91 protein-coding genes and 3 tRNA genes are annotated in these 113380 nt (G+C 42.2%); 55 read left to right on the top strand and 39 right to left on the bottom strand.

Annotated features, from left to right (window positions below; translation table 11 throughout):
* Positions 1-316 precede the first annotated feature (316 nt).
* The 4 genes from FQV37_RS01200 (at position 317) to FQV37_RS01185 (ending at position 9390) form a co-directional block, all read left to right on the top strand.
* Complete coding sequence (locus tag FQV37_RS01200) at positions 317-781, top strand: hypothetical protein (RefSeq protein ID WP_160020952.1); 465 nt, start codon at positions 317-319, stop codon at positions 779-781.
* A gap of 66 nt (positions 782-847) precedes the next feature.
* A complete protein-coding gene (locus FQV37_RS01195; RefSeq protein WP_160020951.1) occupies positions 848-2992 on the top strand; it encodes a beta strand repeat-containing protein in 2145 nt (714 codons plus the stop codon).
* 138 nt (positions 2993-3130) lie between these two features.
* Positions 3131-8458, top strand: a complete 5328-nt coding sequence (locus tag FQV37_RS01190) for a DUF11 domain-containing protein (protein WP_160020950.1) — start codon at positions 3131-3133, stop codon at positions 8456-8458.
* Between the two features lie 155 nt (positions 8459-8613).
* Positions 8614-9390 (top strand): hypothetical protein, encoded by a 777-nt coding sequence (locus FQV37_RS01185; protein WP_160020949.1) that lies wholly within the window; start codon positions 8614-8616, stop codon positions 9388-9390.
* A 116-nt stretch (positions 9391-9506) separates the two neighbouring features.
* Here FQV37_RS01185 and FQV37_RS01180 read toward each other — a convergent pair whose 3' ends face one another.
* From FQV37_RS01180 to glpK, 4 genes are all read right to left on the bottom strand, one after another.
* On the bottom strand, positions 9507-10199 hold the full coding sequence (locus FQV37_RS01180) for a TetR/AcrR family transcriptional regulator (protein ID WP_160020948.1): 693 nt from the start codon (positions 10197-10199) through the stop codon (positions 9507-9509).
* A 236-nt stretch (positions 10200-10435) separates the two neighbouring features.
* Positions 10436-11455 (bottom strand): endonuclease/exonuclease/phosphatase family protein, encoded by a 1020-nt coding sequence (locus FQV37_RS01175; RefSeq protein WP_160020947.1) that lies wholly within the window; start codon positions 11453-11455, stop codon positions 10436-10438.
* A 290-nt stretch (positions 11456-11745) separates the two neighbouring features.
* Entirely contained in the window at positions 11746-12258 is a 513-nt protein-coding gene (locus tag FQV37_RS01170; protein ID WP_160020946.1) for a hypothetical protein, read from the bottom strand.
* A 247-nt stretch (positions 12259-12505) separates the two neighbouring features.
* Positions 12506-14116 (bottom strand): glycerol kinase GlpK, encoded by a 1611-nt coding sequence (gene glpK, locus FQV37_RS01165; protein WP_160020945.1) that lies wholly within the window; start codon positions 14114-14116, stop codon positions 12506-12508.
* Between the two features lie 528 nt (positions 14117-14644).
* On the opposite strand from glpK, the gene FQV37_RS01160 reads away from it, so the two are divergent.
* The 5 genes from FQV37_RS01160 to FQV37_RS01140 all read left to right on the top strand — a co-directional run bounded on the left by FQV37_RS01160 (position 14645) and on the right by FQV37_RS01140 (position 21024).
* Positions 14645-16303, top strand: a complete 1659-nt coding sequence (locus tag FQV37_RS01160) for a TolC family protein (protein ID WP_160020944.1) — start codon at positions 14645-14647, stop codon at positions 16301-16303.
* A 102-nt stretch (positions 16304-16405) separates the two neighbouring features.
* Positions 16406-17272, top strand: coding sequence for a YihY/virulence factor BrkB family protein (locus tag FQV37_RS01155; protein ID WP_160020943.1), 867 nt, complete (start codon positions 16406-16408; stop codon positions 17270-17272).
* Between the two features lie 48 nt (positions 17273-17320).
* Positions 17321-18520: an HlyD family secretion protein gene (locus FQV37_RS01150; RefSeq protein ID WP_160020942.1), complete on the top strand. Its 1200-nt coding sequence runs from the start codon at positions 17321-17323 to the stop codon at positions 18518-18520.
* A gap of 3 nt (positions 18521-18523) precedes the next feature.
* Positions 18524-19834, top strand: coding sequence for an ABC transporter permease (locus tag FQV37_RS01145; RefSeq protein ID WP_160020941.1), 1311 nt, complete (start codon positions 18524-18526; stop codon positions 19832-19834).
* Positions 19834-21024 (top strand): ABC transporter permease, encoded by a 1191-nt coding sequence (locus FQV37_RS01140; RefSeq protein WP_160020940.1) that lies wholly within the window; start codon positions 19834-19836, stop codon positions 21022-21024. Before FQV37_RS01145 ends, FQV37_RS01140 begins: the two co-directional genes overlap by 1 nt.
* 93 nt (positions 21025-21117) lie before the next feature.
* On the opposite strand, the gene sthA is transcribed toward FQV37_RS01140, so the two are convergent.
* The 3 genes from sthA to ppsR all read right to left on the bottom strand — a co-directional run bounded on the left by sthA (position 21118) and on the right by ppsR (position 24295).
* The gene (sthA, locus tag FQV37_RS01135) at positions 21118-22767 is read right to left on the bottom strand and encodes a Si-specific NAD(P)(+) transhydrogenase (protein ID WP_057759390.1); all 1650 of its coding nucleotides are present in this window, start codon (positions 22765-22767) and stop codon (positions 21118-21120) included.
* Positions 22768-22867: 100 nt separating this feature from the next.
* Entirely contained in the window at positions 22868-23269 is a 402-nt protein-coding gene (locus FQV37_RS01130) for a DUF4377 domain-containing protein (protein WP_101205439.1), read from the bottom strand.
* A gap of 129 nt (positions 23270-23398) precedes the next feature.
* Positions 23399-24295: a posphoenolpyruvate synthetase regulatory kinase/phosphorylase PpsR gene (ppsR, locus tag FQV37_RS01125; RefSeq protein WP_160020939.1), complete on the bottom strand. Its 897-nt coding sequence runs from the start codon at positions 24293-24295 to the stop codon at positions 23399-23401.
* A 690-nt stretch (positions 24296-24985) separates the two neighbouring features.
* Here ppsR and ppsA point away from each other — a divergent pair.
* The 8 genes from ppsA (at position 24986) to FQV37_RS01085 (ending at position 33607) form a co-directional block, all read left to right on the top strand.
* Complete coding sequence (ppsA, locus tag FQV37_RS01120) at positions 24986-27370, top strand: phosphoenolpyruvate synthase (protein WP_160020938.1); 2385 nt, start codon at positions 24986-24988, stop codon at positions 27368-27370.
* 114 nt (positions 27371-27484) lie between these two features.
* On the top strand, positions 27485-28465 hold the full coding sequence (locus FQV37_RS01115; RefSeq protein WP_102094898.1) for an RDD family protein: 981 nt from the start codon (positions 27485-27487) through the stop codon (positions 28463-28465).
* 295 nt (positions 28466-28760) lie between these two features.
* Positions 28761-29165 carry a 30S ribosomal protein S6 gene (gene rpsF, locus FQV37_RS01110; protein WP_101205443.1) on the top strand — a complete coding sequence of 135 codons (405 nt, stop codon included), beginning with the start codon at positions 28761-28763 and terminating at the stop codon, positions 29163-29165.
* Positions 29166-29181: 16 nt separating this feature from the next.
* Positions 29182-29412, top strand: a complete 231-nt coding sequence (rpsR, locus tag FQV37_RS01105) for a 30S ribosomal protein S18 (RefSeq protein WP_010198808.1) — start codon at positions 29182-29184, stop codon at positions 29410-29412.
* A gap of 20 nt (positions 29413-29432) precedes the next feature.
* The gene (gene rplI / locus FQV37_RS01100; RefSeq protein ID WP_102094899.1) at positions 29433-29939 is read left to right on the top strand and encodes a 50S ribosomal protein L9; all 507 of its coding nucleotides are present in this window, start codon (positions 29433-29435) and stop codon (positions 29937-29939) included.
* A gap of 354 nt (positions 29940-30293) precedes the next feature.
* On the top strand, positions 30294-30533 hold the full coding sequence (locus FQV37_RS01095; protein ID WP_101205444.1) for a hypothetical protein: 240 nt from the start codon (positions 30294-30296) through the stop codon (positions 30531-30533).
* Between the two features lie 469 nt (positions 30534-31002).
* Positions 31003-32358, top strand: a complete 1356-nt coding sequence (locus tag FQV37_RS01090; RefSeq protein ID WP_102094900.1) for a GntP family permease — start codon at positions 31003-31005, stop codon at positions 32356-32358.
* Between the two features lie 112 nt (positions 32359-32470).
* Complete coding sequence (locus FQV37_RS01085) at positions 32471-33607, top strand: glycerate kinase (RefSeq protein WP_160020937.1); 1137 nt, start codon at positions 32471-32473, stop codon at positions 33605-33607.
* 111 nt (positions 33608-33718) lie between these two features.
* Here the strand turns inward: FQV37_RS01085 and FQV37_RS14185 are convergent, their stop codons facing one another.
* Together FQV37_RS14185 and FQV37_RS14180 are read right to left on the bottom strand one after the other, a co-directional pair.
* Positions 33719-34261, bottom strand: coding sequence for a substrate-binding domain-containing protein (locus tag FQV37_RS14185; protein WP_240990905.1), 543 nt, complete (start codon positions 34259-34261; stop codon positions 33719-33721).
* Positions 34231-34587, bottom strand: a complete 357-nt coding sequence (locus FQV37_RS14180; RefSeq protein ID WP_240990904.1) for a LysR family transcriptional regulator — start codon at positions 34585-34587, stop codon at positions 34231-34233. Before FQV37_RS14180 ends, FQV37_RS14185 begins: the two co-directional genes overlap by 31 nt.
* 108 nt (positions 34588-34695) lie before the next feature.
* Between FQV37_RS14180 and FQV37_RS01075 the strand changes: the two genes are divergently transcribed.
* On the top strand, positions 34696-35196 hold the full coding sequence (locus tag FQV37_RS01075; RefSeq protein WP_101205448.1) for a lactoylglutathione lyase family protein: 501 nt from the start codon (positions 34696-34698) through the stop codon (positions 35194-35196).
* Between the two features lie 292 nt (positions 35197-35488).
* On the top strand, positions 35489-35614 hold the full coding sequence (locus FQV37_RS14280; RefSeq protein ID WP_277342670.1) for a hypothetical protein: 126 nt from the start codon (positions 35489-35491) through the stop codon (positions 35612-35614).
* Between the two features lie 187 nt (positions 35615-35801).
* Here the strand turns inward: FQV37_RS14280 and FQV37_RS01065 are convergent, their stop codons facing one another.
* The 3 genes from FQV37_RS01065 to FQV37_RS01055 form a co-directional block, all read right to left on the bottom strand.
* Positions 35802-36140: a RidA family protein gene (locus tag FQV37_RS01065; protein WP_055124581.1), complete on the bottom strand. Its 339-nt coding sequence runs from the start codon at positions 36138-36140 to the stop codon at positions 35802-35804.
* A gap of 57 nt (positions 36141-36197) precedes the next feature.
* On the bottom strand, positions 36198-37445 hold the full coding sequence (locus FQV37_RS01060; RefSeq protein ID WP_160020936.1) for an NAD(P)/FAD-dependent oxidoreductase: 1248 nt from the start codon (positions 37443-37445) through the stop codon (positions 36198-36200).
* Between the two features lie 264 nt (positions 37446-37709).
* A complete protein-coding gene (locus FQV37_RS01055; RefSeq protein ID WP_160020935.1) occupies positions 37710-39908 on the bottom strand; it encodes an ATP-dependent helicase in 2199 nt (732 codons plus the stop codon).
* A gap of 409 nt (positions 39909-40317) precedes the next feature.
* Between FQV37_RS01055 and ychF the strand changes: the two genes are divergently transcribed.
* The 4 genes from ychF (at position 40318) to FQV37_RS01035 (ending at position 44545) form a co-directional block, all read left to right on the top strand.
* Positions 40318-41409, top strand: coding sequence for a redox-regulated ATPase YchF (gene ychF, locus FQV37_RS01050; RefSeq protein ID WP_160020934.1), 1092 nt, complete (start codon positions 40318-40320; stop codon positions 41407-41409).
* 128 nt (positions 41410-41537) lie between these two features.
* On the top strand, positions 41538-42071 hold the full coding sequence (locus FQV37_RS01045) for a hypothetical protein (RefSeq protein WP_160020933.1): 534 nt from the start codon (positions 41538-41540) through the stop codon (positions 42069-42071).
* Between the two features lie 273 nt (positions 42072-42344).
* On the top strand, positions 42345-43760 hold the full coding sequence (locus tag FQV37_RS01040; RefSeq protein WP_160020932.1) for a deoxyguanosinetriphosphate triphosphohydrolase: 1416 nt from the start codon (positions 42345-42347) through the stop codon (positions 43758-43760).
* 104 nt (positions 43761-43864) lie between these two features.
* The gene (locus tag FQV37_RS01035) at positions 43865-44545 is read left to right on the top strand and encodes a TetR family transcriptional regulator (protein ID WP_057759356.1); all 681 of its coding nucleotides are present in this window, start codon (positions 43865-43867) and stop codon (positions 44543-44545) included.
* A gap of 21 nt (positions 44546-44566) precedes the next feature.
* On the opposite strand, the gene gspK is transcribed toward FQV37_RS01035, so the two are convergent.
* The 6 genes from gspK to FQV37_RS01005 all read right to left on the bottom strand — a co-directional run bounded on the left by gspK (position 44567) and on the right by FQV37_RS01005 (position 49737).
* A complete protein-coding gene (gene gspK / locus FQV37_RS01030; protein WP_240990903.1) occupies positions 44567-45634 on the bottom strand; it encodes a type II secretion system minor pseudopilin GspK in 1068 nt (355 codons plus the stop codon).
* Between the two features lie 48 nt (positions 45635-45682).
* Positions 45683-46543 carry a type II secretion system protein GspJ gene (locus tag FQV37_RS01025; protein ID WP_160020931.1) on the bottom strand — a complete coding sequence of 287 codons (861 nt, stop codon included), beginning with the start codon at positions 46541-46543 and terminating at the stop codon, positions 45683-45685.
* Positions 46540-47010: a type II secretion system minor pseudopilin GspI gene (gene gspI / locus FQV37_RS01020; protein WP_227679206.1), complete on the bottom strand. Its 471-nt coding sequence runs from the start codon at positions 47008-47010 to the stop codon at positions 46540-46542. The genes FQV37_RS01025 and gspI overlap by 4 nt, the downstream gene beginning before the upstream one ends.
* Before the next feature lie 38 nt (positions 47011-47048).
* Positions 47049-47678, bottom strand: coding sequence for a prepilin-type cleavage/methylation domain-containing protein (locus tag FQV37_RS01015; protein ID WP_240990902.1), 630 nt, complete (start codon positions 47676-47678; stop codon positions 47049-47051).
* Positions 47679-48031: 353 nt separating this feature from the next.
* Positions 48032-48715, bottom strand: coding sequence for a TetR/AcrR family transcriptional regulator (locus FQV37_RS01010; protein WP_160020929.1), 684 nt, complete (start codon positions 48713-48715; stop codon positions 48032-48034).
* A gap of 233 nt (positions 48716-48948) precedes the next feature.
* On the bottom strand, positions 48949-49737 hold the full coding sequence (locus tag FQV37_RS01005; protein WP_160020928.1) for a TatD family hydrolase: 789 nt from the start codon (positions 49735-49737) through the stop codon (positions 48949-48951).
* A 253-nt stretch (positions 49738-49990) separates the two neighbouring features.
* On the opposite strand from FQV37_RS01005, the gene FQV37_RS01000 reads away from it, so the two are divergent.
* Entirely contained in the window at positions 49991-50656 is a 666-nt protein-coding gene (locus FQV37_RS01000; RefSeq protein ID WP_102094914.1) for an acyltransferase, read from the top strand.
* Positions 50657-50677: 21 nt separating this feature from the next.
* Here the strand turns inward: FQV37_RS01000 and tfpB are convergent, their stop codons facing one another.
* Positions 50678-52465, bottom strand: coding sequence for a type IV pilus assembly ATPase TfpB (tfpB, locus tag FQV37_RS00995; RefSeq protein ID WP_160020927.1), 1788 nt, complete (start codon positions 52463-52465; stop codon positions 50678-50680).
* A 59-nt stretch (positions 52466-52524) separates the two neighbouring features.
* Positions 52525-53394 (bottom strand): tRNA (N6-threonylcarbamoyladenosine(37)-N6)-methyltransferase TrmO, encoded by an 870-nt coding sequence (tsaA, locus tag FQV37_RS00990; RefSeq protein ID WP_160020926.1) that lies wholly within the window; start codon positions 53392-53394, stop codon positions 52525-52527.
* A 426-nt stretch (positions 53395-53820) separates the two neighbouring features.
* Between tsaA and FQV37_RS00985 the strand changes: the two genes are divergently transcribed.
* Both FQV37_RS00985 and FQV37_RS00980 read left to right on the top strand, forming a co-directional pair.
* Complete coding sequence (locus FQV37_RS00985; RefSeq protein ID WP_057759345.1) at positions 53821-54594, top strand: ferredoxin--NADP reductase; 774 nt, start codon at positions 53821-53823, stop codon at positions 54592-54594.
* Between the two features lie 152 nt (positions 54595-54746).
* Positions 54747-54833 (top strand) — tRNA-Leu (locus FQV37_RS00980).
* An 83-nt stretch (positions 54834-54916) separates the two neighbouring features.
* On the opposite strand, the gene FQV37_RS00975 is transcribed toward FQV37_RS00980, so the two are convergent.
* Positions 54917-55162, bottom strand: a complete 246-nt coding sequence (locus FQV37_RS00975; protein ID WP_057759343.1) for a hypothetical protein — start codon at positions 55160-55162, stop codon at positions 54917-54919.
* Between the two features lie 507 nt (positions 55163-55669).
* Between FQV37_RS00975 and dinB the strand changes: the two genes are divergently transcribed.
* The 7 genes from dinB (at position 55670) to infA (ending at position 64178) form a co-directional block, all read left to right on the top strand.
* Positions 55670-56755, top strand: coding sequence for a DNA polymerase IV (gene dinB / locus FQV37_RS00970; RefSeq protein WP_160020925.1), 1086 nt, complete (start codon positions 55670-55672; stop codon positions 56753-56755).
* A gap of 167 nt (positions 56756-56922) precedes the next feature.
* Entirely contained in the window at positions 56923-58125 is a 1203-nt protein-coding gene (queA, locus tag FQV37_RS00965; RefSeq protein WP_160020924.1) for a tRNA preQ1(34) S-adenosylmethionine ribosyltransferase-isomerase QueA, read from the top strand.
* Positions 58126-58235: 110 nt separating this feature from the next.
* Entirely contained in the window at positions 58236-59993 is a 1758-nt protein-coding gene (locus tag FQV37_RS00960; RefSeq protein ID WP_160020923.1) for a type IV pilus assembly protein FimV, read from the top strand.
* 51 nt (positions 59994-60044) lie between these two features.
* Entirely contained in the window at positions 60045-61694 is a 1650-nt protein-coding gene (locus tag FQV37_RS00955) for a FimV/HubP family polar landmark protein (protein ID WP_160020922.1), read from the top strand.
* A 163-nt stretch (positions 61695-61857) separates the two neighbouring features.
* Positions 61858-62958 (top strand): asparaginase, encoded by a 1101-nt coding sequence (locus FQV37_RS00950; protein ID WP_240990901.1) that lies wholly within the window; start codon positions 61858-61860, stop codon positions 62956-62958.
* 43 nt (positions 62959-63001) lie between these two features.
* Positions 63002-63835 carry a tRNA pseudouridine(38-40) synthase TruA gene (truA, locus tag FQV37_RS00945; RefSeq protein ID WP_160020921.1) on the top strand — a complete coding sequence of 278 codons (834 nt, stop codon included), beginning with the start codon at positions 63002-63004 and terminating at the stop codon, positions 63833-63835.
* A 121-nt stretch (positions 63836-63956) separates the two neighbouring features.
* Positions 63957-64178, top strand: a complete 222-nt coding sequence (gene infA, locus FQV37_RS00940) for a translation initiation factor IF-1 (protein ID WP_021814850.1) — start codon at positions 63957-63959, stop codon at positions 64176-64178.
* Between the two features lie 253 nt (positions 64179-64431).
* On the opposite strand, the gene FQV37_RS00935 is transcribed toward infA, so the two are convergent.
* From FQV37_RS00935 to leuC, 5 genes are all read right to left on the bottom strand, one after another.
* The gene (locus FQV37_RS00935; RefSeq protein WP_160020920.1) at positions 64432-65553 is read right to left on the bottom strand and encodes a L,D-transpeptidase family protein; all 1122 of its coding nucleotides are present in this window, start codon (positions 65551-65553) and stop codon (positions 64432-64434) included.
* Positions 65554-65913: 360 nt separating this feature from the next.
* A complete protein-coding gene (leuB, locus tag FQV37_RS00930; protein ID WP_160020919.1) occupies positions 65914-67017 on the bottom strand; it encodes a 3-isopropylmalate dehydrogenase in 1104 nt (367 codons plus the stop codon).
* Between the two features lie 56 nt (positions 67018-67073).
* Positions 67074-67799 carry a hypothetical protein gene (locus FQV37_RS00925; RefSeq protein ID WP_160020918.1) on the bottom strand — a complete coding sequence of 242 codons (726 nt, stop codon included), beginning with the start codon at positions 67797-67799 and terminating at the stop codon, positions 67074-67076.
* A 137-nt stretch (positions 67800-67936) separates the two neighbouring features.
* Positions 67937-68587 carry a 3-isopropylmalate dehydratase small subunit gene (gene leuD, locus FQV37_RS00920; RefSeq protein WP_160020917.1) on the bottom strand — a complete coding sequence of 217 codons (651 nt, stop codon included), beginning with the start codon at positions 68585-68587 and terminating at the stop codon, positions 67937-67939.
* Between the two features lie 142 nt (positions 68588-68729).
* Complete coding sequence (gene leuC, locus FQV37_RS00915; protein WP_160020916.1) at positions 68730-70148, bottom strand: 3-isopropylmalate dehydratase large subunit; 1419 nt, start codon at positions 70146-70148, stop codon at positions 68730-68732.
* Between the two features lie 364 nt (positions 70149-70512).
* On the opposite strand from leuC, the gene FQV37_RS00910 reads away from it, so the two are divergent.
* The 3 genes from FQV37_RS00910 (at position 70513) to FQV37_RS00900 (ending at position 73579) form a co-directional block, all read left to right on the top strand.
* Complete coding sequence (locus FQV37_RS00910) at positions 70513-71385, top strand: LysR family transcriptional regulator (RefSeq protein ID WP_101205469.1); 873 nt, start codon at positions 70513-70515, stop codon at positions 71383-71385.
* A gap of 453 nt (positions 71386-71838) precedes the next feature.
* Entirely contained in the window at positions 71839-73338 is a 1500-nt protein-coding gene (gene putP, locus FQV37_RS00905; protein ID WP_160020915.1) for a sodium/proline symporter PutP, read from the top strand.
* A gap of 64 nt (positions 73339-73402) precedes the next feature.
* Entirely contained in the window at positions 73403-73579 is a 177-nt protein-coding gene (locus FQV37_RS00900) for a hypothetical protein (protein ID WP_160020914.1), read from the top strand.
* Between the two features lie 335 nt (positions 73580-73914).
* Here the strand turns inward: FQV37_RS00900 and FQV37_RS00895 are convergent, their stop codons facing one another.
* The 3 genes from FQV37_RS00895 to FQV37_RS00885 all read right to left on the bottom strand — a co-directional run bounded on the left by FQV37_RS00895 (position 73915) and on the right by FQV37_RS00885 (position 77355).
* On the bottom strand, positions 73915-75270 hold the full coding sequence (locus FQV37_RS00895; protein ID WP_102094927.1) for an outer membrane protein transport protein: 1356 nt from the start codon (positions 75268-75270) through the stop codon (positions 73915-73917).
* Positions 75271-75653: 383 nt separating this feature from the next.
* The gene (locus tag FQV37_RS00890; protein ID WP_160020913.1) at positions 75654-76874 is read right to left on the bottom strand and encodes an OmpP1/FadL family transporter; all 1221 of its coding nucleotides are present in this window, start codon (positions 76872-76874) and stop codon (positions 75654-75656) included.
* A 223-nt stretch (positions 76875-77097) separates the two neighbouring features.
* Positions 77098-77355 (bottom strand): SlyX family protein, encoded by a 258-nt coding sequence (locus FQV37_RS00885; RefSeq protein WP_160020912.1) that lies wholly within the window; start codon positions 77353-77355, stop codon positions 77098-77100.
* A 231-nt stretch (positions 77356-77586) separates the two neighbouring features.
* Between FQV37_RS00885 and FQV37_RS00880 the strand changes: the two genes are divergently transcribed.
* The 5 genes from FQV37_RS00880 to FQV37_RS00860 all read left to right on the top strand — a co-directional run bounded on the left by FQV37_RS00880 (position 77587) and on the right by FQV37_RS00860 (position 83387).
* A complete protein-coding gene (locus tag FQV37_RS00880; protein ID WP_160020911.1) occupies positions 77587-79530 on the top strand; it encodes an ATP-binding cassette domain-containing protein in 1944 nt (647 codons plus the stop codon).
* Positions 79531-80051: 521 nt separating this feature from the next.
* Entirely contained in the window at positions 80052-80636 is a 585-nt protein-coding gene (gene petA, locus FQV37_RS00875; protein ID WP_057759305.1) for a ubiquinol-cytochrome c reductase iron-sulfur subunit, read from the top strand.
* Between the two features lie 22 nt (positions 80637-80658).
* Complete coding sequence (locus tag FQV37_RS00870; protein WP_179798892.1) at positions 80659-81864, top strand: cytochrome b; 1206 nt, start codon at positions 80659-80661, stop codon at positions 81862-81864.
* Positions 81864-82577, top strand: coding sequence for a cytochrome c1 (locus tag FQV37_RS00865; RefSeq protein WP_101205476.1), 714 nt, complete (start codon positions 81864-81866; stop codon positions 82575-82577). The genes FQV37_RS00870 and FQV37_RS00865 overlap by 1 nt, the downstream gene beginning before the upstream one ends.
* Before the next feature lie 195 nt (positions 82578-82772).
* Entirely contained in the window at positions 82773-83387 is a 615-nt protein-coding gene (locus FQV37_RS00860) for a glutathione S-transferase N-terminal domain-containing protein (RefSeq protein ID WP_160020910.1), read from the top strand.
* Positions 83388-83515: 128 nt separating this feature from the next.
* Here FQV37_RS00860 and FQV37_RS00855 read toward each other — a convergent pair whose 3' ends face one another.
* On the bottom strand, positions 83516-84442 hold the full coding sequence (locus FQV37_RS00855) for an IS30 family transposase (protein ID WP_160020909.1): 927 nt from the start codon (positions 84440-84442) through the stop codon (positions 83516-83518).
* Positions 84443-84579: 137 nt separating this feature from the next.
* Here FQV37_RS00855 and FQV37_RS00850 point away from each other — a divergent pair, with 137 nt between their 5' ends.
* Positions 84580-85017: a ClpXP protease specificity-enhancing factor gene (locus tag FQV37_RS00850; RefSeq protein WP_160020908.1), complete on the top strand. Its 438-nt coding sequence runs from the start codon at positions 84580-84582 to the stop codon at positions 85015-85017.
* A gap of 149 nt (positions 85018-85166) precedes the next feature.
* Here FQV37_RS00850 and dcd read toward each other — a convergent pair whose 3' ends face one another.
* The 6 genes from dcd to FQV37_RS00820 all read right to left on the bottom strand — a co-directional run bounded on the left by dcd (position 85167) and on the right by FQV37_RS00820 (position 91188).
* Entirely contained in the window at positions 85167-85742 is a 576-nt protein-coding gene (dcd, locus tag FQV37_RS00845; protein WP_058024138.1) for a dCTP deaminase, read from the bottom strand.
* 134 nt (positions 85743-85876) lie between these two features.
* Positions 85877-87100: an iron-sulfur cluster carrier protein ApbC gene (apbC, locus tag FQV37_RS00840; RefSeq protein ID WP_160020907.1), complete on the bottom strand. Its 1224-nt coding sequence runs from the start codon at positions 87098-87100 to the stop codon at positions 85877-85879.
* A 196-nt stretch (positions 87101-87296) separates the two neighbouring features.
* Positions 87297-88097: a 3-hydroxybutyrate dehydrogenase gene (locus FQV37_RS00835; protein WP_160020906.1), complete on the bottom strand. Its 801-nt coding sequence runs from the start codon at positions 88095-88097 to the stop codon at positions 87297-87299.
* 141 nt (positions 88098-88238) lie between these two features.
* Positions 88239-88868, bottom strand: coding sequence for a 3-oxoacid CoA-transferase subunit B (locus FQV37_RS00830; protein ID WP_160020905.1), 630 nt, complete (start codon positions 88866-88868; stop codon positions 88239-88241).
* Positions 88869-88994: 126 nt separating this feature from the next.
* Complete coding sequence (locus FQV37_RS00825) at positions 88995-89708, bottom strand: CoA transferase subunit A (RefSeq protein WP_160020904.1); 714 nt, start codon at positions 89706-89708, stop codon at positions 88995-88997.
* Between the two features lie 139 nt (positions 89709-89847).
* Positions 89848-91188: a short-chain fatty acid transporter gene (locus tag FQV37_RS00820; protein WP_160020903.1), complete on the bottom strand. Its 1341-nt coding sequence runs from the start codon at positions 91186-91188 to the stop codon at positions 89848-89850.
* A gap of 396 nt (positions 91189-91584) precedes the next feature.
* Between FQV37_RS00820 and FQV37_RS00815 the strand changes: the two genes are divergently transcribed.
* Both FQV37_RS00815 and metG read left to right on the top strand, forming a co-directional pair.
* Complete coding sequence (locus FQV37_RS00815; protein ID WP_240990900.1) at positions 91585-92460, top strand: GntP family permease; 876 nt, start codon at positions 91585-91587, stop codon at positions 92458-92460.
* Between the two features lie 231 nt (positions 92461-92691).
* The gene (gene metG / locus FQV37_RS00810; RefSeq protein WP_160020902.1) at positions 92692-94785 is read left to right on the top strand and encodes a methionine--tRNA ligase; all 2094 of its coding nucleotides are present in this window, start codon (positions 92692-92694) and stop codon (positions 94783-94785) included.
* Positions 94786-94881: 96 nt separating this feature from the next.
* Here metG and FQV37_RS00805 read toward each other — a convergent pair whose 3' ends face one another.
* Positions 94882-95283, bottom strand: a complete 402-nt coding sequence (locus FQV37_RS00805; RefSeq protein ID WP_160020901.1) for a hypothetical protein — start codon at positions 95281-95283, stop codon at positions 94882-94884.
* A 602-nt stretch (positions 95284-95885) separates the two neighbouring features.
* Between FQV37_RS00805 and FQV37_RS00800 the strand changes: the two genes are divergently transcribed.
* The 11 genes from FQV37_RS00800 to FQV37_RS00755 all read left to right on the top strand — a co-directional run bounded on the left by FQV37_RS00800 (position 95886) and on the right by FQV37_RS00755 (position 108612).
* Positions 95886-96935, top strand: a complete 1050-nt coding sequence (locus tag FQV37_RS00800) for an ABC transporter substrate-binding protein (RefSeq protein ID WP_102094939.1) — start codon at positions 95886-95888, stop codon at positions 96933-96935.
* Between the two features lie 77 nt (positions 96936-97012).
* Positions 97013-98053 (top strand): ABC transporter substrate-binding protein, encoded by a 1041-nt coding sequence (locus FQV37_RS00795; RefSeq protein WP_160020900.1) that lies wholly within the window; start codon positions 97013-97015, stop codon positions 98051-98053.
* 437 nt (positions 98054-98490) lie between these two features.
* Positions 98491-99390, top strand: coding sequence for an ABC transporter permease (locus FQV37_RS00790; RefSeq protein WP_102094941.1), 900 nt, complete (start codon positions 98491-98493; stop codon positions 99388-99390).
* 64 nt (positions 99391-99454) lie between these two features.
* The gene (locus tag FQV37_RS00785) at positions 99455-100249 is read left to right on the top strand and encodes an ABC transporter ATP-binding protein (protein ID WP_057759272.1); all 795 of its coding nucleotides are present in this window, start codon (positions 99455-99457) and stop codon (positions 100247-100249) included.
* Between the two features lie 215 nt (positions 100250-100464).
* Entirely contained in the window at positions 100465-102786 is a 2322-nt protein-coding gene (locus FQV37_RS00780) for an FdhF/YdeP family oxidoreductase (RefSeq protein WP_102094942.1), read from the top strand.
* 94 nt (positions 102787-102880) lie between these two features.
* Positions 102881-103963, top strand: coding sequence for a formate dehydrogenase accessory sulfurtransferase FdhD (gene fdhD, locus FQV37_RS00775; RefSeq protein WP_240990899.1), 1083 nt, complete (start codon positions 102881-102883; stop codon positions 103961-103963).
* Positions 103964-104748: 785 nt separating this feature from the next.
* On the top strand, positions 104749-106398 hold the full coding sequence (locus FQV37_RS00770) for a sodium:solute symporter family protein (protein WP_224737969.1): 1650 nt from the start codon (positions 104749-104751) through the stop codon (positions 106396-106398).
* A gap of 84 nt (positions 106399-106482) precedes the next feature.
* On the top strand, positions 106483-106617 hold the full coding sequence (locus FQV37_RS14175; protein ID WP_218870079.1) for a putative transporter small subunit: 135 nt from the start codon (positions 106483-106485) through the stop codon (positions 106615-106617).
* Between the two features lie 181 nt (positions 106618-106798).
* Positions 106799-106872 (top strand) — tRNA-Cys (locus FQV37_RS00765).
* A 124-nt stretch (positions 106873-106996) separates the two neighbouring features.
* Positions 106997-107083 (top strand) — tRNA-Leu (locus FQV37_RS00760).
* A 164-nt stretch (positions 107084-107247) separates the two neighbouring features.
* On the top strand, positions 107248-108612 hold the full coding sequence (locus FQV37_RS00755; protein ID WP_160020898.1) for a tyrosine-type recombinase/integrase: 1365 nt from the start codon (positions 107248-107250) through the stop codon (positions 108610-108612).
* A gap of 318 nt (positions 108613-108930) precedes the next feature.
* On the opposite strand, the gene FQV37_RS00750 is transcribed toward FQV37_RS00755, so the two are convergent.
* Both FQV37_RS00750 and FQV37_RS00745 read right to left on the bottom strand, forming a co-directional pair.
* Complete coding sequence (locus FQV37_RS00750; protein ID WP_160020897.1) at positions 108931-111660, bottom strand: DEAD/DEAH box helicase; 2730 nt, start codon at positions 111658-111660, stop codon at positions 108931-108933.
* A 58-nt stretch (positions 111661-111718) separates the two neighbouring features.
* The gene (locus FQV37_RS00745) at positions 111719-113308 is read right to left on the bottom strand and encodes a site-specific DNA-methyltransferase (protein ID WP_160020896.1); all 1590 of its coding nucleotides are present in this window, start codon (positions 113306-113308) and stop codon (positions 111719-111721) included.
* Between the last annotated feature and the right edge of the window lie 72 nt (positions 113309-113380).

Here is a 113380-nt window from a genome sequence, read left to right as displayed (position 1 = left end):
CTGTCAGGCATCGCTGCCTGACTCAAGTAAATCACTCTCCGATAAAGTCGGGGCGGTTCACAACTTTAAAATATTACTATTCTTCTTTCTAATCAAAAAAGGCCCTGTCTACCCAGACAGGGCTTTTTACCGTTTAGCTACCTCGAATTACCATTTGTCGTCTTTATAGTGAATCTTTGTATCGGTTACGTGACAATAGCTCAATGGGAAATATAGGCATTTTGCAGACAATACTCATATGAAACTGTAGATAGTTTTATTATGACCCAAAACATTAATAGCCCAATGATAGCAACGGTATAAGAAAGGATTTTATATGAAACGTTTCAAGATTCTACGCAATGTTCTATTGGCCACTATAGCTTCTAGCTCTTTACTAAATATAGCGCATGCTGAAGACGCCCTAAAAATGGAACTAACAGCTAATCAAGTTATAAAGAATGCGGAAGGTAAAACGGTCTATACACCAGTACGTACTGCACCAGCAGGTACTGTGATTCAGTATAAAGCGAATTATACCAATACTGTTAATAAAGACATTAACGACTTGATGGTAACCCTACCTATCCCTGCCAACATGACATTTACTGGTGATGCGATGCCTATAAGCGCACAAGCCAGCACTGATGGTAAAAACTATGCTGATATGCCGCTAATGCGTAAAGTTGATGGCAAGATGGTCAAGATTCCATATTCTGAATACCGCACTCTGCGTTGGAATATTAAGTTACTACCAGCTAAGAAGTCTGCTGCCGTTGCTCTCAATACCACCGTTAATTAATTCGATAGACATTAAACCTTTACTCTTTTGACGTTTCAACCTTTAATCTTAATTCTGGAGCATTACATGAAATCAAATACTTTTAACTATAGCTTGCTTGCCGTCGGTGTCGCTACAGTAATGGGAATTAATACTGCACATGCTGCTACAGCTAGTACTAATGGTGTTACTGGTACTGCTGCTCCTATTGACAACGTAGCAACCGCAAGCTATAGCGTCGGTACTGTTGCTCAGCCGAAGGTTACTTCTAATACGGTTACCATTAATGTTAAAGAAACGGCTAATTTTTCATTAATAGCAACTAATGGTAATACTATCGATACAAATGCAAATAGAGCAGTTACTCTTGGTGGTAAGAATACTTTTGTTCACTCCTTAAGCAATACTGGTAACGTAACTGATACTTATACAGTTACTGCTAAAGCTGTAAACGACACTACTCTTAACACAGTAGCAAGTCCAAATTATCTTTTCAAAGCTGACAGCGATACTATTGGCTTTGTTATTAAGCGTACTTCAGATGGTACCGCTTTAACCTTAGCTGAAGGACAAGCATTAGGACTCACAGTGGTAGCTGGAAACATAGCCAGTGGTGACACTATTAAATTGGCACCGGGTTTAACTGCAGAGTTAACTTATCAAGCATCTTTACCTAGTGCAAATCAAATTGGCGGTAATACAGGTGTAGGTATTTTGACAGCTTCAAGTGCTTTCATTGGTGTTGGAACTGTACTGACCAATGAAAACCAGAGCATTGTTAAACTTCCTGTATTCAGTATTGTTAAGAGAGTTACGAAAACATTGAATCTTAGCGATTTGACTGATGAAGCGACTTATACCATTACAGTCAAAAACAACAAGGATTCTGCTTACGCTGCTGATGCTACTAATATAAAAATTATTGATAGCTTACCAGCAGGTCTAAAGCTAGTAGCAGGTTCAATAGTTACTACTGTTGACAATTCAGGGTTGCTAGTTTCAAGTGGCACAAAGGGAACAATAGGTAATGCTGCTATTACAAGCAGTAAAGGTACAAGTAGCGCCATTGATAGCTTTGAGATTGGTAATGTAAATCTACCAGTTGGTGCAGTCGTTACTGTTACTTTCAGGGTTTTACAAGATGCAGATGAGACACTTGTTTTACCTACAATCAACCATGCTCGTGTAGAGGCCCCTGTAGGCAATGTTACTATCATTGATAGTACTGATAATACAGATCCAAATGAAAATACTGCTACCTATTATCCTGCAAATGATGATATAGAAAACACTAATGGTACTACTCCAACTGGTACAGGTGGTGATTCTACGCAGCCTCTATCTACGGTTAAGCGTGCAATAGCAATAAGTAGTCCAACGACAAGAGAAATTGCACCTGCATCAGGTACTGCTAGCCAAGTTACGCACACTGCTATTATTACTAATACTGGTCGAGACGCTGAAGGTACTGCTGCTAACCCTTTAAACTTCACTATTCTAGACGACAGTGCAAATGCAAATGTCAGACCTGTCGTCGGTCCTGTCAATATAACTTATACACCCGCTGGTTCAACAAATTCAATTACAAGAAGCGTTTCACCTACCACTACTGACGGTAACACATACACTCTTAACGATACTACTTTACCTGCTGGCGGTATTCCTAATGGTGGTACGTTTACGATTAGTTATAACGTTTCATCAGGTAATGTAACTAATCCTACGGATGTTACTAAGGTTGCAGCTGTTGGTAGCACTGAAACTACTATCGTAACTTTAACACCTACTGGTACTGGTGCTCCTGCGGTAACTACGATTAATGATACAACTAATGTCAAAGGACTAACACTACTCAAACAAGCTGCAGTACAAGTTGATTGTTCTGGAACAATACCTCCTTATCAAGGAGAACTTAAAGCTGATGGTAGTGCAACTATTCTTACTACTAGTGCAAAACCTGGTGATTGTATCTACTACAAAATCACAGCGAACAATACTTTTACTTCTATTAGTGGTACAAGCCTAGCTGGTGTTACTCTATCGGATTTAACCAATCAGTGGAAGTCAAGATCAACATACCAAAGTGGTACAGCTACTGGTGGTACAGGTGATGGTTCTGTCACAATAGCAAATTCTGGTAACGCGTCTACCGAGGCGGTTACTACTAACTTAGGCACTTTGGCTAACGGCGCTACAGGAAGTATGACATTCTTTATCAAAGTTAACCCTTAATATGATTACTTAATCATCTTAAAACCTACAAGCAGCAATAGTTGCTTATAGATAGACCCTCTAGCTTGAAATGTGCACATATTATTCAAGCTAGAGACTTATTACACCCTTTGTGTTTTATTGGATAAGCGACCTATTATGACATCTACTGTAATCAATACGTCTAAAAGCATCACATTGTGTACAGCGAAAATCTCAGCGCTGTCATTTGCAATGTTGCTTATGCAATCAAATACCGCATCTGCTGCAACTGATACATTGGTACAGCTGATCAATAATACTGCTCAGGCCAGCTATAACATTGACAGTGAGACCAGCACGACTATCAGTACTGACTCAAACCAAGTACAAGTAAAAGCCTCCAATTTACCTGAATATGGTATCAGTTTGACTCAACATGCTTTACGCACAGTCATGCCTAATACACAGGTAAGTTGGGTCAACGTACTAAGTAACACCAGCTATAGTGATCAGACTGTTGAATTGACACTTGCTATATCACCAACTGTCTCTAATTTAAAGGTCTATCAAGACCTTAATAATAATGGTGAGGTCGATTCAGAAGATCGACAAATCATGCTCGATAACCTGAGCGCTCAGATTAAACTTGGTCAGAGTGAGAGTATTCAGCTTATCGTACAGGCTCTATCAGATGCCAACGGTGAAGATGGCGATACTGCCGACATAAAAATTGGCGCTATCATATTAGAAGATCCATCAATAGCAGCTGTCGAAGCAATCGATAGACTGCTTATCATCGAGCCTGAAATTAAATTTACTACCCCTCAATTTGATGGTACCAAAGCCGACTCGCAAATCGGTGACAACGTTTATATTGATGCCAGTTATGCGCAGTGTAATGTGCAATCTGATAAACCTGATCAAGTATGGATTACCGTTAAGTCTCCTGCAACAGGTGACACCTACTCTCTTAAAGGAATTGAAACTGGTAATAATACAGGAAAATATCGTCTAACTGCACCGACACAAAACAACGCCAATGCTATTGACGATAAAATGATTCAGACATTGGTCGATGATACGTTGACTGCTGATTTCACAGCTTGTATCGATCCTTCTGTTGGCACAGGTGCTGATCAGCTACCAAATGATAGCGATCTTACTACACGTATCGATAATCTGAGCTCTCAAGTAAATATCATTGATAATAATGCAAGCCTAGTCGTCACTAAAGAAAGCGATGTCAAAACTGCAGAGCTTGGTGATTATGTCAGCTATACCATCGATATTACCAATAACGGCAAATCGACTGCTTACGATGTACAACTAAAAGACGCTTTACCGCGTGGTTTTGACTACGTTGAGAACAGTGTACGTGTTAGTCCAATGACTGATATTGATATCAATCAAGCACAGACCACCGAGTTTAAAGCTGATGGTAAATATCAGGTATTGAGCTTAGGCAACATGGCAGTTAACGAAAGTAAAAAAGTTACTTATCGTGTGCTCATCGGTGCGTCATCGCTAGGCGGCGATGGTATCAACCGCGCCACCGCAGTTGCTAGAAATGACCAAGGTCAAAGCGTCGGCTCAAGAGAAGCTCAGTGGAAGATTGATGTTGAGCGCGGCGTGATGAATACTGATGGTATTATCGTCGGTAAGGTCTATCATGATATCAACCGCGATGGTATTCAGCAAAAAGAAGACGGCGAACTTGGTGTCGCTGGTGTACGTATCTATATGGAGAACGGCAACTTCATCGTGACTGATCCTGAAGGTAAGTATAACTTTTATGGTATCAGTGCTAAGACCCATGTACTAAAAGTGGATCGTACAACCATACCTAGAGAGACTGAGCTGGTTATTCAAAGTAACCGCAATGCTGGTGATGCTGGCAGCCGTTTCGTCGATCTAAAATATGGCGAACTGCATCGCGCTGACTTTGCTATCGTCGGTGGTATGGGCGATAGCAAAGATCGTCTAAATGCAGAGCTGGTAGAGCGTAGCAAGACTATTAGTGCAAAGAATAATGCGCTAGAAGCTGCGGTAAAAAACAAACTGGCATTAGAGCCTGACTATGATCGTGATGTGACCGATAATGTTGATGCCAGTGGTTGTAAGTCTAATGATGACTTAGATCAGAGCATAAAATGTGACTCCGCTATCGTCAATGACATGGCGACACCTAGTGCTGACCGTATAGAAATGGCTGTCAATACCATCAAGCAGCCAAAAGCTGAACTGTTAGAAGAGTTCCTAAAAGAAGTGGCAAGCAATGAGGTTGCTTTTATTAACTTGAGCAGCGGTCAACAGCTCGCCTCACATAAGCAATTGGTTCAAGTACAAGCGCCACTAGGCTCAAACTTCACGCTATATGCCAATGGCAAGCCCGTATCCGAACAGCAAATCGGTAAGACCGCTGAGCAAGAAAAACAAAAAGTCATCGCTTTTGACTATTATGCAGTTGATTTAAAGCGTGGACGCAATACTCTACGTGGTGTGGCTACTGATGTAAATGGCAAGGTTATCTCAGAGCAAACTATTGAAGTGCTTGCTCCTGATAGCTTGCAAGCGATTGACTATCGCACCCAAGACAGCCTTGTACCAGCTGACGGTATTAGTGAATATCAGGTAGTCATTAGTCTAAAAGATCGTGATGGTCGTCCATATATTGCATCAACTCCGATTACTATCGATACCAATATTGGTCGTATTAACCTTAATGACAGCAGTAAAGACCAATCTGGTACTCAAGTAATCGTATCCGGTGGTGAGCTACTGATACCCGTCACCGCGCCAAGCGTACCAGGTAAGGGCGAGCTAGTAATTGACACTGGTAGCAGCAAACAAATCATTCCATTACAGTTCACCGCTCAACTACGTCCACTACTTGCTGTTGGTATTGTAGAAGGCGCTATTTCACTAAAAGACTTTGATGGTAGCAACATTACCGATGCTCAAGGTGCATTTGAGCAAGAGCTAAATGACTTTGCTGGTAATGATGATTACACAGCTTCTGGTCGTGCCGCGATGTTCCTCAAAGGAAAAGTACGCGGTGACTATCTGCTTACGCTTGCATATGATAGTGATAAAAAAGGCGAGCGCCTGTTCCGTGATATCGAGCCTGGTGAGTACTATCCGGTCTACGGCGACTCTTCAGCCAAAGGTTTTGACGCGCAGTCAACCAGCAAGCTCTATGTGCGCGTTGATAAAGGCCGCTCGTTCGCCATGTACGGCGATCTAAAAACTCAAATCGATAATGATGAAGGCATCAAGCTTGGTCAATACAATCGTACCTTGACCGGCCTAAAAGCCCAGTATGAAGATGATAATACGCGTGTGACTGCCTTTTTAGCAGAGACCAGTACTAGCCAACGTGTAAATGAAACTCGCGGTTTGGGCATTTCAGGCCCATATCCATTGGCTGAGAACTTCGATGCGGTATTAGAAAACTCTGAAACGGTTGAAGTTATTACTCGTGACGCTAACAACCCTGGGCTTATTATCAATCGTGAGACGCTTACTCGCTTTGCTGACTATGAGATTGACCCTATCAGCCGTAGCTTATTCTTGACGGCACCGATTGCTAGTCAAGATATCGAAGGCAATCCTATCTATATCCGTGTCACTGTAGAAGTTGATGAAGGTGGTGAAGATTATTTGGTCGGTGGTATTGCAGCGAAGCAGCAACTAACGAATAAAGTTGCCATCGGTGGTAGCTATGTGAATAGCGATGACCCATTGAACAAAGAAGAGTTGGCTAGTGTTAACAGTGTTGTTAAATTCAATGATAAGCTAAAGCTGGTCGCTGAATATGCGATGAACAAAGCTGAAAATCCAAATTATCAGCCTAGTAATCAGATCAATGCTGATGAACTAGACGTGCAAGACGCTGACGGTGATGCACTACGTATCGAGCTTGACTATGACGATAAGAAAAACACCCGTGCAAAAGCTTATTACAATGACGCTGACGAAGGCTTCGTTACTGGCGCGTCTCCATTAACAGCGGGACGTACTGAGTCTGGTATCGAGATTACTCATCTTATCAATGATAAGAAGACCGCGCTTAAGCTTGAGGGCGTACGCACAGAAGAGCATACTACTGACGCTAGCCGCGAAGGCGTGCAAGCAAGCGTTGAGCATCGTTTAAGTGAAAACATCGTTGGTGAAATTGGGGTTCGTTATTATAAACAAGACGCGACTGCTGCCTCACGTAATACTCAAGCGGCGACAGACGTTGTAGATATTACAGACGACACTCTGTTTAATGATGACATCATCAATCAGTCAGCGTTAAGCAGCGTTAGTAACGCTGAAGAAGATATTGAAGGTACGACTGTTCGTGCTCGTATTACCTCTCGTCTACCTAAGTTGAATGATAGCTTGGTATTTGCAGAATATGAGCAAGATATCGAAAATAGCTCACGTAATGCAACTTCTATCGGCGGTGAGACAGCACTTGGGGACTTGGGTCGTCTATACGCTCGTCATGATTTGATCAACAGCCTATCTGGTACTTATGGTCTTGATGATACAGATGAGCGTCAACGTACCACTGTTGGTTTTGACGCGACTTACATGAAAGATGGTAAGGTTTATAGCGAATACCGCATGCGTGACGCCATCAGTGCACGTGAGGCAGAAGCAGCCATTGGTCTAAAAAACAAGTGGTATGTTCAAGAAGGGCTAACTTTAAATACGTTATTTGAGCGTGTTGAATCTCTGGAAGGTGAAGAAAGTAACACTGCAACAGCGGCAGGTATCGGTGTTGAATATCTTGCAAAAGAGAATTATAAAGCATCAGGACGTTTTGAAAAACGTTGGGGTGAAACAAGTGATACGCTACTTGGTAGTGCTGGTATCGCCTATCGCTATACTGATGAGGTTACTTTCTTAGCCAAAGATATCTACTCACGCACTGACTATAGTGATGGCGATCGCACTATCAATCGTTTTCAGCTAGGTGCTGCGTATCGTGACTACGATAGCAATCAGTTAGATATGCTTGCAAAATTCGAATATCGTTTGGATGATAATAATACTGGCGATGACGCTTACCAAAAAGATACCATGATTTGGTCATGGAATGGTAATTACCATCCTACGCGTCCTTTAACGTTGTCTGGACGTTATGCTGGTAAGTATACAGAATACGAAGCAGATAGCTTAACTAGTAATAATACGGCTCACGCTGTTTATGGCCGCGGTCTTTATGACATCAGTGAGCGTTGGGATATTGGTTTACAAGCAGGTACTTACTGGAATGATCAAGCAAATGACTTGGCTTATATGCTTGGTGCAGAAGTGGGTTATAGCCCAATGACCAACCTTTGGTTATCACTTGGTTATAACTTCATGGGCTTTGAAGATGAAGATATTGCTTATGACGACAGTACTCAGCAAGGTGCTTACTTTAGATTGCGCTTTAAGTTTGATGAAGACTTATTTAAACGTGAAGATCCGCGTAAGAACCAACGTCTAAGCAGCAATTCTGCATTTTAATTATTTGATACTAATGATACTGTCGTAAGTACAATCTTATGACAGTATCATGATTGTCTTATGATGAATTATTTTGTCATTCAATAAACAATTAAGTCAGCCCTAGTAATGGTAAATAATACCAACGTTTATTACCTTAACATAAGGTTTACACCATGTTTGATTCAGCCATCAAAGCAGCACCTTTCAAGCGCTCAGTATGCGTTACACTATCAGCTTTATTCTCGTTAACCTTTATGCAGCCAGCTTTAGCTAAGAGTGAGACTGTCCAAGTGGCTAACTCAACTAGCATGGCTAAATACTGCCATGATGATAATCAGACTCAAGCACGCTCTTATAGATATCAAAGCGAACAACAGCGCCTATTAAATTGTATGGTCACGCAATTAAAACCTTATCAACAAAAAGACAAGACAGCAGCTCAACAGTATTTCGCTTACAAAGCGCAAGCGTGGTTGAACTATGCTATTCATCAAGACAGTATGAATAGCCGCTCATCTATGGGTCAAATTGCGTTAGAAATGGCAGAGCCTATATTGCAAGCGCTAGATAATGACACGGTACAAGACTTGGGCTTGCATCAAGATATTCCGTCTACCTCTGCCTTGATGCGCCCTGATCTATGGGCAACTTTAAGCGCACTTAAAGACGGTGATGGCATAGCGTCAACACCACGTGAGATGGCTTTTAGTGAAGTGGCTTTAATTTGGGCAGCAACCAATCAATGCGCACGAGGTTGGCGCGAATCTGGTATGCATTTTCGCATGGCAGACCGCTGGCTCGAACAGGCCCGCGAAGCTTATGTCAGTGCAAATGACTCACAGACCAATGTAGCGCTAGAGAAGTCAATAGTCAGTTATCATAAGCAGTATTCGCCTTTAGACGCGAGCGATGATACTTGCCGTGGACAAGATTTGACATATAACCGTTAGAATAATCGCTGTTTTATTAAAAATATTAATCTCTATTACTTCAAATCTTATGCTAAAGATTAGACGCGAAAAAGCCGACATATTTGTCGGCTTTTTTATGTTTAAGGTGAGCTCAATTAGCGGTTTTTACGTGGCAACTTTTCTGGTAGGTAACAACGTAAATAAGCAATAAATGCTGTATTTGCTTCTTGGATATACTCTTCAGTAATACTCTGATGACGGCGATAAGACAACGTAAAAATAGCATTTACGATGCTATAAGCAATCAGCAAGATATCTTGGATATCATGGAAGTTTGGCATCTCATAACGCTCTGACAAACGCTTATAGACCAGATCAACAATTTGATGATCCATATCTTCACCAAAGCTGTCACCTTCAAAATCAGGTGTATTGGTGTCATAGATAAGCTTGGCTTTGGTCTCATCGTTATGGAATATCGTAATACAACGATCGATAAGCGCCGTTAGATACCCTTGCCATCTGTCATAGTTACCAATATCGACCGTCTCTACCATCTCTAATATTTCAATCGCATTTAAAAAGCGTAATGCTAAAAATATTGCTTCAATATTAGGGAAGAAATGATAAGCAGAAGCTCTTGGTATGCCCGCTTCTTCACACACAGCTGCTAACGTAATATCGTTAATAGCATGTGTTTCGCTCAACTTTTTGGCACCAGCCAATAGTTTTTGACGACGTGCACGACCTTGCTGGCTAGTAAACTTAAACTTATTAGGTACAAGCTTCTTTGCCAATTCCGAATCTACCAACACATCTTCGATCTTTTCGTCTTTGTTATCACTCATTGTAAATCTCTTAATGTTACGCCCTATTTTATAAATATAACTTTCATCGAATAGTAATTATCCTCAAATCAAGGATAGTTGCCTGTTGGCTAAAATATAAAGCCTATATGGTCACTACTATATTCAATGCAGAGGCATCATAAACGCTTGTATAGCATCAAGCAAGGGACATGAATAGGTTAAAAACAATAATACGCTCAGCAATTTAATAGAGCTAACCGTCTAATTTTATAAAGTTAATCTTTGAGTTTTATTTTCGCCCTTATAATACCATGATCGGTCACTCTATCGTCATAGTCCCATTTCAAATGATCATTAAAATAATCGACTCGTTCAACATGACCAAGTGAAAACTTACTATCAGGCAAAAACTCTTCTGAAACAAATAACTGATCGATCACTTCTGGCATACCTTGATGAATATGGGTGTAAGCCACATCTTTCATCCAACCATAGCGAGCTTGAATACGAGCGGCGTCAAAAAGTGCGACATCACGCATACTTTTATCATAATTAACCTCGCCAGTCTCAGTCATTAGCTGGGTCGTTACGCTACCAGTCACATCATTCATGTCGCCAAGCAGTATCAATGGCTCACGCGTGTGATGCAAACGTTCCATGATCGACATACGAATAGATGCCGCCTCTGCAGCACGCATGCACAAACTGCGAAGCTTGGCACGAATACGGATATTTGGATCATCCATGTCTTCTAATAGGTTACCATTTTCGTCACGTAAGAAAAACGCACGTTTACTTTTTAGATGCGCCGTGATGATCGTTATTGGTTGACCATATGCGTCAACACGCAATATCAAAGGTGGACGATTAAAATGCTGATGAGGCCCGATATCGGGGATATCAATCACAGCTTTTGGTGCAATCTCTTCTAATAAGGTCGTCTCTAATTGCTCAAATCGACTAATAATACCAACGGCTGGTGTATTCTGTGCGCCTCTACCTTGAGTATATGGATTTGCAGTGTCATTGCTTGCAAGTGGAATAACCACCTGCTCTGGTTTGAATCCTAGTGCGACAGCTAGTGCTTCTAGTGCATTACTATCCCATACTTCTTGTACGGCAATGATATCAGCGTGTGCTTTAGCCAGCAGATCTGTCAGACCACGTCGCTTATGCTCATAGGCTTTATTATCATAAGCTGGGGCATTCTTATAATAAATGCGATTAGGGTTAGCAAAGTTCAATAAATTAGCTGTGGCAATATAAAACTGTTTACTACCGTCATTATTAGTCATAAGTCCCCTGTTTTTCTTATATTATATTATATTCATAGCAAATTTTATGCCAAAAAAAACTTCCAAAGGTTGACTTTGGAAGTTTTAAAATAACATACATACTGCTGGTCAAAGTCATTAATAGAACCAATCGTACAATCAATCTATTTTCAGCAACGAAATAGTAATCTATTATCAGCTTTTTTAAGAGACCGTTCGCCTGTTAAGTTAACTATCTATTAAAGTCATTGCGTAAACAGTAGTCATATTCATAAGTCTTTTTAACATCTGACTTTCTTGTAAAACACGTACTACGATACACGATGCCATGCGTCACGTGATGCTAGACGCGCTTCATCCCACGCCAAACGAGAATCACCCTTCACTTCATGCCATGAACGCTCTAAGTCAGCTTCATGATCTTCAAAACGAGCATCTACTGGATAACGAGCACGGTTCGCATAACCAACTGCATATGCTGGATGCAAGTCACGGTCGAAATCGTATTCTTCTCTATGATAATCTGCATTTGCGTACTCTGCACGCCAGTACGCTTCTTCGTGAGTTGGATCAATGGCTTCAGCTGCTGCATGACCTGCGCCGCCACCAACGATAGCACCGATAGCACCACCAATTAGCGTACCTAGTGGACCTGCCATTGTGCCGATAGCTGCACCTGCTGCTGCACCGCCTACACCGCCGATACCTGTACCTACTGGATGTGAACCTGGCTCACCGGTAATGATGTCTGCGTTTAAATCTTCTTTTGTCTCTTTTGACATATGTTTTACTTCACTGCGATCGATAGCATCATGGTTACTCATAGTATTGTCCTTAAATTATTTATTATTTATTGAATTATTTATCTGCTAAAAACTAGCGGTCTTACTAAATCTAATTGAAGTATAAAAATTTATAGGTAAAGACAGATAGGCCGATTTTGTAAACTGTGTCCGTATTGCGATTATCTTGCGTTACAGCCTGTATCTTTATCACACTTGTGTACGGCAGCCTCATACTTTGAGTAATTATAAATGTACGATCACAATAAATTTACTAAGTAAATCAATCTTATAACGGCATCAGGGACCTTTTGATAGCCCGTTGCCATTTAGTAAGATGCTGTTCACGAGCATCAGTCGACATACTTGGTTCAAACACGCGATCTACCTGCCATGAAGCTTTCATGGTCGATTCGTCATATAACCCAGTCTTTAAACCTGCGAGGAGTGCTGCGCCTTTTGCCGTAATCTCTGTATCTCTAGGACGTAATACCGGAACACCCAACAAATCTGCCTGAAATTGCATGAGCAAATCATTATTTGCAGCGCCGCCATCTACCCTCAGCTCAGTCAAAGGATGAGGGCTGTCTTTTTGCATAGCGATAAGCACATCATAGGTTTGATAGGCAACGGCCTCCAATGCAGCGCGTGCAATATGTGCCTTAGTAGTACCGCGGCTCATACCAGTGATGCTAGCGCTGATATCAGAACGCCAATAAGGCGCGCCCAGTCCAGTAAAGGCCGGTAATAGAACAACATCTTCGCTACTGTCTACTTGACGGGCTAGGTCCTCGACATCACTACTCTGCTGAATCATACCCAAATTATCACGCAGCCATTGAACGATAGCCCCCGCCATAAAGACACTGCCCTCTAGAGCATAAGTGACTTCCTTTTTGGGCGGTTGTAGCATGCGTTTGCCTGACTGTACGATTTGGTCAAATGACAAATTATCTGGACGAATTGGTGACGTTTTGCGTTGCCATGCGATGGTGGTTAGCAGTTTATGCTCACTCAATTTTGGCTGTTGGCCAATATTCATTAGCATAAAGCAGCCTGTACCATAAGTGTTTTTGGCCATGCCTGCATCAAGACAACCTTGACCAAAGAGCGCTGCTTGCTGATCACCTAATACTGCTTGAATGGGTATTTGCTTTGCAAACAGACCTTTTTTGGTTTTGCCAAAATCGCCGTCGGACGGTAGTACTTTAGGCAATATATGCATAGGTATAGCAAAACGGTCACAGAGTGTCTCTGACCATGCCAGCTTATGGATATCAAATAGCAATGTACGAGAAGCATTGGTCACATCAATGACATGTTCACCGCCTGTGAGCTTATAAATCAGCCAACTATCAATCGTGCCGACCGCTATCTCACCTCTGCTGGCTCGTACACTCAGCTTCGGGTTGTTTTCGAGTAACCAAGCAATCTTACTGGCACTAAAATACGGGTCTAAACGCAGGCCTGTAATACGCTGAACTTCATGTGCCATGTTGACGCTATCAACACCCGGATGCACAGGGTCATTCATACTATTGCTAGCACTTTCAGCAGCGAGCGTCTTACAGTAATTTGCGGTACGCCTGTCCTGCCAAATGATGGCAGGAGCCAGTGGCTTGCCAGTTTGCTTATCCCACATCACAATCGACTCTCGCTGATTGGTAATTGCGATACTGGTAACGTCAGTGGCAAGCAGCCCTGCCCGATTAATAACATCATGTGCACAGCTAATCTGAGTTTGCCAGATCTGCTGTGCATCTTGTTCAACGAATCCAGCTCTTGGTGTTTGCAGCGTCGTTGGCTGTTGTACCATTTTGATAGGACGCGCATGATCATCGTACAATATCGCTCGACTCGATGTGGTCCCTTGATCCAACGCTAAAATATACCCTGCCATGACACACCCTCTACTAATATTATTTATTCTACTTAATAGCCATTTAGTGACTATTCATTGACTGATTCTTATTAATTGCTACTTATTGAGCATTTTTTATTTGTTAATTACTGCCTAAATGCTTTCATAATAAGATTAAAAACAAAAACTATTTAAAACTAAATCGCTTGAATCTAAAACGCTTTATTGGCTATGTTGTTACTTATAAACAGATATTTAAAAATTAAATCAGACCTCTATCATACTGCTACTAGTCACACAATAGAAAACAACAAAATACTGAGCATTGACCCGTCACCATTGTGGCTCTACAGTGTACCTCTTATGACGAATGACCGCTTGTTAGCACTTTTAATATAGACGTATTTTTATATTAGAATATGAATGATTTATTTAAGCATCATTCTTTCGCTAGCTGGCAAATAGTCTATAATAGTTCAGCAACTTTATATCCTGAGCAATGAGATCTATCGGGGCTGTTCCTTATTTTATAATACCTTACATTCTAATTAATGGCTTATGTGACTTATGAAATTCATTTTATCAGCGCTACCGACTGCTATGATGACAGTTGCAGTCATGAGTGTGCCTGTCATGACTTACGCGAGCACTGACGCTGACAGTATAGAAGCGTCAGATGATGTTACACCAGTGGCTGTGACACAAATCATAGATACTGATAGTCCAACTGATAATAATAGACCAGCTGTAGCGCCTTTTCATACAGTACCAAACCCTCAAGACGCTGAGTCGCAGGCACTGTCTACGCTTGTTGACCCTATTACACATAAAGCAGTCGATAACAGCTACGCACTAGACGTCTCAAGCTTTTTGAGCTTAGAGCAAGCGCAGCAGCTTCTGGTACAAGTATCACCTAAAATTGCTGCCAATCAAGCAGCGATTGCTGCTAGCGAATACCAAACTGACGCGCTCAGAACTATCGACAATCCACTCGTATTTGCTCGAGTATCTGCCAGTGCCTATCACTTAGACGAGGATATAGATTTATCCTCTCTCAGAAGCGGTATCGTCAACGAAGTAAACAATGGCGTAGATAACATAGTCCCTCCTACGGCAGACCTACCAGACTTTGGTGAGCTGGTCGGTGAGCGTATACCCGACTCCTATAACCTCAAGCGCTCAGGCTCTACATCGGGTGCAGGTCTTGGAGTCGTTTGGCCTATTTATACTGCTGGACGTACAGACGCATTGACTGGCGCCTCGGATGCACGTACACAAGAAGCGATGGCTGATAGCGTACTGGATAAAAATGAGCTTTATAATACGTTAATTGAGCGTTATTTTAAGGCACAGTTAGCGATTATCGCCGCTTACTTACGAGAAGACGCTTACGATACATTGCAGCAGACCGACCATATGGCCGAGCGTCTGTTTGAAGAAGGTTTTATCTCACGTGTCGATAGACTAGAAGCACAGTCTGCGCTTGCGGATGCCAAAAGTGAATCCGTCAATGCGAATAATGACGCGCGCCTAGCTATGATTGCGCTACAGCGTCTACTACGTACTGACTATCGCATCAAGCCAACCACACCCTTGTTTGTCTCTAGTCGCCCTCTACCAGATGTGAGCTACTTTCAGGACTTGGCACTAAACAACCATCCTGGACTGCAAAAAGTTGCAGCCAAGCGGGCACAGGCTCAGCAGTTACATGCGCTATCAGATACGGGCTACAAGCCTACGGTATTGCTATACGGTTATGGTCAGGTGGAGAAAGATCCAAGCTGGGTCGCTGGTATATCTGCCAGTTGGAAGCTATGGGGCGGACTCGATAAAGCCGCATCATTAGCATCCAGTAGTGCCAAAATACGTCAGGCCGATCTCTCTGAGATTGAAGTCAGTGACAATTTATTGCTACTGGTAGAAAAAAACTGGCACGATGTCAATAATGCTCAATCACGCTATCAGGCATTGCAAAGCAATGTTGATTTGGCAGCAGAAGTATTACGACTACGACGCTTAGGATTACAAGAAGGTGTAAATACCACGGTTGACGTGGTGCAAGCGCAGACGCAATCGCTGAAGGCACGTACTGAGCAAGCACAAGCTGCTAATGACTATGTACAATCATTGGCTGCCCTTATGCAAAGCTGTGGTACGCCACTTGCTTTTAATGCTTATCTCAATGCCGCTGACATTCAATTACCTACTTTATATACTGAGCAATAATGTGATGTGAGAAACCATAAGTCGTGCTGATAAACGCTTTGTATTACCATGAAGTCGACATCAAAAATACTATTACCAACCCTATTACGAACAGCTGCTTTTATGAAAAAACTGACCTCTAAATCGATAAAAAACTGGCTACAGACGTTACTAGAAACGTGGCGTATTGCCAATAACTCTAATGTTTGGGCGCATTGCGCAAGCGTAGGTTTCTTTGGATTCTTATCAATTTTTCCAGTGATGGCTGTGTTTGTACTGCTTTATGGTCTTGCGTTTTCTCCTGCCGAGATGCAAGAGCAAATCGCGCTTTTGAGTCAATTTATACCTGATACAGTATATGAAGTACTCAACTCCCGTCTGAGCGAGTTGGTTTCTACGACTACGTCTGCCCTGACTTTCAGCCTGCTTATATCGTCCTTGCTCGCACTTTACGCTGGCTCTAAAGGTATCAAGTCTTTAATTATTCTTATTAACCTTGCGTTCCATATTACGCAAGAGCGTAGTTTTGTACAAAGCACGATTCGCGCAGTTGGTTTGACCTTTGCAGCAGTAGTCGTATTGATTATCGCGGTCTCCTCTATCGCGATTATTCCTTTGGGGGCGGCCTACTTCCCTTTCCCTCAGATAGCAAAGACAATTGCGCTTTGGAGCAGGTGGCCAATATTGACAGGTATCATATTCTTAAGCTTTTTGGGTCTTTATCGCCTAGCCCCAAATCGTGATGCCGTCGCTCTCAAAAAGTTGATGCCGGGCGCTGCGCTGGCAACGGTTTTATGGATTATATTGTCCATCTTATTTTCAATTTATGTGCAAAATTTTAATAACTATAGTGCGGAGTTTGGCGCGCTTTCAGCTGCTGTAGTCATTATGCTATGGCTCTATTATTCAGCATTTATCGTCGCTCTTGGTGCTATTTTTAATTCTGAAACCATAGACAACGCCAAGCCTTATGCGTTTCGAGTGTACTAGTAATAAACCCTTTATTTTCAACTTTGTTGCTTTAGGAATCTCATTGTCATGACAGAATTACCACGCGAATCAGACGACTCAAATAAATCAGCTGATGCAACCGAGTCAGTGACCTCTCAAGATACACAAAATTCAGTCGATCCTGTAGAAGACGTGTCTGACATTGAACCAGAGCAACCGACACCTACTTATAATCGTGATGCCTCTAAAACTGACAAATCTGCACGTATGAAAAAAGTATTACTTGCACTATTCATACTGATTGTCCTTGGTACGATTGCGTATGGCCTATACAAAAGTAATGCGCATAGCGAGCCAGAAATTATTACGCTACAAGGGCAAATGCAGATGCAGCAAACGTCGATCGCTGCAAAAGTACCAGGGCGTATTGCCCAAATTATGGTAACAGAGGGCGATACGGTAACGGCAGGTCAGCAACTGGTTGAGATGGATTCGCCTGAGATTAATGCCAAGATTAATCAAGCACGTGCTGGGAAACAAATCGCACAAAGTCAATTAGATAAAGCAGAAAATGGTGCGCGCCCGCAAGAAATCGCCCAAGCAAAAGCCGCTTGGCAAGCCAATAAAGCCGCGTCTGACTTGGCAGAAAACACCTATCAGCGTGTCAATCGCCTTTACGAAGAAGGTTTGATGGCCCGACAAAAGCGCGATGAGGCGTATGCTCAATATCTTGCTACTCAAGACCAAACCGAAGCAGCTCGCTTGCAGTATGATCTGGCCTTAGAAGGTGCACGTACTGAAGATAAGTCAGCGGCTACTGCACAAGTCGCACAGGTCGATGCAAAACTCGATGAAGCGCTAGTAGCGAAAGAGGAAGCGAACCTAAGAAGTCCTATCGCTGGTATCGTTGATAATGTCATTGTCAGTGCTGGAGAAGTCATCGGTCAAGGGGTTCCACTCCTGACGTTGGTGGATACCAATGACCAACGGGTGGTACTTAACGTCACTGAGTCTTATTTAAATCAATTTGCTATTGGCCAGACATTTACGGGTATTATCCCAGCGCTGTCATCATCGGATAAACCTTATACAAAACAGTTTACCGTCTATGCGACATCGACCTTATCAGACTTTGCTACTTGGCGTCCGACCAATAATGATGATGGTTTTGATGTGCGTACTTTTGAGGTAAAGGCCCGACCCTCTAAGCCCGATGCCCGTATCCGCTCAGGTATGAGTGTGGTCGTACGTATCAATCCTACTCCTGTCAATCAGAACCAAGAGTAAGCCATGCACTTGACTAAGTTAAGTGAGGCTTTTTTACGCAGTGCAGCCTACGAGCGCCGTTTTTTGACAAAAAACCATTGGGACTTTAGCATGGTGGTATGGATACCACTGGCAACGGTGCTGCTAATATGGTGGATATTTTCACAGACTCAAATTACCGATTTGCCTATCGGAGTCATCGATCAAGACAACAGCGCTGTTGCCAATACTGCCGTCCGTTACTTAGAGGCAAGTCCTACTTTGACAGTCAGACAGCTGTATTACTCCCAAGCGGATGCAGAGGCTGCGATTTTACAGCGCGATATTTACGCTGTTGTCATTATCCCAGAGGACTTTTCTCGTAATATATTATCGAGCCAGCCTGCTCCATTGACTCTACAAGTCAATGCACAGTATGGTACACACTCTGGTATTATTCAGGCAGGTGTCCAAGCGGTCGCTAGTACATTATCCGCAGGTGTAGAGATCAAGCGATTGATCAAACAAGGCGTAGCGCCATCACAAGCGATGACGGCTTACGCGCCTATCAGTGTGCAGCGTATTAGCTTATTCAATGCTGCGACCAATTATCAGCAGTTTTTGGCTTCGACCGTCATACCTGCCTTATTACATATATTGGCAATGGTCATTGGCGCAACCACGATTGGCCGCGAGTTACGTGATAAGAATATCGGTCGCTGGTACCGTTTTATTGATACAGGCAAACCTAGTCTAACCTTATCCAGAGCTTCAAAAACGTCATCTTCGCTATCAACCAAACAAGATAGCAGCGATAACAAAGCATCATCTTCAAGCGCAAACGTGCCCCATTCGGTCAGCTTATCAGTATTGGTCTTTGGTTTATTGGGTAAATACTTTTGGTCAATATTGGCCTATAGCTTATGGTCGGCTTTGGTATTGTGGCTTGTAACGTCGAACCAAAATATAAGCATTGGGTCAATCATCGCAGTATATATCGGCCTATTGTGTTTGATGATACTGTCATTCTGGCTTGGTGCTATTTTTACTTTGAATTCTTTTTCATTACGTATGGGTCTATCGACTACTGGATTTATTTCAGCGCCTTCTTACGCCTTTGCTGGTGTTACTTTTCCATATATTGCGATTAGTGATAGCGCGCAATATTGGTCAAATGCGCTGCCGCTAACGCATTATCTCAAACTCCATATTGCACAGTTACAAATGCAAGCACCGATCGCCATCTCCCTACCTATTGTCTACGGTCTGGCGCTTGCCACTATCATCGCCATGCTACTTGCAGCACTATTAACCAAACGCGCATTGGCGCATCCTGAACGTTGGGGAGCACGCTAATGTCTGCACACTCAAATCATACATACTCAAAAGCTAATTTAGCCGACACTCCTGCTTCGCAAAGTTTTTGGACCAGCTTTATTCAAACTTTCAAAGACGTCTTTAGTGATAAAGGCGTACTTTTGATGTTGATTATCGCCCCTATCATCTATGGGTTTTTCTATCCTTGGCCTTACTCGTCTGAGGTGGTCAATCATGTGCCAGTAGGTATCATTGATCATGACAACAGCAACTTATCGCGTACTCTTGTTCGCTATGCGAGTGCTAGTCCATACCTAGATACTGAACGATTTATCAATGAGCAGGCGGCCAAAGAAGCCATATGGTCAGATCAAATTGCAGGCTATATGGTGATTCCAGCTGGTCTTGAAGAACAAGTTCAGTCCGGAGAGCAAGCGCACGTTAGCATACTGGGTAATGGCGGTTATTTTATTTTAAATAAAAACGTCCAACTGGGTTTCTCTCAAGCGGTAGGTACGGTATCCGCCGGCATAAAGGTAAAGAAAAGCATTGCGAAAGGCGCTTATGCACCTACCGCAGCACAGAATACGCAAGCTGTACCGCTACGAATTATGCCACTGTATAACCAAACTGAGGGCTATGGTGCTTATGTCGTACCTGCTGTCTCTGTTATTATCTTACAGCAGACACTTTTGATGGCGACCGCCATGCTGATTGGCACATGGTATGAGCAGCGCCGTCACAGTACGAGTGTACGTGGCTGGCTAGGACGTATTGGGGCTTTGAGCTCACTTAGTTTTATCGTTGGCTGCTTTTATTATGGGTGGGCGTTTGAGCTACATCATTATCCACGCGGACAAAACATGCTTGGTACGCTGCTATTTTTGGCACTATTTTGTCCGACAGTCGCAACGCTCGGCTGCGTGCTCGGATTATGGTTCCGGCAGCGTGAGCGCAGTATGCAGATCTTAATCTTTATCTCCTTACCAATATTTTTCTTAAGCGGCTACCCTTGGCCAGCAGACCAATTGCCTCAAGTATTACAAGTAATACGTTGGCTGGTACCGACCACGCCTGCAATCAATACCTCTGTGCAGCTTAACCAAATGGGTGCCAGTGTCTCTCAAGTCGCTGTAGGATTTTATGCGTTGGCTGGCTTATGGTTGCTCTATTTTGTTTTATTGCTATTTTTACGCAAGCGTATTCCGCAGCGAAAAGCCTACTTATAAATCTTCAAATTAATGAAGTCTATGAGCATAAAAAAACGCCTACTAATAATAGTAGGCGCTCTTTTTATTTATACGATATAAATAGACAATGGTTTAAAACACTCGGTTCAAACCATTCAATGCCGCCACACGATATGCTTCTGCCATCGTTGGATAGTTGAAAGTCGTATTTACAAAGTACTCAAGCGTATTGTTGCTCTTACACTTCATCACGGCTTGACCGATATGGATAATCTCTGAAGCGTGGTTACCGTAGCAATGGATGCCTAGAATTTCTAAGGTATCACGATGGAACAATATCTTTAATACGCCCGAACGTTCACCGATAATTTGGGCACGTGCCAAATGCTTAAAGAACGCCTGACCCACTTCATACGGAACTTTTTCATCCGTGAGCTCTTGCTCTGTCTTACCGATACAAGAGATTTCAGGAATCGTATAAATACCAGTCGGCACACTAGATACTGGCTCAGCATCACTATCACCAACCATAAAGGCAGCAGCACAGCGGCCTTGGTCATAGGCAGCAGAAGCTAGTGATGGCCAACCGATTACGTCACCAGCAGCATAGATATTGTCGACGTCCGTACAGTAAGTGTCATCTACTTTTAACTGACCACGGCCATTTGCTTTTAGCCCAATGGCTTCTAAATTCAGGCCCTCTGTATTACCTGAGCGACCATTTGACCAAAGAATGGCATCAGATTTGATGCGCTTGCCACTCTTTAAGTGCAAGACCACATAATCATCATGAGTCTCAAGATGATCAATCTCTTCATTACTACGGATAAGCACACCGAACTGTCTAAAGTCATGCGCGATGGCATCACTGATTTCGCTGTCTAAGTAATTAAGCAATTGATCTTGGTTATTGATCAAATCAACTTTGTAGCCAAGACCAGTAAAGATAGACGCGTACTCACAACCAATCACCCCTGCACCATAAATGATAATTTTTTTAACCACATAATCCATTTGCAAGATTTTGTCAGAGTCAAAAACGCGTGGATGGTTAAAGTCTAAAATCTCAGGACGGTAAGGACGACTACCGACAGTGATGATGGCTTTATTAAAAGTGATGGTTTCATACACATTTTCATCGACTTCAATACGTAGCGTATGAGCGTCAATGAAACTTGCCCAGCCTTGGATGACTTCGATACGGTTGCGCTCATAAAAACGTGTGTGGGTACTGACTTGACGACGGATAACTTGACGCGCCTTGGCCAGTACTTCATTTAGCGGTACTTGCTTATATTCCATCGCCTTGGTAAACATTGGATCGCGGCGGAAGTTAATCAAGTTAAATACAGATTGGCGTAGTGCTTTACTTGGAATCGTACCGACGTGAGTAGAGTTACCGCCTACTTGATCACGTGGATCGACGACGACAACTCTTTTACCAGATTTAGTCAGCTTCATAGCAGCGGCTTCACCAGCAGGCCCCGCCCCTAAAACAACGGCATCATACTCATACTCATGGTCGTCACTTTTTAGACGACGAGAGTCTTTGGTAAAGCCAGACTTAATATCGATTCGTGTGTCATCGAGCGGATTCACTAAGTCAGGATGATGCATGACATCATCAGTCACTTGCTCGTGAGTCTGCTCTATCTTTTCTTTTTTGTTCTTACCTTCGGTATGTTCAGGGCTTGGCACGTGTCCGCTAGATTTATTTGATACTTCGGTATGAATATCTTTACCAGTATCATTGGTCTCGTCGCTTGCACTTTTACTTACCATGATGTCCTCTTTATATTTATTTATCGAGTAAATGTTTGAGATATAAATGAATCAATATGTAGCTGAGTTAGTATCATGTAGATAAATGAATACCGCCCTACTAAGGCATGCCCACCATACGTTGTGACAATATGTTTTGCAATGTCCAATGACCAGTGGCGCTCTGTTGCCCTTCATCAATCTGCGGGCGGGCGCTAATAATGTACTCTGTACCAAGGGTTGGTTTGAAGTCATCGATCCAGTCGTAAGGAATCTGAAACACGCTACCGTCTTTAGACTTAGCAAGTAGGCACTGCATTGGCAATTCTGAAGCACAAGCTACACGGTTTGGCATGACGGTCAGTGTTTGCGCCTCTCCCAATACAATACTTGGAATATAGCGCGGCTCAGGTACTGGATCCTTTGCAAATGGTGATGTTTGACAAGCACTCAGTAAAGTCGCTGCACTGATTAAACCTGCCAGCAACAACGATGGCTTTATAGATTGATAGGCTGAAATCATAATATTCTCTATATGATAATTATCTAGGATGAAATGATGTATGTTTATTAGTGTTTTTTGCACATTTATTAGAGCTGACTGAACACTTATTGATACCGATTGAACAGATACTGTTTAAGCTGACATTCATTATCCAATACGGCGTTTGAGACCTGTCATCTGCAAAATACGTGTGGCAATCTCTTCAACAGACATCTCTGATACGTCTAAGCTTGGGATACCGTGCGTGATATAAATACCCTGAATCGCGCGCTGTTCTTGCTGGCATTGCTGATAACTAGAATAACGACTGCCTGCACGGCGCTCTTGACGGATTTTTACCAAGCGATCGGTATCAATGAGCAAACCAAATAATTTGTCTTTGTGCTCACGTAATGCTTTCGGCAACTGATTGTCGTACAAATCATCTTCAGTCAAAGGATAGTTAGCCGCTCGAATACCGAATTGTAATGCTAAATATAAAGAAGTCGGCGTCTTACCTGAGCGTGATACACCCACCAAAATAATATCTGCGGCATTATAGTGACGAGTACGCGCACCATCGTCATTGTCTAAGGCGAAATGCACTGCATCGATACGCTCTTTATAAGTTTCAGAGTCGACATCATCATGTGCGTGCCCTGAATGACCATCTGGCTCCACACCTGTCTCTTCTGCAACACGGCCAATCAGACCCTCATACATATCTAAATTACAGCTATGCGCTGAGTTAATCTTTTCGCGAATTTCAGGATTGACAATCGTATCGAAAACCAATGGCAACGACCCATCGCGCTGATACGCCATATTGATTTGTTCAACCGCATCTTCTGCACGCTCTAAGCTATCAACGTATGGCAATACTCTTGTTTCAAAAGGAACCGAGGCAAACTGACTCAAAATAGCGCGTCCAAGTGTCTCAGCCGTAATGGCTGTGCCATCTGAGATAAAAAACGCCGTTCTAATGGCTTGTGAGCTGTCCAAGTTTAGCGCATGGCGATTTTGGATAGTGGACTTAATTTGTTCAGATGGATTGCTTGAGTACATATCGTTGACACCTCGGTTGAAAACTCAATAGTGACCTTCATTTAGTTTTTGGTATAGATCTTAGTAATAATTCAGACTTAGCAAACGTTTAGCAGTTATTGACTATTAATAGCGTGAATTTTACTCGGCTTTTTATAGTTACCTTTATAACTCGTATAACTAGGTTTTATAACTGCCTTCTTAAAACGAGCATTTTTCAGCACCTATACCGCACATTTATCATGCAATGTGCATCAACTATCTATGCGCTACATTATACGCATATTAGCCTCTTAATAGAAATCAATGTTACAGGCGTACACTTAGCACCAACATTGTCTTTCAACTTGTCATCATAGTTAATTCACTTCTCATTAAGGCGTTTTTTATGCTTCTTCTATTATGCTTTTTTTATACAGATACATAAGATTGAAACATAAATTATGGAAATACTCTAAATGTGGCTTATTTGAATACGTTTATTTTATGCAGTAATTGCTTTTATAAGCGCATAACATCGTCACTAACAATGATATTTTTCATCCTAGTAAATACGAAACTTGATTAGACTGGCCCTAATTTATGTAGCAAACCCCACAATTTGTATATTTTTAACAAGTTTTTTGGTGAAAACCCTCGAAATTGTCCTAATATGGCGGTATAATTCACCGTTATAATCTTTACTAAATAACCTTATTTTCTGGAGTTATCATGGCAGCGCAATCTACAGCACTTGTAATCAATCTTGATCAGCTAGGAAAAGACGACATCGAAATGGTTGGTGGTAAGAACGCTTCGCTTGGCGAAATGATCAGCCATCTTTCTGATTTAGGTGTTAGTGTTCCAGGCGGCTTTGCCACCACTTCAAATGCATTCAACCGCTTTTTGACTGAAACCGGCTTGCTTGACAAAATCAACAGCGAGCTAAAAACACTAGACGTAAATGATGTTAATAAGCTTGCGGCTACTGGTAAAAAGATTCGTACTTGGATTATTGAACAAGAACTGCCAAAAGATCTTGAGCAAGAAGTACGTCAATCATTTGAAACCATGAGTGGCGGCGAAGACATTGCTGTTGCTGTACGTTCTTCTGCCACTGCTGAAGATTTGCCAGATGCGTCATTTGCTGGTCAACAAGAAACCTTCTTGAACATTCGCGGTATTGATAACGTCCTAATTGCTATTAAAGAAGTATTTGCCTCTCTATACAACGACCGTGCAATCTCTTACCGTGTACACAAAGGTTTTGAGCACGAAGGCGTTGCACTATCTGCTGCCGTACAGCGTATGGTACGTTCAGAGACTGGTGCTGCTGGTGTTATGTTCACGCTAGATACCGAAAGTGGCTTTGATCAAGTGGTATTCATCACCTCAAGCTACGGCCTAGGTGAAATGGTTGTACAGGGTGCAGTTAACCCAGATGAGTTCTATATCTCTAAAAAATTACTAGCCAATGGCAAACCGTCAGTTATTCGTCGTAACCTAGGTAGCAAGCATAAGAAAATGGTTTATGGTGATGAAGGTAGTACCGCTAAATCAGTTAAAACTGTCGACGTTGAAAAACAAGATCGTATGCAGTTCTCTCTATCTACTGAAGAGCTAACCTCACTTGCCAAACAAGCGGTAACGATCGAACAGCATTATGGCCAAGCGATGGACATCGAGTGGGCAAAAGACGGCGATACTAACGAAATCTTTATCGTTCAAGCACGTCCTGAGACTGTTAAGAGCCGTCAAGACAGCAACGTAATGGAGCGTTATGTCATCGACACGACTGGCGCAAAAGTATTATGTGAAGGTCGTTCAATCGGTCAGCGTATCGGTTCAGGTAAAGTGCGTATCGTTAGCAACCTAAACGAGATGGACAAAGTAGAAGAAGGCGACGTACTCGTATCAGACATGACTGATCCGGATTGGGAACCAGTTATGAAGCGCGCTTCTGCTATCATCACCAACCGTGGTGGTCGTACCTGTCACGCTGCTATTATCGCGCGTGAGCTAGGTGTGCCAGCTATCGTTGGTTGTGGTAACGCAACTGAGCTATTGGTTGATGGTCAAGACGTAACTGCTTCTTGTGCTGAAGGCGACACTGGTTTCATCTACGAAAGCCAGATTGATTTTGAAGTACAGACTAACTCTGTTGAATCTATGCCAGAGCTAGCATTCAAAGTGATGATGAACGTTGGTAACCCAGATCGCGCATTCTCATTTACCCAAATGCCAAACGAAGGTATTGGTCTTGCACGTCTAGAGTTCATCATCAACCGTATGATTGGTGTGCATCCAAAAGCCTTGCTAAACATGAACAGCTTGCCACGTGAAATTGCGCAAGCAATCCAAGAGCGTATCGCAGGCTATGCATCACCTGTTGACTTCTATGTTGATAAATTGGTCGAAGGTATCTCAACGCTAGCTGTTGCCTTTATGGATCAGCCTGTTATCGTTCGTATGTCAGATTTCAAATCAAACGAATACGCTAACCTGCTTGGTGGTAAGCTGTACGAGCCATCAGAAGAGAACCCAATGCTTGGTTTCCGCGGCGCTAGCCGTTATGTGTCTGATAACTTCCGTGACTGTTTTGAGCTTGAGTGTAAAGCGCTAAAACGTGTTCGTGATGAGATGGGCTTGACCAACGTTGAGATTATGATTCCATTCGTCCGCACCACTGGCGAAGCGGCACAAGTGATCGAATTACTTGAGAAAAATGGTCTAAAACGTGGCGAGAATGGTCTACGCGTCATCATGATGTGTGAACTACCAACCAACGCCTTATTAGCAGAAGAATTCCTAGAGTACTTTGATGGTTTCTCAATCGGTTCTAACGATTTGACTCAGTTAACGCTTGGTCTTGACCGTGATTCAGGTATCGTCTCACATCTATTTGATGAGCGTGATCCTGCTGTTAAGAAACTATTATCTATGGCTATCGAAGCCTGCCGTAAACAAAACAAATACGTCGGCATCTGTGGTCAAGGTCCATCAGACCATCCAGATCTAGCGTTCTGGCTAATGGAGCAAGGTATCAGCTCAGTGTCATTGAACCCTGACTCAGTATTAGATACTTGGTTCTTCTTAGCTGGTGAAGAAGCGAAGTAAACCGCTACGTTTAGTCACAGCGGTCATTCACACAGTCATTAAAGATACCACTATTAGGGTCTATTTGATTTTTTCAAATAGACCCTAATATAATGTCCTAAGACATGACTAACTATGCAGGCAATTATGCAGATTTTCCTTGCTCGAAATAACGTACAAGCTGGCCCATATCAGTTGGAGCAGCTGAACATCATGCTGGCATCTGGCGAAGTATTGCTTGATGATTTGATGTGGCATGAAGGCTTAGCTCAGTGGCAGCGCGTAGGTGATCTTACCAATAACCAAACGGTGTATCGCCCGACCAGTGCTAACACGCCTGAAGTAAACGACTCTATCATCAATAACGTGACCGTCTTCCCTGAAGGTACCAATAAAGCGAAAGATGATAAGTCAGTATCGTTAGACAGACTATATGGCAAGCCTGAACGTCCTAAAAACGTGAAAGCTGACATGACGACCAATCGTCATCAAACGCCGCACAACAATGTTTCATTAAACAAGTCTACTCTCAAAAAGGCTGTTGCAGACAATGATAAAGTCGTCGGCAACGTGGTACTTGCGCCAATCATGTCACGCGTATTGGCGACTGCATTGAATGGCCTACTTTATATATTGGCTATACTGCCGCTAGTAATGGCATTGACTAAGATGGATGTGGACTATACCAAGTTCCAAAACATTCAAGACATGGACGCCGCCTATCAATATTCAATGACGCTCATGGAAAGTCTTCCTAGTAGCACATTGATGATGTCACAGGTGATGGTCTTTGGGCTATTTGCCTTACAATTGGTATTTATTACCATGCGTGGTCAATCGCTAGGCAAGCTGATCACTGGTATTCGTGTTGTAGATCAAACCACGCATCGACTGCCTTCGTTCATTAAATTGATCGGTACACGTACGTTATTGTTATTTATTATCTATAACTTACTGTTTTCGTTTACCAGCTTTTTAGGCTTTGTGATTATTGCTATCCATTATTACATGGCATCTAAAAGCCCTGAAAACATTGGTTGGCATGACAAACTTGCCAAAACCTTAGTGGTCAAAGCAGACAGTAGCCAATTGGTAAAAAAATCAAAACCTGAATGAATAACAGTATTTTAATTTAGTTATTGGTTTTATAGCTCGTTATACTTAAAAAAGCTGCGTACTATCGCGGCTTTTTTATTTAGCAAAGCTTATTTAGCCTCTTTTTATATTTTATTGGCAGTAGCTTGGTGATTAACCTTTGTGTTAGTTGCCGAGTACTGTTATAATACGGCGCTTTATAAACTAAGCTTATTCTTGATTGTTTTTTATAAAATATGACTAGAATTGGGCTTACCTTATAAATCTCCTTGCTATTAACATAGGGTTAATAGCTACTAATCCGTAAGGAGTCATAATGCGACATTACGAACTGGTGTTACTTGTACACCCAGACCAAAGCGACCAAGTGGTCGGCATGGTTGAGCGCTACATCAAGTTAGTTCAAGACAACAACGGTGTTATCCATCGTCTAGAAGATTGGGGCCGTCGTCAACTGGCTTATCCAATCAACAAGATTCACAAAGCTCATTACGTTCTTTTCAACATTGAAACTGACGGTGAAACTTTAGCTGAACTTGAAGAATTATTCCGTTATAACGACGCGATCATTCGTAGTCTAGTTATGCGCCGTGACGAAGCTGTCACTGAAGAGTCGCAGTTAGCCAAGAATGCCGATGAAAAACGCGCACGCAAAGCAACTACTCGTCGTCCAGACAATCGTGAAAACGATAATGACGACAACGACAACAGTGAAGACTAATTAAAGGAGAATACTCATGGCACGTTTCTATCGCCGTCGCAAATTCTGCCGTTTCACTGCTGAAGGCATCACTCACATCGACTATAAAGATGTTGAATTGCTAAAACAGTACATTAGTGATAATGGTAAAATCGTACCAAGCCGTATTACTGGTACATCTACTAAATATCAGCGTCAATTAGCGACTGCTATCAAGCAAGCTCGTTACTTATCGCTACTTCCATACACTGATAACCATCAAGGTTAACCGCTAACTAGGAATGACTCATGCAAATTATTTTGTTACAGCGTATCGTCAACCTTGGTAAACTCGGTGAAACTGTCGATGTAAAACCAGGTTACGGACGTAACTTTCTTATCCCTCAGGGCAAAGCGTTACCTGCGACTAAAGCTAACATCGAAAAGTTCGAAGCACGTCGTGCTGAACTTGAAGCTGAAGAAGCAAAAGAGATCGCTGTTGCTCAAGAGCGTGCTGATGCATTGACTGACGTTAATGTTATCATGCGTGCTAAATCAGGTGACGAAGGCAAGCTATTCGGCTCTATCGGTACTCGCGATATCGCTGAAGCATTGACTAACTCAGGTCTAGAAGTAGACCGTGCTGAAATCAAGCTACCTGAAGGCACTCTACGTCAAGTTGGCGAATACAATGTTGATATTCAGCTACACCATGACGTTACTGCTAGCATCTTAGTTACTATTCTTTCTGAAGATGGTAACAACGAAGATTCAGCTGAAGAAGAAGCTGCTGAAGAAGACTATTCTGAAGAGTAATCTTCTATATAGTTAGACTCAGTCTGCAAAAAGCCAGCAACTTAGGTTGCTGGCTTTTTTACGTGCGTCCTTTTTGACATTAGAGTTTATATATTTAGACAATTTATAACGCTAACTTGCACTCCTTTATCTCGACAAATTAGGATTTTATATATTCCTAAACAGCTTAGGATTCTCAAAAAATCTATTGCTATGATAGCGGTGTTATCTATGCAATATTGTAGTAACTAAATGCAACAATTGCCTTAAAAACGCTATACCAAACAACAAGATACTGCCTATATAATCATCTTTATTACTATTAGCAGAATTGATAATCTACTGCTATCTAATGTACTAATTGGGCGCAAGAATATGAAAGAAAATCATAACATTCATACCAATGACAAGCTTATCTGTACTCAAGGTAATGCATACTACTCCGAAGGTGAGGTGTATACAGTTGGCAGAATAGTCAATGACAAATACTTTCAGCTGCTGACCAGTGGCAATGATGATCATTGGTATGCCACGTTGGATGATCAAGGCATTTACGTCAGCTTTGATACTGCAACTGCTACCAATAACAAAGCTTTTTTTGATAAGATTGCCTAACTGTCAATCAGGGCACTCCTTAGAATACCTATTCTAAAAATAATCATTACTCAGGTAGGTAAATATTGTTTAGACAAAAACTGGTCATTATAGATGGCCAGTTTTTTTTGGTTTGAAGTATTAGCAATTGCTAGTTATACAAGTATTTCCACACACGTCTTCGACGTTTTCTTACTGATTTCCGTCATTTTAAAATTAAGTATCTCTCAATTTTTTGTCAACAGCGCCAACTATTTAACGAATCTATTTCCTAGCGGCGTCTATTTGCTATAAAATATGCCCCTTTAAAATTTCGTATCGTTAGTGATGCAGATAGTTGGTCCAATATCGTTTAAATGTAGATATGGTAAAAGCACTTACAAGCACTACGCAAAGTAGAATTAGCAAGCTATATACCGTGTTTAATCTCGATATAATTGGCTGTATTGCATTGGTAATCGATTAAGATATAAACCATATTGAGACAGTGATGATTGTATTTTGGCTTGTGCTGACCATTCTTTTTATTATTTTCGCTACCGCAAAATTAAAGTGGCATCCTTTTTTAGTATTAATCTTGTCCGCTTTCTTGGTTGCGCTATTTTATCAAGTACCACTTAACACGGTCGCCAAAACGATCTCTGATGGTTTCGGTGGTATCTTAGGCTATATCGGTCTTGTGATTGTATTTGGTACGATTATTGGCTTAATCCTTGAAAAAACGGGTGCTGCTATCGTAATGGCAGAGTCAGTTATCAAAGTATTGGGGCCACGCTTCCCTACTTTGACCATGTCTATCGTCGGTGCAGTCGTTTCTATACCTGTATTTTGTGATTCTGGCTATATTATCTTGAACTCTCTAAAAGAGTCTTTGGCTGAGCGCCTACATGTATCAAGTGTCGCGATGAGTATTGCTTTGGCCACTGGTCTATACGCTACCCATACCTTTGTCCCGCCTACGCCAGGCCCAATCGCAGCGGCAGGTAACTTAGGTCTAGAGTCAAACTTAGGCTTGGTCATTATGGTCGGTGTGGTGGTGACAGCAGTTGCTGTACTGGCTGGTTGGTGGTGGTCTAATCGCTTTCTTAACGCTACTCCTGATAATATCAATGCGGTAGATGCTCCAGCAGCAATGCCTGAAGGAATGAAAACTCGTGATGATTACAGTCACTTGCCTTCAGCGACAATGGCTTTCCTACCGATTATCGTTCCTATCATATTAATCTGCCTGTCTTCGGTTGCTAATTTCCCAAGCGCACCATTTGGCAGTAGCATGGTAGCGGAGATTTTGATATTCATTGGTAACCCATTGACTGCGTTACTTATCGGTTTATTCTTATCATTTTTCTTAATTAAATCAAGCAAAAAAACGCAAGAAATCAGCGATAGTATCTCGCAAGGTTTGGTAGTAGCTGCCCCTATCCTATTGATCACTGGTGCTGGTGGCGCGTTTGGTGCGATGCTAAAAGTTACGCCGATCGGTGACTACCTAGGTTCGACGCTATCTGCTTTGGGTTTAGGTATCTTCATGCCATTTATCGTCTCTGCTGCGCTAAAAACAGCACAAGGCTCAACCACAGTCGCATTGGTTACTACTTCTGCTATGGTTGCCCCACTATTGAGTCAGATCGGCCTAGACAGTGAGCTTGGACGCGTGTTCTGCGTGATGGCAATTGGTGCTGGTGCCATGACCATCTCACATGCCAATGACAGCTTCTTTTGGATTGTTAGCCAGTTTAGTCGTATGAGCGTGGCACAAGCGTACAAAGCTCATTCAATGGCCACTGGTATCCAAGGTGTGACTAGCATCGTATTTATCTGGTTGTTGACCCTAGTATTTATCTAGTTCATGAGATTGGGTATTTATACAGACGTTTATTTGATTATTACTAAGTAAACGTTTTAAAACATGACACTATCGCAATGATCGTGTCATTAAGATATTCAAAGAGAGCCGTATGAAAATTTTGATCGCCCCTGACTCGTTTAAAGAAAGTTTAGAAGCACTGGACGTGTGCCATGCCATTCAATCTGGCTTTAGCCAAGTGTTTCCAGATGCTGACTATAAGCTGTTGCCAATGGCCGATGGCGGTGAAGGTACCTCAGCGGTATTGTCTTATGTATTGGGCGGGCGCTGGAAAGAAGTCAGAGTACATGACCCATTGATGAGACCGATTACGGCAAAGTATCTGTTATTGCCTGACGCGACTGCTGTTATCGAAGTGGCTCAAGCCTGCGGATTGCACCTACTGACAGCTGATGAGCGTAATCCCGTTATTGCGAGTAGTTATGGTGTTGGGGAGCTGATCGAAGATGCGTTAGAAGAAGGTGCTAAGCGTATCGTCATTGGTCTGGGTGGTAGCGCAACCAATGATGCAGGACTTGGTATGCTAATGGCGTTAGGCATAACATTTCATGACATCAATGATAGCCTACTCACTCATGGTGGTGGCGCACTTGCCAGCCTACATAAGCTCGATAATACTAGCCTGCATGCAAGGATATCAGACACGGTATTTGAAGTTGCTTGTGATGTGACCAATCCATTATGCGGTCTGCTGGGTGCAAGCGCAGTGTTTGGGCCACAAAAAGGCGCTTGCCCAGAGCAGGTTAATACTTTGGACAAGGCACTCAGTCACTTTGCGACCATATGTGGACAGCATGGCTATGAAGACTGTCAATACGTTGAAGGCGCTGGCGCTGCTGGCGGTCTTGGCTATGCGATGATGACGTTCTTTCAAGCTCAGCTAAAGTCAGGCTTTGATACGGTTGCCGAAGTGGCTCACCTGTCACAGCATATCGCAGAGGCAGACCTTGTCATCACTGGCGAAGGCAAGCTCGATGCACAAACAGCCATGGGGAAAGTGGCAGGCGGTATCAGCCAAATCGCTAAGGCTAGCCGTACACCTGTCATCGCTATCTGCGGCAGTGTCGATGGACTAAAACCTGCTCAAACCAGTCAGTTCGATGTTGTCATGCCAAGTATCCAAAAAGTAGACACGATTGATAACGTGTTGGGTTCTGCTTATAACAATATTGAGACTACTGCTGCTAATATTGCTGCAAGTATCAAACTTGGGCAGACTTTAAGATAGACGCAATCTTTTATAGTCGCAATCTATCAATGAACCCCTTCTGTTAAACGTACAGCTATCGAGCCTTTTATTAACCCTTTGTTAGCTGTGCATTTATCATTCTCAACATATCTATAGCCATTTTTGCACGTTATCAATGACCGTATGCATTCTATTAGAGAGTACCTGCTGTCGTCTGACTGCCAGATATAGCGTCTCACTAACGGCAACTGGTAAATGATGACTATTAATCAGCTCAGGCTTTGGATAGGCAGCCACTGCATGTGCTGGCAAGACAGTAAAACCTATTCCTCTGCTGACGGGCTCTAGTATCAGGCCAATCTGATTCGAAAATCCTTTTTTCTCGAAATCATTGATATGCTGAAATTGCTCATAATTGGCAGTCAGTAGCATGCCTGCATGATGGGCACCATCTGGATGATCAATAAATCCAAGTTCGATAAGATGCTCCCAGCTAGGCTCTACTGTAGCCGCAGGGGTTACTAGTATCAATGCTTCTTGTGCCATAGGCCTGCAGCTAACTGTTTCATCGTCTGAGATATTTGTCATAAAGCCGATATCAATCTCGTGATTTGCCAGCGCCCGCTCAATATCAGAATTTGGAGCAAAACGGTAATCAATCACTAGTTTTGGATGCTGCTGCTGTAAAGACAAAGCTGCGGATACAGCTTAAGTCCCACACTACCCGGTGACATCAACCGTACCAATCCTTCATAAGGCGGATCTTCACCGATTCGCTGTTCTAAATTTGATAATCGCTGCAGTATCTCGCCTGCTTCTTTATAAAGCTGCTCACCTGCATTGGTCAATGAAAACTGCTTTCCTTGACGAATCAACAAGTCCGTATCTAGTTGCTCTTCTAACTTACTTATGTGTTGGCTCACACCAGACTGCGTCATATATAGACGTTCAGCTGTGCGGGTAAAGTGCCCAACTTCAGCAAGCGTGCAAAAGGTGCGTAACCATGTGATATTTATCATTACGCTTCATAATTATTTATATAATATTTGATAATTTTACATAATGACGGTGCATTTGTATACTGGCTCCACGTTAAAGAAAACGCACATCAAACAGGAGCACAAGCTATGAACAACGTTTATCCAAGAAGCTTTTCGCACATCGGTCTTTCAGTCCCTGACCTAGATGCAGCCGTAAAATTTTATACTGAAGTGATGGGTTGGTACACCATTATGGAACCAACTGAGATTGTCGAAGATGACAGCCCGATTGGTGAGATGTGTACTGAAGTATTCGGTGCAGGTTGGGGCAGCTTCCGTATCGCTCACCTATCTACTGGTGACCGTATCGGTGTTGAGATTTTTGAATTCAAAAATCAAGAAAACCCTGAAAACAACTTTGAATATTGGAAAACAGGCATCTTTCACTTCTGCGTTCAAGATCCAAACGTTGAAGAGTTGGCTGAGCGTATGGTTGCTGCAGGTGGTAAAAAGCGTATGGAAAAACCACGCTACTACTACCCTGGCGAAAAACCTTATCGCATGATCTATATGGAAGACCCGTTCGGCAACATCGTTGAGATATACAGCCACAGCTACGAGCTTATCTATAGCGAAGGCGCATACTAATCTCAAGATACATACAGCTTAGTATAAATTTAAGTTAGTATAGATTTAGATTATATCTGATTGAAAAACCAATAGCGTACTCATCATCTGAGTGCGCTATTTTTTTCGTGAGCTTTCTATGTGCTTCATCTATTGTATAGAATATGAGCCATGCTACTATTTAAAGCGCTTTGTATAACTTTATAAATAGTAGCATTTACCAAACCAACCCATTATCAAGGATGATAAATGACTCAATCTGACATTACTCTAGATAGAGATGACCTTCTGTATGTTTTATAAGCAGCTGGATATGAGTGTCGAAGACGCTTATGACTATGCCAGTGAGGTCATGACTTGCAATATGATGGCAGACGATGTGGGTGAAGGGATTGATGCTTTTATTGAGAAACGCCAAGCGGTATGGAAAGAATGCTAATTCCTATAATAATCATTGTATTGCTTCGCTGACGTTATACGGCGCGTGCTTGGATTAAAAAGCTAGCATATTCCTTTTCAATAATCGAGTTGGCTTATTGCTACGCATAGAAAAGGCCATGATATCGCTATCATGGCCTTCTTTATTTCTATTTAATACATATACTACAGGTACTGCGAGCCGTTTATTACTCAGCAGCGATAGCGATCATCTCAACCAATAGCTCAGGGCGTGCAAGCGCTGATTCGCCACATGCACGCGCTGGTGGCTGAATACCTTCAAACCACTGGTCATAGACTTCATTCATAGCAGCAAAATCCGCCATGTCTTTGATCCAAACGGTGACTGATAGTAGCTTTGATTTATCACTGCCCACTTCTTCTAATAGCGTTTGGATTTTTTCCAAACACGTCAACGTTTGTGCTTTGATATCGTCTTCTGCATTACCGACCTGACCACACAAATAGATCGTCTGGTTATGGATTACCGTTTTGCTCATACGCTGATTGCTATGTAGCTTCTTTATCATGTCTATACCTTTCATTTATTAATTTGAATCTGTGTTTAGTCAGTCAAGTCGCGCTTAGTTAGAAAAACGCTGAGCGCTAAATGGCGCTAAATCGACCAATGCTGGCTTATTATGAATCATCTCTTCAACCAAACGGCCTGTCATTGGTCCCAAAGTGAAGCCTTGATGGCTGTGACCAAATGCGAACCAGAGCTTGTCATGCTTATCAGCAGGACCGATGACGGGCTTCATGTCAGGCATACAAGGACGCGATCCTGCCCATGCTTCACTCTCAACCGCATCTTCTAATGGCAAAATTTTTCTTGCAAGCTTCAATACCGTTTGTAATTGACCAAAGTTCTTTGGCGCATTCATGGTAGTCATCTCAGCGCCCGTAGTGATACGGATACCCTGCTGCATCGGCCCCATGACAAACCCTTTATCCATATCAAACATACTATGATGGATTGTATTTTTGTCTGTCACTTTGAAATGCTGATGATAGCCACGCATTGGGAACAATGGCAGATTGTAACCAAGTGGTCTGATCAAATCATTCGACCAAGGACCTGCTGCGATGACCAATTTATCACTATAGTACGTATCTTTGTCAGTGATGATTTTCCAGCCATCCGCCTCTTTGACGATTTCTTTGACGTCATTTTCTTTGATCGTACCTTGCATGTCTTGGAAGTTTTTTGCATAGGCTTTTACCAGCGAGCTTGGGTTTGATACCTGCCATGAATTCAACCAATGAATAGCACCAACGAAACCGTCAAAATTGGCGCGAGGCTCCATTGCTTTTAGTTGTTCAAGGTTCAATACATTGTGCTCAACCCCTTGATTACGCGCATCAATGGCGGATGCTTGCGCTTCTTTGAAAGTCTCTTCTGAGCGATGCAATTGTAGCCAACCATCACGAGTAATGAGCTCATCAGCACCAGAGGCGCTAATCATGGTTTGGTGCTCACTGGTACAATGCTCAATCAACGTCTGCCACTCAGATTCGATTTTTTTGACTGACGCAGGCGTTGAGTATTTCCAGTACTGTAGCAGCGCTTGGTGATAACGCAGAATAGCTGGAATACGATAACGAATATCAGTACCTTGATTAGGTAATACTCGGATCATCTCTGTCAGCTGACGAGGAAAAGGATGCGTATGAATCGCTTCGCGCTGAATCAAGCCGGCATTACCATATGAGGTCTCTGACCCTGGCAATTTCTTGTCTAAGAGTAATACGTTTGAGTTATTTTTTTGTAGATGCCACGCGATTGACGTGCCAACCATACCTGCACCGATAACGATCACTTCGTAGCGCATAACCTATCCTTTTCTTAGGGTGTTAATACAGAGTATCAAATATAAAGGTCTTACCAAATTAGGTGGTCATAGTAACGCATTGGGATAAATTTTAAACCCTTATTTGAAAAATATTTTTGCTATTAACTACTTTTGGCTATACATTTATTTGTAGGTGATTTTCAGAAGGAATAGTTGGCGTATCAAGCCATTATTGGACGACCAAAATCCGCAAAATACACACTAAAACCCAGTATGATAGATACCATCAATATCCTCAAAAAATCACCACCATATTGGGTCATCATTTTTCTTGATAGGCGATTTTACCGTCTCTACTGTTACCTCGTCAGCCGATAGCTCCGCAATAAAGCGTGAGGCCATATCAAAGTATCCAGAGTAACTAGAGAAGTAATTCGGCGCGGTCAAATACAGCTGCGTTTTTGCACGACTACAGGCCACATAGAACAGCTTACGCTCTTCTTCTAATGCTTCAAAGTCATCTAATGAACGATGATGCGGCGTGATGCCATCGACCAACGAGTTAACGAACACCACTGGCCATTCAAGCCCCTTAGCACTATGAATGGTTGAGATCGTGACTTTATCATTACTTTGTCCATCGTCAGAGCTTTCCATGACCGCGACTGAGTCATTGGGCGGATCGAGCGCAAGATTTTCTAAAAAGCTATCGAGGCTCGTGTGCTCTGTCGCTAAATTCTTTAGCACCCGGAAGTCCTCGCTACGCTCACGCCAGTTGTCTTCTATCAACTTTAACACAGGGATATAAAACTCAAGAATATGCTCAATGGCTGCCTCAACCGTTTCTGCTTGCTGGGCCTTGGTAAGCGTGTGATATAGAGGCTTTAGCTGATCGCTTTTTTTGGCAAACGATGCTGCCAGTAGCGACTCAAACGCATTATTGTCAGCGGTGATGGCTTGGGTTAAGCGCGTCGCCGTGACTGCTCCTACCCCTTTAAACAAAGTTAAAATACGATGCCAAGCAATCGTATCGTTCGGGTTATAGAGAACTTTGACAAAGGCCAATACGTCTTTGATATGGCGTCTTTCAATAAACTTGATACCGCCCACCACGATGAAGGGAATATTGCGCGCCATAAACTCTAGCTGTACATAATTGGACTGAAAAGACGTGCGGCACAATACCGCAAAGTCGTTATAATCATACTCAGGCTTTAGCGCGACTATCTTATCAGTGATATAACTCGCTTCTTTTGTCTCATCGCTGAGTCGTCGAAATATTGGCTTGTCGCCTGCTATTGGCGCATCAGAATACAGCTGCTTTTGATAGCCTAGCGTGATTTGCGCTGACAACGCGTTGATATAGTTTAGTACCGAAGGTGTACTGCGATAATTTTGCTCAAGCTTGATAAGTTTGGCATTGGGATACGTCTCACCAAATAGCAAAATATTTTCGTAATTAGCACCGCGAAAGGCATAGATGCTTTGATTGTCATCACCAACGACCATTAGTGACACCGAATCAGGCTCACAGATCAAATCGATTAGCTGCTTTTGTGGAATGTTGGTATCTTGATATTCATCAACCATGACATAACGATACGTGTTTTGAAGTCGCTGCCTAAAGGTGTCGTTGGTTTTTAGATGACGTACCACTTGGCTGATGATGTCATCAAAATCGTATAAATGATTGGCGCGCTTATACTCATGAAAATCAATTGCTAATTGCTCGATGATAGGAATATGTACGGCGATATCAGGATAGCTACTTTCTATTAGGTCGCGAATAGGAACGCGTCTGTTTCTAGAGGTTGAAATGATATTTTGCAATGTTTTTTTGCGCGGAAAGGCTTGGGTTTTGGTTTGGGTAGGATACTTTTTTTCTTTATGTACCAAGTCGATAGCATCTTCACTATCACCAGTATCCAAAATGGTAAACCTTGGATTGATACCGAGTAGCCCTGAATATTGTCGTAGCAACATATTGCAAAACGAATGAAAAGTACCACTAGTGATGCTATTTAATGCCTTATCAGTTGGCAGTTTATCATCAGCCAGCTCTTCATCTGATAGCTCTTGATTTGAAAGACTGCTAGCTAGCAAAGATTTCGCTCTATCTTTTATCTCATTCGCGGCTTTACGCGTAAAGGTCAGTAGCAAAACCTCTTTAGGCGACACTCCGTTTTCTAATAGATAACTGGTCCGATAGGTGAGCGTTTTAGTCTTGCCCGAACCTGCACCCGCAATCACCAATACTTTGCCGTCGATCGTAGTCGCGGCCATTAACTGATCAGGATTTAACTCACTGGCATAATCGACCTTTAACCCCAATCCACTATCTAGCCTCTGCTTTAACAACTTAATATTTTTTGTCTCAGCAGTATCAATTAAATTTGCTTCTAGCTTTTTAATAGCCTGCTCAAGTCGAGTCAGTTTAGGCTTCATCTCAAGGAAGTTTTGCGGGTATTTATAGTGGCGTGTGTCAAAAATCGAGGTTGTCATTGTCTAAAATTGCCTTACATTTTATTTTGGCGATATTATCAGCGTATGTCTGACTGCTTATAGCTTTAGAATAAGTATGATTTGCTAAACCTAGCAGAATATCTGTGCTGAATTTACGTGAAGTTCAAGCCCTTATCTGTGCGTGACAGTTTAGCATATTAAAAAATAGGGTTTATCGGCTCACATAAGCTATGTGTCACTCGTATTGATTCGCCTTATTCATTTTTAAGCTCCTAATATGACCTACTTTTATCATAAAGCTGCGTATTATCATCGAGTAAAAACCTGAGCATATACCGTAACAACCTCACCCCTATTCGGGTAAATTTGCTACAATGTGCCCAATTTTGATTTATCATTTAACCAAACTTTATACCAACTGATTTTATTAATACATTGAGAGAATGTTATGGGTTTTAATTGCGGCATCGTCGGCCTACCGAACGTGGGTAAATCCACCTTGTTTAATGCGTTGACCAAAGCGGGTATCGCCGCTGAAAACTTTCCATTTTGTACCAAAGATCCCAACACGGGTATCGTACCAGTACCAGACCCACGCCTAAAACAACTGGCTGACATCGTCAATCCTGAGCGCGTATTACCAACGACCATGGAGTTTGTTGATATCGCAGGTTTGGTCGCAGGCGCGTCGAAAGGCGAAGGCATGGGTAACCAGTTCCTAGCCAACATCCGTGAGACCGATGCGATTGCTCACGTTGTACGCTGTTTTGATGATGACAACGTCGTCCACGTTGATGGCCGCGTTAGCCCGATTGATGATATCGAAACCATCAACACTGAACTGGCACTTGCAGATTTAGAAGCTGTTGATCGCGCAATCCACAACCAAACCAAAAAGGCTAAAGGTGGTGATAAGGACGCGCAAGCATTGCTTAATGTGTTCAAAAAAGTTGAACCATTATTAGCAGAAGGTAAAGCGGCTCGTGCTGCTAACCTAGACGCTGATGAGAAAAAACTGATCAGAAGCTACGGTTTAATCACCCTAAAGCCAACCATGTATATCGCTAACGTCGCTGAGGATGGTTTTGAAAATAATCCATATCTTGACGCAGTGCGCGACTATGCCACTGGTGAAGATTCTATCGTCATCGCACTATGTAACCAAATCGAAGCTGAAATTGCTCAGCTTGATGAAGAAGACAAAAAAGACTTTTTGGCTGAAATGGACATGGAGGAAGCCGGTCTAGATCAAGTCATTCGTGGTGGTTATGATTTGCTTGATATGCAGACTTACTTTACCGCTGGTGTCAAAGAAGTTCGCGCATGGACTGTCGCTATTGGTGCGACAGCGCCGCAAGCAGCTGGCGTAATTCATACTGATTTTGAGCGCGGCTTTATTCGCGCTGAGGTCATTGCTTATGACGACTTTATCGAATACAACGGTGAAAAAGGCGCTGCTGCTGCTGGTAAATCGCGTCTAGAAGGTAAAACTTACATCGTACAAGATGGCGACGTAATGCACTTTAGATTTAACGTGTAACTTTAAATAGTATAGCTTGTTTAAAGTTAATTAGCCGATGTTGGATATTCTCCATCATCGGCTTTATTTTATATATTAAATGTTATATTATAACATATCTTTATTTTGCTTATTTGAGGACTTATATTATGGCGGCTTATTTTTCTAAACTTGCAGGTATTACTATACTAGGTAGTGTGATAGCAGGCTCTTTACTGGGCTGTCAGCCGAACAACGATACCGATGCAGTGGTATCTGAAGGAGCACCAGTAGATAATCACGCCGAACATAAACCAGGTCATGAGATGCATGACGATAAAGAGCATGAAGAGCACGGCCACGAAGAACATACGCACGCAGGTCACGATCATGAAGCACACGCCAGCAACAGCACTCCTTTCTCTTGTGAGCCTACTGCTACTATCGGCGTTTCTTATCATAGCGACAGTACACCACAGACAGCGCATTTGCTCATCGATGGTATCGAATACGATTTAACAGCTGCCGCTGATAGTGAAACTGATGTTGATAAAAACATCTATACTAGCGATATTGGATTAGACGATACCCACGGCATCATATGGCAAGTAAATGGAGACAAAGCGACATTGCTCAATAAAACACTCGATAGCGATGTAGCTATCGACAAGGAAGACGTAATTTTTAACTGTCAAAAGTCTTAATATAGTTGATTCCATATAATTTGGATACAAGCAAGGCGAGTGAAGTTACTACCAGTAGTAGGCTAAGCAAGACTGACACCGTATCCAATTTATAGGGCATTAACTCTAGTCAAAGAAGTCTAAAACGGGTACAAGGTAGCCGACTGCAGATTGTAAAAATAGTACCTCTAAGGAGGGTAACACGGTAGCCGTTTAGTAGTTCTCTGACTATATAGCTGTACCAAGGGCGCTATTTTGCTATGCTAGAGGCTCCCTTGGTTCCGGATGTTTAATATGCTAATTACACCAACCTCTTTGCCGTCCCCTACCACACAATGGTCACATCTTCTCAACTCACAACGTCTTGGTGCTTCCAAAAAATTTAACGCCAATACCAGTACTCGCTCTCAGTTTCATAAAGACTATGACAGACTGGTATTTTCCCACTCTTTTCGCCAGTTAAATCAGAAAACCCAAGTCCATCCACTGACCAATCAGCTCGGTATTCATACGCGCCTGACTCACTCGCTAGAAGTGTCTTCTATTGGTCGCTCTTTGGGAATGATGGCTGCCGAAAAAATCCATGACGCATTAGGTAGCGGCCTACCAGCAGGAGTTTTACCTGCAGACGTCGGTGTGATCGTACAAGCAGCTTGTCTTGCTCACGATATTGGCAATCCGCCTTTTGGTCACGCTGGAGAGTATGCGATTCGTGATTGGTTTAGGCAGCCTGAGCCGCAAGCGATTTTGCAAAATTTAAGCAGCAACGAGCGATTAGACTTACTGGCATACGAGGGTAATGCTCAAGGATTTCGCCTATTGGCACGTAATGAACATCACCCTGATAAGGGCGGTATGCGGCTCACCTGTGCCACGCTAGGCGCCTTTATGAAGTATCCGTGGTTGGCGACTCACAGCAATGATGTCAATGACAACCATTATACCGTGCAGAAATTTGGCTGCTTTTATAGTGAGGCGTCTCAATTGGAGGAATTAGCTGCGTGTTTGCATTTGCCACGCTCAGAGCAACACGATGGCTTTGCGCGCCATCCATTGGCTTACCTGCTAGAAGCAGCAGATGACATCTGTTATGCGCTAATCGATTTAGAAGATGGCATCCATCTGAATATGCTAACCTATAGCGAAGTCGCCACGATATTTTATGAGCTGATTGGTGAACGTCCAAGTAGCGTAAACTTGCCAGCGCATATGTCTGTCAGACAAAGTCTTGCCTCCCTGCGGGCACGAGCCATGATGCGTTTGGTCAATACCGTCACCGATGTTTTTGTAGCCAACAGTGATGCATTGCTAGCTGGCACATTACAAGGCAGCCTATTTGCCCATTGCGATACCAGCGTACAGAATGGTATCAATCAAGCTAAGCAGCTGGCACGCGAAAAAATATTTAACCATCCGAGCAAAGTAAGAATGGAGCTAATGGCCAATCAATGCCTGCATAGCCTATTGAATGCCTTTATGCCGCTCGCTTGGACTGGATCTCAAACTACAACCATGCAGCCGCCGATGTCTTTTGAGCAGCAACGTCTGTTAAGATTACTACAGCCCCATCTTGACGAACATCGCCGCATCTTGTCTGACGATATCTATCATAATGTCTTAAATATTTTGGATTTTATTACAGGTATGAATGACCACGAAGCATATCGACTGGCGCAAGAATTGCAGGGTCATTGGGGCACAGTGGTTTAAAAGACCAGTGCAGGCTTAGTAAATTAACATGAATGGCGTATTTCAGTCGTATTTATGCGTTGAAATGAGTATGATAAACACCTACCGGACAATTTTGAAATATTATGAGCAGTCGCGAACAAAAAAAACTTCAAACTCGGCACGCCTTTTTTAATGCTGTGCTCGATTTATGTATGACAGGGCAATCTTTTAGCTCTATCAGTCTCAGACAAGTAACACGCGAGGTTGGCGTTGTGCCGACTGCGTTTTATCGCCATTTTGATGATATGGAGTCACTCGGGCGCGCTTTGGTCATTGAGGAATTGGGCGGTACGTTGGCCACGTTAAGTGATAGCCTGCAGATTGGACGTAAACGTAGTTTCGATCGTCAAATCGCAAAAAGTATTCAGCTATTCTTGTATATGGTCAGCGATCAGCCTTATTACTGGCAGTTCTTGGTCAGTGAGCGTTATGGTGGATCAGAAGCAGTACGCAAAGCCATCAATGAGTTGATTAAGATACATGCTCAAGGGTTGGCCGACGACTTAGCGTTGCAGCCAGCGTTTACCCATATCAACGCTTATGACCGTCGTCTATTGGCTGAAGCTGGTGTGAATATGTTCTTTTCTTGGATTATTGATTGGCTAGAGCTGACCTATACAGAAGATCATGATGATGAAATTGATCTAAACGAAATTGAAGAGAACAAACAGCTAATGCTACATAACTGCACTCGTCAAGCACAGATGCTTTTTTACGGGGCATATAATTGGAAGTCTAGCGAAGAAACACGCTTAAAAGACTAAATACGATCTCAATACCATCTGCTAAAAGCTCGGACGAAATGCCCATAGTCGCTGTGTCACTACTTTGACTTCCTTGGGCATTTTACCGTTTGCCTCACTACTGTCAGCGGCCTGATTATCATTAGCTGTCTGACTGTTATTAACTGCTTGATTATTATCAACGACAGTTTTACTAATCAAGACTGTGGCAAAACGCTCTCTAGCTTGACCGACAGTTGCATTATCAGTCGCTGTGATAAGCGCCATAAATGCTTGGCTATCAACGGCAAGCATTGGTGTTAAGGCTTTTCGTTGCTCATCATTTAGACTGCCGAATATCGGTAATTGCCATACTGTATCAATAGACGCCAGCGCCTGCTGTGCGCGCATATCTACCAGTGATTGCATCTGTTGGCTGTTAGCATTATCAACTAGTGCGGCTAACAATACAGGACTGGCAGTATTGATATTAATCGGCACATAATAAGGCACTGCGGTAAGATAAGGCCGTAATACTGCTAATGTCTCAGCGCTTACCCCCGTCACTTCTAGTAGCTGATCGATACTGACAAAAGGCTGATTTGGCAGAGCATCTGTTGCTACAGCATTTGATTGCTGCGCATATACCGTACTTTCATCACCGCCATCTTGGTATACCTCACCGTCTGCATCTTGCCAATCAAGTATAGCAATAGCAATATCAGGCTCTAGATTTAGTTGCGTGAGTAGTCGTTGGAATACTGCTAAAGCAGTGGTGTTGGCTGACCCATCTTGATTCAAGTTATTAATGTTAAAACGACCAGACTCATCGCGTAGCTCGATGCTGACACTGTGACTAGCCAATGTATAAGGTGGTATAGGCTGTGCCCAGATATCTTGCGCACTATCCGTATCATTGAGGTTGCTATCAGCGCGAATCATCGTCACTGCCAACTGTTGACCTGCATCGATATCTTGCAGCAATTGATTCTGATCGAATAACAGACCACTACGCCTAATTGCAATTTTTTGGCTAGCAAGCATCGACCCTGCAACCACAGTAATACTCACTACCAATAATAAGATAGTCAACAGTGCAACACCGCGTTGAGAGTTCGCAGTCATCGACATACATAACCTTTGTTATTGAGCAATTGATGCATTTTAACTACTACCTTCTCAATTATTCGTTCTCGCACTACTATTATTGTCACTACCATCACTACCGCTGTTGTCATTATTAGCATTATCATTGCTGCTACTATCTGTGTTATTGACTGTGCTTTGACTATTGCTATGCGATATCGGTTGCGGGGCGAGTGCCCATTGCCAAGTGATTGGCATATCTTGGTATGTAAAGCTAACCGCGACTCCTTTCGGCAATAAAACAGCTGTGGGCTTAGGACTCCCTGTATTCGCTGATTGTCTCACCGCTGTATTTATACTACCGCCACTGTTAGCGTCATCGCTCGGAAACTTGGTACTTAGCTCTGGTAGATAAGCTTGCCAGCTTCCTGCTGTGACACCTTCGAGCAATACGCTGTCTAAGCTGACGCTGTCACGCCCGCCTTCCATACTGGTATACTGGCGACGTATCAAACGCTCATCTGCAAAAATATATTCGATACGTTGGAGGCTATTGCTATTCTGATATCGTGGATCAGGATCGGCAAAGCGTACAAAGCTGACATGCTCGCCATCTAAGCTCATAAAGGGCTCAGGCGCTATTTTATTTATTTGTCCGTTTATTTGCTCGCTTGATTGAGGTTTGTTGTTCGTATTACTACTATCGCTTGGACTGTTATTCGCCGCACTGACACTTTGAGTAGTCGACGCTTGATAAGGGATAATTTGACCCATGTCTTGCTGTAACTGTAAATAAGCGTACTGCAAGACAGCCAGATTGTCAGCATGGAATTGTGCGCGCTCACGAGCACGGTTGACCCCATCAAATACCTGCCAGCCTGCAACGGCTAGCATCGCAAATATTGCCATGGCAACCATTAGCTCAAGTAATGTGAAACCACGCTGATGCCTCACAGACCGCCCCCGACCTGCTCGCTATTACCTATTGTGTTTAGACCACTTAAATCCAGACTGCCCGTATCTTGCTCAGCATTACTTAGCATCACAGTGATATCAGTGACCGACGTGCGTGTCTGTCCATCTATAATAGGCGAAACTGCGATATTTACTTCTTTTAAGGCAGGTGTGATGGCGTCACCGACTGTCATTGCTATTTGCCAATCACGTCCTTGTGCATTAACGGTTTGGGTGCGGTTGGCTGTCAGCCACGTCTCTTGAATACGTAAATCAGCGGCGGCATTTTGGGCAACGAAGTGAGCAAGCGTACGAGTACGCAATATATCAACTGAGCTAAGATATGCACTACTGGCACGGCTCGCCGCGACGGCTACCACTGCCAAAATAGCCAAAGCAACCATCACTTCGATAAGGGTAAAGCCGCTCTCGCGCCCAGACTTGAATGATATAGATTTTAGTGACATAGGCTGGCTTGTCATAGAAGGTTTATATAATTTAGTCACTATAACCCCTGTCCGATTCGCATGCTGCCATTTGGCATTATCGTAATTACTTCGCCCACTAAACGCGAATCGTGAAGCACTTCAATGGTGACAGGCGTTGCTTGTCCTGTACCAAACCACAATACCTGCGGTACGTTTTGATCTCTAAACCAAGGCTGTAAGGTTTGTGTTCGTCCCGGGTTTTGTAAACCGCTAGAATCCAAACTTTGAACTCTGATACTTACGCCAGTGGGCAGCTTAGGCAAGCTAACACCTGACTCGATTTCCCAACTTGGCGTTGGTTTTTGCTCATCATTAGAGCCTGATAAACTAGTCACCTCTGCCGACAGCTCCATGGCATTCTTAGGCTGACTGTCGGTACTATCTGACATCATCGCCGTTGTCTGATACGCAACATATGGATTTGATAGGGTAACGATGACCGGCTCTACTTGACCTTGCTTATCTGCCTGCATACGCATACCCATTGGTTGCATACGTTCAGCCGATAATAAGCGAACGTAGCTTAACGAATCGGTAAGATGCTCATAAAAAGCGCGGTTTTTGCGGGCTTCACTGCTACCGACAGACAAACTCATTATGCCAGCAAATATAGACAAGATAACGACTACCACCACGATTTCTACCAATGTGAAACCAATCTGTGTCCGACTGTTTATTGGTGAGACTGATGATAAGTGATGAGTATCAGTTGATATGGAGACACAGCTACAACAATGGTCTACAGGACTGATATGGAAACAACTTGATCGAGTCATTTGACTAATTAAAGTAAAAGAGCAAGTAGCCGCTGAACTGGACTGCGTCTTAACACTGACCGGCATATTGCACCTATAAGTCCGATTTTAATTATCGCAGAATGAGAAAGGAGGTTTGAGTAATATTAGAAGATATGTGAATTAATACTGCAAACCGTGCTGCAATAGTAACCATCACAGCACGATCTATTAAAACCAAGAAAGGTACTCTACCAATAACTACTTTAATAGTTGGTATTGCGATGCTCTTCTGACTCAGTATCGATTTGCTCGACCAGCTCCTGCATGTCTTCATCCATGACCTCTTCATCATCAGCAGGATAATGACTTGGTAACTCTAGTACTTGTCGAACAAACGCCACTCGTAACGTATCACGGCGACCCAAGTAACGCTGATAAAAACTTGAGTTCAATAGCCCTGCGCCGCCCTGCCCAATGGCCCAGATAGATGATAAATAATCACGCGTACTCAAATTACTGTGTTCGTCCTTTAGATAAGCACTGATGATATCAATCAAACGCTTCATGCGCTGGCGACGGATATCATATAACTCACCAAACAAGCGGTTCAGACCTGTGACCGATGCTGCCAAACGCTCTTCGATTTGGTTCAATAGCATGGCTTTTTGCGGATTGAATAACTGCTGGAAAATCATGCGGGCAACGCCTGCCGACGGGCAGTCATCAATACGGTTAATCTCAAACAATTGCTCTTCGTAACGAATAATAATACGCAGATAAAGCTCATCTTTACTGGAGAAATGCTTGTACAGGGTGCCTTTAGCCAAATCGAGCTGATCTGCCAAACTGTCTAAAGTGATATCACCATCGCCTGACTCAAGTAGCAATTGTTCTGCCATCGCTAAGATGTTCTCTTCTCGTGCCTTGAACTGGTGCTGACGACTCATAATCTCTCCTAAAACATGACAAGATTAAGCATATGACCATCAATTATGTGCGTACATTTGGCAATGAGCGTATAAAACTATACAAGAACTGCTGAAATACCATAAAAGGGATATGCTTATATTTACAAATAATCATTGATAATCATATAGTTACGTTTAGTAAATTAAATACTAAAGGGGATTTAACTATAAGACTATCACATAAATGACTGACTGGTCATAGCATAACCATTTTAGCGATACTGTGCCAGTAAATTTTCAAAGTTTTTTGCGGTTAATGCTCCGACCTCGTTACTATCACAACCATACATATCTGCGATGAAACTGGCGACGTAGGGTACGTAGGCAGGCTCATTGGGACGACCACGCTTAGGCACAGGCGCCAAATATGGACTGTCGGTCTCAATCAAGATTCTGTCTCTAGGCATGTGCCTTGCAGCGTCTTGGATATTTTGGGCACTTTTAAAGCTAATAATACCTGAGAAAGAGATATAAAATCCTAAATCTAAAGCACGTTTTGCGGTCTCCCAGTCTTCAGTGAAGCAATGAATAATACCATGCTCAGCACCTTCACTTTTTAAGATATCGAGCGTATCTTCTTTTGCATCGCGCATATGTATGACAAGTGGTTTTTTTAGTTGCTGACTGGCATGGATATGACGTGCAAGACTGGCTTGCTGCTCTTTTTTATTTTCTGTAGACCAGTAGTAATCCAGCCCTGTCTCGCCTATTGCCCATACATGGTCTTTATCAGCAGTCTCTATTAGGCGCTCAACCGTCGCTGATTTCAGTATATCAATATCTTCACAAGGATGAATCCCTACACTCATCCCTAGATTTAATGTCTCGTCACCATAGGTGCTCACAATATTGGCAATCTCATCATATTCTGCAAAATCACACATGATCGCCATCGCACGGGTAACATTAGCAGTTTTCATGGCGTCAATCGCGCCAGATAATTTACCATCGTATTTCGTCAAATCTAAACGGTTAAGGTGACAATGAGTATCTGTAAACATAAATAATCTCGTTTTTATAACTTATTAATTAAAAGTATGGGAATTAAAATTTAAATCTTATTTGCATTGGTTGCTGTGAAGGAATCTGTTTTCAAGTATCGTTTAACGGTACACTACATTAATAGCTATCAAAAATACTCTAAATAGAATTTATTCTAAATAAATGGATGATACGAGCTTAGTCGATACGTCATAACAGTCTTTTAAAAACCGAAGCTTTAAAACCTTTATTACCTCTCATAAGTGCCATAATATGAATCATAAAAAAACTATCACTTTACCGCATATATTCAAAACATTGTTACCGAAGCAACTCTATAGACAACGGTTTTTACTACAAGATAAAGGCCATAGTAATTACATTGAAATAGCTAACGACGTACGTATCATTGGCAACTCCACAATTACCATTCGTAAAGGTGATAACAATCGAATTACCATTGGTAGTCATGGGAAACTTAATAAATTAAAAATCGACATTAATGGTAATCACAATCAAGTCACTATCGCAGAACATGTTAAATTCTCTGGTCAATTATTAGTCGTTGGTAATCATTTACGCATTCATATTGGTGAGCATACCACTGCCATTGATTGCTATATCTTGGCACGTGACAAGAGTGTAACCATTGGTAAGTCTTGCATGATATCGCGTGGTATTGAAATTCGCGCTACCGATGTGCACAAGGTCTACGATATAGATACTAACGTACGAGTGAACAAAGCACATTCTGATGTCATTCTAGGAGATCATATTTGGATTGCGGCTAATGTGACTATTTCAAAAAACGTCTCTATCGCTGATGGATGTATCATCGCAGCAGGTGCCTTCGTCAATAAACCAGTCACTATACCAAACTGTATGGTAGCAGGCACACCAGCAAAAATCATTCGCCAAAACGTACGTTGGGAACGCTAAACACGACTTCAAATACAATAGTTAATTAAGAGGCACGACTCGCATCACCTCTTCTATGGTTGTCACGCCTTCACTAATACGTTTTGCCCCTGATAAACGCAATGGCTGTAGACCTTCGCGATAAGCTTGTTGTTTGAGTACATCTAAGTTTGTATCGGCTGCGACCAGTTTTTTTAATTCGTTAGACAACGGCATAATCTCGTATAGGCCGACTCGTCCCTGATAACCAGTATGTCGACAATGCTCGCAGCCTTGAGCCATATAAATTTGTGCTGGGGCAGGCGCACGCCAAGGTTGTACCAACTCCTGCCATTGAATGGCAACCTCGCTATCTGGCACAACTTCTACTGCTTTTTTGCAATGCGAGCATAGCGTACGTAACAAGCGCTGTGCCATTACGCCTAAGATAGTTGCTGATGTCAAAAATGGCTGAATACCCAAATCATGCAAGCGAGTGATTGAACTTGGCGCATCGTTAGTATGTAGTGTCGAGAGCACTAAATGCCCTGTTAATGAGGCTTGTACTGCCATATTGGCTGTTTCGGCATCACGAATCTCCCCCACCATAATAATATCAGGATCTTGACGCATCAAAGAGCGAATGCCGTCAGCAAAGTTTAAATCGACACCTGGATTTACTTGCATTTGGTTAAATGCAGGTTCAATCATTTCAATAGGATCTTCAATGGTACAGACGTTGACTTGTTCAGTCGCTAACTGCTTGAGGGTACTATATAAGGTCGTGGTCTTACCCGAACCTGTAGGCCCGGTGACCAAAATAATCCCGTTTGGATGAGCAGTCAACTCATGCCACGTTTCAAGCTGTTTGCCGGATAGACCAAGCTGAGCAAAGGAGCGCACCAGTACTTCAGGATCGAACACCCGCATGACCAACTTTTCACCAAAAGCGGTTGGCATAGTCGATAAACGAAGCTCTGTCTCTAGTCCTTTCGGCGTTCGCGTCTTTAAACGGCCATCCTGCGGTTTTCGCTTTTCTGCAACATTTAGCCGCCCTAAAATTTTGATACGTGCGGTCACCGCGACAATGATTGCCAATGGCATCTCATATACCGTATGGAGCACACCATCAATTCGGAAGCGAACCTTACCTGTCTCACGACGTGGCTCTAAATGGATATCACTAGCTCGTTGCTCAAAGGCATATTGCAACAGCCAATCAACGACTCTGACGATATGCTGGTCATTGGCATCAGGGTTGGTATTGTCACCCAATTGCAATAATGCTTCGACATTGGTCACATCGGCAGCTGCACGCTTATGGACACTATTTGCGCCTGCAATCGCTTGGGTGACTTGATAGAACTCCTGACGGTAGCGTTTGATCTGCTCAGGATTGATATAGACCGTACGATAGCTTTTTGATTTGATTAATTTTTCAATACTTGAGTGCCAGTCAGTATAAAAAGGCTGATCCGTTCCAATAATCACTTCGTCTACAGCGACCTCAATCGGTAAAATATGCTGTGAACGTGCATATTCGAATGACATCAATTGTGTGACTGCAGGGACATCAACTTTTAGAGGGTCAATACGAACGAGAGACATGTCTGCTTTAGCCGCCAACCACTGATTGAGCCAAGCCAAAGTTAATTTATTTTCAGCGCTATTGTCCGTCGCATGGCCATTCGGCAAGCCAAATTCACTAATCGTTAGTAAAGGATGCTGCGCTTTGTCGCGGCGGCTAGTAATGACTAGGTTATAGCCGCGTTGGTCAATCACTTTATCTGCCAATAGCTCATCTAGACACCAGCGCAAATCAATCACTATCGAGTACTGTTGAGCAGACATATCTCTCTTCTTCTATTGTTTTAAAATGTGTTGTCAAAAATAATATCAATGCAAGCCAGCTATATTGCAACTACAGCAGCTATCTGTAGCTGTCCTGATGCTATCAACTGAAAACTCACATCAACGGATTTATAACGCATAATGAATGGTGTGGCTATCTCTGTCCGACGATAAGCTGGACGCGGGTCTTGGGCAATTAGCTCTTTAATAATGCTCATATCTGAGGCTATCAATTGACTTTGTATACGATGAATCGTAGACGCAACTGTCGCATTACTTAATCCAGTGTTTGCGTCTTTAATACTTGTATTATTGTTGCTTGTATCATTATGAGCATCACTAGGCTCGCCTGCGCTTACTAGCATCATAAACTGTTCGTTAGCAGCATCGGTCACGGTTACGTTTAATAATTCTGGAGCGGTTGGTGCGAATCCGCTCTCTGCTTGGATCAGCGCATCACTATAGGCCACATATGGCTTTATATCGATGATTGGCGTGCCATCTATCATATCAGCACCTTCGATAATCAATAATACACGACCTTGAATTATTTTGACTTGTTCGAGCTTGACAACAGATAGGCCTAGTCCTGAAGGACGATACATGCTTCGACTGGCAAACACCCCAATTTTTTGATTACCGCCCAATCTTGGTGGGCGTACTTGAACGCGAAAACTAGTACTGGTTTCATTGTTATTTTTATATCGATAATTATGATGAAACTGCCAACTTACCCATATATGACTAAACTTATCCAAACCATCAAATGCAGCTGGCGTATCATATGGCGCTAACATCTCAATGACACTAGTCAAAGCGACCAAGTTTGGCTGGCGCGGCGCACCGAATTTTTGCGAAAGCGGAGCACGATGATAGCCAATGACAGGAGCTTGATGGTAGTTATTTAACAGGGGATTCTCATCAAGCATATACCAACTCCAGTAATACAAAACTGCCCTGATAAGGCAGTTTTGCCAAATGATACAAAATTACTCACTAACGATATTCCATTTTATCATGCTAGACAAACACTGCTAGACGGATTTTTATTTTAAAGTTTGGTATTATGAGCAAGAAATTTGATGAGAGTCATTTACATTTGGGCGATATGACTGGTAATGCTGTCATCGTTGACGCAAATCTACTATGTCTAATGACGTAATAGCTGGCTATATATAAGCTGATAAACCAGCTGTACTGCGCTTATCCATCATTTACTCGTTCATAAAAATAGCAGTTTCGACAACGATCAAAAGACTGATACGTTTTTATAATGTTCAATTTAACATTGAAAATTCTGATTTAATACTTATTCAAACTTAACACACAAATAACAACTTATTAACGAGGACTTTATGTCAAAACTTCGCACCGAAACGGTCACAGAGGTTCATCACTGGAATGACTCTCTATTTAGTATCAAAACCACTCGTGACGATGGCTTGCGCTTTCGTAATGGCGAATTTGCGATGATTGGACTTGTTGTTGATGGCAAGCCACTATTACGCGCTTATTCAATTGCTAGCCCTAACTATGAAGATCATTTAGAATTCTTTTCTATTAAAGTTCAAGATGGTCCATTAACTTCGCGCTTACAGCATATCAAAGTAGGTGATGAGCTGTTAGTCAGTAAAAAACCAACGGGCACACTAGTATTGGACGATCTGCTACCAGGTAAGAACCTTTACATGCTCTCTACTGGTACTGGCCTTGCTCCTTTCTTGTCACTAGCACGTGATCCTGAAGTGTATGAGCGTTTTGACAAAATCATCTTAGTACATGGCGTACGTCATGTTCATGATTTGGCTTACCGTGAAATGTTTGAAAATGAGCTGCCTAATGATGAAATCTTTGGTGAATGGTATCGCGAAAAATTCATCTATTATCCAACCGTTACGCGTGAAGAGTTTAGAAACCAAGGTCGTGTCACTGATTTGATGAAATCAGGCAAATTGTTTGAAGATATTGGTTTACCGCCAATGAATAAGGATGATGACCGTGTCATGCTTTGTGGCAGTATGCCGTTTAATGCTGAGGTTTCTGCCATTTTAGATAACTTTGGCTTGACTGTTTCACCACGTATGGGTGTGCAAGCAGATTACGCAGTTGAGCGTGCCTTTGTCGGCTAGAATGATGCTATTTAGCATCATTAGAATAAATGAAAAATTGTATAAAATAATACTTGACGCATGTAAATAGGCTGCTATAATACGCAGCCTATACAGTCAACACTGTAGCCCAATTAGATAATATTTAGTCAATAGCTATTATCACCTAACATGCCAGTGTGATGGAATTGGTAGACATGACGGATTCAAAATCCGTTGCCTTTAAAAGCGTGTCGGTTCGAGTCCGACCACTGGTACCAATATTTAGTACAAATTAGCCTCCTTTATCGGAGGTTTTTTTGTGCTTATTATTTATATTTGTTTTAATAAATTCCGAGCTCGTTTATATCGATACTTCGAATGGCATAACAGCGCTTATCTTAATCGGTACCGCATAACTCCATGGCATGCCAGCACTACAATAAAAATATCCATCATTAAATGACACAATATAGGCGGTAAAATCATTACCACACTGATCCATCATCGCTTGTTCATCGCTTTCATCACAAACCGCGCACCATATATTTTCATCACCCCGCGCTAACATTGCTCGTGTTAAATCGCTCCCTTTTAATTCATGACTCATTATCAGCTCCTTAATTATCTTGAACTTTCTCATTACTATTTTTTTAGAAAGTTAATTTACCAGTACTCAATTCATAAGTTTGGTATGAGCTATAAACAATGTTTTATCAGGTAAATAAAATTCCTATAAAAAAACCATTTATTACTTTCATAACTATTAATTGTTTTGGTTAATATATTGTAAAACGATAGCATTAGAACTGTAACATATAATCATAATATTCATGATGTAAGGCAATAATATTCAGACAGGCGGTATGGAAAATCTGAAAAACTTAAGGTATGTACCATACAAAACATATATTAGTGAACATATGTTAACTAAGTTTAATTTATTAGTATTTTAACGCCATATATATCTGACTATTAACCTTACACTATATTTAATTATTGATATATAAATTATTCGCATATTGCCATATTTTTATGGTTCTATATTCGAAAAACCCCTTTACCGTTTAATAATCGATACTGAAATAAAAGTATTGAGTGATGTAAAATATTAATCATGAAAACTCCTACAGCATCCAATCCACGTAAAATCATTCATATAGATATGGATGCGTTTTATGCCAGTGTAGAACAACGTGACTTCCCAGAATTACGGGGCAAGCCACTAGTGGTTGGTGGAGATCCAAATGGTCGCGGTGTTGTAGCAGCGGCTAGCTATGAGGTACGTCAGTTTGGGGTGCGCTCAGCCATGTCTTGTTATGAGGCTCGCAAACGTTGTCCAGAAGTCATATTTGTTAGACCACGTTTTGAAATATATCGAGCTGTTAGCAGCGATATTCGCAATATCATGTACAGCTTAACGCCTCATGTTGAGCCATTATCGCTAGATGAAGCTTATCTCGATGTCACTGGTCTTACTGTACATAAAGGCTCAGCGACATTAATGGCCAACTGGTTAAGAACACAAATATTACAACATACAGGATTGACTGCTTCTGCTGGCGTGTCTTTCAACAAGATGTTGGCCAAGATTGCCTCTGACATCAACAAGCCTAACGGCACCGCTATTATCACGCCAGAAGACGCTGATGCTTTTATCAGCACACTACCTATTGAACGATTTCATGGGATAGGTAAAGCAACGGCAAGACGATTACATGCAATGGGCGTGACTAACGGTGCTGATCTACGCCGTATGTCAGCCGAAGTATTGATTGATGAGTTTGGTAAGCGAGGACAGTTTTATCATGATATCGCTCATGGTCGGGATGAACGCGCTGTCAAATCTGAGCGCCTGCATAAGTCTGTTGGTTCGGAGACTACTTTTAGAGAAAACCTAAACGATGACACGGCGTTACGTGTACAAATCTATGAACAAAACGCGGATGCCTTCGCGCAACTGCACAAAAAAAATCTCGTCGCTCATACTATAACGCTCAAGGTTAAGTATGCTGACTTTACTCAGATTACCCGTACACACACGCTAACCACCGCTTTTAGTAGTGCTGAATCTGCTCATTACTGGTTAGACAAGTTATTCTTAGATATTCCGCGCCAGCTCCCTATCCGATTAGTCGGGGTCACTTTTTCGTCATTGACACCTGCAGCTCAACTATTGCCTCAATTAAATTTATTTGAGTAAAATAAACAAAGACTAACGTAATAAACATGAGAACAGTTAAAAACTATTACTTTTGCTTAGGCTATTCAAATATATTTTGTGCACTTTGGCTACTTAGTAAAGCAACCTTTTATAGCAGTATTTCTGCTACAATTATGCCAAAATTTCTATCCATTTAAAGACTGATTATGACCAACGCTCACACTGCATCTTCCGATTCTAATGCCCCGCTTGATACCGATAACAATAGTGACGTCTTAGATTATCTAAGCGTGGAAGATTACGACTATGACCTACCAGATCGTTTGATTGCGCGATATCCATTAGCGCAGCGTTCTGCTTCAAAACTTTTGTACTTGCCTGCTCACACTGACACAAATGCTACGCCTGTAGAAGACTGTTTGTTTTCTGAGTTGCCTGATTTATTAGATGCTGGAGACCTGATTGTATTTAATGATACAAAGGTGATGAAGGCACGCCTATTTGGTCAAAAAGATACTGGCGGTAAACTTGAGGTTTTGATTGAGCGATTGGTTACTGTCTCAGACTTAGATATAACGACACTGCATTTAGAAGATTCAAATAATGAATCAGTCAACCAAGAACATATTGCTCTTTGCCATGTAAAAGCCAGCAAAGCACTGAAACTTGGTCAACGTTTTCAACTGGCCGATAGTCATATGAGTGGCGCGATGATTGGTCGTCAGGACAACTTGTTTATTTTAGCCTTTGATGCGCCAATTTTGCCTGATTTAGAACTTTACGGCGAGCTACCTATCCCGCCTTACTTTGAACGTCAGGCCGATGACACTGATAATACTCGTTATCAAACGGTGTTTCATGATCCCGCTAAGCTTGCAAGTGTCGCTGCACCGACAGCAAGTTTGCATTTCGATGACTTGGTGCTCAATAAGCTGGTGGAAAAAGGCATCAGTACTGCTTTTGTGACATTGCATGTTGGCGCTGGTACCTTTGCGCCAGTTAAAACAGACAATCTACTCAATCATACTATGCACAGTGAGTATGCACATCTGCCACAAGCAACTGCTGAGCTGATTAATCAGACGCATGCAAATGGCAATAAGGTTATTGCTATTGGTACCACGGTGACTCGCGTCCTTGAAACGGCGTATCAAAAAACAGCTATCAATGGGCAAGCACTTTCTAGCTGGTCAGGGGACACGGACATTTTTATTTATCCAGGGTTTAAATTCGGTGTCATTGATCGACTGTTAACAAACTTTCATTTACCCAAATCGACGTTGCTAATGTTGGTATCAGCTTTTTCTGGCAAAGCATCGATTGAACATGCCTATCATCATGCTATTGAAAAAGAATATCGATTCTTTAGCTATGGCGATGCTATGTTACTTGATAAGAAAACAAGCTAAACATTAAATAAACATTTATGCATTGGACGCAACAGTTGTGAAATAAACTGGTAAACTAAACCGTACTTTGTTATAACAGCAAAGATAACTTATTTTGTAAAGGACTATTCATGTCTTGTCATTTATCTCGTCGCTTGACTCCTGTGCATCGCGCGGTATCGATGGCATTACTTTATTCTGTAGGTTTGGCCGCTATTATTCCAAGCGCGCAAGCGGCAACTATCGGTAAGACCGTGGTTAGCTCAGCTCAGCATGAACCGTTGAGCGCAAGTATCGTGGTCACTGACATACGAGCGTCTGATTTTTCAGCAAGCTTGGCCAATCCAGTTATCTATCAACAGATGGGATTGACGCCGACTGATTCAATGCAGGTGCGCTTTCAAGCAACTTCAGCGACTAGCGGTCAAGTATTAATCAGCACATCACAGCCTGTGTCCAAGCCTTTTGCTGATTTGGTGTTATCGATCAATGATAATGGGCAGCAAAATGTCGTACCAAAAACATTATTAATGCCGTTAAGCGATAGTCTACCGATTAATAATGCTTCCAAGAACAGTGTTAAAGGCACTCAGAAACTCAATTTACCAAATGTTTCTGCAAGCGCTGCAAAACCGTTAACCGTAAGAAAAGGTGCACCGCCGCCACTAATATCGGTATCTAACGCTGCTGCAAATAAACCAGCTCTAGCAAACATAGCAACAGTTGACTCTTCTATTTCTAGATCAGTGTCTAACATACAAGCACCGACAGTGACAGCTACTTCGCAGACTAGCAACTTTACTTACGCGCCTAGTCGACTTGATAATGGGCGCTTAAATAGCGACTCTGATATAAAAAACACTATCAGTAATGCAAAGAATACTGGTAACGGACTTAGTTCAGCGAACCGTTTAGATAGCAGTTTCTTAAATGCAAACAACAACACTGAAACTACGAAAGTTAGTGCCAATGATAACGCCAAAGCAAGTATTAAGAACACTCCTATCTTAGATAAAGTATTGATTGATAAACCACTCGACACTCTAAATATTCAAGTCACACGGCAGATACAGCCGAGTCGTAAAAAAATAGACGCTGACGCATCACCCGTACCTACTCCGACTACTAGCATCATAGCAAGCAATACTGAGAAAAATGATACTAGCGTCTTGGCGGCTTCTATTGACAATACAACTTCGAAAACCGCTAATAGCGCTATCAATAATGCGTCTTCAAATGATAGAGCAATAGATAGTACGACAACTAATCAATACCAAGTACAACGTAACGATAGCCTATGGATTATTGCTCAGCAGATCGCGCAAGAAAATAATCTAGATACTTCCATTGTGATGAAGCAAATTCAGTCACAAAACCCTGATGCCTTTATCAATAAAGACGCAGATCAATTAAAAGCAGATGCTAAGCTTATTTTGCCTAGTTACGATGTCATACCATCGCAAAAAAACTTAGAAGCAGCTATCGATGCACAAAGACAATATATTCGCAGAGCAAATACAGCAGCGATGCAAAAAACAGCTCAAAGACCTTTTAAAAGACCCTCTATAAGCATGCAAGCGGCCAAACGCCCTGAAAAAGTCACTACGACTAAAACACAGACTTTATCAAAAGCACAATTTTCTGTGCTTGCGCCCGGGCGAGATGGTAATGCAGATGGCACTCAAGCCAAAGCGGCATCAAACACAGGGAATGGTTTGAGTACAGATATATTAGAGACACTCAAAGCATCACGGCAACAAGCAGCATCACAGGCCCAACGTTTATCAAGTACCAGTAGCACTCTTAGTAGCTATACTAAAAAAATTCAATTACAAAACCAAAAATTGGCTGAGCTACAGGCTCGTCTCGAAAAATTACGCAATCAATAATTGCCTAACTGACTCATACATTAGATTGTGATCACAGGCGTAGGAATAACTATGGACAATATGCTATATATCATCGCCGGATTGGCGCTTATTCTGTTAGTGGCTGCTTTATTCTTGCGCAAAAATAAGGCGCAAAAATCGTCATCATCGCCTATTAATGCAAGAAAAGATACGTCTACTACATCACCAAAAGTAGATTATGGTACTCCTACCCACACTAATGTCAGCAATAGCCATAAATTTGACCATATCACTATTGCTCAGCGTTTTATGGATCAGCAGCGCTATGACAAGGCGATCGAAACCATTAAACGTGGTCTAAGTGAAAAACCTCATAACAGTGCATTGTCTCTTAAACTACTCAGCATATACGCGACGATAAATCAGCCAGAAGATTTTAATAATATTTATGAGTCTATAAGAAATCATAACGACAGTCAGACTATCGCTCAAGCAGACGAGATAAGAAATCTATCGTTTGATGAATTAGAACCTGCCGCTGCGCAAACACTGGCAACGGACAATGCCAAAGATGATTTTGACGCTATCGACTTCGATTTGCCTATTAGTCAGAATGATAGTACTAATACAGTAGATCACCAGTCAATTGAAGAAAGTAATAACGATACTGCAATAAATGAACCTATCGACAGCTTAGAGTTATCAGACAAAGTCGATAATGTTAGTTCTATTACCGAAAATCCGAATGATAGCTTTGATCTGACGCTCAGCGATTTAGAGAACGATTTCGCTGCGCCTAATATGACAAGTGAAACGCCTGTCATACCGTTAGACAATGTAGATAACGACGTTTTAGAGAGCTCTGCTAACGATAATGTTAGTAATAACGAAAATGACGATCTTAGTGACTTTGAGTTTGACTTTGATTCATTTGATGATACTTCGAATGAATCATCTATAGACACTAACCTCTCACATGATGACAATGAGAAAGCAGTACTAGAAGAAGACTTTATATTAGACTTCGATGATTTAGCAGCCGATGCAGACAAAGACGACGTCGTCACTAATGACATATCTACGAATTCAGAACCACACTCTATTGATACTATCCAAAACGGTGAAGATGACTTTGCTTTATCTTTGGGCAGTCTAGATACATTAGATGATATCAATACTGTCTCCAATGACGACCTATCTACGACTGAAAACGACAGTAGTTTCGACAATTTCATTCTGGAAAATACTGATTTTGGAAACAGTACTTCTGAGAGCACGACCTTTGAAGAAGAGAGCTTTACAGATATTAATTTCGAGGAACCATTACTCAATGATGATATCGAGATTAATGATGTTGAAGAATCGAATGTCGCACCTACTGCATCATTGAGGTTTGATGACAATACGCTGATAGACGATGATTTTAATATTGACGATGCTGATTCTCTATTCGACGCTCCGTCGACCAATACTCCAGTCTCTACAGCTGCGCCAGTTGAGAGTGACACTTCTATCACGCCTCAAGAGACTGAATCAGCAGAAGACTTCTCATCACGGTTCGCAGCAGATTTTGATTTTGTAAAGTCGTTAGACAGTAATCAAGTGACGTTAGACTTGGCAGATCAATATCTGCAACTGGGTGAATATGACAGTGCAAAGCGTCTACTCAATGAGGTGATAGCTCAAGGTACCAGTGAGCAGAAACAGCAAGCACAGCTATTACTTGAACGTACTGCGTAGTTAATAGTCTAGTCTCTTATCAGCAAGTACTTCCTAATCACGGAATGTTTGCTGATTTTTTTTGCATTTAACTCTAATACTATCTATTATTGAACCCTTCAGCCATCGTTGCTCAATCCTCTAGCGCCTCTTTTCTTCCATAATTGTTTACTGTGTTGATACTATGCCATCTTCTGTTATGCTCAAAAATCTACCCGATCCTATTCAACTGATTTATGCTGGTGGTACCTTTGGTAGCTACGGCAGACCTTTAGCGCCACTATCAGCAGAAGTGTTTTTGCCTACCCTACAAAAGCTTTTATCTGCACAAGACAGTACGAGTAACTTACCGACAGTCTCATGGTTAGAAAACACCCTGATCAAAGACAGCAGCCAACTTACCCCTAGTGATTTTACGCATTTCTATCAACTACTACTAAATGCTTATACCAAAGGTGATAGACGCTTTGTACTCATCACTGGCACGGATACGTTGAGTTACTTAGGCGCATTTTTAGCAGAAGCGTTTGCAGGTAGTGATATTTGTATTGTTCTGACCGCAAGTATGCGCCCATTATTAGACAGTGAAATATTGCATTCCTATAACATCGACGAACATAGCGATGCTTGGGGCAATCTCAACAACTCATTAAAACTAGCCGCTGCTGGCGAATCAGGTGTGAAGATTAGTTTTGGGGGTGAATCATGGCCTGCTCAAACGGTACAAAAAATTCACAGCCATGATCTGATGGCATTTACTGGTCATTCTCGCGCCGCTTATCCAGCCAATAGCTATATAAAAAATCTACCTGACACGCGTAGGCAACATTGGCTTGATGACCAACAAGACTTGCTGTCCATTATTAAAGCACGCGCTGAAAACGCGAGTGTTCATGCTCTATACTGCCTACCTAACGATGTTTCGATGATAAACAACCAGCTACAAGCTTTATTGTCGCAGCCACCATGTGGCATTATTCTACTAGGATTTGGCTCCGGTAATATCCCTTACTCAGCTGCACTAGCAGAGACACTTAACCTTGCTCATGAGCGTGGACATATGGTGATATCGGCCAGTCAATGTCCGTTTGGCGGCGTCAGCGACAGCTATGCGGCGGGCAGTTGGCAGTACGAGCATCATGTCATTGCTGGTGGGCGTTTGACCATACCTGCTATTTATGCCCGATTACTATGGTTGTTACTTCGCTATGATAGTCCAGCAAGACGCAGACAGCGTTGGTTAAATAACGTCAATCAAACTGGCACTAGCATCAAAAAGCGATAAGCACCTTTTAATTAATTCCCACTTTATAAGTTTAGAAACCCTAATGTCTGAGACTGAAATTATCGAAACTGAATCAACCTACACTTTAGCGATTGCTATTGAGTTCTTAGGAACTCATTATCATGGCTGGCAACGACAACGAGAGGTTTTGGGCGTACAAGAAGCCTTAGAAACAGCTATCGGCAAAGTGGCTAACGAGCCTGTAGAAGTCATCGCAGCTGGGCGTACTGATGCCAGTGTACATGCTAGCAATATGATTGCCCATTTTACAACTCATGCGTATCGTCCTACTCATAATTGGTTGCGTGGTGTAAACAGCTTACTTCCCGATGATATTGCTCTACGCTGGGTACAACCCATGCCAGCTGATTTTCATGCGCGTTTTGGTGCTATTGCTCGTCGCTATCGTTATATTACGCTCAATCAAGCACAGCGCCCTGCCATACTAAATCATCAAGTAACTCATATCTATGATCCGCTTGATTTAGAAGCCATGCAGCAAGCAGCAGCCGATATCGTCGGTACACATGATTTTAGCAGTTACCGTGCTGCGGCCTGTCAATCCAATCAACCGGTGCGTACGACTAGCCATGCCAACCTTTTTGCTCATGGCCAATTTATCGTTTTTGATATACAAGCAGATGGATTTTTACATCATATGGTTCGCAATTTGATGGGTACATTATATGCCATTGGTAGACATGAGCTAGAACCAGCAGATTTTTTGAATATTTTGCACAAAAAAGATAGAACGATTGCACCACCTACCGCTTCAGGTGATGGACTATATTTTATCAATGCCTATTATCCTGAACGTTTTCAAAGCTTATTACCAGATGCACCCCTAACGCCTCTTTGGTTAAACCTACCTGACTAAATCGATATAATTTGACATACATATCACTCACATGCTGTCAAGTAAAAAGCAGGTTCGTATTGCTTTAATCCGCTAACTTACGTATAATATGGGCTTATTTTTTAATTGATTGATACAAATTATGGCAAAAGACGATATTATTGAATTTGAAGGCGAAGTCATTGATACCCTTCCTAATACTTTGTTCAAAGTTCGTTTAGAAAACGGGCACGAAATCATTGCGCATATTTCTGGTAAGATGCGTAAGCATTATATTCGTATCTTGACAGGTGATAAGGTTAAAGTTGAAATGACACCTTATGACCTATCTAAAGGCCGTATCACCTACCGTGGAAAAAACTAAATACTGACTGACCAATATGGTTATGAAAGTATTAGCATTGGTAAGATACAGCCAATAGCCGAATAGCTACGTTATAGCTGATATGACGCTTGGGTAGTGAAACTGATAATAATAATGAAAATGCTAATCTGCTCATTATTGCCTATCAATATTTTAGTTATTTAGTATTGACTGTTTCTACTTACCACAAAAAATACCGCTAGATTTTAGCGGTATTTTTTTGTCCATTTTTTATGATTTAGTACTATCACATTTAACTAAATTCGACAGTCGCGCCGTTTTTTATGACTCCGAGCAAACTAAGCGCATCCCAATTGGTCAAACGCACACAACCTGCTGATGCTTGACGACTGATACGAGCAGGATCTGGCGATCCATGAATGCCATAAGTTGGTTTACTAAGTCCAATCCATACTGAACCCACTGGATTGTTAGGACCTGGTGGAATGATAGACTTGCTACCGTCATTGGCCGTATAAGTATAGTTGGGCTCATGCACCTTTACCTTGACAGTATGCGTACCTGTTGGTGATGGTGTCGCTGTACTACCCACTGTCGTCGGATAGCTAGCAATCAAGTTATTGTTCTCATCATAAGCGTAGAGTGTCTCAGTGGCTTTATCAGCGACAACGCGATGCACAGGCTTAGTGTTAGGATTGCCAGGGTTGTATACCGTGATAATTTCACCCGCAGTAAAACTGGCATCAGGATTAAGCGATTTTAAATATTTCTCACTGATATGAAACTTCTCTGCCAATGCCTCAGTAAGACTTTCGTAGTACATTCCCTCAAGCTTGGATTTGGCAACAGAATCAGCAGGTATGGTTGTGGTTTTGACATTCACGTCTGCTTCAGTAAGCTGATAACTAACTAGTACTGGTTGAGTCGTGAGCTTCTCATTTTTGGTCAGCGCTTGCCACGTCTCAGCGTTTAACGTATCAGTTACGTCTAAACCATTCGCTTTTTGAAACGCCTGCATGGCTTTGCGAGTATTTTTGCCCCAGTAGCCATCGACAGGCCCTACTCCGTTATGATGCCAGTTTAATAGAGCCTGCAGCTTTGTTCCTATATTACGATCGATCTCTGCATCCGCCGTCCAAGTGACATTGTTTATCTTTTTTGCATTGTCAGATAGGTTCTCAGTTGTGTATTTAATAGTAGGCAGTAGCTTATTCAATGAAGTCGCAGCTTTGCTATCTCCTGTTAATTTTTGACTTACGCCATTAGTCACTGGACTCATTTCAGCCGGAGACTTGACTCTATCACTTGAGCTCACACTATCCGTTGTCTCTGCTGCAATGCTTTGCCCCATGAATAGTAAGCTAGAGAGACTAATCACTGTTAATGCTTTACTGATTCTTGTTAATTGATACATGTAATACTCCTCATTTAAAAAGTTCTATTTTTATTTTCAGTTTTCAAATACTACAGTTTTTTGGATTTTTAGAACTTACCTTTGGCATCTAGATTTTGGATATTTTACTTTTGCTAAAAGCGAAATATTTTAGCTCCTTTATAAGCTACTAATATTGTCATATTACCTTGTGAGCATATAACAGCTTTGTGTTAAAAGGAGCTTTGTTGTACAGCGTCTCTGTTAATACGATACTTATAGATAAGCTAACAAATAAACGATAAAAAACCCATACGCCACTTGGTAGCCTATGGGTATACAACACGCAAACTAAGACTGTGGAAAATGCTATATAGGAATAGCCTTTAAACGCAAGTTAACTTATATCAGTTTGGCCAAAACCGCTTGACCCATTTCTTTACAGCCTACCTGCTTAAGTCCAGCTTCGCTGCTATCTAAAATATCTAGCGTACGTAAACCATCATCAAGCACATCACTGACTGCTTGCTCAATTGCTTGTGCCGCTTCTTCTTGCTTGAAGGTGTAACGCAGCATCATAGCAACAGATAAGATAGTCGCTAATGGATTAGCTTTATCTTGTCCTGCGATATCAGGCGCTGAACCATGACACGGCTCATACATGCCCTTACCTGACTCATCTAAGCTCGCTGATGGCAACATACCGATAGAGCCTGTCAACATTGCAGCTTCATCAGATAGGATATCGCCAAACATGTTTCCCGTCACCATGACATCGAATTGTTTAGGATCTTTAATCAACTGCATGCAAGCATTGTCAGCATACATATGTGATAACGCCACATCACTATAGTCAGCTTGCTGCATCTCGATCATCGTCTGTTTCCACAGCTCGGTGACTTCCAATACATTGGCTTTATCAACTGAACATACCTTAGCTGCTGTGCCTGCTGCTTGTGCACGCGTTTTTGCTAATTCAAAAGCAACTTTACCAATACGCTGAATCTCACTTGTACTATACACCATCGTGTTATAGCCTTGCTGCTCACCATTTTCTAGTGTGCGAATACCACGAGGCTCGCCAAAATAGATACCGCCTGTCAGCTCACGAACGATCAATAGATCTAAACCTGAGATAATTTCAGGTTTGATACTAGAGGCGTTAGCTAACTGTGAATAGAGCTTGGCTACGCGTAAGTTGGCAAATAAACCAAGCTCACCGCGGATTTTTAATAGACCGCGCTCAGGGCGTTTACTACGCTCGATTGCATCCCATTTAGGACCACCGACCGCACCTAGCAATACGGCATCTGCGGCGCGAGCACGGGCCAATGTCTCATCTGGTAAAGGCTCACCAGTTGCATCAATAGCCACACCGCCAATCAATCCAGACTCAAGCGTTAAATCAAGTGAAAACTTATCATTGATAGCTTTGAGCACGTCAATGGCTTGGGTCATAATTTCAGGGCCAATACCATCACCCGCTAATGTTAAAATCGTTGCCATACTGATCCTTTTGGAAATATTTTTATTGGTTGATTATATTTTTGAGCTTTTCAGTCTCATATTTTATGCTGCCATTTTTTGGCTTTGGGTGCTGATGTTACTGCTTTGACCATACCCGTCTCTACAAACTCGCCTTGATGCTCAGCGTCTAGTTGCTTGCAGAATCGGCGCTGTACTTGAGTACCTTGCAATAGCTCAATACATAAAGGCTCAGGTGATGCTGTGTCTAATAGACTGCCTGATTTTTCGGTGTTCTTTTTTTGATAAGCGCGCAACTGATAAGTACCTGCTTCAGTGAAATCATGAATCATCGCGAAACGCTCAATATAGCCCATATTGTTTTCTGGATAAAAATTAACATGAACCTCGTGTTTGGCAGGCATGACCCGTGCATAGTAGTTGGTCAATCCTGGCATACTCGAAGGCGCTAACGGCACAACTTTTATGGCATTTTTATTGACGAGTGGCGTCATATCCATATTCATTGATGTTTTTGCCATACCTTCTTGACGTGGTAAGGCTGTCATAATCTGAGGATTGATTGGCTCGTGACTATTAGGCGCGATAATGAGTGTTTTATCTATCTGCACAATTTCGCAATGATATGTACCCACACAGGCAATATTTACTTCACCAGCAATAGGTTTAATTTTACCCACCCATGCTTCAGCACTCTCTGCTTCATCTATTTTTTGATAGCCCGTCAATAGCTGACAGCCTGACAATAATAAGCTTGCAGCAACGATTGTACTTGTCCATAGAGCATAACGTTTTGTATTCATAATGGCGGCTACTATTCAAGAGAGATAATAAAATGTAGTGAAAAACTATTCTTCATTTTAGACAGTTCACCGCCATAACTCAACGCTGCGTTGCGACTACTCGCAGTTTTATAAGCAGTAGACTATAGAATGACCCTCTACGCTCTTACGTCGTTAAATATCCACGGTGTTTTTTGCATCATTTGTTGCTCATAATTTTTGATAGCATCACTTTGTTGTAAGGTTAAACCAATGTCATCCAATCCGTTTAACAAGCAATGTTTGCGAAAGGCATCCACTTCAAAGGCATACTCTTCACCAGTTGGTGTGATAACGACTTGACGCTCAAGATCGGCGGTCAACTCATAGCCTTCGTTATCAAAAGTTGCCTTCATTAACGTATCTACAATCGCTTCATCCAACACAATCGGTAACATACCGTTTTTAAAGCAATTATTGTAGAAAATATCTGCAAAACTAGGCGCAATTACCGTACGGAAACCATACTCTGATAACGCCCAAGGTGCATGCTCACGACTAGAGCCACAACCAAAGTTTCTACGTGCTAGCAAGATAGTAGCACCTTGATAACGCGGTTTATTCAATACAAAGTCTGGATTGATGACTCGTGTGCTGTTGTCTTGACCAGGATAGCCTTCGTCAAGATAGCGCCAATCGTCAAATAGATTCACGCCAAAACCTGTACGTTTAATAGACTTCAAAAACTGTTTTGCGATAATTTGGTCGGTATCGACGTTTGCGCGATCTAACGGGCAAACGATACCTGTTTGGGTGTTATAAGCTTGCATAAAATTTCCTATCAATTATATTTTTGCTGGCTGATGATCTTGATAAGCGTATTGAACAGTAAATAATTTTTTACCATCTTTGACGTCATGCTCATATATTTATCGTTGATATAAGCATAATATCAGTTACTTATTATCAGACTTAAAACGTACGAACGTCTACAAAATGACCTGCCAATGCTGCTGCAGCTGCCATTGCTGGGCTTACCAAATGCGTACGACCACCATTACCCTGACGACCTTCAAAATTACGATTAGACGTTGAGGCACAGTGCTCTTGCGGCTCAAGCTTGTCTGCATTCATCGCAAGACACATTGAGCAGCCCGGCTCACGCCATTCAAAACCAGCTGCGGTAAACAAGGCATCTAAGCCTTCTGCTTCTGCTTGCAGTTTCACTTGTCCAGAGCCTGCAACAACGATCGCTTCCTTTACGTTATCAGCAACTTTGCGACCTTTGATTACCGCTGCCGCATCACGTAAATCTTCGATACGTGAATTGGTACATGAACCAATAAATATACGGTCAAGTTGAATATCCGTAATTTTCTGACCAGCTTCTAGCCCCATATAAGTATAAGCGCGTAACCAGCCTTCTTCTTGAGCTTCATCAATGGCTTGATCTGGTGTCGGTACAGATTGCGTGATATCTACCACCATCTCAGGCGATGTACCCCAAGATACTTGCGGTGCGATCTGACTACCGTCGATTTCCACTACAGTATCAAATACCGCGTCATCGTCTGAATATAGTGTACGCCAGTAGGCTTCCGCTTGTTCCCATTGTGCTTCGCTTGGCGCATATGGACGACCTTTAACATAGTCAATCGTCGTTTCATCGACCGCAACCATACCGACACGCGCGCCTGCTTCAATCGCCATGTTACAGACGGTCATGCGACCTTCCATACTCATGTCTTCGAACACTTGACCTGCAAATTCAATCGCGTGTCCTGTTCCACCTGCTGTACCGATTTTTGCAATAATAGCTAACACCACATCTTTTGAAGTGACACCAGCACCAAGTTGACCAGTGACACGGATCTGCATATTTTTTGATTTCTTTTGAATCAAACACTGCGTTGCCAATACATGCTCAACTTCGGAGGTTCCGATACCGTGAGCCAAGCAACCAAGTGCTCCGTGGGTCGCTGTATGCGAATCACCGCAAACAACCGTCATACCCGGCAAGACCAAACCTTGCTCTGGACCGACCACGTGCAAAATTCCCTGACGCGCATCATTTATAGTAAATTCAGCAATATCAAACTTGGTGCAGTTATCGTCCAACGTGACAACCTGCAAGCGTGATACTTTGTCTTTAATCCCCGGTACTCCTTCTAAGCGCTCTTTTGTGACGGTCGGCACATTGTGATCTGGACTGGCAATGTTAGCCGATAGACGCCATGGCGCTCTATTTGCCAACTCCAACCCTTCAAATGCTTGTGGACTCGTCACTTCGTGCAACAGGTGGCGGTCGATATAAATCAGGCTCGAACCATCGTCTCGCTTAGTGACTTCGTGAGCGTTCCAAAGTTTGTCATATAACGTTTGACCAGCCATGTTGCTATCCTTTATAGGTTACTAATTACTTAATTTTTTACTTACTTGCACATTGCCAAGCTAAGATGCTATGTCTATCTATAATTTTTAATAATTACTGTCATATCTAAGATTTAAATATTATTTCCTCATGAGACTCAACATATGACTAAAATTAACGCTTAAAATACGTTTTAAGTGGCAAATAGCCAGTTTTTCAGAATAAATATGTCACAATACGCCTCGATGTCTTGTGATTATAGCAGGCAAATCCTATAATAATAATTGATGATTTTTAACCAGACGCAAACTTTTATTTCTAATACGTTGTGATTGGGTCAGCCAACTTTTATTTATAGCTCCTAGAGTAGCTAAGGACATTCGTTTGAACACCACAAACTTGACGACATTCGTTACCGTTATGCACACTGGCAGTATCTCAGGCGCCGCAGAAAAGCTGTTTATCACGCAGCCTGCTGTCAGTAAACGTATCAAAAACTTAGAAGACGAGTTTAACATTACCTTGTTTGATACGGTAGGACGTGGAATTGTACCTACTCAAGCTGCCAGTGAAATGCTACCTCATGCCAAGCGTTGGCTGGAAGATTATGAGAACTTTAAAATCAACTTGCAGCATTCTCAGCATATCGTTTCTGGCAAATTAGTCATTGGTACTAGCCATCATATTGGCCTACATCATTTAGCACCTGTCCTTAAACACTTTATTCAAGCTTATCCAGCTGTTCAGTTAGAAGTACACTTCGTAGATTCTGAAAAAGCTCATAAAGCAGTACTAGATGGTGATTTGTCTTTAGCCTTTGTTACGCTTCCACCTGTCTACGATAAGCGCTTAACTTATCACACGCTCTGGTCAGACCCTCTTTATTTTATGACGGGTACGCTATCACCTTTGGCTACTAAATCTAATGTGACGTTGGAGCAGTTAGCGCGCTATCCTGCCATTTTGCCTTCTGCCAATACCTTTACCAGTCAGATTACCTTGGCTGAGTTTGCCAAGCACAATCTGAAGCCTTATGCCACGATGAGCACCAACCCTCTTGAGTCTATCCGTATGCTGGTATCTGTTGGTCTTGGTTGGTCAGTACTACCACAAACGATGGTCAGTCAAGACTTGGAACGTATCGATATGGCTGACAATATTGAATTACAACGCTATTTAGGTGTGGTCATCAATCCAAAATTAACTCAATCTAGCAGCGTGACCGCCCTACTAGACTTACTTGCGCCTATTGAATAAAAAGAGCTCGCTATAACAGTCTAACCATTAAGCTATTCGCATTTGTGACTCTCATGCGTTATAATACGCTTGACGTTGTTTTTATAACAAAAATTTACCACAAGGACACTGATAGTCATATATTGAATACTTCTAGTAAGATATGATGTTTAACAGTAGGTTTAATGGTTTAGATTGAATAGGTTGCTAATACTCATATATAAATAGCAGATGCGAGCAATAACAATAGATAAGTGGAATGCGATGTTCCCGTTGTTCTCTATCTCTATATGAGTGCTAGCCATAGAACAACATCAATCATATATAACTACAGAAGATACTGAAAAAAGCCATTATGTCTCAATTAATGGCTTTTTTTGTCTTTAAATATTGTTTTGGACATCGCCTTGTAGGACAGAACTTTTATAGTTAAAAAATAATTACAGCCAACCATGTTGGTTAAGGACAATTTATATGAACGGAGTTTCTAGTGGCGTGCTGATATCACTCGGCGCCTATTTCTTAGTGATGATTGGGATTGGTGTTTACGCTTATTTTAAGCAAGCCAATGATACTGAAGGCTATATGTTAGGGGGTCGTAACTTAGGCCCAGCAGTAACCGCACTTTCTGCAGGTGCATCAGATATGTCAGGTTGGTTACTACTTGGCTTACCTGGTTATATGTTTGCCGATGGTGTGGTCAGTATTTGGATTGCACTAGGTTTGACATTAGGTGCATTATTAAACTATCTCATCGTAGCACCTCGCCTTCGTGTTTATACCGAAGTGGCTGACAACGCTATCACCCTACCTGATTATTTCGCCAACCGCTTTGAAGACAAGTCGCACATGCTACGCGTCATCTCAGCCGTGGTCATCATTCTATTCTTTACCGTCTATACCGCTGCAAGTCTTGTCGGTGGTGGTAAACTCTTCGAAAGCTCACTAAATCTATCGTATAGTACTGGCCTATGGGTTACTGCTGGTGTGGTTGTGGCTTATACGCTATTTGGTGGTTTCCTAGCGGTATCTATGACCGATTTCGTACAGGGCGTCATCATGCTGTTTGCCATGGTAATCGTACCTGTCGTTGCCTTTACTGATCTTGGTGGTATTTCAGCCACTACAGAAGCGGTTAGAAACATCGACCCTACCCTTTTAGACGTTACTAGCGGTATGAGTGTCATCGGTATTATTTCGTTAATGGCATGGGGCTTAGGTTACTTTGGCCAACCGCATATTATCGTACGTTTTATGGCGATTCGTTCAGTGAGAGATGTACCGACTGCACGTAATATCGGTATGAGCTGGATGGTTGTAAGTCTTATTGGTTCACTAATGACTGGTTTTGCTGGTCGTGCCTACGTACAAAAAACTGCGATGACGTTGGATGATCCTGAGACTATCTTCTTAGTATTCACTCAGTTCTTGTTCCACCCATTGGTTTCAGGTTTCCTATTAGCAGCTATTTTAGCGGCAATTATGAGTACTATCTCATCACAGCTATTGGTTGTATCTAGCTCTCTAACCAAAGATGTATACAAACTATTCTTTGATAAAGATGCACCAGAAGCTCGCCAAGTATTGGTTGGTCGTATCTCAGTTATCATCGTTGCTATTGTTGCCATTATGCTAGCGTCTAACCCAGATAGCTCAGTATTGAACCTAGTTTCTAACGCATGGGCAGGATTTGGTGCTGCGTTTGGTCCATTGGTTATCTTCAGCTTAACATGGCGTGGTATGAACCGTAATGGTGCTGTTGCTGGTATGGTTGTTGGTGCATTGACTGTTATCCTATGGATTTATGGTCCTTTCCAAGTAGATGGTATGGCACTAAATAGCTGGTTATATGCTATCGTTCCAGGCTTTATCTTAAGTACTATCGCTATCTTTGCCGTTAGTATTATGACTGGTGGTCCAAGACCTTCAGTTTCTGCAAAGTACAAAGAGATGGAGTTAAACTTAAACAAATAAGTTTACGTAATGTCTTAAGATTATTGCTATAAAAAAACCTCGTCATTATTGGCGAGGTTTTTTTATGAGTAACGATTTAGTATATGCAATCTACTACAGTATCAAACCAAGAGAACTTATGGCAAGTAAGACTAGAGTATGGACAGCGATAGTAGTATCTAATAGCTCTGTGATGGATATACTAAGCCAGCTTATCCTAGCCTATCTGGCAATCCAACTACTGCTCACTTCTACGAAGTAAGCCTTTATCAACAATACTTCTTTTCTTAATATCACATTTGATTATCTATTTAGATCTTTTCCTTGTGTACCTCAAGTATGCTACGTTATTAACAACTCATTCGGTAAGGTACGAGTGCGTATAGGTTCTTAAATGCAAGGGTATTTGCTGTATATGGACACTAAGCTAAACTAGGCAAATAAAATGTAGTCGTGCTATATGAATTAGTACTATAAAGATTATATTTGCTGTTCTATCTATATTTGAGAACTTACAGTCAAATAGGTAATAGAAAGCCCATAAAAAAGCGACCTATGATAGGTCGCTCTTTGTTAGGTTGCTATTATAAAGTCAAATTATCTCGCTTGATAAGATAGCTTCACACCAGCGATAAAGCCGTCATTATCTTGGAAATCACCAACGATCTTTCCACTAGGTAGACGACCTTTTGCATCACCGAACCATAAGTATTTACCACCAGCAGACACTGCCCAGTTTTCCGTCACGTTGTATTTGGCACCAAGACCGACGCTGTAATAGCCATCGACAGGACCTAACGACGTTGTTGGATCACCGGCACCACTATCCCAACCCACAGTACCACTTATAGCAAGTGCAGGCGCGACACGCTTGGCAAGACCAAGCTCCACTTGCCATTGGTCATCTTCGTATTCAACCAAGTCCAAACCATCAGGGCCGTAATTACGTTTACTAACGTCATTATATAATGGTGGTGTGATGGCAAAATCGCTCCATGGTACCCAACGGACTTTTGCCGTTGCTAAAGTAGTCGGATTGATACCTGTTTGGAAATCAAAGTTGACTGATTTAGGGGTTGTAATCTCATAATTACTGTTCCGGTTAGCAGCCGCAGCCCCTATAGCCGCTGCCTGTGCTGGAGTCGCTCCTTGCTGCAAAGCAGCTCCTTGAGCCAAAATACCTGCTATAGGATAATTCTCAGAGATATCTATATCATGGTCAATCTCAGAACGATAAGTCAACGCTGCTTTTAGAGCAATTTCAGGCTTGCTATAGGCAATACCTGCTATATAACCGTAATCCATATCAGGATTGCTGTTTGAGGTATAACCACTAGCAGGCCCATAAGCTAAGCCACGCAGCTTGGTTTCAGATTGGATACGCTGAGCAACTGGACCACCATAAATTTGGAAGTTTTTATTCGCGCCGAACTTCATACCAAGGATACCCGTTAGGCTTTGGCTACGAACTTCTACATTGGTATTTTCACCTGCAGTACTTGCTTCGGCTAGTGCTATGGCACCTGCAGTCTGTGGGTCTACACCATCACCTACCAAAGCCCCTCCTGAAGCATTCCTGTCTTCACTTGCCACAAAATTGCTTTGAGTATACTCAGCAGCAGCACCAAATGGCTCATCGTATAAGATACCAACACTGAAAGTATCGTTAATATCTGCTTTTACGCCATAACGGAAGAAGTCATAAGATTCAGCAATGTCGCCCGTTTTATTGCCGCGCTCATAGTCATTTTGGCCAGGGTTGACATTCGCACTATCGTAGCCGCTTACATCAGCGTCAATATAAGTATAGACCGCTTCAGCGTAAGTGCCATCTTGAAAAAAGGCAGTGACATCTTGACCTGAGCGATCCAGACCAGCAGCGTTGGTTACGCTAGCAACAGAGAGAGTAGCAATAGCTACTGCGAGGGTTTTCAAATGAAAGGTAGTGCGCATTGTGTATCTCCAACGGTCCTTGTTGTATTAATACTTTAATAACCATTATGTAGCATTGCTATGCTCGATATTGATATTACTAAAGTCTTGTCCTAAGTTGAATACTAATGCCTTTTTGACACTAAAACAACAATTAAAGTGCTTTATTTCTAAATTATGACTGAACAGTACAAATAAGATATATATAGAAAGTTGACGTTTACTTCTCGCCTCTATTATGATTTTCGATATAATACTTATTAATACCAAGCAACTATTTACTTTTCTTAAAACTTTCTAAATATATTTTTATTAAGAAATCGTTCACAAAAAAAAGCGACTCTTGAAGGGTCGCTTTTTTATCAATAACATTTAAAAAATTTGCTATATAGCTAAGTTGTGAATTACTGAGCTTGGTAAGAAACCTTTACACCAAGTACAAAGCCATCGTTGCTTTCGAAGTCACTAACAATCGTTTTACTTGGGATTTGTCCTTCTGCATCACCAAGCCATAGATACTTACCACCAGCTGATATCGCCCAGTTTTCAGTGACATTATATTTAGCACCTAGACCCGCGCTATAGTAACCTTCCGTAGGCCCAAGTGAGGTAACAGGGTTGCCAGCACCACTATCCCATCCGACGGTACCACTTACCGCTAAAGCTGGAGCCAAACGTTTTGCCAGCCCTAATTCTACTTGCCACTGATCATCGTCATAACTAACCAAATCTAAGCCTTCAGCAGGAATACCCGCGCCTTGAGGTATTGTTGCCAATACTTGACTAACGTTATTGTACGATGATGGAGTAATCGCAAAATCACTCCATGGTACCCAACGTACTTTGGCAGTCGCTAAGGTTGTTGAGTTGATACCTGTCTGGAAATCGAAGTTTACTGATTTTGGTGTCTTAATCTCAATACTTTCACCGCTATTTGTTGGAAGTCCAAAAAGAACAGCGTTTGGATAACTTTCAGAAGCTTGAGCATTATGTTCAATCTCAGAACGATACGTTAACGCCGCTTTTAATGCAATTTCAGGCTTACTATAAGCAACACCAGCTAACCAGCCATAATCTTGGTCAGCATTGATATGTGTACTATAACCATCTGCTATAGAATAAGCTTGTCCACGTAGTTTTACATCAGCTTGGACGCGTTGAGCGACTGGGCCACCATATACTTGGAAATTCTTATTTTCGCCAAATTTAGCACCTAGGATACCTGTAATGCTTTCAGTACGTACTTCTACATTAGTACCTTCACCATTTCTAGGTGAAGCAGGATTTTGATCTACGAAATTGTTTTCGCCAACGTAGTCAGCGGCAGCACCGAAAGGCTCGTCATATAAGATACCAACACTGAATGTATCGTTGATATCTGTTTTTACACCGTAACGGAAAAAGTCATAAGACTCTGCGATGTCATCGATCTTATTACCTGAGGTATCTTTACCGGTAACGTCAGCATCGATATAAGTGTAGACAGCTTCTGCATAAGTGCCGTCTTGTAGGAATGCGGTGATATCTTGGCCTGAGCGATCAAGGCCAGCAGCACTAGCGACGCTAGCAACAGAAAAAGTAGCAACAGCTACTGCAAGAGTTTTTAAATGAAAGGTGTGGCGCATTTTATATCTCCAAACATCCGCATTGTTTTACTGTTTTACCAAGTATTAATTAATAGGTAATCAGCATCCGAGGTGGGAGATAGTAAAGAATTTTTAACACTAAAACAACTACAAAAACACATTATTTCTATGTTATGACCACATAGTCATTAGACAGTATCTATATGTAAAAATACGTATATATCTTTTGTCATTGAAAGCTTTTCTTTCTAATTCTAACTTACTAATAGTGTGGTGGTCTGTCTGCCATTACATCAAATGGTGCAATACCACTTTCTGTATCCTGACCTTCAATTTGCTTATAAATCAGCTGTAATTGACGTTGCAGCGTATGAATATCTCTGTCTTGTCGCGTGATTACCTTATCCAGTCGTTCGACGGTTACTTCAAGGTGCGCTAGGCTCATTTGCAAATCGATTACTTGTGCTTGCAAATCATTTTGAATATCAGAAGTATTATCTGTAGTTTTAGGTTGGTTCATATTTTTCTCTAAATTATAGTAAGTATTAAATTGAAAGAATGAATTGTTGAGAGGTACTGTAGATTAGTGATAAATCTACAAACATAGTCATGGAATAGGAGCAGTTAGTAAAAGCAATAAATAGTACTGATAAAACTATTTACTCGCACTACAGTGACGCGGTGGCATGTTATACTGCAGGCAATTTTGCAACAACCCCTACCTCACTATTATATAAGCTTAAGATACTCTATGGCACTGATTCATTTAAAAGACATTCACTTAGCCTTTGGCGTCGCGCCTGTTCTTGATGGTATTGATTTTTCTATCAATACAGGCGAGCGTGTGTGCTTGATTGGCCGCAACGGCGAAGGTAAATCTACTTTGTTTAAACTGATCAATGGCTCATTGCAGCCTGACAGTGGCGAGATTATTACCAACAGTAGCATGCGTGTAGCGATGCTAGAGCAAGACGTTCCTGAGACCAGCGGTCGCATATTAGACATCGTTATGGGCGGCAGTCGTCGCACAGCTGATTTGCTCATTAACTATAATAAGCAAGTCGATATGTGCGCGAATGGCGATATGGATGCCTGTGAGCATATGGCGACCCTACAGCATGATATCGATGCGGTACATGGCTGGGACTTAGAACGCGATGCCATGCGTCTGATTACGACCATGGGCCTTAATCCAGAAGACGACTTATCATCCCTATCTGGTGGTCGTAAACGCCGCGTGTTACTCGCTCGTGCGCTAGTCACTAAGCCTGATGTGCTACTCCTAGATGAGCCAACCAACCATTTGGATGTTGAAAGTATCGAATGGTTAGAGCGCTTTTTGCTGGATTGGCAAGGCCTGACGTTGTTGTTCGTGACTCATGATAGAGCATTCGTCAATAAACTATCGACTCGCATTATTGAGCTTGACCGTGGCCAATTGACCAGCTATGACGTGACACAAGGCGAAGGTGGCTACGCGCGCTATCAAGAGCTGAAAGAGCTACAGTTACAAGCTGAAGAAAAGAACAATGCCAACTTTGATAAAAAACTGGCACAAGAAGAAGTTTGGATTCGCCAAGGTATCAAAGCACGTCGCACCCGTAATGAGGGCCGTGTACGTGAACTAAAAGCCTTACGTGAAGAGCGCAGCGATCGCCGTGAGCAAGTGGGCAATGTAAACATCACCATGGGCCAAGGCGAGAAAAGCGGTAAGCTTGTCTGTAAAGTTAAAAACTTACATCTTGAGTATGATGGCAATGTCTTGGTAGATGATTTTACGACCACTATTATGCGTGGCGATAAGATTGGTATTGTCGGCCCTAACGGTGCTGGTAAAACTACGCTTATTAAAGCCCTACTCGATATGTCTGATGATGAAGTTACCAAGTCTGGTAGTGTCGAATTAGGTACTAACCTGAAAATCGCATTCTTCGATCAGTTGCGTGATCAATTGGATCTTGAGGCGAGCGTTGCGCAAAACGTTTCGGAAGGCTCTGACTTTGTCGAAGTTGGTGGCCGTAAGACGCACATCATGAGCTACTTGCAAGACTTTTTATTTGCCCCAGAGCGTGCACGTACACCTGTCAAAGCACTGTCTGGTGGTGAGCGTAACCGAGTACTACTGGCCAAGCAGTTATTAAAACCTGCCAATATTTTGGTACTCGATGAGCCTACCAACGATTTGGACATGGCAACACTTGAGTTGTTAGAAGAATCAGTCGCCAGCTTTGGTGGTACGATTTTGCTGATCAGTCATGATCGTTCATTCATGGACAATGTCGTTACCTCTACGTGGGTGTTTGGCGAAGATGAAGACGGCAAAGGAGTGGTCAATGAGTATGTAGGTGGTTATCAAGAGTACCTCGTACAAAAGAACCGTGAAGAAGCATCCCGTGCTGCCAAAGCACCTGCCAACAATGCGGCTAGTAATAAAGCGACAAATAAGTCTGGCGCGGCAGCGAAACCAAATAAGGCAGCCAAAAAGCTAAATTATAATGATCAACGCGAACTGGATAACTTGCCAAAAGAAATCGCTGCACTCGAAGCCGAACAGGCTCAACTGCAAGAAAAGCTGGCCGATGGCTCTTGGTTCAATACTGACTTTGATGCGGCGACAGCTGCTAGTGAGCATCTCTTAACCATCGAAGATGAGATGATGCACAAGCTTGAACGTTGGAGTGAGCTTGAAGGCTAGTATTGGCAACTCTCTAGCTGAGTTTATTGGAATATCGCACATGTACTATGTATTGCGTATTTCGATAAACAAGTTTCTGATAGTCTGACAAAACATTATTAATTATTATAAAGACATCACCACTTTATTATATAGAGTGGTGATATTTGTTTTACAGCAACTTACAAAGTAGTTAGATGGTGAAAGTTAGTGAACATTACCTTAATTTCAAGTATCATTCGCTATTGCTGAAAATCCTTATTATTTATAAGGTCATCACATCATAATCCTTGTTAAAGCAAAGTTAGCGTTAAACGTTGATAATCCAACTGTTTTGGTTTGATTATCATATTCAACCTTCTAATATGTCCTATTGAGGTTGCTTTATTTTTAACGCAATAATTTATTTTATCACCGAAATAGCTTAGAATAGCAACAATTAGCAAAATTAGGCACAGCTAAAGTGGCTTGATATTGTATATTTTCTAAGCCACAAACCCAGTGTGGGATAATCCCATTTCATTCACCTGGAGGAAGTATTAATGAGCCAAGCCGAAGGCGTTAATGTACAACGCCGTAGAGTTCTTATTGCCTCAACTGCCGCGATTGGTGCAGCTGGGGTAGCTGCCGTGGCGACACCTTTTGTCCGTTCTTGGTACCCAAGCGCTAAAGCTGAGGCTGCAGGGGCTGCAGTGACCCAAGATATTGGTTCTATCGAAGATGGACAAATGATCGTCGTCAAATACCGTGGTAAACCTATTTATGTGGTTAAGCGCACCGAAGACATGGTTGCAGGACTAGAGTCAGTCAAACCTCTATTATCTGATCCTGAGTCTGATGCGTCTCTACAACCTGAATATTGCAAAAATCCTACTCGCTCTTTAGATCCAACCGTATTGGTGGTCGAAGGCGTTTGCACACATTTGGGCTGTGCACCAAACTACCGTCCTGATGTGGGCGCGGTGGATTTAGGTGGTAATGATTGGTACGGCGGATTTTTCTGTCCGTGTCACGGGTCAAAATATGACTTAGCAGGTCGCGTATATAGCGGCGTTCCTGCACCACTTAATTTACCCGTTCCAGAATATGGTATGGATGGTACCATCTTGACGGTTGGGGAGGCTTAATATGAGTATGGGTAAAAAGTTAATGCATTGGGTGGACGCGCGTTTTCCAGCGACCGAAACCTATGAATACCATATGTCAAAGTACTACGCACCAAAGAACTTTAACTTTTGGTACTTCTTTGGCGTGCTATCAATGATCGTACTGGTCAACCAATTGGTGACTGGTATATGGCTTACGATGATGTACAACCCAAGTGCCGAAGGGGCATTTGCGTCTGTTGAATACATCATGCGTGACGTAAAAGGTGGTTGGCTCATTCGCTATATGCACTCAACCGGCGCATCTGCGTTTTTCGTCGTTGTATACCTGCATATGTTTAGAGCCTTGCTATATGGTTCATACCAAAAACCTCGTGAGCTTATCTGGCTCATCGGTATGGGTATCTACCTAGCACTTATGGCAGAAGGTTTCTTCGGTTACCTACTACCTTGGGGCAACATGTCATTCTGGGGTGCTCAGGTTATCTTGAACTTACCTGCAGCTCTACCTGTTATTGGTGATGGCCTTGCTGAATGGGTACGTGGTGACTATATCATCTCTGGTATTACTCTAAACCGTTTCTTTGCGCTACACGTTGTTGCTATTCCATTAGTACTGGTAGGCTTAGTATTCATGCATATTGTAGCATTGCATCATGTGGGCTCGAACAACCCTGATGGCATCGATATTAAGAAGCTAAAAGATAAAAATGGTGTGCCATTAGACGGTATCGAATTCCATCCGTACTACACTGTGCATGACATGGTTGGTATCGTAGTGTTCTTTATCTGTTTCTTTGCAGTGGTATTCTTCTTCCCAGAAGGCGGCGGTTTCTTCCTTGAACCACCAAACTTTGAGACAGCGAACTCACTGAAAACACCAGCACATATTGCACCAGTATGGTACTACACGCCGTTCTACGCTATTTTACGTGCGGTTCCTGACAAGCTTGGTGGCGTGATTGCGATGGGTGGTGCGATTGCCGTACTGTTCTTGATCCCATGGCTTGATAGGTCTCCTGTGCGCTCTATACGTTACAAAGGTATATTATCTAAGATTGCGCTGACCGTCTTTGCTATTAGCTTTGTTGTATTGGGCTACTTGGGTGCGACGCCTGCTACACCAACGGCAACCATCATGGCTCGTGTATTCACGATTCTATATTTCTTGTTCTTCTTACTGATGCCTTTCTACACTGCGATTGAGAAGTGTAAACAGCCACCAGAACGCGTTACCGGAGGTCACTAATGAACACGCTAATTAAATCCCTAGCTGGTCTAGGCTTAGGCGCGGCATTAACCTTGACTGCTGGTACGGCAATGGCTTCAGGCAGTGGCTGCGGTACATTCACCAATGCAGATGGCGTTGATGAACACCTGGCTTGTAGTACAGCTCCTATTGATTTTACCAATAAGGGCTCACTACAAAACGGCGCGAAGATCTTTATGAACTACTGTGCTGGGTGTCACTCAGCCAAGTACGTTCGTCATTCGCGCATTGCCAAAGATTTAGAGATACCGCCTGAGTTGGTTGAAAAGTATTTGATGGTTACTACCGATCAAATCGGTGACCACATTACTGCTGAGATAGATCCTGAGATTCAAGCATCTTGGTTTGGCGCAGCGCCGCCTGATCTATCACTTGAGACACGTCTACGTGGCGACGACTGGGTATATACTTACCTACTATCGTTCTATGAAGATCCAAGCCGTCCTTGGGGTGCAAACAACTTAGTACTGGCCAATGCAGCGATGCCTCACGTATTGCATAATATGCAAGAAGAGTTGAGCCAAGAAGAGTTTGAATCTGAAGTTGGTGACTTGGTTAACTTTATGGCGTGGATGGGTGAACCTGCTCGCCACGACCGTCAAGTAATTGGTTTCTTTGTCATTCTATTCTTATTAGTACTGCTCATCCCAGTTTACTTATTGAATAAAGAATTCTGGAAAGATGTCAAATAAGTCATAGTTAACAGACCGTTCTGAGAATTAAAAAAGGCACTACTCCGGTAGTGCTTTTTTGTGCCTTGATATAGAGCATAAACACTAGAGAAGCCAGAAAATAAGCCGCTCAGCGCTAATGTTTACGTACACTACCTTGATAAACGTTGCGAGTTTGTTTACGATGACAACCTTCACTATTAACATTAGGCTTTCATGATTGATGCGAATGACATTCCAAGTAGTCAGCTAATTTTGTATGCTGATGACGGCTACGACAGTCATGTGGTACGCCTATTACTTGAAGAAAAAAAGCTCGCTTACTATTTGTCTCGTCTGCATTCTGAGCGCCCTGAAGATTTGACTGAGCTAAACCCCTATCATACCTTGCCTGTATTGCAGCAGCGTGAGATTGCGCTTTATGAGGTTAACGTCATTTTTGAGTATCTTGAAGAGCGTTATCACACAAATAAATTGCTCCCTGAGACACCGCAAGAACGTGCACAGTTTCGCCAATTGGCTTGGCGCATTCAGCGTGATTGGTTAGTACTTGGCAAGCGCTTGCTGACACATCCAGATAGCTTTAATAAAGCACAGGCTGCCGTTGCCAAAAAACAGCTTAGTGATTCGTTGATTACTCTGTCACCGCTGTTTGCTCATAAGCCTTATTTTATGGCTGATGAGTTTGGCTGGTGTGACGTGTTATTAGCACCACTATTATGGCGATTAGATGAGATGGGGATTGAGCTGCCACGTGCCATTAGCCGTCCATTGTTCGAATACCAAACGAGAGTGTTTGAGCGTAGTAGCTTCCAAAAAAGCGTGCGTTGATTAGACAAGTATCGAAAGCTGTCCTAAAATAAAGTATAAATAAGATAGACGTTAATTAGCATTTTTTATTTGATAAATTGCTGAACGAGATATTTTTCATTACTTAGATTAACACACCAAGTGCAACGCTAATTAATATTATAGAACGCCTGCATAGGCGTTTTAAACCCTAAGCGTTTTCTTGGTCTGTTATTTAGTTTGTTCTCAATGTCCTGCATCTCATCATCAGAGACTTGTCTAAAGTCACAGCCTTTAGGCAGATACTCTCTGATCAAGCCGTTGGTATTTTCGTTGGTTCCTCGCTGCCATGACGCATAAGCATCGGCAAAGAAGAAAGAGCTAAAGAGCTTTTGTTTCACCTTTTTATGCTGAGCAAACTCTTTACCATTGTCAGAGGTAATGGTCTTAACCTGCAACCTCACTGGCTTTAAGAGCTCTATCATTGCCTCTGATACTTGCTGTGCCGTTTTATTATCCACACGTTTCATCTTCAGCAGCCCTGTTTTACGTTCAACGAGCGTGACAATCGCTTGCTTGTGATGCTGACCGATAATGGTATCCGCCTCCCAGTCGCCAATCCGCGTGCGCGCATCAACGATGGAGGGGCGCTCATGGATAGAGACTCTGTCATTAATACGACCACGAGTCTCAGCAGTTAAACGCTGCCGATAAGGCTTGGCTTTACGTCTGAGACACTGCCATAACCTGCCGCCCTTACGCTTGTTTGTCCATATATAGCGATAAATGCTCATATGACTGAGTCCACCATGAACACCTGCTATTTGCTGGGGACTCCAGTTCTCTTTAAGCTTGTCTGTGACCCAGTCCCATACGTCAGCGATGATGCTGAGCGCATTGTTTGATCGTCTTGCACAAGCTTTCTTATGAGCGTTATTGACTCGGTAACCGCGCAGGCTTTTATTGCGTCTGATTTCTCTTAATATGGTACTGGGACTTCTGTTTAACGCCCGCGCTATAAAATTAATACTATGTTCTGCCCCTATAAGGGCATAAATCTGGTATCGTTCCCCTAGGCTTAGATGCGTATAGTTCATGGTTGCAATCTCACTTTGGTCGGTGGATAAAGACTTTGATGCTAGCGCATCTAGGCCTCTTTTTCACCTGCTCTTTGATATTGCACTTCATGTGTTAATCTAAGTTATTAAAAATTATTAGTATAGGAAATCATTAGATGAGCGAAACCACCTCTATTACACCTACCCGCCCTTATATGGTACGCGCACTATATCAATGGATAGAAGACAACGCTCTGACACCATACTTGATGGTCGATGCCACTGCTGACAATGTGCAAATACCAACCGAGCATGTGCAAGACGGTCGTATCGTATTGAATATCGCTAGCCGTGCTACTGGTAACATGAGTATGGAAAATGACTATATTCATTTTAGCGCGCGTTTTGGTGGTGTATCACAAGAAATCTGGGTACCGCTTACTGCGGTGATGGGTATCTATGCAAAAGAGAACTCACAGGGTATGTTCTTTGATCCAAAAGAGTATGACAACTATCAGCCAGAAGACGACTCAGCACCAATGTCTAGCAACAGTCCTGCTAAAGCGCCTAAACCAAAGCGCGATAATAAAGCGGGTTTAAAGGTCTTAAAGTAGAAAATCTTGAAATAAATAGAACCTTAGAACAGTTCTATTTAACCCAATAAAAAAGCTAGCCATATTTAATATGACTAGCTTTTTTATTAACTATTTAAAGGCTTATTAACTTTCTATAACTGATAAGCTTTTAAACGGACGCTTACTGACTAGGTTCTTGGCAGTGTTACACCGCGCTGACCTTGGTATTTGCCACCGCGATCTTTATAACTGGTCTCACAGACATCATCGGCATCGCTTTGGAAGAACAGCATTTGCGCCACGCCTTCACCAGCGTAGATACGTGCTGGCAGATTGGTTGTATTACTAAACTCTAAAGTAACGTGCCCTTCCCACTCAGGCTCAAGCGGCGTTACGTTGACAATAATACCACAGCGCGCGTAAGTTGACTTACCTAGGCAGATAGTCAATACATCACGCGGAATACGGAAATACTCCATAGTACGAGCTAAAGCAAACGAATTAGGTGGAATGATACACTCGTCACCAACGATATCGATAAAGCTTTTATCATCGAAGTTCTTAGGATCAACGACCACTGAATGTACGTTGGTAAAAACTTTAAATTCAGGAGCACAGCGCACATCATAACCGTAGCTTGAGGTGCCGTAGCTAACCAAACGCTCGCCTGCATCATTAAAACGTACTTGACCCGGCTCGTATGGCTCAATCATGCCGTGCTCTTCGGCCATTTTACGAATCCAGCGGTCAGACTTAATAGACATTGTTGTTCCTTAGCAAATATTTAATAGCGACGATTATACGGAATTGACGGCTGAATTTATAGCGTGATGGCTGTTTTATCCTACATTGGTTTTAGACTAGCTAAACAACCAGCACCCTATTCAATCATTAGACACTAGAAAATCCGCTTGTCATCGACAGGCTTTGCAAATTTATTGATATTGGTTTCGATGTTTTTGGCAATATCTAGATAATACTGTGCAAACTCATCATCAGCTAAGACGCTTGGCACACCTTTATCAACTTGTGCACGAATGCCACTGGCAAGTGGTAGCTGACCCAATAGCGGTACCTGATACTGCTCAGCGATAAACTCACCGCCACCCGTACCAAAGATCGCTTCGGTGTGGTTACAATTGCTACAAGTGTGTAGCGCCATGTTTTCAACCACACCAAGCACAGGAATATTAGTCTTGTTAAACATCTCAACGCCTTTTTGCGCATCGAGTAAGGCAACATGCTGCGGTGTCGTGACAATGACAGCACCTGTGACTGGAATACGCTGCGCCAATGTCAGCTGTATATCACCCGTACCGGGTGGCATATCAATCACTAGATAGTCTAGCTGCGGCCAGTTGGTTTGATTGTATAGCTGCATCAATGCACCCGTTGCCTTCGGTCCACGCCATGCAACCGGGGTATTATCTCCATCAAGTAAGCTACCGATAGAGAGCATTGCCATACCATGCGCATCAACAGGTACGAACTGCTCGTTTTCTAGTTGCGGCTTCACATCAGCAACGCCCAACATCGTTGGCATACTAGGACCATAGATATCGGCATCCAGCACACCAACTCGGTTGCCAAGCTTTTGTAGTGCTAAAGCGATATTGACCGTCGTTGTCGATTTACCAACACCGCCTTTACCTGATGCCACGACAATAATATGACGAATACGAGGATGCGCGGACAACGATGCTTGCGTAGGTGCCGCTTTCGTAATCGGTGGCTCAGCGTTAGTGCTACTAGCATTGTTATTAGCGCCAGATGAAGGCTGGGATTCCATCGCATTGGTTGTCTTTGGCATCTGCTTTGGTAAGCTTGAACCTGAACCCTTTTCTGGCGCAGGCAGACGCACGTTCATATGAATCGTGGTAATACCGTGTGGATGTAGCAACTGCCCAAGCTCCTGCTGGATAACTTCAGGATTGCTGTCTTTCGGCAAACGCAGGTCTAATGTAAGTGCTGCTCCATCACGCTCAAGTCCTGTGACCATCGTGGCAATACTGACAGCACCTATCTCATATCCAAGTAGGACTTTGTCGACGGCACTATCACGCTCTGCCTGCTGCTGAGGCGTTTCGGTTTTTGTGGTTTTTTTCTTCATAAAGTTAAACATAGCTACTATTATGGCCTATACAAGTGGGTAGATCTGGCAAATCGCTCAAGTTGTCTCATTGCGTATCTCACAAACAATAGCGTTGATGAGTGTATTAGCCAGACCTTCTATCGTGACAGTGTAGCTGAATTGGACGTATAAAAAAACCACAACGCCAGTAGGTCTGACGTTGTGGTATATGCAAATTGTATATATATTAATTCATAAACCAACCATGGCTGGCCACGATAGATTGTCCAGTGAATACATTGGTTGGGAAAGCCGCCAAAAATAGTGCCAATTGGGCAATGTCTTCTACTGTCGTAAACTCTTTATCTACGGTATTGACCAGCATGATATCGTTAATAACCGACTCTTCACTGATGCCTTTTTCAGCTGCCTGCTCTGGAATTTGTTTTTCTACCAATGGCGTTTTGACAAATCCTGGGCAAATCACATGCGAGCGTACCTTATGCGCTGCACCTTCTTTGGCCAATACACGGCACAGCCCTAGTAGTCCGTGCTTCGCGGTTACATAGGGGGCTTTATACAATGAGGCCTCATGCGAGTGCGCAGAGCCCATATAAATAACTGTGCCGCCTTTATCGCCTTTATACATGTGCTTAATCGCTGCTTTAGTGGTCAAAAAAGCGCCATCTAAGTGGATGTTCAGCATTTTTTTCCAATCGCTAAAAGCCATTTTATCGATAGGATCAATAATCTGAATACCAGCATTAGAAACCAAAATATCAATACTGCCAAAAGCATCAACTAGCTGTTGTACACCATCGTTTACCGCCTCTTCTGAGGTAACATCCATGGCAATCGCCAGAGCACGTCCACCAGCAGCTTCAATAGCATCGACGGTCTTCTGTGCCGCTTCGAGATTAATATCGGCAATACCAACTGCTGCCCCTGCTTTTGCATAAGTCTCAGCGATGTCACGTCCGATACCGCTTGCAGAGCCAGTGACCAACGCTACTTTGCCTGTCAAATCTTGTTCTAATTGGGTCGCCATACATATTCCTTATCATGGTCTAAAATATTATTAGTTTTTATAAAATTGAACTGAACAAATACGCCACTATAATCATAGTGGCGTATTTATTTGCGGGAGAAAATATATTAATCTTACGACAGTCACTTTACTGTACAAAGTTTACTGAATAATACTTACTGGCGTTTTTTCTTGTAGCTCATCAAAGCTCACACCATCCGCTAATTCAACCAGTTTGAGGCCTTCATCAGTGACGTCTAATACGGCAAGCTCGGTGATGATACGATCAACCACGCCTTTACCCGTCAATGGTAGCTCACAGTTTGCCAAAATTTTTGGTTCGCCATGCTTATTGACCTGCTCCATCAATACAATCACACGCTGCACACCTGCGACCAAATCCATCGCCCCGCCCATGCCTTTAACCATCTTTTTGGGAATCATCCAATTGGCCAAATCTCCTTTTTCTGAGACTTCCATCGCGCCCAATATGGCCAAGTTGACATGACCACCACGAATCATTGAGAAAGACTCTGAGCTACTAAAATAGCTAGCACCTGCTTCTGCGGTCACCGTTTGCTTGCCCGCGTTAATCAAGTCGGCATCTACGTTTTCTGTTGTAGGGAACTCACCAATACCTAGCAAGCCATTCTCTGATTGTAGCCATACGTCTACGCCTTCAGGAATATAGTTAGCGACTAGCGTTGGTAGACCAATGCCCAAGTTGACGTAATAGCCGTCTTGTAGCTCTTTTGCCGCGCGCTGCGCCATTTGTTCTCTTGTCCATGCCATGCTGATTTCCTTATTTTTTTACGATATTCTATTGTTATTCATCTGAATCGTTAGTTATCTAAACAATTAGCTATCTAAGTTATTATCAATCTAAAAACTGACGATAAGTTTCAACCATGATTTTATCTAAGCGCCTTCTAGCGCTTTAGTCGTGGTTTTTTCGATACGTTTTTCAGGGCTAGCATTCAGCACAATACGTTGAACGAAAATACCCGGTAGATGCACTTCGTCTGGATCAAACGTACCTGTCTCAACGATTTCTTCTACTTCAACGATCGTGATTTTACCGGCCATCGCACAATCTGGATTAAAGTTACGAGCGGTTTTATTAAATATTAGATTGCCCGCTTTATCAGCCTTTTGTGCTTTGATGAGTGCCACATCCGCACGCAGTGAATGCTCTAACACATAAGTACGACCATCAAAATCACGCGTTTCTTTACCTTCGGCAACTAATGTGCCCACACCGGTCGCGGTATAGAATGCAGGAATACCCGCACCACCTGAGCGTAGCTTTTCGGCCAATGTACCTTGCGGGGTTAGCTCAACTTCTAACTCGCCTGCCAAGTACTGACGCTCGAACTCTTTGTTTTCACCCACGTATGATGAAATCATTTTCTTGATTTGGCGGGTCTGTAGTAGCAGACCAAGTCCAAAATCATCGACGCCAGCGTTGTTACTAATACAGGTCAACTCTTCAACGCCACTATCGCGCAATGCTGCAATTAATGCTTCTGGAATACCGCATAGTCCAAAACCACCGATAGCGAGTGTTTGCCCATCACTGACGATGCCACTTAACGCCTCTTCGGCACTGTTATATACTTTTGATTGACTCATGCTTATCTCCTATGATTATCATTTATATTTTTTAATCCGTGTAAAGCTCATTCTGAATTAGCTATATCAAATATCCATTTGATGATTACTTTTCACGCATTTTATTTTACGACTCTTATTTCTTTTGAGCATTACAACGTTATACCACCAACCAAAACACGCCCATTATGACTGCGCCAGATACGGCAAGCACGATCAAGCAGTAACCCATAATTGCTCTCGCATCCAAACCTGCGATACCCAACAACGGCAAAGCCCAAAACGGCTGAATCATATTGGTCCACGCGTCCCCCCACGCAATTGCCATCGCAGTGATGGCTGGACTGACACCCAGCTCAATGCCAGCTGGAATCATAACGGGGCCTTGCACAGCAAACTGTCCACCGCCCGATGGCACAAAGACATTGATCAAACCTGCACTCAAAAATGCAAAAATCGGAAAACTGTCGGCAGAAGCGGAATTGACAAAAAACTCGGTGACTTGCGTACTGATGGAGATGCCATCCGCATTTGCACCCGTCATAATTCCCATGATGCCGCCATAGAAAGGGAACAGCAGTACAATGCCTGTGATACCGCCGATGCCTGAGTGTACGGCGCGATAATAGCGCTCTAGCGTGCCATGCGATAACAAACCAATGAATAAGAATAGCCCAATGACAATGTTTAACCCTAGATTAAAGCCGTTGTTGCCAAACTCGCTGATATAGTACATCAGTGCCAACGCCAGCAATATCACGGCGATGATACGGCTATCATCGAGCTTTTGCGCAGGTGTATTTCTTTGGGGCGCGACGTAGATCTCTTCTTTGATTAATTTAGGATCAATCACGGTAGGATTTTTGGGATGCATAAAGCGGTTTAGCAGCGGCAAGATAACAATGAGTAAACCTACAATCAGTAAGTTATAGCCTGCGAATACACTCTGAGATAAAGGCACTGCTTCGGTCATCGTATTGCCAGATAGCGTCAGTAGCGTATCGCCACCCGAACTAAGCGTCAAAGGTATCGAGCCTGAGAAGCCGCCATGCCAAATCACAAAACCCGAATAAGCCGCAGCAACGAGTAAAGGATAATCAACATTGGCGACTTTCTTTGCTAGTGCTTTGGCAAAAATAGCCCCGATAATCAGACCAAAACCCCAGTTTATCCACGAACTGACCAACCCAACTAGGGTCGATACGATAATGGCGGTCGTAGGAGAATGAACTCTGCTGGCAAGATTGTCCAATAACCGTTGAATAAAGGGTGCACTGGCAAACGCGTAACCTGTGACCAAAATCAGCGCCATTTGCATCGCAAAGCTATGTAACGACCACAGTCCATTACCCCAGTGCCCTGCCATCGCAATCATATCTTGACCAGTAATAGCTAAGCCAACCGCGAACGCAATGAGGGTTAAAACAATTGAAAAGACAAACGGAGATGGTAGATAGCGATTGACCAGCTGTACGCTCACGTTAGTGATGGCACTAAACATATTCACATTCCTTGTAAATTTGCTGTTTGTGATGAGATTGATGACCAGTTTTTATGGTTAGCGCTTATTGTCAATAGCCTTCCATTTGATAAGCGCGGCTCATATCAAACATTATACTTTATATTTTTATTTATAATAATACATATTATATCGATATATCATGTATAAAATACTTATGCTAACTTAACATATTATTTTCGTAGCGCCTAGTTGCTTAGTGATTAGAAAATAACCCCAAGAGGACGCGAGTCCACAAAGTATTCCTTATCCTTCAGTAATATCGCAACTGGATTTATGTTTAATAAAATACAATAAATAAGGTTTTTTGATTAATTTCTTACCTATATTAATAAGCGCGATATATTCGCTGTCTTAATTTTGCCAAGGAGGGCTATCATGTTTAGTACATTTGCGATTGTCATCACCCTATTATTACTCATGTTTTTTGCTTATCGCGGTTACTCTGTGCTGATCCTAGCACCGATTATGGCGACGCTAGCAGTCTTACTATCAGGTGACTTCTTAAGCACCATCCCCGCTTATACCGATGTCTTTATGGGCGCGTTAAGTGGATTCTTACTCAAGTTTTTTCCTATATTCTTGCTAGGGGCATTGTTTGGGCGTTTGATGGCCGACTCTGGTGCAGCAACTGCCATTGCCAATACCGTCGTCGAAAAGCTCGGTGCCAGCAAAGCCATACTTGCAGTGATTTTGGTCTGTGCCATTTTGACTTATGGTGGCGTCTCGTTATTCGTTGTGGCTTTTGCTATTTATCCAATCGCCAAAGACTTGTTTAGAGCAGCCGATATCCCAAAACGTTTGATTCCAGCAGCGATTGCCCTAGGGTCATTTACGTTTACGATGACTGCACTGCCAGGCACGCCAGCCATTCAAAACGCTATTCCAATTCCTTACTATAATACCAACGTATTTGCCGCGCCTATCTTGGGTATCATTGGCGGTACGATCATGTTTATCTGTGGTTGGTTGTGGCTTCAGTCACGTGCGAGAAAAGCCAATGCAGCGGGCGAAGGCTATGGTCAGCATGATGAAGAGGATGTAGGCGGCGTTGGAGCGGCTGCAAAAGAAGCTAAAGAAGCTAAAGAAGCTGATGTATTAAACACTCATCACACTTCATTCACCATTGCGATGATTCCGCTGGTATTGGTCATTGGCTTGAATGCTATATTGACCTATGTGGTATTCCCGTCGATAGATTTTAGTAGTCTAAAAACTCAATTCCCAGATGGGTTTTTTATGGCTGGTTTATGACCATCAACATGCGGTGTAAACCTATCGTTCATGGCTAATAAATGCTTGCCAAATGAGAAGTAATTACCAAGGAATATCACAAAATTATCTGAATTACGGTATCATAGGCACACTTTTTGATTTTTTATTATTTTTAGAAGTTTTTAGCATTAACGATGTCGCATCTATGAGCGATGAGCCGCTTAAGATGTTCGATAACTAACCCGTTTATATAAAAATATAGGTGATTTTGTGCGTGAGATTCTAGTAACCAGTGCGCTGCCCTACGCCAATGGCTATATCCATTTGGGGCATCTTGTAGAATATATTCAGACCGACATTTGGGTACGTGCGATGAAAGCGCAAGGCCATCAGGTCACCTATGTCTGCGCGGATGACGCACACGGTACGGCAATCATGCTCAAAGCAGAAGCCAATGGCGTCACGCCAGAAGAGCAAATTGCCTCAGTCAAAGCCTCACACGAAGCGGATTTTTCAAAGTTCCTGATCAATTTTGATAATTATCACAGCACTCATTCAGAAGAAAACAAACAGTTCTCTGAGCTGATTTATCGTCGTCTCAATGAGGCTGGTCATATCAGCACAAAAGATGTCGAGCAGCTATTTGATCCTGAAAAGCAATTGTTTTTAGCCGATCGTTTTGTCAAAGGCACTTGCCCTGAGTGTGACTCACCAGATCAATATGGTGATAACTGCGAAGTATGCGGCACCACTTACGATGCAACAGATCTAAAGGACCCGCATTCAACATTGTCTGATGCAACCCCTGTCCTTAAAACTTCTAAGCATTATTTCTTTGATTTGCCAGAGTTTGAGCAGTTCTTACAGGACTGGACGCGCAGTGACAATCGTTTGCAAACCTCAGTCGCCAACAAGCTACAAGAATGGTTTGAGGCAGGACTTGCCAGCTGGGATATCTCACGCGATGCGCCCTACTTCGGCTTCCAAATTCCAGATACCCCAAGTGATGAGCCAGACAAATACTTTTACGTATGGCTAGATGCGCCAGTTGGCTACATGGCAAGCTTTAAAAACCTATGTGATAAACGTGCAGGGACAGACCAAGCACTTGATTTTGACCGCTACTGGGCACAAGAAAACGAGCATAAAACCGAGGTTTATCACTTCATCGGTAAAGACATTGTTTACTTCCATGCCTTGTTTTGGCCAGCCATGCTAGCTGGTAGCGAATACCGTACACCGACTGGTGTTTTTGCCCATGGTTTCTTAATGGTCAATGGCGAAAAAATGAGTAAGTCACGCGGTACCTTTATTAAGGCCGAGACTTATGCTGAGCACTTACATCCTGAATATCTGCGTTATTATTTCGCCAGCAAACTGTCTGACAAAGTCGAAGACATCAACTTAGATTTAGAAGACTTTATGCAAAAGGTTAACTCTGATCTGGTTGGAAAAGTGGTCAATATCGCCAGTCGTAGTGCAGGGTTCTTGGTTAAGAAGTACGACGGCATGCTGTCAGAAGTTTGCGTCGAGTCAGAGCTATTAGAAGACATCACCAAAACGGGCGATGAGATTGCTGCTGCCTATGAGAATCGTGAATTCTCACGTGCTATGCGTTTAATCATGCAATGTGCGGACAAAGCCAACGAATATATCGATGCCAAGAAGCCATGGTCACTAGCGAAGTTGGAGGGTACTGAGCAAGAAGTTCAAGACGTCTGCTCGGTAGCTATCAATATTTTCCGTCAATTGATGGTTTATCTTGCGCCAGTATTACCTGAGCTGACTAATAATGCTAAAGAGTTTTTAAACCTTAAGGATTTAAGTTTTGCCAGTCGTAATGAGTGGTTACTAGGTCATAAAATCAATAAGTTCAAACCACTGATGCAGCGTATCGAAGAAAAAGATATTGAAGCAATGGTAGAAGATTCTAAAGCATCCTTAACTCAAGCAGACGCTCCTGCTGCAACTGAAAGTAGTAAGCCTGCCGCAAAAGAAAAAGCACCTGTAACAAATGCAGATGCCGAGCAAACTGACTATATTGGTATCGAAGACTTTGCCAAAGTCGAGATGAAAGTCGCACACGTTTTAGAGTGTAACCATGTCGAAGGTGCTGATAAGTTACTACAGTTCACGCTAGATGTTGGTGAAGATAAGCCACGTAACGTATTTAGCGGAATTCGTAAGTTCTATGAGCCTGAGCAATTGATTAATAAGAAAGTCATTTGCGTGACCAACCTTGCTCCGCGTAAGATGAAATTTGGCGTATCAGAAGGCATGGTATTGTCAACTGGCGAGCCAAAGACAGGCTTAACAGTCGTTACCTTGCCAGATGCTTGTGTTGTTGGCGACGTACTGGCATAACGGTTATTTTTAGGATTAAAAAATAAAAAAAGATGCCCTAAGCGGCATCTTTTTTTATGGCTGATTTAGCAAATGGCTAAAAACCAAGCCTGATACTTATCTACTCAAAATATCGATAATCTGTAAAGTATCATTAATCACCGTCACAATGTTATTTTCTGGCGTACGAATACGAACGTAACGGTCATCATAACGGTCTAAAACGACAGAACGGTCATAATCCCTTCTATCAATCTTGCCGACTACTCTATAACCGTATCTATCAAGATCACGCTTAAATGAAGCATTCGGGCTAGCATTGCGATAAGCGTTGATACTTGGGTGGGCATTGCCATTATGTTTATAGTTTTTACTAACATGGGCAGAGTTACCTTTGCCATTACCGTGTCCATTACCGTGCCCGTTTCCATGACCATCTTTTGCCATAGCAGGCAATCCAATCAAAGAAGTAGCAGTGATACCGGCGATGGTTAATAATTTAAGATTAGCAGTGTTCATAATATTATCCTTAAAATGGTCATTCGAAAAATTAGATAAATAATAGCGTATATTTCATATCCACTATTCAGCACAATGTCACCAAAATGACTGGATTATCCTTAGACCTATCGTGTTTCTCGTATGAAAATTAGCTTACGTTAATTATGAAGTGAGTACGTAATAGATGCGTTGCTAGGATGTAAGCCTTTTGCATATGTTTTCAGCAAACAAAAGTACTCTAGCGGCATCTGTTATATTCAGATCTACACAAGAGCTTCAATGCATCACGCGTCTTGATAAGATAAAAAGAAGTGATGATTTTTTTATTATCCATCACCATGACCGCTACACATTAATTTCTTATTGCGATAACTTACATTACTGTCATAATATGAACATAATAATCGATGGAACGATTACTTTATTTAATTGTTAGCCTGCTATCTCAGCATCAACATAGCATTGACTTGGCTAATCTGCATTCTTCAATATCATGGTAAAAAACCAAAGTACACCAAACAGATGAGTAAAATTACTGCTATACAAGTTAGTAGGCTCAGTCAGTCTGGCCGTATCTACTTGGTTTTTGCGATTGATATAACCTATGAGTTAACCTAATAATGACTATCGCTTCTACTCTACGCTTAAGCCTATATGGCGTTGCTCTTAGTGCCATTAGCACACTTGGACTAATCGGCTGCTCAAACTCCTCTACCGAGACCGCAGCGACTGCTGAAAATAGCACGGCTACAGACAAACCTGCCAAATCAATTGCCATTACTCAAATCGTTGAGCATCCATCATTAGATGATATGCGCCGCGGTATTATTGATGAATTGGCAGATAATGGTTATGTCGAAGGTCAAAACCTAACTGTTAACTTTCAAAGTGCTCAAGGAAACACAGCGACTGCAGGACAGATTGCCAAGCAATTTGCAGGAGACAACCCTGATGCGATCGTAGCAATCTCAACGCCTTCTGCGCAGTCAGTGGTAGCCGCGACCACCACTATCCCTATTATCTACACTGCTGTGTCAGATCCGCTAGGTGCCAAGCTCATCACGGCAGATGGCAAGCCCTTTCAAAGCAATTTGACTGGACTCTCAAGCCAGTTGCCACTAGAGCCGCAATTGGATTTGTTACAGCAGATAAAACCCGACTTAAAGACCATTGGTTATGTCTATAGCCCAGGTGAGGCAAACTCAGTATCATTGCGTGAGAACCTAAAACAAGCTCTGCCAGCGCGAGGTCTGTCACTATTAGACATTCCTGCCAATCGTCCAACGGATATCGGTATGGCGACACGCAGTTTGCAAGGACGCGCAGATATCATCTATACCTCATTTGACAACAATGTTGCGTCTGCCTTTGAGGCCATGACCCAAGCAGCAAATGAGCTAAAGTTACCGATTATCGCGTCTGATGAATTCAGTGTAAAACGCGGCGCGACTGCTGCGCTTGGTGTTAATGACTATGACTTTGGTCGTACCACTGGCAAGATGGTATATCGCGTGTTAAATGGCGAAGCGGTCAATACTATCAAACCTGAAGTCATGAATGATCTGACCCTATATGTCAGTCCTAAGCACGCCAAAACACAAGGTGTCAGCTTGCCAGCAGAGTTACTAAAAAACGCCATCAATGTTGATATTGATGCCGAAACCAAATAAAAAGTAGTAAGCTATCTATTAGCTCGTCAATTATTTATATAGTGTACGGACACACTATTATTTTAGGAGTAAGACCCATGTTGTCTCAAAATCGTTTTGGTCGTTTTAATTTCGGTAAGGCTTTATTATTAGGCGGTGTATGTACTGCTATCTTGACTGGTTGTAATCAATCAGCACAAGATGATGGCTCTACTGATGCTGCCGCTAGTGGTGATGCAGCGACGGCTATGAAAACCGTTGCTATTACCGCTATCGTCGAACATCCGGCGCTTGATGATGTACGTAAAGGCGTCATCGACGAGCTAAACGAAGCAGGCTTCAAGGACGGTGAAAACTTAACCGTTAACTTCCAAAGCGCACAAGGAAACACTGCTACTGCTGGTCAGATTGCCAAGCAATTTGTCGCTGATGCGCCAGACGTTATCGTCGCTATCGCAACGCCATCTGCGCAGTCTGTTGCCGCTTCTACTAGCAGCATTCCATTGGTATTCTCAGCAGTTACTGATCCAGTAGCCGCAAAACTGGTACCTAAGTTAGATGGTTCTGGCACCAACGTTACAGGCGCATCAGATGCCCTACCGTATGAGCCACAGATTGATTTGATGCGTCAAATCATTCCATCATTAAAGAACGTCGGTTATGTCTATAGCCCAGGTGAAGTCAACTCAACGATTATCTTAAAAAATCTAAAAGAGAAGCTAACACCACTAGGTATCAATGTATTAGAAGCGCCTGCACAGCGTAGTAACGACATTGCGATGGCAGCCCGTAGTCTCGAAGGTAAGGTCGATATGATCTATACTTCAACTGACAACAACGTAGTATCAGCGTACGAATCACTTTATCAAATCGCCAAACAAAGTAAGATTCCTTTAATTGCCTCAGACACTAGCTCAGTTGAGCGCGGTGCTGTTGCTGCTCTAGGCGTGAACTACTATGAGCTTGGCCGTGAAACTGGTAAAATTGTCGTACGTATCTTAAACGGTGAAAAAGCAGGTGCTATTCCTGTTTACACTCCACAAGCGCTTGATCTATACGTCAGTCCAAAACACGCTAAAGAAGAAGGCATCACGTTGCCACAAGCGGTTATCGATAAAGCTAAAGAAGTGGTAGAATAACGCACCTTTGTATTTGGCTCAAAATAGCAGGTATAAATAAGATAGCGACACGAACTAATACTGTGTTGTATACCTTAAATATACGGCTAATGATTAAATAAGAAACCCAGCTATGAGTCATTAGGCTGGGCTTCTTGTCTAAACAGAGTCTTTTTTTGAAAGTGCGTTTAATAGTGCTGTATTTGTCTGGCCATTTATCTGATACTTGTTAAGTAGAGGATAGGTCTATTGATTGCAGTGCATTGAACCATCGCTTTAAACCAAGGTAACTTATGATCGTTATTAATCGTGACCTGTTTTGGTTTACCCTAACCGCAGATTGCTTAATCTGTTAAATTCACCGCTTAGCTGTTTAGCAGGTAGAGGGTTTTGGCCATTGCCACTTACCTATCTTGATACCATACGCTAGACACTGGGTTATGACTTACTGATCTCTTATGTCTTTAATTGCTTTTTTTGGTGCGCTTGAAAGTGGTCTGATTTATGGCCTAGTCGCACTCGGTGTGCTGATTTCATTTCGTACACTCGACTTTCCTGATTTGACCGCTGACGGTAGTTTTCCGTTAGGCGGCGCCGTCGCTGGCATTTCTATCGTCGCTGGTATCAACCCGTGGATCGCCTGTGCTTTTGGTATGTTAGCAGGGTCAGTCGCTGGTATCGTCACCGCATGGCTGCACGTCAAGCTCGGTATCCTGCAACTGCTCGCTAGTATCTTGGTGATGGTCGCTCTATATTCTGTCAACCTACGCATTATGGGTGCGCCAAACCTACCTTTGCTTGGTGAGACGACGGTATTTAGTAGCTTAGTCACTGACGGCAATGGTTATTGGATGCGCTGTCTGATTATCGGTGTCGTCGTCGCGCTCGCGATGTTATTTTTAAACTGGTTTTATAGCACCGAAACTGGGCTATCGATGCGCGCTACTGGCTCAAACTTAAGAATGGCACAGGCGCAAGGTATCAATACCTCATGGATGACCATCATCGGTATGGCGATTTCTAACGGCTTGATTGCCTTAGCGGGTGCGCTATTTGTCCAGACCCAAGGCGGCGCTGATATCTCTATCGGTATCGGTACAATCGTCATTGGTCTAGCAGCGGTCATCATCGGTGAGACCATCATTCCTGCCAAGCGTATTTGGCTGATTACCTTTGCCGTTGTTGTCGGCGCGGTATTGTACAAACTGTTTATTCAGGTCGCACTATCAAGCGATACGCTACGTAGCATCGGCTTTGGACCACAGGATTTGAACTTGATTACCGCATTGCTCGTGGTACTAGCCTTAGTATTGCCAAAAGCGAAAACCAAGTTTTTATCACGCAAAGTTCGCGCCTAATGACAGTCAAAGCAAGTATTGATAATACTTGTGACGCTTGAAGAGATAATAAGGAATAACGATTATGATGCAAGCCACCGATTTACGGTTGACCTTTAACCCAGGCACGCCAATCGAAAACCCTGCCCTACGTGGTATCAGCTTAAATATTGCTGATGGTGAATTTGTCACTGTCATCGGTACCAATGGCGCAGGTAAATCTACTTTTTTGAACGCGGTAAGCGGTACGACGCGTGTCGATAGTGGCTCAATCTTGCTAAATGGCATTGATGTGACCAAAAAGTCTGCTCATCAACGCGCGCATTGGGTTGCTCGTGTCTTTCAGGATCCGATGGCGGGAACTTGTGAAGCGCTCACGATTGAAGAAAATATGGCTTTGGCCTACAAACGCGGCGGTAATCGCGGTCTGAAATTTGCACTGAATCAAAACAACCGCGATTTGTTCCGAGAAAAACTATCCGTTTTAAAGTTAGGTCTAGAAAATCGTCTAACCGATCGTATGGGTCTACTCTCTGGTGGTCAACGTCAGGCAGTAAGTCTTCTAATGGCATCATTGCAGCCTTCTAAAATCTTGTTGCTTGATGAGCATACTGCAGCTCTTGATCCAAAGACTGCGGCTTTTGTCTTAGAATTGACTGATAAGATTGTCACGGATAATAAACTGACTACGATGATGGTTACCCACTCTATGCAACAAGCATTGGCACATGGTACACGCACCGTTATGCTGCATCAGGGTCAAGTCGTGTTGGATGTGGCTGGTGACATTCGCAAAGGCATGACCGTACATGATCTACTCGATATGTTTGAGCAAACACGTGGCGAAAAAGTTGAAGACGACAGTTTGATTTTGAGCTAAGTTTTTAAGCTAATGCTTTCCATGACTTACGACTTGTAAGTTGGTACCTGTCGGATATAATCATTTCCGATAACTTCAAAGACCTTCAAGAGAATTGATTTTTCTTGGAGGTTTTTTGTTATCTATAGTTAATGATCATATGAACTTTTCACTGACCATTATATAGTTGTCGTCTATCAAAGCTTCGCTATTGTCATCTATCTATGAGGTCTGTCATGCGCAAAATTCCTATCTACTCCCACCCTGCTGCTGGTTGGCCTGCGCTGATCTCATCTACCCAAAAACTAATGGACTATAAGACATTTTTGCGTGGCGGTATAAGTGTATTTAAAAGCAATCAGCCGCAAGGCGGATTTGACTGCCCAGGTTGTGCTTGGCCTGACCATAAGTCGCACAAAGCCATCGATGTCTGTGAAAACGGCATTAAAGTCATTGCCAGTGAGACCATGACCCACAAAGCAGATGCCGAGTTTTTTGCGAGACATACTGTCACTGAACTACAGGGATGGACTGGTTACGAGCTGGAACACAGTGGACGTTTATCAGAGCCGATGTATTACGATGCGGCGCAAGATCGCTATGTTCCTATCCCTTGGGAAGCCGCTTACAGCTTAATCGCTGAGCAGTTAGGACAGCTTGATTCACCTGATGAGGCGCTATTTTATACATCAGGCCGTGTGACTAACGAGCCTGCCTTCTTATTTCAGCTGTTTGTTCGCTGCTTTGGGACCAATAATCTGCCTGATTGCTCAAATATGTGTCACGAGCCAACCTCAGTAATGCTAAGCAGACAGCTAGGTATTGGTAAAGCGACGGTCATGCTAGAAGATTTTGAGCAAGCCAAGCTGATATTGATGTTTGGGCAAAACCCAGCGACCAACCATCCACGTATGCTAGAGATGCTCGCCCATGCGCATGAGCAAGGCTGTCGAATCATCTCAATCAACCCGATGCGTGAACAAGGTTTAAGCAAGTTCAGAAATCCACAAAAACCAACTCACATGGCAGCCGGTCAAAGTGCTGATATGGTCGATGACGTTATTCAAATTCAAATCGGCGGTGATGCAGCCTTATTGACGGGCATTGCCAAGTGGTTAATCGAAAACGATAAAATAAATCATGAGTTTATTACCACTCATACTTCAGGCTTTGAACCTCTAAAACAGTGGCTAACAGAGCAATCATGGTCAGATATCACACTTGGCTGCGGTATTTCTCAGACAGATATTATCAATCTCGCTGAGCTGGTAGCTGATAGTCCAGCAACGATTTGCACTTGGGGCATGGGCATTACTCAGCATGTACAGGGTGATGACAATGTGGCGATGATTACCAACTTGCTCCTGCTGATGGGTATGATTGGTATCGACGGCGCTGGTGCATCCCCAGTACGTGGGCACTCCAACGTACAGGGCGATCGCACTATGGGTATCCATGAGCGTCCTAGCAAAAGCTTACTAGACAGTTTAGAGCGTGTGTTTAAGCACCCTATGCCACAAGAACATGGCTACGATGTCGTCACAGGTGCCAAGGCTCTTATCGCAGGTAAATTGAAAGTCTTTATGGGCATGGGTGGTAACTACGCAGTGGCCGCCCCTGATACCAGCGCGATTGAGCAAGCCTTAACCACTACTCAGCTTAATATATTTGTCGGTACTAAGCTCAATGAGACCATGCTATACCCCGGTGCTAACAATTTGATCCTACCTTGCTTAGGCCGTACCGAACGTATTGTCACAACAAAGGGTGAGCAATTTGCCACTATCGAAGACTCCATGTGTCAGATCGTACCCACTCAGGGCAAACTCAAACCTGTTAGTGATACTCTAAAATCTGAAGCTCAAATCGTAGCGGATATTGCGACCCATGTACTCGGCGCCGACTCGTCTATTCCTTGGCTTGCGATGAGTGAGGATTTCGATATTATTCGGGACTATATCGCTCAAGCGATTAATGGATTTGAAGACTTCAATCAGCGTATTCGTACCTCTGAGCGTGGCTTTCATTTGTATCATGCGGCGCGTCATCGTGTATGGAATACCGAAAGCGGCAAAGCCCAGTTTGAAGTCCCACAATATCCGATTACTTTTGTCGCTGCACAAATGGCAGCCGCAAACGATATCGATGATGTTGAAAATACAGCGCAAAAGATTTGGCAATTGACCAGTGTCCGCAGCCATGACCAATTCAACACTATGATTTTTGGGTTTAAAGACCGCTATCGTCAAACGGATCGCCGTGATGTGCTGTTTATGCATCCCGATGAAATAAGTCGTTTAGGTTGGCAAAAAGGTGACCGTGTTATAGTCACTCGCCAGCGTGCTAAAGATAGCCTAGAGCAACCACGCATATTGGGCCCATTGGTATTGAGCGAGATGGATATTGCCTCTAACGCTGTCGCCGCTTACTACCCTGAGTGCAATGATCTCTTTGATTTGGAGACACATGCGCCAGAATCTCATATCCCAGCGTACAAATCGACGACCGTCGTTTTAGAGCGCGTAGAGGCAAATACATCAATAGCTACGCCTGCGTAAATCATACTGCGGAGAGCCGATGAGAATGACATTTTCATTGGCTACTCCTCTAAATGACCATAAACACACTCATATTTCTAGGCCATGATAAACCGTGATAACCATTGAAAATAACGCTCAGCAAAGTGAGGCTCTTATCGACCCCGCTATGATAGATAACTCAACTAGCACTAAGATAGTTACACCTGAGCTGTCTAACGATGAGAGGTTGTCAGAGAGACCACTTGCTCGTAGCCACTTAGCACAAAAGCATCATTACCCGTCAGTTAGCAATAACCCTACTCATGACTCTCACCTTCAAATTGAATCTCAGACTACTAGCTTAGCCGTAGAAGCTGCGGTCTCTATCATTATTAATGGGATTCATTATGCTGTGTTGATGGCCAGTCCTCATCAGTTAGAGTATTTGGCTGTTGGGTTCTTATTTAGTGAAGGCTTAATTCAATACAGTCACGAGTTACTCGACTGGGAAGTGACTCACCTTGCAGATATCGCTAGCTACCAGAAGTTTGCTCAAGATTCGAATGATGAAAGCCTTGACTCAGTATCAATTGAGCAAAGCTTAGAACAATTTCAAGATTACGATATATATGTCGTGGAGTTGGTATTGAGCCAACGCTGCCATCAACGTATCCAAGCACAAAAACGACAGCTCGCAGGGCGTACAGGCTGCGGTATGTGCGGTATTACTGGACTAACGCAAGCTTTGCCTGATTTAAGTACTTACTCACAAGACCATTTACACCATGAACATAACCAACAGACAGGTATAAATGGCATTCAAACGAGCGCACCAAGTCTTGACTCCCTATTGGCACTGCGTCAACAAGTGGATGCCGCGCAACATACGCATCAACTGACAGGTGCGGTACATGCCGCAGCGACGATACATAATCAGCAGCTACATTTATTCGAGGATGTAGGCCGCCATAATGCACTTGATAAACTCATCGGTTGGCAATTACGCCAAAAAGCAGACGTTAGCTGTGTGCTTATGACTTCGCGTCTCTCTATTGAACTGGTTCAAAAGTCTATTCGAAGTCAAATCCCGTGGCTAGTTGGCATGTCAGCGCCTACCAGTACAGCAGTGCGCGTGGCTGAGCGTTATGGCCTTGGATTGGCTGGATTTTTACGTGATAACCGAGTCACTTACTATACCAAACAAGATAATATATAAAAATTCACTTCTACTTGTTCATTGAGAGCAACCATCATCTATCGCTCATTATCTATTTTTCTAATGAAAGCTTCAGCTAACCATTCATGGTTATAACTTAGCTCATAGCGATATATCACTCGATGCTACTAATAATAAAACCTTATCTTTCAATGCTTTATTAAAAATATTATTAAATCTCTTTAAATAAATACTTATATATCATCTTCGGTCATTGTTTGGTAAATATCGGATAATGTTTGAGGTTAATGACATAATAGGTTACTCTTATCCCGCAAATATGTTACAGGCACTTAACAAATATGTAGTTTTATTTATTAATGCCGCTTAGTAACACATCAATCGCAATAGATGAGTAGAGATTTCTCAGCTATTGTTTATTACAGCTGATAAGGCTGTCTAAATCGAGTTTGGGTCATTTTATCATGGCTTAGTGCTTATTCGTAATTCCGCTATAGACACTCATCACATGAGTTTTCTTTAGCATGTAGCTACCTTTGTGTATGCCTATTAATAGCGTGATGGTTTACCCATTAACTGACGCCTATTGAAAGTAGTCCCTGTCTTTTTGATTTGACAGTATCTGTCTCATTAAGATTTGGGCGTAACACTTAGCATTTGCTTACCACTGCAGTTGGTATTTTCGCTATTTATATTAGCCACATACGTTCGGTATGAGGACTGTGTAGGCTATGCTGTATTCCTAATGGTTTGGTATCTTTCATTTTTGCTGAACTTTATTCATCAACTAACAATTGCGAGGTCTGAGTTTGAAAACTGAGTCATTGTTCCAATTTTCATCATTAACGATTATTTTATTATTATTAGCATTTTATGGCGGCACCTATTTACTGTCCTTATTAATCAAAAAAGATAAAGAGACCACTTCTGGATTTATGGTCGCAGGTCACGGTGTTGGCTTTGGTATGGGTGCAGCCAGCATGACCGCCACTTGGATTTGGGCAGCCTCATTTTACGCTGCGGCCACCTCTGGCTATAAGTACGGCGTATCAGGGCCGATACATTATGGCTTTTGGGGTGCATTGATGATTTTATTCATCTACCCTTTTGGTATGCGCTTTCGTGAATTGGCACCAGATGGCCATACACTAGGTGAACTGATTCATGCCCGCCACGGTTCATCAAGCCAATTAATCTTAGCCATATCCAATATTATGGGCAGTTTAATTAGCTTGATGGTCAACTTTACCGCTGCTGGGGCATTGGTGTCAGTCCTGTCGCCATTATCGTTCCAAACAGGGGTAATGATCGCAGGTATCGGTGTCCTGAGTTATACATTGACATCAGGCTTTCGAGCATCCGTCTTTACGGATTTCGCCCAGTTGGTCGCTCTAATGGCCATTGGTATTGTCATTATCCCAGCGGTATTATTTGCTATGGGCGGCCCTGAAGTTATGGTTAGCGGCCTGTCAAACCTGACTTTGGAGCAACAGAATTTCTTTTCTTCTGAGGCATTCTTTCAACAAGGTGCGCCTTATTTTGTAGCGGTATTGGCATATGCTATTGGTAATCAAACCATCACTCAGCGCCTATTTGCTATTGATAAGACCAAAATCAAAGCAACGTTTATCACTGCTACGGTTGGCTATGCGGGTATCGTCATCGGCCTTGGTATGATTGGATTAATGGCTGTGACTATTGGTGTTGAACCACTCGATGGCAATATGAATAACCTAATCCCTCAAATGGTTAGTACTTATCTACATCCAGTCTTTATTGCATTATTTTTTATTTTAGTGATTGGTTCATTGTCCTCAACTGCTGATTCAGATTTGTCAGCGCTATCAACCATTATGATGGCTGATGTCTACGGTAAAAATATCGCCAAAAAAGGCCATGTTAAACCTAAAACAATGATGCTAATTGGTCGCGGCACGATGATTGTTGCGACAGCAGCTGGACTAATTTTTGCGAGCTTTAAGCTTGATATTCTCGTCATGCTAGTATTTGTTGGTGCACTATGGGGGGCTATTGTCTTCCCTGTTATCGCCAGTGTGTTTTGGAATCGCGTCACCAATACTGCCTTTACCTCAGCAGTGATCGTCGGACTACTCTTATTTTGCGTTGCTCGTTTCGAATTACTCCCAATCACTGGTGTCACTGCCCTATTCTTTGAAATACTGGCTAGTGTCGGTGCAGCCGTCGTTATTGGTCTAATGGTCTTTGGGTTCTTAGGTCGTAAGATTGGCATGGTCGCCGCAGCTATCACGCTTGTGCTGATGCTTATCTTCGCTACTGGCTTCTTACGTCAATACATGGTCCTGCTAGCCTCTCTAACGGCTTACGGCGCTAGTACCGTCGTCTGTGTGATTATCAGCCTGATGGGAGACGAACATTTCGACTTCGACTTAATTAAGCAGCGCGTGGGCAATTACGATAAAAAGTCGGAAATCCCATCGTCACTTAAATCTTAAACCAAAGTCGCTTTATCCGAGTACCGATTGGCCAGTAGTATTTGGCTAGTCGCTACTTACTTAGCAATATTATAAGGAGATATCATGGACAACGTTTTTATCTACGGCTTATATATCTTAATTTGGCCCGCCATTACTCTTGGCGTACTCGTATTAATTTGCACGGCCACTTATCGTGATGTGAAAAGTGCCAAACGTAACAATAGAGATATAGTTTAGCGCACTATATTTTAAACCATCATCATTAAACACTGGTTTACTAATAGTTTGAAAAAGCCTATTAACAGTATAAACGCTTCTAAATTGGGGCTAAATATAGATAAGATAATAAATAAGCTGTTTTTAATGAAAAAAGGACTTGTAATTTACTATATTTTTGCTAATATAGGCGACCTTGATTGGCTGGATGGCAGAGTGGTCATGCAGCGGACTGCAACTCCGTTAACGCCGGTTCGATTCCGACTCCAGCCTCCAATTATTTATTAACTTTACGTTAATTTTGGCTTGCATTATTATCACAACCGATTATAATAGCGACCACTTATCTAGTAACTAGATGGTCTATCAGCTAGTTTACATTTTAGATAAAACAAGTTTTGCCCGGGTGGTGAAATTGGTAGACACAAGGGATTTAAAATCCCTCGCTAGCAATAGCGTGCCGGTTCAAGTCCGGCTCCGGGTACCATTACATAGTCCTATACTATCTTATAGAACAGCTAAAGCCCCTGATATCAGGGGCTTTGTTGTATTTGGCGTTCTATACTGTCCTATGAATCTATCCTAATCCATGCACTTTGAGTATACTGTCAAGTATACCGAGTTTTGAGTCTACTCATAGAGATCTAGGATATGGAAAGAAAAGCGATCAGTTCAGACAGAAGCATCAGCAGCCATAAGCCTGAAGATAAGAAGTACTTCGTTGCTGTCAAAAATCATCCCAAACTATTCTTAATGGTACGTCCTACTGAGACTAAGTCATGGATGTACCGCTACTACCCTCCTTCAAATTCTAAGCAAAGTATTATATCCATTGGTATATATCCAAGTATCTCGTATGCACGTGCGTGTGAGGTTTGGCGTGAATATGAAGACCTGTTAAGCAAAGGTATTGACCCAAAATTTCATCGTGAAGAAATAAAGAAAATTATTATTAGTAAAACTAAAAACTCTTTTAATCATTTTGCTTGGGAGTATTTTGATAGCTTAGATCAGACTCAGAAAAGTAACACCCTCATTCGTAAGAAAGGTCGTCTTGATCTTATATGCAAATATATTGGTGACGAGCCAATCAGCGATATCACCTCACCTAAAATGCTTGAAGTGCTATTAGACATCCAAGCTAAGTCATTAAACAAGGATGGTAAGCCCACAGACAAGGCTGAACGCTGTGCTGGCATTGCCAGTGATGTGTTTGTCTATGCTGGGGCACGAGGTTTCTGTACGAGTGATCCTGCGGCGCTCATTAAGAGCCAATTAGCTAAGTCAAGTTATGGTCATCGTCCTGCGGTTACTAAACCAAAGGACTTGGCTAAATTACTTAACGCTATCGAAACAATAGAAGGTGACCCAAACACCATAAATTCCCTTAGGCTATTAGCGCTTCTGTTTGTTCGCAATGGTGATTTAAGACGTATGAGCTGGGCTGATCTAGACCTAGAAACTGGCAGATGGCGATTAAAGCCATTGAAGGGGCAAGGCAAGGTAAACATGGTCAAAGACATGGTCGTTCCCCTACCTCGTCAAGCCGTAGCTATATTGAGTGAACAACAAAAAATTAATGGTCATACTGAATACGTATTTTTTAGCCAGACGGCAAAAAAGCATCAGATCATCTCTGATGCGACAGCGAATAAGCGGTTAAAGGATTTAGGCTATAAAGATATACATTGTGCTCATGGCTTTAGAGCGACAGCGAAGACCATCCTACAAGAGCAGTTAAAGTATCCACTTGTGCTTGTAGAGATGGCATTGGGTCATACGACGAAAGATCCTAATGGAACCGCCTATGGTCGATTTGAATACATTGATGATCGTAGTAATATGATGCAGAAGTGGGCGGACTATTTAGATGCTTTGCGTGAAGGTAGAGATACGGCAGAATTTAGAGCAGACGCTCAATCACAAGCTGACTCTACTGCCCAGCTACAAGCATTAATCTCTCAGCTAGGAGAGGATAAGGTACTTGAGTTTCTTATCAGTAAGGTTTCAGACTAAAATTTGAAAAATTATTGAGTAATATACTATTTATTAAAAAAGCCAATTCTATTTTACAACCCTTTGAGCTAGCCAATCAAAAACTTAAAACCGCCTTATTTGAACAAGGTTTAAACGCCATTGACGGCTATGGTGAGAGCCATAACGGTAAATGACGAGAAGACATTTTTTTTGCTTACCCAATAGACTAAGACAGTTGTCTAAGTTTGTGTTGTAGTTTCGAACAGAATACGGTGGTGTATATCACCACTGATGGTTGGTCGGTGTTGCTATTAAACTTCAGCTCTACTTATCTTTTTTAAGACTGATTTTATTAAGTTAAAGTTTAGCTATAACTTTTAAGGCTTCATCAACAGTAAACGCGCCATCCATACGGGTTTTATCAAATACCATGAAGTAACGATAATTCGAGCCAGCAAGCCTCTCCCACTGCTCTCCAAGTATAATTTTATCCTCGGTATCCGTATTGTCTCTGTCATCACCTTTAGTTTCCAGCAGAATAATAGTTCCTTTGGTGGTGTAAAGGATAAAGTCAGGATAATGATTGATAAAACCATTTAAAGCAAAACCTACGCCTTTCACAAGATTTTTATGCCAAAATATCACATTTGGCATACTAGCAATTTTTAAAATGATATCTTGTTCAAGATTATTCATTCCACTTTCTGTTTCGTATAAACGTTTTTCAATGGCATTACTAGTATTGTCTTTAATCGGTAAGGTAGCGCTAAAATACCAATTTGGCTTTACTGTAATTTGACGGGATTTGATATCTTCGCTAAATTTATTCTTGGCATAGACTTTACTTAACCTATCAATATTTTCACGAATTCTTTTCGTGTATTGTGGGGAATTTTTAAGAATATCTCGACGTTGACTTTCGGTGAGTTCTTCAATAATTCTACCAACATAAGACTTGATTTGTGGGTCAGTAATTGGATACATGTCGCCAATCTTTTTCATGATTTGAGCAGTGATGTCACGAATCTGTGATTCATTACTACTGGCTAAAATCGCATCAATAAATCTTTGACTAAGTATTGAGTTGTCTATCTTGCCATATTTTGCAGTCGTATCACCGTCATTCTCTTCAATATCGACTTGGTAGATGTCCTGTGAAATTTGATCAAAATCGATATTAACACTTTCTTTTGAAAGATTAAATTCTGCTAGCAAGTCATTTCGGTTAAGTAGATTATCACTTTCATCTTCAAACAATCCACCAAAGTCAGTATCAGCTAAAAAGAATTGAGGCAACGATAATTTTTGCGCAATACCTTGATGCTCAGCTAAAATACTAGTTGTATTCATAGTAATACCAACGTCTTCATAAGCAGTCGATTCTTGATTTGACAAGTTTTCGGAGAGTGTATTGGCGTCATTCATAGAATCAGTGTATTGGTCAAAGGCTTGACTTTGCTCATTGACCATCTCGTTGATTCGCTGCAGATGTTCATTATTAGCCACTGATTGCGGAAGGTGATAAGTCGAGCTGTCTTCACTCACTGCAAAATTACCTGCTATTTGAATCGGATAATAATGAATTTTCTGATAATCAATACTAGCGGTATCAGTTGGTTGCTCATCAATATTTCCGGTAGGCGATTGTAGCGTATCAAACAAGCTAACTTGCCCTTGCGGTAATACTGGTGTTAGCTGACCATCAGCGATTTCAGTTGCATTTTTAGCTCGATAGTCGTTTTTATTAAAGCCGCTGGCTTGTAAAGCACTAACAATGTTTTGTAAAGTATTTTGAAACATGCTTGAAGAGGTAAGTACATACGACACGTTCAAACTACGCTGTGTATGCTGCGTAACATATGGCTGTCGTAACACGCGCCCCAGAATCTGCTCCACATCCACGTTAGATGATTTATTGGCTAAGGTCGCCAAAATATAAGCAAAAGGACAATCCCAACCCTCTTTTAACGCATTTATCGTGATAATGTAACGAACAGGGCAATCTCTGCTCATTAGATCAATGTTTTTTATTTCGTTGATATTAGCGGTCTTTATTTTGATTTGCTCATCAGGAATGCCGACTGCTATCAACTTTTTCTTAATATCTTCGAAAGTAGTGCTATCTTTAGCATTAATAGGCTGTGCTTGGAATAGAACGATTGGACGTATATAGCGTCCACCTTGTTTTTCTTCTTCTAACGCCTCTATCTCTAAGCTCTGCTGTAGGTGCAAGGCATTCTCGATAACCTCGTTGCTATTGTCACAGTTATAAACAATAACAGGTAACTTAACCATATTTTCTTGTTTAAGACGGTAAGCTGGCACAAAACTAATAATATTACTGTTTTGTTTAGGGGTAGCAGTTAAGTCCAATATGAATGATGGGTTTAGATTATTTAACATCTCCACACTAAGATCACTTTCAGCATTATGGCTTTCATCTACGACTACGACTGGCTTTAAGTTACGGATGATATTAATTAGGGCAGTATCATCAATATCTGGCAGATTATGGGTACCGTCAAAGGTATCCTTAAACGGCATTAAATAGCCATTCTCTTGATATACCTTACGGTCCTCTTTATTTTTTGCTCGCAAACTGGCAAAACTCATTACAAAGATAGTTAGATTAGTTTGCACTGTGGCAGGATTAAAGTTCGCACCTTGTAGCCCGTCCTCTTTTAGATAAACTTCTACCCTATGGTTAAACAATTGATTAAGTTTTTTTCGATAGGGATGTTCATTGTCACTTAGGCTTTTATAAGTCTGCTCAAGCAAATTTGACCAAGGCACGAGCCAAATAACAGCCCTTGCTTGACTGTTGTAATGCTTGAATATTCTATCAAGCGCATTCAATCCGATAAACGTTTTGCCACCTGCGGTTGGGACTTTAATACAGATATGAGGCGAGTTGTTTAAAACATTTTTATAAGGTTGCATTCCTTTTTTATTAGCAGGATCATATCGTCCAACTTTATCTTCCCAAAACTGGTTAAAGGCGTCATCGTATTTTCCGACCTCACTGACTTTATCCAAATATTGATCTAAGTCGTTAATGACTTCTTGTTGGTAGCTTTTAAGTTCCATAGTAATGCCTTTAGCTCAATTTTAGTATTTCGTTCAAAAAGGTGCTGATACAGTTGCTTTAGAATTGGCTAATATCTCTGGGTATTTTCTTAAACACGATATTGTGTTTTTGCATCAATTCTTTTGGCAGCAAGCAATTATCGGCATAGATAATATACTGGCTCGCCTTAATATCAATACCCTTTAGAAATTTACGATCTAGTGTAGTGACTTCATTTGGAATGTAGTTGAGATAGTAGGCTGTATTTTCATAAACGCCTAAAAGTGGTAATAACTGAATACTGTTAGTATAAGCAGTGTGAGTTTCGGTGTACCAAATATACGAGCAAACAGCCTCGATTGGCATTTCGATATTAAGGTTGCGTTCATCGTCAAGTAATGATTGTCCAAGGGTGTAGAAATTAAAGTCACCACCTATACCTTTTACGGTATTGTTGCCCTCGCCATAGCCATCAATCACACGTTTGACTCGTTCTGCGGTAATTGTGTTGGCGTAGTCCTCTAGTTCGATTAGGATGAATTTACGATTACCACCATCTTGTTTATTTAGATTTAAGACAGCATGAGCGGTTGTTCCGCTACCTGCAAAGCTGTCTAGAACGATAGCATTAGGATTATTTTGTATTGACAATATATAGCTAATTAACTGATAAGGTTTTGGAAAATCGAAATCTATCCCCATTCTTTTTAGTTCATTACTCATATTCTGAGTGCTACCAAAATTCATTAGTGAAGATATTACATGACTAGTATCTATTCTCTTTTTTAGACTTTCGACTGCACCATTGTTAGTTAAATAAAAAGTAGTGGACTGCCCTTTAGTGTCTAGTACTGGCTCAAGATTATTTTGTATGAACAATTCAAAAATATTTTTTGAACTCCAGCCACTCTCTATAATTACCGAGTTCTGCAGTTTAAAATCTTTAACAATTGCATCTTCATAAAAATTAGGGAAAGAATCTTTCCGAGCTTTTATTATTCCCTCCTCAAAGTTCGTGTGAAATCCGACGGGCAATTTAATTTGACTAATAGGGTTTTTCTTACCGTTCTTGACAATAGTATTAACAATTGTATCTTTAAACAATTTACTATCTTCTTCGATATTTGGATCTATCAAATTTGGTGATTTTAAACTAATATTATTTTTTGAGTAACAATATATATACTCGTGATTGACTTTAATTTTCGCTTGATTGTCAAAGTTTCCATCTGTACGCCAAGTAAAAGAGGAAACGAAATTAGACTTGCCAAAAATTTCATCACATATCATTCTTAAGCTAGATTGTTCATTATCATCAATACTTATAAATATAAGACCATTTTTAGATAGCAATTGCTTTAATAACTGGAGGCGCGGATACATCATACACAGCCACTTATCATGACGGCTTAAGTCTTCACTCTCTTTGCCTACCAGCTGCCCAAGCCACTTCTTAATTTTAGGATGATTTACATTATCGTTATATATCCATTTTTCTGTTCCAGTGTTATAAGGGGGGTCAATATAGATACAATCCACCTTACCCTCATAAATAGGTAACAGACTCTTTAACGCCTCAAGGTTATCGCCATAGATGATTTTATTGCCGCTATCTACTGGGTTAAATTGTTCTCCATCATCATGGGTAAAGCCATAACCATGTTCCATCACACGATATGGCTGTAGTGGTCAACTAATTTAGGACACCTGATAAGAGGTTTTTGTTAAAATAGCGTCTCT

It is taken from the genome of Psychrobacter nivimaris (assembly GCF_009812035.1).
Classification (GTDB): domain Bacteria; phylum Pseudomonadota; class Gammaproteobacteria; order Pseudomonadales; family Moraxellaceae; genus Psychrobacter; species Psychrobacter nivimaris.
This window is presented reverse-complemented; position numbering and strand designations above follow the sequence as displayed.

Bases quoted from the DNA above. Each gene is read 5' to 3' on its own strand.
- FQV37_RS00835 (WP_160020906.1), bottom strand. From the start codon at position 88,097: ATGGCGACCCAATTAGAACAAGATTTGACAGGCAAAGTAGCGTTGGTC.
- queA (WP_160020924.1), top strand. From the start codon at position 56,923: ATGACCAACGCTCACACTGCATCTTCCGATTCTAATGCCCCGCTTGAT.
- putP (WP_160020915.1), top strand. From the start codon at position 71,839: ATGAACGGAGTTTCTAGTGGCGTGCTGATATCACTCGGCGCCTATTTC.
- FQV37_RS01055 (WP_160020935.1), bottom strand. From the start codon at position 39,908: ATGACAACCTCGATTTTTGACACACGCCACTATAAATACCCGCAAAAC.
- FQV37_RS00865 (WP_101205476.1), top strand. From the start codon at position 81,864: ATGAACACGCTAATTAAATCCCTAGCTGGTCTAGGCTTAGGCGCGGCA.
- FQV37_RS00935 (WP_160020920.1), bottom strand. From the start codon at position 65,553: ATGTATCAATTAACAAGAATCAGTAAAGCATTAACAGTGATTAGTCTC.
- FQV37_RS01040 (WP_160020932.1), top strand. From the start codon at position 42,345: ATGCTAATTACACCAACCTCTTTGCCGTCCCCTACCACACAATGGTCA.
- FQV37_RS00800 (WP_102094939.1), top strand. From the start codon at position 95,886: ATGACTATCGCTTCTACTCTACGCTTAAGCCTATATGGCGTTGCTCTT.
- FQV37_RS01075 (WP_101205448.1), top strand. From the start codon at position 34,696: ATGAACAACGTTTATCCAAGAAGCTTTTCGCACATCGGTCTTTCAGTC.
- FQV37_RS01185 (WP_160020949.1), top strand. From the start codon at position 8,614: ATGTTTGATTCAGCCATCAAAGCAGCACCTTTCAAGCGCTCAGTATGC.
- FQV37_RS00950 (WP_240990901.1), top strand. From the start codon at position 61,858: ATGCCATCTTCTGTTATGCTCAAAAATCTACCCGATCCTATTCAACTG.
- FQV37_RS00900 (WP_160020914.1), top strand. From the start codon at position 73,403: ATGAGTAACGATTTAGTATATGCAATCTACTACAGTATCAAACCAAGA.
- leuD (WP_160020917.1), bottom strand. From the start codon at position 68,587: ATGCAAGCTTATAACACCCAAACAGGTATCGTTTGCCCGTTAGATCGC.
- FQV37_RS00755 (WP_160020898.1), top strand. From the start codon at position 107,248: ATGGAAAGAAAAGCGATCAGTTCAGACAGAAGCATCAGCAGCCATAAG.
- FQV37_RS00860 (WP_160020910.1), top strand. From the start codon at position 82,773: ATGATTGATGCGAATGACATTCCAAGTAGTCAGCTAATTTTGTATGCT.
- glpK (WP_160020945.1), bottom strand. From the start codon at position 14,116: ATGGCAGGGTATATTTTAGCGTTGGATCAAGGGACCACATCGAGTCGA.
- ychF (WP_160020934.1), top strand. From the start codon at position 40,318: ATGGGTTTTAATTGCGGCATCGTCGGCCTACCGAACGTGGGTAAATCC.
- FQV37_RS01060 (WP_160020936.1), bottom strand. From the start codon at position 37,445: ATGCGCTACGAAGTGATCGTTATCGGTGCAGGTATGGTTGGCACGTCA.
- FQV37_RS00975 (WP_057759343.1), bottom strand. From the start codon at position 55,162: ATGAGTCATGAATTAAAAGGGAGCGATTTAACACGAGCAATGTTAGCG.
- dcd (WP_058024138.1), bottom strand. From the start codon at position 85,742: ATGTCTATTAAGTCTGACCGCTGGATTCGTAAAATGGCCGAAGAGCAC.
- FQV37_RS01090 (WP_102094900.1), top strand. From the start codon at position 31,003: ATGATTGTATTTTGGCTTGTGCTGACCATTCTTTTTATTATTTTCGCT.
- FQV37_RS01035 (WP_057759356.1), top strand. From the start codon at position 43,865: ATGAGCAGTCGCGAACAAAAAAAACTTCAAACTCGGCACGCCTTTTTT.
- FQV37_RS00780 (WP_102094942.1), top strand. From the start codon at position 100,465: ATGCGCAAAATTCCTATCTACTCCCACCCTGCTGCTGGTTGGCCTGCG.
- FQV37_RS01160 (WP_160020944.1), top strand. From the start codon at position 14,645: ATGAAATTCATTTTATCAGCGCTACCGACTGCTATGATGACAGTTGCA.
- FQV37_RS01200 (WP_160020952.1), top strand. From the start codon at position 317: ATGAAACGTTTCAAGATTCTACGCAATGTTCTATTGGCCACTATAGCT.
- FQV37_RS01180 (WP_160020948.1), bottom strand. From the start codon at position 10,199: ATGAGTGATAACAAAGACGAAAAGATCGAAGATGTGTTGGTAGATTCG.
- leuB (WP_160020919.1), bottom strand. From the start codon at position 67,017: ATGGCAACGATTTTAACATTAGCGGGTGATGGTATTGGCCCTGAAATT.
- FQV37_RS01085 (WP_160020937.1), top strand. From the start codon at position 32,471: ATGAAAATTTTGATCGCCCCTGACTCGTTTAAAGAAAGTTTAGAAGCA.
- gspK (WP_240990903.1), bottom strand. From the start codon at position 45,634: ATGTCGATGACTGCGAACTCTCAACGCGGTGTTGCACTGTTGACTATC.
- leuC (WP_160020916.1), bottom strand. From the start codon at position 70,148: ATGGCTGGTCAAACGTTATATGACAAACTTTGGAACGCTCACGAAGTC.
- sthA (WP_057759390.1), bottom strand. From the start codon at position 22,767: ATGGTAAGTAAAAGTGCAAGCGACGAGACCAATGATACTGGTAAAGAT.
- FQV37_RS01140 (WP_160020940.1), top strand. From the start codon at position 19,834: ATGTCTGCACACTCAAATCATACATACTCAAAAGCTAATTTAGCCGAC.
- FQV37_RS00795 (WP_160020900.1), top strand. From the start codon at position 97,013: ATGTTGTCTCAAAATCGTTTTGGTCGTTTTAATTTCGGTAAGGCTTTA.
- FQV37_RS00960 (WP_160020923.1), top strand. From the start codon at position 58,236: ATGTCTTGTCATTTATCTCGTCGCTTGACTCCTGTGCATCGCGCGGTA.
- FQV37_RS00850 (WP_160020908.1), top strand. From the start codon at position 84,580: ATGAGCGAAACCACCTCTATTACACCTACCCGCCCTTATATGGTACGC.
- FQV37_RS01130 (WP_101205439.1), bottom strand. From the start codon at position 23,269: ATGATTTCAGCCTATCAATCTATAAAGCCATCGTTGTTGCTGGCAGGT.
- apbC (WP_160020907.1), bottom strand. From the start codon at position 87,100: ATGTTTAACTTTATGAAGAAAAAAACCACAAAAACCGAAACGCCTCAG.
- FQV37_RS00750 (WP_160020897.1), bottom strand. From the start codon at position 111,660: ATGGAACTTAAAAGCTACCAACAAGAAGTCATTAACGACTTAGATCAA.
- FQV37_RS00745 (WP_160020896.1), bottom strand. From the start codon at position 113,308: ATGGAACATGGTTATGGCTTTACCCATGATGATGGAGAACAATTTAAC.
- FQV37_RS01095 (WP_101205444.1), top strand. From the start codon at position 30,294: ATGAAAGAAAATCATAACATTCATACCAATGACAAGCTTATCTGTACT.
- FQV37_RS01170 (WP_160020946.1), bottom strand. From the start codon at position 12,258: ATGAGTAACCATGATGCTATCGATCGCAGTGAAGTAAAACATATGTCA.
- rplI (WP_102094899.1), top strand. From the start codon at position 29,433: ATGCAAATTATTTTGTTACAGCGTATCGTCAACCTTGGTAAACTCGGT.
- tfpB (WP_160020927.1), bottom strand. From the start codon at position 52,465: ATGTCTGCTCAACAGTACTCGATAGTGATTGATTTGCGCTGGTGTCTA.
- petA (WP_057759305.1), top strand. From the start codon at position 80,052: ATGAGCCAAGCCGAAGGCGTTAATGTACAACGCCGTAGAGTTCTTATT.
- rpsR (WP_010198808.1), top strand. From the start codon at position 29,182: ATGGCACGTTTCTATCGCCGTCGCAAATTCTGCCGTTTCACTGCTGAA.
- gspI (WP_227679206.1), bottom strand. From the start codon at position 47,010: ATGTCACTAAAATCTATATCATTCAAGTCTGGGCGCGAGAGCGGCTTT.
- FQV37_RS01190 (WP_160020950.1), top strand. From the start codon at position 3,131: ATGACATCTACTGTAATCAATACGTCTAAAAGCATCACATTGTGTACA.
- FQV37_RS01000 (WP_102094914.1), top strand. From the start codon at position 49,991: ATGAATCATAAAAAAACTATCACTTTACCGCATATATTCAAAACATTG.
- dinB (WP_160020925.1), top strand. From the start codon at position 55,670: ATGAAAACTCCTACAGCATCCAATCCACGTAAAATCATTCATATAGAT.
- FQV37_RS14175 (WP_218870079.1), top strand. From the start codon at position 106,483: ATGGACAACGTTTTTATCTACGGCTTATATATCTTAATTTGGCCCGCC.
- FQV37_RS00805 (WP_160020901.1), bottom strand. From the start codon at position 95,283: ATGAACACTGCTAATCTTAAATTATTAACCATCGCCGGTATCACTGCT.
- FQV37_RS00820 (WP_160020903.1), bottom strand. From the start codon at position 91,188: ATGTTTAGTGCCATCACTAACGTGAGCGTACAGCTGGTCAATCGCTAT.
- FQV37_RS00985 (WP_057759345.1), top strand. From the start codon at position 53,821: ATGTCAAAACTTCGCACCGAAACGGTCACAGAGGTTCATCACTGGAAT.
- FQV37_RS01155 (WP_160020943.1), top strand. From the start codon at position 16,406: ATGAAAAAACTGACCTCTAAATCGATAAAAAACTGGCTACAGACGTTA.
- FQV37_RS01005 (WP_160020928.1), bottom strand. From the start codon at position 49,737: ATGTTTACAGATACTCATTGTCACCTTAACCGTTTAGATTTGACGAAA.
- rpsF (WP_101205443.1), top strand. From the start codon at position 28,761: ATGCGACATTACGAACTGGTGTTACTTGTACACCCAGACCAAAGCGAC.
- FQV37_RS14180 (WP_240990904.1), bottom strand. From the start codon at position 34,587: ATGATAAATATCACATGGTTACGCACCTTTTGCACGCTTGCTGAAGTT.
- FQV37_RS01010 (WP_160020929.1), bottom strand. From the start codon at position 48,715: ATGAGTCGTCAGCACCAGTTCAAGGCACGAGAAGAGAACATCTTAGCG.
- FQV37_RS00895 (WP_102094927.1), bottom strand. From the start codon at position 75,270: ATGCGCACTACCTTTCATTTGAAAACCCTCGCAGTAGCTATTGCTACT.
- FQV37_RS00870 (WP_179798892.1), top strand. From the start codon at position 80,659: ATGCATTGGGTGGACGCGCGTTTTCCAGCGACCGAAACCTATGAATAC.
- tsaA (WP_160020926.1), bottom strand. From the start codon at position 53,394: ATGCTTGATGAGAATCCCCTGTTAAATAACTACCATCAAGCTCCTGTC.
- FQV37_RS00955 (WP_160020922.1), top strand. From the start codon at position 60,045: ATGGACAATATGCTATATATCATCGCCGGATTGGCGCTTATTCTGTTA.
- FQV37_RS00880 (WP_160020911.1), top strand. From the start codon at position 77,587: ATGGCACTGATTCATTTAAAAGACATTCACTTAGCCTTTGGCGTCGCG.
- FQV37_RS00855 (WP_160020909.1), bottom strand. From the start codon at position 84,442: ATGAACTATACGCATCTAAGCCTAGGGGAACGATACCAGATTTATGCC.
- FQV37_RS01195 (WP_160020951.1), top strand. From the start codon at position 848: ATGAAATCAAATACTTTTAACTATAGCTTGCTTGCCGTCGGTGTCGCT.
- truA (WP_160020921.1), top strand. From the start codon at position 63,002: ATGTCTGAGACTGAAATTATCGAAACTGAATCAACCTACACTTTAGCG.
- FQV37_RS00815 (WP_240990900.1), top strand. From the start codon at position 91,585: ATGTTTAGTACATTTGCGATTGTCATCACCCTATTATTACTCATGTTT.
- FQV37_RS01145 (WP_160020941.1), top strand. From the start codon at position 18,524: ATGCACTTGACTAAGTTAAGTGAGGCTTTTTTACGCAGTGCAGCCTAC.
- FQV37_RS01115 (WP_102094898.1), top strand. From the start codon at position 27,485: ATGCAGGCAATTATGCAGATTTTCCTTGCTCGAAATAACGTACAAGCT.
- FQV37_RS01045 (WP_160020933.1), top strand. From the start codon at position 41,538: ATGGCGGCTTATTTTTCTAAACTTGCAGGTATTACTATACTAGGTAGT.
- FQV37_RS14280 (WP_277342670.1), top strand. From the start codon at position 35,489: ATGAGTGTCGAAGACGCTTATGACTATGCCAGTGAGGTCATGACTTGC.
- infA (WP_021814850.1), top strand. From the start codon at position 63,957: ATGGCAAAAGACGATATTATTGAATTTGAAGGCGAAGTCATTGATACC.
- FQV37_RS00885 (WP_160020912.1), bottom strand. From the start codon at position 77,355: ATGAACCAACCTAAAACTACAGATAATACTTCTGATATTCAAAATGAT.
- FQV37_RS00790 (WP_102094941.1), top strand. From the start codon at position 98,491: ATGTCTTTAATTGCTTTTTTTGGTGCGCTTGAAAGTGGTCTGATTTAT.
- FQV37_RS00890 (WP_160020913.1), bottom strand. From the start codon at position 76,874: ATGCGCCACACCTTTCATTTAAAAACTCTTGCAGTAGCTGTTGCTACT.
- FQV37_RS00785 (WP_057759272.1), top strand. From the start codon at position 99,455: ATGATGCAAGCCACCGATTTACGGTTGACCTTTAACCCAGGCACGCCA.
- ppsA (WP_160020938.1), top strand. From the start codon at position 24,986: ATGGCAGCGCAATCTACAGCACTTGTAATCAATCTTGATCAGCTAGGA.
- FQV37_RS00925 (WP_160020918.1), bottom strand. From the start codon at position 67,799: ATGAATACAAAACGTTATGCTCTATGGACAAGTACAATCGTTGCTGCA.
- FQV37_RS01150 (WP_160020942.1), top strand. From the start codon at position 17,321: ATGACAGAATTACCACGCGAATCAGACGACTCAAATAAATCAGCTGAT.
- FQV37_RS01175 (WP_160020947.1), bottom strand. From the start codon at position 11,455: ATGACTAATAATGACGGTAGTAAACAGTTTTATATTGCCACAGCTAAT.
- FQV37_RS00830 (WP_160020905.1), bottom strand. From the start codon at position 88,868: ATGGCATGGACAAGAGAACAAATGGCGCAGCGCGCGGCAAAAGAGCTA.
- ppsR (WP_160020939.1), bottom strand. From the start codon at position 24,295: ATGTACTCAAGCAATCCATCTGAACAAATTAAGTCCACTATCCAAAAT.
- FQV37_RS00825 (WP_160020904.1), bottom strand. From the start codon at position 89,708: ATGAGTCAATCAAAAGTATATAACAGTGCCGAAGAGGCGTTAAGTGGC.